Raw genomic sequence first — 115,343 nt, forward strand, 5'->3', positions numbered from 1 at the left:
GAGCACGAGGAGCGCCTGGTCGCGAGCGGACAGCTTGCGCCAGGTCCGCTGCCGTGCGCGGTCGTCGGCCAGCAACGTGGCCAGGAACTCCAGGGCCGTCTCGGACACGGTGATGACGCCAGGGTAGGTTAGCAACGGAAGTCCTCGGTCAAGGCCACATGATTAGACACCCTGTGATCTACCGAGGACTTCTCTATTTCTCCCGCCTGGACGGACAGTAGTCGGACAACTTCCACTCTCCGGCTGGTTCGCCGGACTTTCTCTTAAACGCGCGCGACGGAACATTCCCGCAATTCACGTAAAATAACATTGAAAATGCTCAATACTTGACGTCGTTTCAGCCGGAGGAGAACCTTTACGGAGCAGCCGATTGACGGAGTGCCAATTCACTGCCCAACACTGCGAGCAGTTGCGACGCCACCTCAATGGAGGCAGGTATGGGAAGAGTAAAATTCAGACGGTCACAGCCGTCAACAATTCGCAAAGCAACAGTTCTCGTCGCCTCAGCCACAATCTAACTATCCTTCACCGTAACCGCTTCTATCGCGAACGCGGCCGGGCCACAGATCTCGACATCCATTGAGGCCCCGGCCGCAGCGGAATCTGTTCAGACGTCGACGGCCTCGCCACCCCAGACCTCAGCTGCGGGCGTTCAACCAGCCGCCCCGTCAGCGTCGGCCGCCACACAGGAAGCCTTGACGACAGGCACGTCTGGCAGTGTCGATGGAACCGTCCTGGAAGTGTCACCTGGCCAGCCGGGCGACAGTCCGAAGAAGAGCGGCGGGCCCTACCCGCCCGTCACCAGTTCGTCCGCCAGGGGGACCGCTACCACCGGTAGCCGGGCCGGCGCCGCCGCGGGGCCGATTGTTTGCCTTCTCGGTCCGGACTGGTACAACGAGGGCGACGTTATCACGGATGCCGATGGAATCCTGTGGCAGTGCCAGAAAAATGCTGCGGGGACCGCCGGGACCTGGGTGCAGATCTCAACTGACATCGACAACCAGATGCGCCAGCTCAGAAGCCAGACACCTGGACTGTGCATCGGCGTGGCCGGCGGTTCAAAGGCTGCTGGCGCGAGCGTCGTACAGGGTGGTTGCGTTAACGGCGACCACAGCCAGGCCTGGGCCCAGATTGCCATCTGGCCTTACGGTGACTATGGTTTTTTGATAAACTGGCACTCTGGACGCTGCATAGACGTCAATGGCAGCGGACTTCTTGTCCAGTCGACATGTACTACCTTCAACACGAACCAACTTTGGCGGAAATACACCTCGGGTAGCTACTGGAAGTTTCAGAACTATGTCTCGGGTAAAATCATCACGGTTCCTGGAGGGTACAACACCGGCGGCCTACAGCTCGACGTCTACGCGGATGTGAACGCAGCCAACCAGAAGTGGTCGATCTTGCCCTTGGTATGAGATTGCCCACCAGAGTAAGCTGGCACACTCCGGGCTCAGGTTCTCCTGCGCGCACCTCGGTACTGCTATAATTATTTTGACCTCCTTGCATTCAGGCCAAGCGCAAAGGACATTTCCGATGAGCGAAGGCGAAACCGCAGGCCAGGAAACACCTACGCACATTGTGAGCTTGCGTCAGGATGTAATTCATGCGATCAGCAAGCTCCGCGAGCACGGCTCCGTGATCGTCGACTTTCGCACGGCGGATCCCGATGCGCAGACCAGCATCGCGGATGTTCTCGATGGGGCAGCACTGGCAAGCGGAAATTCACCCTTCGTCCTGGCCAGCAACGTGTACTTCGTGACAGCCGGAAAGATGCCCAGCAGGGCCGACATCGAAAGATATCGCGACCTCGCATAGTGGAGATCAGTTCATTCGGAGTCCCGGCCTCCTACGACCGCGCCGAGCCGGGACTCCAGCGTGAAACTCGAGTCCACGATCCGGCGGGTCCTCGCCCTGCTCCATGCGGACGCAAAGGCCCTAGATCTGTCTTCCGCACGTGCGTGCGGTGAGCCAGTTGCTTGATCTCTTGTTCGGTTCACGTCAGGTTGATCGCGGTCCATAGTGGCGGGTCTGGGACTGTTCGCGGCTGTGTCGGTCGGCACCTGACGCAACGTCCACCTATGATGCCCACCCTGGCGAAGCGGCGCAGTCAGGTCAGCGGGACCACGTTGCGCAGGGGGCGACCGGTCAGGAAGCGGTGCAGGTTGTCCCGGAAGAGGTCCAGGACGCGGTCGGTGTAGCCGTCCTGGCTGGTCGCGGAATGCGGCGACAGCCGAAGGCCCGGGGTGGTCCACAGCGGGCTGTCGGCGGGAACGGGCTCGACCCGGGTGACGCCGATCGCGGCGGCGGCGAGATGGCCGCCTTCGAGCGCGGAGACCAACGCCTCGTCCGCGACCAGACGGCCCCGGGATACATTGACGAAGAATGACCCTGTGGGCATCGCGGCGAACGCCTTCTGATCGAAGAGATTCTCATTGTCCGCGGTATCCGTCGCACACAGGACGACGGCGTCGGCCTCGGCGAGAGCAGCGTGCATCTCAGCGGCCGAGAACACCTCGTCGAGGCCGTCGATCCCGTCCATCCCGCCGGCTGGCACGGTCCGCGCCACCCCCACGACGCGCATCCGCAGCGCCGCGCATACCTGGGCGACGGCACGGCCGATCGCGCCCATTCCTACGATGACCACCGTCCTGCCGGCGGCACTGCGCCCGAAGGTGAAGCCCCAGTCCCGGCGCCGCTGGCGATCGGCGATCTCGGGTAGCCGCTTCCAGTGTTCCAGCAGCCTGGCCAGCACGAACTCGGCGATCCCCGGTGCGCCCAGGCCGGCGGCGTTGGTCAGCACGATGCCGGCCTCGGCCAGCCCCGCCGACCGGTAACGGCCATAGCCGGAGCCGACGTTCTGCACCCAGCGCAGGCGAGGAGCGACCGCACCGAGACCCATCGGTACGTCCAGGGAAAGCAGGACGTCGGCCTGCGCGAAGGCGACCGACTGTTCCTCCGTCAGAGCCGGTAACAGGTCCTGGGCATCCGGCGAGAAGGGCCTTTCGTCGCGTCGCGTCCGGAGCTCGTGTGCGTTCTCATACGGGCAGTAAAGGGCACGGACAGCAGGCGACACGGACTCGAGGAAAGGAATCGCCGTCACGGGGTCCACATCGGCATAGGCGAGCAGCACGGTCGTCGTCTCCGTCACGTCGGCAGGATAGCCTGCGAGGGCGCCAGTTCACCGGGAGACTCCCGGTGATGATCGCGAACGTCTCGCGGGCGTTTCGGGTGTGACCCTCCTCACGGCCGCCGTTGGTCGTGATCGCGGAACACGGTCGACCGCCCCAATCTTGAACACCATCGTGACTGTGTCTTCGAGCCCAGCCGTGCCCGCACCCGCCACCGCGCCTGTCCCCGCCCCTGTGCCGGACAGCACGAGCCTGTTGGACGGTGTCGACGCCGCGCCGCTTTTCAGCCCGTTCGTGCTGGGCGACGTGAAGCTGGCGAACCGTTTCGTGATGGCGCCGATGACCCGGCAGTTCTCCCCGGGTGGCATCCCCGGTGAGGATGTGGCGGCCTACTACGCCCGCCGCGCCGAACACGTCGGCCTGGTCGTCACCGAAGGTACCTACGTTGATCATCCGTCCGCCGGCTCCAGCGACCGGGTGCCCCGCTTCTACGGCGACGACGCCCTGGCCGGCTGGCGTCAGGTCGTCGAGGCCGTGCACGCCGTCGGCGGACGGATCGTGCCCCAACTGTGGCACCTCGGGGCTACCCGTGAGGCCGGGACGCCACCGCATCCGCAGGCGCCGGTGTTCAGTCCGTCGGGGCTGCGGGCGGACGGTTCGACGGTAGGCGAACCGGCGACGACCGCGGAGATCGACGCTGTGGTCGCCGCCTTCGCCACCGCCGCCGCGGACGCCCGTCGAGCCGGCTTCGACGGCGTCGAGCTGCACGGCGCGCACGGCTACCTGCTGGACCAGTTCTTCTGGCAGAACACCAACCGCCGCACCGACAGCTACGGCGGCGATCTCGCGGCCCGGGCCCGTCTCGGCGCGGAGGTCGTCGCCGCCGTCCGCGGCGAGGTCGGGCCGGACTACCCGGTGATCTACCGCTACTCCCAGTGGAAGGGCAGCCACTTCGACGCCCGCGTCGCCGACACCCCCGACGAGCTCGAGACGCTGCTCGCCCCGCTCGTCGACGCCGGGGTCAGCGCGCTGCACGTGTCGACCCGCCGCTACTGGCTGCCGGCGTTCGACGGCTCGCCGCGCACCCTGGCCGGCTGGACGAAGCGGGTCACCGGCCTGCCCGTCATCGCCATTGGTTCGATCGGGCTGACGACGGCCTTCCGCGGTGACCACGAGGGCTCGACGGCGACGCTGAGCCTCGCACCCCTGCTGGACCTTTTCGCCGGCGGCGAGCTCGACCTTGTCGCCCTCGGCCGCGTCCTGCTCTCCGACCCGGCCTGGACCACGAAGCTGCGCGAACACCGCCTCGCCGACATCCTCCCCTACGACGCCGCGGACACCACCCGCCTCACCTGACGAACAGCCGGGACCGCCGAATCCCACCCGGACGGCCGCGGAGATCACAATTCCACACGACCTGAGACGGTTCGTCAGGGCACGCTGAGCCCACGAGCGATCCGTCGCTGTTCACCCTCGTAGGCCACGGCCATCCGGTCGTTCTGGCCTTTCGGAATACCGAGATCGGCTGCGGCCTGCCGCCAGCCCGCGGTGGCGGTCTCCACCTCCCTGACCAGATCGTGAGCCCTCGGCAGTGACAGGCGGAAATAGGCGGCGACCGACAGCGCGATGTCGATGCTCGCGTCGGTGCTGTCGAGGTCGATGGCCGTGCTCAGTCGGGTCGGATTGTCCGGATTGGGGTTGAGGTCGTAGGCAGGAGAGAGCGCCCAGCCGTCCCGCTCGCGCAGGAACGCGTGATTGCGCAGGTGATCGTCGGTGTTCGCGGTCAGGATCGAGAACAGGATCCGCCGGTAGAGCTCGCACAGGTCGGCGTCAGCGCTCGGGGAGTAGCGTTCGATCACCTCGGCGATCTCGAGGTAGCTGCGGCGATCCCCGTCGGAGGCCTCGAGCATGGTCAGGGCGCTCGCGAACCCCAGCCGCCGCGCGCCGATGCGGTCGAAACGGCTCAGAAGTAGTACATGCCGGCCGGCGACGGTCAGCAACTCCGACTCCGCCACGGTAAGCCCCGCCCGCCGCGCGAGCCTCAGCTGTACCTCCTCCCAACCAGCCACGTCCCATTCGTCACTACCCGAACGCGGAAACTTGGCGATCGAGAGGCGCCCGGACACGTCCCGCGCCGCGACCTTGGGCCGCGCGCCACCCAGGGAACTACCCGCGTCGACGAGATCCGCAAGATCTCGGTCGAAGTCGCCCTCCGCGCGCACCCGGTCGACTGCCCGCATGAGCCGGGCCAGGTCGATCAGCCGTGGGACCGCGTGCCGGTGCGTCGAGAAGTACGTGGCGGTTCCCGGTGGGCGGAACCGGACATTTCCCTGGCGGGTGTCGTCTCGGACGCCGAGAAGGAAGTCGGACGGACGAAGAGTGCGGGGTGTGGTCGCGGCAGCGCGGGCACGCTCGCGCTCCTCACGCCGCATGAGGTTCTCACCCCATCGGTCAGGAGAGCTGTCCGCGAACGCGTTGAAGATGGCTGACCCAGGCGGCGTGTGGAAGACGCCGGCGGCCCTGGTCAGCGCCGGATCAAGATCATATCCAGTCGGGTTGGTCAGGTATGCGTCGGAATAGCGGAACGTGGCGCTCTGTCCACCTCGGTCGTGCAGCCACAACGTGCCAGCGGCGATCTGCCGCCCTTCGATCTCGACGGTGACCTCGACGGGATCCCGTCCGGCCATCAGCGCCGCACTCGCTTGGGGAGGATCTCATCCATGCGCAGCCGGCCGACGTCGGTCTCGTACGGGTCGGCGGCCTTGACCACGGCATCCATGATCCCGACGGTCCGCAGCACCCTGAGCAGGTTCTCCATGCTCGCGGTGCCCCTGCCCTGCTCGATGGCCCGCAGCGTGTCCCGCGAGATCCCGGCTCGCTCGGCGACCTGGGCCGCCGTCAGCCGATTCAGCTTCCGCCAGGTCGACACATGCTCGCCGAGCAGGCGTAGCGACCGCGCTACCGACAACGGCGTCACGTGCGCGCCCCTGTTACCGACCATAGCCGGCATCATACCGCTCTACGACGATTATCATCGTCGTTAGGCGTTGATCAGCCTCGGCCTCGCCGTCGGGATGGGGTGCGGTGGTCGGACCTCTTCGGACGCGACGGCGCCGGCTCAGGCGGTCGGGCTCCAGCGGGCGATGACGTCGAGGGTGGGCGCGGTCGCGGTACCGCGTGGCTCGGCGACGAGGCCAGCGGACTCGGCCACCTCGGCCACGTCGTCGATGCTCTTGACCAGGCGACCGGCGACCTGGGCGAGCAGGAGGGCGCGGGTCAGCAGACCCTTCGTCTGCTTCGCCTGGAAGCTGAGCGGACGGCGGGCCCAGCGCCCGTCGACGCGTTTCTCGGTCAGGGCACGCACCGGCAGAGCGCAGGCACGCAGCGGCCCGGAAAGGGATGGCACGGTCGCGTAGTCCGAGGAGCGCAGGTCCACGACGAGGTGCTCGCCGACGACATCCGGGATGCCGGCAAGCAGGTCGGGCAGCACGGGCGCGAGCCGGGCGCGCCAGTAGGCCGCGAGCACCGTCGGTGCGGTACGGCCACCGATACCTGGCACCGCCGCCGTCATACCGACCCGATGGTCCGGCACCGGCTCGGCCGCGCCGAGGAAACCGAAGGCCCCGTTGGAGACGAACAGGGTGTGGTCGGCCGCGGCTCGCGCGGCGGGTGGCAGCTCCGCCGGGGCCAGCGCCTGGTAGAGCACGCCCACGAAGCGGTCGAGCGCGGGCCTCGTCGGTGCGTCCAGAAGCGCGATGTTGGCGGCCAGGTCGGCCCGTGCGCGCGAGGCCGGCAGCCGCAGGGCGACGGACGCCGCGTTCGGATCGGCCTGGCAGAACGCCGCGACTGCCCGGGCCACGTCAGCGCGGGCCTCCGCGAGCGGGCCGTCACCGAACCCGGACGCCCGCAACGACGGCCCGTCGCCACCCTCGGCCTTCGCCTCGCTCGGCGGCAGCAGGATCCGCACCCGTCCAACCTCCACTCACGATCCCGACATCCGCGTTCAGCGCTGCCAGGCTAACGACGCCTGCGCCCAGGGCGCCCCGCCATCATCGAGGTGCCCGGGCGTGCTATGTTCACTGGGTTGGTAGGGATTGCTGTGCCTGCCAGTGGTCAGCGCGGCGAGCACGTGCCGCTCGCTGCGATCGGAGTCAGCCGGGCCGGCGAAGCTCCGCACCCTCGAGCTCACACGCTCGAGGACGTCCGCGAAGGAGGTCTCGTGTCGACCGCGACGCACCACTTCGACGGGCTCCGTCTCGCCTCCCGCCGGCACGTCGACCTCGGTCGTGTCGTCAGCGCCGCCTGTTGCTTCTGACCGCTCCGCTCTCCCCCTCCTCCATCTGGCCATCAGGCCGATGGGCCACCAGAGGTCCACAGCGGCTGCGCCTGGCGTTCTGACGCGCCTCCCGCCTCCCGCCTACCGCGCCTCACACTTCGACCATTTCCGCGCCCAGGTCGGGTTTCGGCACGTGCACCCCGAACGTCAGCCGTCTCCTGCCCGCGCGGCGACGCGATCTTCTGATCATTTCAATGACGAGATGAGGTATCAGCTCTCATGTCCCGACGCCTTTTCACCTCGGAGTCCGTCACCGAGGGACATCCGGACAAGCTCGCCGACCAGATCAGCGACGCGCTGCTCGACGCCTACCTGGCCGCCGACCCGCGCTCCCGGGTCGCGGTCGAGACGCTGCTGACGACCGGCCACGTGCACGTGGCCGGGGAGGTCACGTCGTCGGCGCTGGTGGATGTCACCGCGGTCGTCCGGCGCACGCTGCTGGACATCGGTTACGACGCGTCCACCGGCTTCGACGGCGCCACCGTCGGTGTGCTGGTCTCGATCGGCGCGCAGTCCCCCGACATCGCGCAGGGCGTCGACAGCGCCTACGAGGCCCGGGTGGAGGGCGGGCAGGACGACCTGGATCGGCAGGGCGCCGGCGACCAGGGGTTGATGTTCGGGTACGCCACCGACGAGACCCCGGACCTGCTGCCGCTGCCGATCACCCTCGCGCACCGCCTCGCCGGCCGACTCGCCCAGGTCCGCCACGACGGCACGCTCCCCTACCTGCGCCCGGACGGGAAGACCCAGGTCACCATCGAGTACGACGGGGACCGGCCGGTCCGCCTCGACACCGTCGTCGTCTCCTCCCACCACGCGGCGGGCATCGACCTGGACGCCCAGCTCGCCCCCGACATCCGCGCGTCGGTGATCGAACCCGAGCTCAAGCGGCTGGCCGAGGAGAACCTCGGCCTCGAGGTCGACGGCTTCCGACTCCTGGTCAACCCGACCGGCCGGTTCGAGATCGGCGGCCCCCAGGGCGACGCCGGCCTGACCGGACGTAAGATCATCATCGACACCTACGGTGGCTACGCCCGCCATGGCGGCGGCGCGTTCTCCGGCAAGGACCCGTCCAAGGTCGACCGGTCGGCCGCCTACGCCCTGCGCTGGGTCGCCAAGAACGTCGTCGCCGCGGGCCTCGCCCGCCGGGTGGAACTCCAGGTCGCCTACGCGATTGGCAAGGCCGAGCCGGTCGGCCTGTTCGTCGAGACCTTCGGCACCGAGCAGGTCGCGACCACCGAGATCGAGCGCGCCGTGCGCGAGGTCTTCGACCTGCGCCCCGCCGCGATCATCCGCGACCTCGACCTCCTGCGCCCCATCTACGCGCAGACCGCCGCGTACGGCCACTTCGGCCGCGCCCTCCCCGACTTCACCTGGGAGCGCACCGACCGCGCCGACGCCCTGCGCGCCGCCATCCGCTGACCCCGGCTGACCGGATCGGGCCCGCGTCGATGATCTGGCCGACGCGGGCCGAAGGGTCCGCACCCGCGGCGTCGGCCGCGGTCCGCCGGTAGTAATGCCGCCGGCGCCGAGGGCTGGTTCCACGACGGGTCCGCGAAAGGCCCGCACCCGGTCGGGATTGGAAGAACCTGGCCCGGCTGTTCGACCGGGCCGAGCACAAGGACTGGATTCTCTTCTTCGACGAGGCCGACGCGCTCTTCGGGAAGCGCTCGCCCGGGGCACGCACGCTGTGGACCGCGCCTTCCTGAGGCAGCTGTCATGCGCGAACTGATCAAGGAAGGCAAGCCGGTGTGAGCGAGCCCGCCGCGGCTTTCGGCGCTACTCGCCCCAGGCTTCGGACGCCCGCTCCGCGGAACCTCAAATCCCGATCGCACGGAGTCACGCTCCGTAGACCACTCCCCGGACGTCACCGTTTCATTGCGCTGCGCCCCGACCCTCCGCTATAGTCCCACCGTGGCGTTGAAGAGGGCGTTCTTTGCCCGGAGGTATCTCGACCTCCGTCGCGTCGCAAGCTCGCTGTGTAGCCATTGACCCGAAGAACGAGCCGTACATGCCCGGCGCGGATGCGTCGGTAAACTTTTCTCGGGTATTTCTGTCAGATTTCAGCAACCTTTCCATCGGCTGATTTCCAGGGTCGGGTGCCGGATTCGATCGCGCGGCGCTCGCCCTCCTCGCCCATCCGCAAAGGATCTCTACCTGTGCCGCTATTCCCGACCCTGCCGATCGACATTACCGGGAATCGGATGCCCTCCGCCGCCGAGCACCCCGTGCGGACTCTGCTCAGCCGCCGAGGCCTGCTGGCCGGTGCCGGCGCGGGCGGCGTCGCCGCCCTTCTCGCGGCCTGCGGCAGTTCCGGACCCGGCGCGCACCCTGGCTCGGCCGGCGCGGCGGGTGCCACCGGAGGCAGGCGAGGCGGGCTGATCACTCTTGGGGCTCCCACGCCGCCCACCGCCCTGGACCCGGTGACCATGTACGACGGGACCGCGATCGCACTGGTCCAGCTCGTCGCCGAGTACCTGATCTGGCTCGACCAGGACTTCCAGCTTCACCCCGCGCTCGCGACCGGGTGGACCTCGTCGGAGGGGGGACGGACCTGGTCGTTCACCTTGCGCAAGGGCGTGGTCTTCTCCGACGGCACACCGCTGGACGCGCCGACGGTGAAGGCGTCGTTCGACCGGCTGCTCGATCCGGCGAACAAGTCCGCCGCCCTGTCCGCCTTCGCGTCGGTCCTGGCGGCCGGCGGCGTGGCGGTGTCGGGTGCGGACACGGTGGTCTTCCACCTTCAGCGGCCGTTCTCCGACTTCCCCTACCTGGTATCCGCGGGTAACTACAACGCGCTTGTACTCAAGGCCGACTACAAGCTCGGCACGTTCGCCCAGCGGCCGATCGGCACCGGGCCCTTCCTGCTCGACTCCTATGACGTCGGCAAGGGAGCGTCGTTCAGCCGAAACCCGAAGTACCGGGACACCCGCACGCCCTACCTCGACGGCGTCAAAGTGGTCTTTCACAAGGACGCCCAGGCCGACCTGCTGGCGTTGCAGAGCGGTGCCATCGACGCTCAGATCCTCTCCCAGGCCGACCTCGTCGTGCCGATCGCCGGAAGCGGCTCGATCGCCGTCGACAAGGTCAGCGGTACCGGCCTGTCCGCGTTCACCCTGCGGGTCGACAGGCCGCCGTTCACGAAGAAGGAGGTCCGGCAGGCCATCGCCTACGCGCTGGACCGGCCGGGTGTCCTCACCTCCGTTTACAACGGGGTCGGCGTCGCCGGCAACGACCACCTCTTCGCGCCCGCGTTCGCCGCCGCGCCGAAGGACCTGCCGCAACGTGCGAAGGACGCGGCGAAGGTCAGGTCGCTGCTGTCCGCCGCGGGGGTCGGCAACCTGCGGTTCACCCTCAGCTTCGACCCGCCGAGCAAGGCATACGCCCTGGTCATCCAGGACCAGCTCAAGCGGGTGGGAATCACCGTCGATCTCGACCAGCAGACCTCGGAGGCGTTCTACGGCGGCAACCAGGAGACCGACACCCCCTGGTTGTTCACCGACGCGAACCTCGTCGGCTGGGCGGGCCGCCCGACACCAGGTCAGTTCATCATCCCGATGGTGAAGAGCCACGGCGCCTGGAACGGCTCGAAGTACGCCAACCCCGTCCTGGACGCCGCGGCCGACGCCTACGACGCCGCGACCGACCCCGCCGAGCGTCGGAAGCAGGCCGCGATCATCGCACGGGCCCTCCACGAGGACGTGCCGGTCATCATCACGGCGTGGTCCGGCGCCGTCCGGGCCTACCGGTCCGATCGGGTCAGGGGGTTGCGCGCCCATCCGTCGGCCTTCCTCGACCTGACGACCGTGAGCCGGGTGTGATCCCACGTGCTGCGCTTCCTGACCCGGCGGCTGGTGACGATTCTCGTCACCATGCTGGCGGTCAGCTTGCTGGTGTTCATCGCCACCGAACTGATCCCCGGCGACGTGGCACGCGTCGTGCTGGGCCGGGAGGCCAGCCAGGCGTCGGTGGACGCGCTGCGCCACCAGCTACGCCTCGATGAGCCGCTGGTGCCCCGGTACCTGCACTGGCTCGGCGGGTTCGTCACCGGCGACTGGGGACGATCCTACACACTGGGGGTCGACGTCCGCCCACTGGTGGTCGAGCGCCTGCTCAACAGCGCGACGCTCGCCCTGCTCTCCTTCGTCCTCCTGGTCCCCGTCGCCCTGACGCTCGGCCTCGCCGCGGGGCTGCGGGAGGGACGGCTCACCGACCGGATCCTCAGTGTCACGGGTCTGAGCCTCGCTGCCGTTCCGGAGTTCGTCACCGGCGTCGTGCTGCTGGTGATCTTCAGCGTCCGGCTGCACTGGCTGCCCTCGTCGGCGCAGGCCCCGCCGGGAGCTGGTCCGCTGACCCGGATCCAGCATCTGCTGCTGCCCGCGCTCTGCCTGGTCCTGCTGTGCACCGGCTACGTCGCCCGGCACGTGCGGGCGAGCACGGTCGCGGTCCTGGCCAGCCCGTTCATCCGGGCGATGCGGGTGCGTGGCCTGTCCGAGACGCGGCTCGTGCGCGGACATGTGCTGCGCAACTCGCTGGTGCCGGCGACGGGCGCGCTCGCCGTGCAGCTGCAGTTCCTGCTCGCGGGGCTGGTGACCGTCGAGCTGCTGTTCGGCTACCAGGGCATCGGGGACCTGCTGCTGTCGTCGGCGACCAGCAAGGACGTGCCCGCCCTGCAGGCCAGCGCGATCGTGCTGGGCGCGGTGGGGATGGGCATCTACGTCATCGCCGACCTGGTGTATGCGCTGCTCGATCCGCGCGTACGGGTGGGGAGGGCACGGGCGTGACAAGCGCGGAGGTCGACAGCGCGGCGACGCGCCCCCCGCGCGAGGAGGCCGCGGCCAGCGGTGCGCCTCACCGTGCGCGGGACCAGGCGCGTGCGCGGGACGGATCACTCGCCCCCCGCGGGCTCGTCCGCCGTCCCTCGTTCGTGGTCGGCGTGTGCCTGCTGGTCGGCTGGGTCGTCGTCGCCGTGTTCTGGCCGTGGTTGGCGCCGGCGGATCCGATGGCCCAGAATCCGTCCCTGCGGCTGCTGGGCCCGAGTGGCGGCCACCTGTTCGGCACCGACCAGTTCGGCCGGGACGTGTTGTCGCGGGTGATGGCGGGGGCCCGTCCGGTGCTGGAGGTCGCCCCACTGGCGACCGCGCTCGCGGTCGCGGCCGGAAGCCTGCTCGGGCTCGTGTGCGGGATGCGGCGCGGCCTGGTCGACGAGATCGTGATGCGGGTCGTCGACATGTTCGCGGTCTTCCCGAGCCTCGTCGCGGCCGTGGTGGTGGTGGCACTCGCGGGCCGGTCGACGACGACCCTCGTCCTTGTCATCGCCACGTTCTCCACCCCGATGGTGACGCGCAGCGTCCGGGCGGCCGCGCTGGTCGAGCGGGAAAAGCCCTACGTCGAGGCAGCCCGGCTGCGCGGCGAGCCGTTCTGGTCGCTGCTGTGGCGGGAGGTGCTGCCCAATGTCAGCGGGACCGTGCTGGTCGAGGCGACGTCGGGGCTGGGTAACGCGATCTTCGCCGCGTCGACCCTGTCCTTCCTCGGGCTCGGCCAGGCACCGGGATCCCCGGAGTGGGGCGCCTCCGTGGCCGACAACCGGGTCTTTCTCCAGCAGTGCTGGTGGACGGTGCTGTTCCCGGCGCTCGCCGTCGGCAGTCTCGTCGTCGGTATCGCGCTGATCGCCGACAACCTGCGTGAACAGGCCACGCGGCGATGAGCGGGCCACGGGAGCGCGAGCCGGCGGGGAGCAACCGGGCGGCAGGTGATCCGGCGGTGGATGGCACCGCGGGCGCCGCAGGCACCGGCGGAACCGCAGGCACCGGGGGGCTCGTCGTCGAGGGGCTGACGGTGAGCTACCCGTCGTCCGCCGGACCGGCCGTCGCTCTTCACGGTGTCAGCCTGCGGATCCGACCCGGCGAGACCTACGGCCTGGTAGGTGAGTCGGGGTGCGGCAAGAGCACACTGGCCGCGGCGCTCGCGGGCGTGCTGCCCGGTGGCGGCGGCATCGACGCCGGCCGCATCGCACTCGACGGGGTCGATGTGCGGGCCCTGTCCGCCCGGGAGCATCGGCGGTGGCGGGCCAGCGCCTTCGCCATGGTTCATCAGGGCACGAGCAGCAGCCTGGACCCCACCATCCGGGTCGGCGCGCAGGTGGCCGAGGTCTGCCGGCTGGCGGGTCTGTCTCGGGCGCAGGCCCGGTCCCGGGCCGTCGAGCTGCTCGGCGCGGTGCGGCTGCCCGAGCCCGCGACGCTCGCGCGACGATGGCCGCACGAACTCTCCGGCGGCCAGCAGCAACGGGTCGGTATCGCCGCGGCCCTCGCCGGCAGCCCCCGCCTGCTGGTGCTCGACGAGCCGACCACCGGCCTCGACCCCGCCGTCGAGCGGGAGATCCTCGACCTGATCCAGGCGCTGCGGCGGCAGATCGACGCCGCTGTCCTGCTCATCAGCCACGACCTCGCCCTGGTCGCGCGCACCTGCGAGCGGGTGGGCGTGCTGTACGCGGGACGCCTGGTCGAGCAGGGCGCGGCGGCCGATCTGCTCACCTCGCCCCGCCACCCCTACACCGCCGCCCTCGTCGCCGCGGTCCCCCGAGTGGGGGTGAGCAGGCGAGAGCGCAGGATGCCAGCGCTGCCCGGGCAGCCGCCGGCACCCACCGACCGGCCGGCGGGCTGCGCCTTCGCCGACCGGTGCGCGCTCGCCGACGAGGTGTGCCGCACGTCGGAGCCACCACTCGCGCCCACCGGCCCCACCGGCCCCACCGGCTCCTCAGCAGGATCGGCCGACCTTCCTGAGGGAGTCGCCGACCTCTCGGACGGGCACACGGTGCGCTGCCATCACAGCATCCGCGTGGACCTGCCGCGCTTCCAGGAGCAGGTCATCGAGGTGGCCGCCGAGCCGGCCCGGCCGGGTCTGCTGACCGTGCGTGGACTGTCCCGCAGCTATGGCCGGACGCCCGTGCTCACCGGCATCGATCTCGACATCGCTCACGGTGAGGTGCTCGGTCTGGTCGGTGAGTCCGGCAGCGGGAAGACGACCCTTGCCCGGGCCGTGGTCGGCCTGGGCCCGCACGGCCCCGGCGAGATCCGGCTCGACGGCCGGCCGCTGCCGGTGGCGCTGTCCCGCCGCCGCGCCGACGACCGCCGACGCGTGCAGATGGTCTTCCAGGACCCCGACACCACTCTCAATCCCCGGCACACCGTCGGCATGGTGCTGCGCCGGGCGCTGGCGACCCTGCGCGGCGAGGGCACGGTCGCCGACCTCGCCGGGCGCGTCCAGCTCGGGCCCCGCCTGCTGCCGATGAGGACGCCGAGCCTGTCAGGCGGTCAGAAGCAGCGCGTCGCGATCGGCCGGGCCTTCGCCGGCGATCCGCGGCTGGTCGTCTGCGATGAGCCGGTATCCGCGCTGGACGTCAGCGTCCAGGCCGCGGTGCTCGAACTGCTCGCCACCGCCCGCGATGCGCACGGCGTGTCCTACCTGTTCGTCTCGCACGATCTGGCCGTCGTCGGCTACCTCGCCGACCGGGTCGCCGTCCTGTACCGGGGCCGGATCGTGGAGGTCGGCCCGGCCACCGCCGTGCTGCTCGGACCGCACCATCCCTACACCCACGCGCTGACCACACCGGTGGACCCGGTTCCACCCGGGCGAGCCGGGCAGCCAGGGCGGCCCGGGCAGGTACGGCGCGGTTCCACGGCGGCCACGGGCTGCGGCTACGCGGAGAGCTGCCCCCGCAGGATCGACGGTCTCTGCGACTTCGTCGACCCTCCCCTCCTGCCGCTCGGCGGGGGCGTCACGACGGCAGTCCACTCCGTGCGCTGCCACCTCGACGCGGCCGATCTGCCCGTGTTCCCGCCACCGGCGGGGCCGGCCGTCGCAGCGGCGGCGGAGGACGAGAAGCCCGAAAAGGAGAATGTCTGATGTCGGAGAAACGCGCCGCGGTCGCGCTCGACCGGCTCGACGACGGGGCGCTACCCCATGAGTTCGCGCTGCTGGCAGACGTGGCCGCGGATGCCGGGCTCGACGGGAACGATCCACCTCCGGTTCAGCGCCGCTGGTTCAACCCGACGACCGGCGGACACGTGAGCGCCGTGGCGTGGGGATCAGGACGGCCCGAGCTGGTCTTTCTCCATGACGCCGGTCGCGGGGCGCGCCAGTGGGACGCCGTGATCCTGGCCCTCGGGCGCCCGGCCGTCGCGTTGGACCTGCCCGGACACGGCCGTTCGGACCGACGGCGCGACGGCCGGTACGAGCTGGCCCGTCTCGCCGCCGTCACCGCCGAGGCGATCGCCTCGTTCGCTCCGCGGGCCCGGTTGGTGGTGGGCAGCGGCCTGGGCGGGCTCACCGCCCTGGCGCTGGCCGTCCGGCGGCCCGAGCTCGTCCGTCGGCTCGTCCTGCTCGACACCCTGCCCGGGGCCGGACGTGCCGTGCGCCCGGCGGCCAGCGCTGCCCCGGCCTCCCGCGCGGACGCGGTCCGCCTGCTCGCCGACACGATTCCCCGGACCGACCTCCCCCGGACCGACCTCCCCTGGACCGCCGGGTCCGCCGCCGAGATCGGCTCTACCGGCGGCGTGGACTCCGGCGGTGGCGTGCGGTCCGCGGGCGGCGTCGACCTCGTCGGGAGGGCGCTGCGCCGCGAGGTGCTCTACGGCACGGTTCATGAGCCCGACGGTGGCTGGACCTGGCGCCATGATCCGGCGCTGGCCGCGGTCGACCACGATCCGGAACGGTCGTGGGGCGACCTGGCCACCGCCACCGCGGGTGGCGCGGGCGGCGCCCCGGCGGTCGCCGTCTCCGTCATCCGCGCGGCATCGTCGCCCTGCGCCGACGACCTCGAGGAGGCGGTCCGGCGGGCAGGGGTCCAGGTACTGACCGTCGACGGCGTCGACACCGACGTGGAGATCGAACGGCCGGCGGCGCTGGCCGGCGTGCTGGAGGGACTCCTGCTCGATTCGGTGCCGGACGCCACCCGCCAGGCCGCCGCCGGAGCCCCGCAGGAGACCCCGGGCAGCAACCACGAGGAGAACCGGCCTTGACCAGCGCGACGTCATCCAGCATCCCGACCGGAAAGGACACCTCCACCATGTCCGACGAGATCCCCGTCATTGATCTGGAAGCGGCGCTGGCCGCGGACGCGCCCACGGACCTGCTGACACGCGTGCGCACGGCGGCCGAGCGGATCGGCCTGATCCAGGTGGTCAACCACGGTGTGCCAGCGGAGCTGATCGGGGACTTCGAGCGCCGGGTCGAACGGATCCTGCGCCTGCCCAGGCCGGAGAAGGCGAAGCTGGCGAGCCCCAGCGGGCACCCCTTCCGGGGCTGGCGGCAGTGGCCCGACGACTTCGGCCGTCTCGAGATCGAACGGTACTCCGTCGGACAGTTCGACAACCCGGCCGACGCCGCCGCCGCCGGTGTGTCCGAGCAGTGGCTCGGTCTCTACGAACACGGCAACGTCTGGCCGCCGCAGGACCCCGACCTGCGCGGGGTCGCCTTCGCGTACGCCGAGGCGACCGCGGCCCTGGCCCGGCGGGTGCTCGGTCTGTACGAGCGGGTCCTGGGCCTGCCGGCCGGCAGCTTCCCGCACGGCGAGCCGTCCCACCTCAACCTGGTCGTCAACGACTACCCGACCTGGACCTACCCGGAAGCGGCGTCCGACGAGGAGAAGCTCCTCCTGCTGGAACACGCGGACGGTTCCGCGGTGACGATCCTGCACCAGCGCGGCGACTACTCCGGGCTGCAGGCGCAACGGCCGGACGGCAGCTGGATCCCGGTGCCCGTCGTCCCCGGAGCGTTGCAGGTGTTCTCCGGAACGATCCTCACCCGCTGGACCAACGGCTTGTTCCGGCCCGTCCGCCACCGGGTGGTAGCCGGCGGTGCCGCGACCCGACAGTCCACCGGGATCTTCTTTCACCCGAGTCTGGACACCGTGCTGGAGCCGCTGCCGGCCTTCGTCGGGGAGGACGGCACGGATTTCGAACCCGTCGTGCTGGGCGAGATCGACGAGACCAACGTCGAGAACTACCTGCAGGTCTTCGGCCGACCGGAGCAGGTGGCCGCGTGGCGGGAGGGCCGGCCGTACGTCTCGGAGCTCGCCGAGACCTCCGCCGGCCGCTGACCGGCCGGGACGCAGCGTCGCCAAGGGCACCACCGCGGACCGGGCCGAACCGGTCGTGGGGGAAGGCGGGGATCCGCGGTGGTGCCCGGCCACGCCGTCCGGCGTGGCGCGGAGCCTTGACCCGGGCGTTCCCCGGCTGATCCCGAACGCCAGGCTCGACGGCTCTCCGTTCCGCTCAGCAGATCCTGGTGGACGGCTGCTCGCCCGGGTCCGGCCGGTCGCCCCGCCATTTCGCCAGCTCGATCGTCACCTGGCGGCCGGGCCCGGTGGAGCTGGAGACCTCGCTCGCAAGCGCGCTCAGGACGGTCCACGAGAAGGTGTCCTTCGACGGCGGCTCACCGTCGATGCTCATCACCGACACGGCGACCCGCATGGCGCCGGGCAACAACGTGAACGCACACTCCAGCGCGGAGTCGGGAACGGCGGCGACGAGCAGCAGCGCGGACGCCTCGTCCACGGCGATCCGCAGGTCCTCGATGTCGTCGAGGGTGAAGTCCAGCCGGGCGGCGAGCGACGCCGTCGCGGTGCGCAGCACGGTGAGGTAGGCGCTGTCGGCCGGAAGGGCGAGCTGCACAACGTCGCGCGGATCCACGTTTCTACCTCCAGCGCTGCGTGTCCCGGCGGCGAGGCCTCGCCGCACGGCCATGCACTCCGGGCTGTCGTCCCCCGGACGCGCACTCCCAAGGTCTACATCATCATGCCCCGCGGCCCTCGCCCGGCCATGGTCACGGCCGCCGATCACGCCCGCCCGTGCACCCCAAGCCGTATGCCCGTGTGAGGCACGTCATCGGCCGCATGAGGCCAACCCCCTAAACGGACTACCAGAGTCCATCTAACATGTGGACTCAGTTGGTCCGTTTCCTGTCGGACCAGGGTTCCCCTCCCGTCCCGTCGACGGCGTCCGGCACCGGAGGCCGCCGAGTCACCCCACGGAGTGTCATGAGCACTGCCCCTCCGCGCCCGAATCCTGGCCGCACCCTGGCCGTCCTTCTCCTCGCGAGCATGGCGTTCGCGCTCGCGCAGACGACGGTCGTGCCGGCGATCCCCGTGCTGGCCCGCGAGCTGCGTGCCTCCGTCGGCGACGTCACCTGGACGATGAGCGGCTACCTGGTTGCCGCGGCCATCCTGACGCCGATCATCGGCCGGCTCGGCGACATGGTCGGCAAACGTCGCATGCTCGTCGTGTCCCTGGCCGTGTTCGCGCTCGGTGGGGTGGTCGCGGCGCTGGCCGGACAGCTCTGGGTCGTGATCGCCGGCCGGATCCTGCAGGGCGCGGGTGGCGGCGTGATCCCGCTGTGCTTCGGCATCATCCGCGACGAGTTCCCGCCGCATCGGCGACCGGCCTCCATCGGGCTGATCTCGGCGATGCTCGGGATCGGCGGCGGCCTCGGACTCGTCCTCGGTGGACTGCTCGTGGACCACGCGACCTATCACTGGATCTTCTGGTCCGGCGCGGCGATGGCCGCGCTCGCCGCCCTCAGCGCCCAGCTGCTGGTTCCCGAGTCGCCGAACCGGGTGCCCGGCCGCATCGACCTCGTCGGCACCCTGCTGCTGGGCGTCGGCGTCGCCCTGCCGCTGGTCGGCATCAGCCAGGCGAAGACGTGGGGATGGACGAGCGCCACGACCCTGGGCCTGATCGTCGCCGGCGTCGCCGTGCTCGGCGCGCTCGTCGCCTTCGAACGGCGTCAGGCCGAGCCGCTCATCAACATGACCATGCTCGCGCAGCGCCCGGTACTGATCACCAACATCTCCACGGTCCTCGTCGGGTTCGGCATGTTCGGCGCCTTCCTGCTCATCCCGCAACTAGCCCAGACCCCGAAGACGACGGGTTACGGGTTCGGCACCGACGCGACGACCGCCGGCCTGCTGATGGTGCCCGGCTCCCTCGCGATGCTGGTGACCGCACCGCTGGCCGGCGTCATCGCCGGACGGTGGGGCGGACGCATCGCGGTACTCACCGGCAGCCTGGTCACGGCGGCCGGCCTCGCCCTGCTGGCCACGGTGCCCGACTCGCGGCTCGCCCTGGTCCTGATGGGCGTGGTCGCGTTCGCCGGGATCGGCCTGGTGTTCGCGGCGATTCCCAACCTCGTCATCGACGCGGTGGCGGCCGACCGGACCGGCGAGGCCACCGGTGTGAACACGCTGCTGCGTTCGATCGGCTCGTCGCTGGGATCGCAGATCTGCGCGAGCATCCTCGTCTCCCAGGTGGATCCCGTCACCGGCATCCCGACGGCCGACGCCTACCAGATCGCCTTCCTCTTCTGCGCCGTCATCGCGGTGGTCGCCGGCCTCAGCGCACTGGGCCTGCCCCGCTCCCGGACCGGCGCTGGCGCCCCGGCCGCCTCGGCCGATTCCCGACCGGCAGCGCGGGACAGCGACGAGGTGGGCGCGGCACGATCGGCGACCACGCGGGTCGCAAGCGCCACCAGGTAACACGAGACACCCGTACACGAGTACGCACGAGGAACCCGCGTCCGTGCCCGCCGCGAGGCGAGCGCGGGCGCGGGTCATGCGGCGACCCGCCGTCCGCCGATGTGCTGCAATGGGCGGATGACGACCTCGGAGACCCGCAGGTCGGACGCACGGCGTAACCACGAGCGCGTCGTGCGGGCCGCCGTCGAGGTGTTCGCCGAGCTCGGCCTGGCCACGACGGTGCCCGACGTCGCCGACCGCGCCGGTGTCGGCAAGGCCACCGTCTACCGCAACTTCCCCAGCCGAGACGACCTGGTGGCCGCGGTCATCACCCACCAGCTGCGGTGGTTCGTCAACATGACGCGCTCGGCGTTGGACAATCCCGACGCCGCGGCGGCGTTCCGTGAGCTCATCGCCGCCTGGTTCGACCAGATCGTGCTGAACAGACTGGCCCACGACATGCTGCGAACCAGAAGCGTGACCAGCGCGGACCCGCAGATCGCCGACCTCATCACCGCCTTCGAGCAGATCGTGACCCGAGCCCAGGCGGCGAACGCGCTGCGCAGCGACGTCAACACCGAGGACCTGCGGACACTGATCACCGGCTGCGCCCAGCGCCTGGCCGAGACGGGACGGCAGGACGAGGACAGCCGCCTGCTCTTCCGGCGCCTCATCCTCGACGCCCTGCGCCCCCAACACGACCACGCCCCCTGACCCGCGGGCGGCGCGGAGGAGGGCCCACCTCGGGCTACCCGTCCGCCAGGCCGACCGCGTCAGCGGCGCACCCCGACGCCGCGGCCGGCACGAGCCACACCCGTCTGATGCACCACGGCGCCGGACCGATGTACCACCACGCCACCGGCCGCGTACCCGCTCGTGCCGGACTCGCTCGTCCCGGAGGCCGGCGGCGTGGGACTCGATGTCGACCCGTCCGACGAGGTGGTCCCCTGCGACGAGCCATACACCACCGTGCCGGACCGGTAGACGCCACGAGTGCCGTAGGCGACGCCGGCATGCCCGACACCGGCATGCACGCCCGCCGCGCGTGTCAGCCCGCGAGCCTGGGCCGCGGGCGCGAGAACGAGCGCCGCGCTGCCGAACACGGCGAGGAGCAGGGCGAGTACCGGCACCACAGTCCGTCTGACCATCATGTGCACCTCCAGGCGTCGATCTTCGACGCTTCGGCTGTCGACTCCTGATCTCCCGGCTCCAGGCCCTCGTGTCACCGGTTGCCATGACCCGCCGGCGCCGGCGGAACTGGATGATCACCGCCATCGGGGTGACTACCCATAGAACTCATACGATCTCCATGAGTGACATGATGGGCGATGCGCGTCGAGACCGCCACCGCGGATCCCGCTCGCATCGTGCCGGGCCCATCCCGGGCACCGGAGTCGAGCACGACCATGGGGGCGCCGACCAGCGTTTCAGCCGGATCGGGCGGTGCTGTCCGACCGGAGCGTGAAGGTGTCCGACTGGCGGAGGCGCCGCAGCCGGGTCCGGTTGGAGCATCGAGGCAGCCGCCGGCAGCCGCCGGCTCCCTCCTGGAGGCATCGATGTTCATCGCCGTCCTTGACGTCAGCACCACCGCGGCCGATCGCCCGGCCGCCCTCGCCACGCTGGACGGGGAGCGCGACGAGGTGCTCGCCATGCCGGGCAACGTCGCCTTCCGCGTGTACGCGGCCCGCGAGAACGACACCCGGATCACGGTTGTCCACGAGTGGGAGGACCAGGTGTCCTTCGAGGGGTACCTCGCGTCGGCGGTTTTCGAGCGCTCCGGGAAGGCGCTGCGGCCGCTCATGACCGACGCCCCGGTCAGCCGCCGCTTTCACGCCGACCTGCTGGAGACGGTCGGCTGAGAGATCCGGTTGCCGGTTCCTACAATCGGCCGGTGCGAGCCTGCCGATGACGCGTAGGGCCTGCCGATGACGCGTAGGGCGTTCAGCTTCGTCCGGAGCTTCCCGCCGGAACCGGCCCGCGAGCTCTGCGTCGACCGTCACTACCTGCTCTGCGCCTCCGCGGGCGTCCTCCGGCTGGAGGCGCAGGGGCAGGTGTGGCTGCTTCCACCGGCGCGCGCGGCGCTGATCGAGGCCCATCGGCCGATTCGGGTGAGCATCCCGCGTCCCGTCACGACCGCCTCCGTCCTGTTCGACCCGGACTTCGCCCCGCGGCCGCCGGCGCCGCTGACGGTGTTCGACCTCAGTCCGCTCGCTCGTGCGCTGGTGGCCGAGTGCCGCGCCTGGGATGAGGACGGCGAAGCACTGCCGACCTACGCCGCAACGCTGTTCGCCGCGCTCGCCGCGGTCTGCTGGCGACTCGCCGAGCGGCCGAGCCCGTGCGTCGTTCCCGCGGGACGCTCACCCGAGCTTCGGCGGGCACTGCACATCACCGAGCAGCGCCTCGCCACCGATATCCGCTTCGAGGACGTGGCACGCGAGGTGGGTCTCGTACCGCGCTCGCTGGCGCGACGTTTCGAGGCGGAGACCGGCCTGACCTGGCGAGCGGTCCTGCGCCGCCTGCGGGTGCTGCACGCGATCGAGGAGCTCACCGACAGCGAGCTATCAGTCACGAACATCGCCTTCGCTTCGGGGTACACCTCGCTGTCGGCGTTCAACACCGCGTTCCGCGACCTGACCGGCCGGACCCCCACCGAGTTCCGCGCGAGTTTCTGCCCCTGATCGCGGAGCTGGCGACGTGCCGTTTCCGCCCGGCGCCCAGGTCTTCCGACACTGCGTGCCGACAGCTTCGTTTCCGGCAGGGCACATGACCAGGCAGTCGTCTTCGCCTACCGCACCGGCCTCGCTGGCAGGGCGAGTACGACCAGGGCCGCCGGCGCCCGGTCGGGGACGGGATGTGAAGCGGCCGCAGCTCGCTGCCTCACGCGATCCTGTGCACGTGGTGCGTTCAGGTCGTCGCCACACGGTCAATCGCCGACTGCCTTATGTACTGGAATCAGTACAGTTGGCGGGCAGCACATGGTCACGGCAAGCGCGAGTGCCGGCGTGCGGGTGGGGGGGTGGCGACGACGGAGACGGATCCGGCGGCGATCCTGCGGTTCTGGACGTCCGTGGAAATGTTCAGTCCGCCGCCGGTACAGGCCGTCGACCGGCGGCGGCGGGTCTACCGACCTGCGCCCGATCAGCTGCTGCCGTGGGACCCACGCCACGAGCTGGCGCGGGTGCGCAGGCCTCCTGACCAGGTGTGGCGACATGTCGTGTACCTCGGCGTCTTCGCTCTCGAGGCCGTGCACGACCGCCTCGCCGAGGTCTACGGGGCAGAGGATGATTCCTACGATGCCCGACCGGCCGGGGAGAGTGCGCTTGCCGCGTTCATCGTCTCCGGCATCGGACGGCCGCAGCCGGACACTCTGACGCTGTCCTGCTGCGCCTGGTCGACCGCGCAGGCGGTCACGCGACGCTCCGCCTCACCGGACTGGGCGGCGGACTTCGACGCCGCAACGGCGGGATTCTCCGACGAGTTCCTCCGGGTGCTGCTGCCGTTCCTGGAACACGAACAGACCTGTGCCGCCTGCCGCCGCGGCGACGTCACCGCCTGCGTCGAGGATGGCATCGCGGGTGATCGCCTTCCTCCGCCGATCACGCTGGACGGCCTGCGGAACTGCCGCGACGCCGTCGCCGCGGCAACCGGCGCCGGCGATCTGTTCCCCTGCACCGAGATCCGGGTGGCGAGCACCCTGGTCTCCACCCGCACCGCGGAGTCGGCCAGCGCGGCGGACACCCACGACTTCCTGAACAGCTTCGTCCTGGCGGATCTGCGCCGGGTCGCGCGCGCCGCGGGCGCTACCCGACCCACGGGGGCGCTCGGGTCGTATCTGCGGCCGAACGCGGCGCTCGACATCGGTCGGCGCCTCGACGTCCGGGAACGGCTCGATGTCGTCCTCGACGCCACCCGCCCGGCCCGGGTACCGGCAGGGCGGTGGCCGAGTCCTCCGGAGCATCCGCTGGCGCTGAGCCAGCAGCTCGCCGTCAACAGCATTCTGGACATGGTGGACGGCGATGGCGGCATCTTCGCCGTGAACGGACCGCCGGGAACGGGCAAGACCACCATGCTCCGCGACATCGTGGCTGCCCTCGTCGTCGAACGTGCACACCGCCTCGCCGCGCTGACAGCCCCGGCCGACGCGTTCAGCGGTGAGAAGCGTCGGTGGAAGACCGGCGAGTACACCCGCGTCGCGCACGTCTGGGCGCCGTCGCTGACCGGCTTCGAAATCGTGGTCGCGTCGGCGAACAACGGCGCGGTGGAGAACATCACGAACGAGATTCCCGCCCGTGACGCGATCGGCGACGGATGGAGCGCCGAGGCCACCGCACTCGACTACTTTCCCGCTGTTGCCGCGAGGCTCCTCGGCGCCCGCCCGCAGACCCGCACGCCCACACCCACGCCCATGCCGGTGCCGGTGCCAGGCGGCGCCGCCCGCGCCGGCGGCGAGACCGAGACCGACACGGACGTCGACGCGGACCCCGAGGTCGCCGCGGGCGAGACCGAGGCCGCCTGGGGCCTGGTCGCCGCCCGACTGGGCAACAAGCGCAACCGCACGCGTTTCGTCAGCGACTGCTGGTACGGCACCCAGGGCGCCTCCGCCGACAGCGACGGGGCAGGACTGCTGGCGACGCTCAAAAGCTACGAAAAGGGGTCGCCGCCCACCAGCTGGCAGGCCGAGACCGCCCGGTTCCGGCAGGCGTACGAGGCGGTCACCTCCCTCGGCGCGGACAGGGAGCAGGCATTCGTCCTGCTCGGCCGGCGCGACCAGGCCGAGCAGGAGCTGCCTGCCGCCACGGCCGCCGCGCACGACGCCCGCGCCGCGGGCGCACGGGCACGGGCCGACGCAGACCAGGCCGCGTCGCTGCTGGACCAGTGGCAGCAGGAACGGGCCCGGCTGGTGGCGGTCCGCGTCGAGCACCGGCAGTTCCGCCCGGGCCTGCTGGACCGGTTGTTCTCCCGCGCGACGGTACGGCAGTGGCGGGACCGCGACGCGGAGCTCGCTGATCAGGTGGCCGCCGCCGAGCGGGCCGTCGACGCGGCGCGGCGATCGTCCCGTCACCTGACCGACGCCGCCGCCGACGCCGCCGACATCTCGGCCCGGGCCGACGAGCACGCCCGCCGCCGCGCGATGCTGCTCACGGAACTGACCGGCGAGGTCGACCGGGTCCGTGCCCAGCTCGGCGACGTCGTCCCGGACGCGCAGTGGTGGACGGCGCGCACCCGCCGGGAACGGGCCGCGCCGTGGACCGATCCGCGGTGGAACCAGGCCCGCAGCGAGCTGCTGTTCGCCGCGCTGCGCCTGCACAAGCAGTTCCTGCGCCACGTGCCCACCCAGATGCGCCAGAACCTGCAGGCCGCGATGGACGTCGTCGGTGGCACCGCGCCGGGCGAGCTACGGTCCGAGGACGCCATCGAGGCCTGGCGCAGCCTGTTCTTCGTCGTGCCGGTCGTGTCAACGACCTTCGCCTCCGTCGGCCGCGTCTTTCCCCAGCTCGGGCCGCAGACCCTTGGCTGGCTTCTCATCGACGAGGCCGGGCAGGCAACCCCGCAGATCGCGGCGGGCGCGCTGTGGCGTGCGCGCAACGTGATAGCCGTGGGTGATCCGCTGCAGCTGGAGCCGGTGTCATCCCTGCCGTTGCGCATCCAGCAGATGCTGCGGCAGGCACACGGCGTCGACGAGGAATGGGTGCCCGCCCGCACCTCCGTGCAACGCCTGGCGGACCGGCTCAACCCACTCGGCACATGGCTGCCGGACGAGGAGGGACCGGTCTGGGTCGGATCGCCGCTGGTTGTGCATCGTCGATGCGACCAGCCGATGTTCGACCTGGTCAACGAGCTCGTCTACGACGGACTCATGATCGATGCGACGGGGTCGGACGCCGCCGATCGCTTCACGCGGCGCTATCCTCACCTGCCCGCGTCGAAGTGGATCGATGTGCGCGCCACCGAGGCTCACGGCCACTGGGTTCCGGAGGAGGGACGGCGGCTGGAACAGATCCTGGGCGCGCTCGCCCGGCTCAACGTTCCGTTCTCCGAGGTGATGGTGATCGCGCCGTTCCGGGACATCGCCCTCGCCCTACGCCCGTACGCGGAGCGCTATCCCGGCCTGGTCGCCGGAACCGTGCACACCGCCCAGGGAAAGCAGGCGGACATCGTCATCATGGTGCTGGGCGGGGCGCCGGACCGTCCCGGCGCGAAGCGCTGGGCCGCCAGCCGGCCGAACCTGTTCAATGTGGCGCTCAGCCGCGCGAAACGGCGGGTCTACGTCGTAGGCGACCGTCAGGCGTGGGCCCAACAGCGCTACTTCGCCCAGCTCGCGGACAGCCTCCCCTACGACGAACCCCGATAGCCTTCGCCTTCGCCGGCGAACGGCGGCTGCGCCGCTGGCACGGTCAGCGCCGTGAGGCCGCCCCGCGCGTCTGTTGCCGAACGGCCGTGCGTGGGACATGCCAACCATGATCTTCACCCGAAGCGGGGAAGTCCACCAGGGAGACCACGGACAGGACGTGGGGTTCCGGCGAGGGGACGTCCCCGACCTGGTATCCAGGCCGGGGCGCTCGGGGTCTCCGGCGGGTCAGCCGGCCGTCGGCACCGGCACGGTCTCCTCGACCACGGCGTACAGGCCCTGACCGACAGGGCTCCAGTCGCTGACGTGGCGGACTTCGAGGGTCGAGAGCAGCTTGTCGGCGGCCTCGCCGAGAGCGGCGAAACCGGCCGCCTCATCGGCGGCGAAGCTGTCCGGAGTGGGGTAGATCGGGTCGAGGCGGCCGACGATGGCGCCCACCTTGTCGGCCTCACCACGGACGATGCGGACCTCGCGGGTGTCAGCGTCGACGTACACGTAGGTGTTCGTGTCGGTCAAGGGTGCGCTCCTTGGGGGTCACAGAGATCGGTTCGGTTCGTGCCGGGGCCAGCCTTCCGCAGCGACGTGGACCCCTGCCACGCACCCCCTTAGGTGTTAGGACTCAGGGGCATATGGCGTCTCGCGGTCGTGCCACGAGGCCAACTCCGAACCGATGGTGGCCAAATCTGGTCTCGCCGCAGTCGCGGACGCGCTCAGCGGTAGATGTCATTGGTGCCGATCCGCAGCCAGATGATGCGCGGGTCACCGCGGTTTGGGACTCCCGTGCGCAGGTGCTCGACAACCCCGCCGGTCCGGCTCCTGGCGGGGCGACGACGCATGGGCCGCCGCCGCCGTGGTGCGTGCGGTCTGGGCGGGGCTCCAGCGTCACGTTCCTTGAGGTAGAGGGCATACGCGATCGCCCTGTCGTACCAGGTTGACCACTGGCCGGCCCTGTCTCCGGCGGCGAGCGGGACCCCGCGCGGCACTCGGAATCGACGGAGCTGATTCACCAGCAGATCATCTGTATATACTGACCGTATGGGTATCGACGAGATGCGTGAGCCCACCTTCCTGGTGCTGGCCGCGCTCGCCGACGGAGCCAAACACGGGTACGCGCTGATCCACGACATCGCCGCGATCTCCGAGGGCCGGGTGACGCTACGAGCAGGGACGCTGTATGCCGCGCTCGACCGACTGACCGGGGAGGGCCTGGTGCGCCCGAGCGGCGAGGAGGTGGTCGACGGCCGGCTCCGCCGGTACTACGACCTCACCGATACGGGTGCCGACGTCCTCGCAGCTCAGGTTGACCGGCTTCGGTCGAACGCCGCCGCGGCCGAGCGCCGGCTCCGTTCCCGCCGGGGCCTGGGGGCGGCGCCGGCATGACGCCGTCCCGGCTCGAAGTCGCCTACCGCCGACTGCTGCGGTGCTATCCGCCTCGCTGGCGGCGGGATCACGGCGACGAGGTCGTCGCCACCTTGCTGGACCTGGCCGACGCGGCCGGCCGGACCAGGCCGAGCCCAGCGGACATCGCCGACCTGGTCGCCCATGGCCTGGCTGCTCGGCTCGGCTCGGCGCGTCGCTGGGCCTGGTGCCCGTGGTGGTGCGACAACGGATCGCGATTCTGGCGTTGGCGTCCCTGGCCGCGCTGTCGTCTGACCTGTTCGTCGTCGCGGAGGTGCTGCCGGATCCGTGGCCGGCCTATGCGGGAGATCTGGCTGGGGGCGGTCTGGCCTTCGGCCCGTTCCTCACCGTCGGCGCCGCGATCTACCCGCTGCCGGTGGCCGCCTTCGTCGCCGCGTTGCTCGGCGCGCGGCGCGCCGCTCGCTCGCTGCTGGGGCTCACATGCCTCGCGGTCTGCGCTGCTGTGCTAGTGGCCGCGCTCACCGATATCGAGCGGCCACCGCTCTATCTGCTCCTCGTGCTGTTCCTGCTGGCGGGGATGGCGTTGGCGGGGACACCGACGAAGCTCCACCGCCGCGGCCTGCTCACCGCCGCGGCGCTGTTCGTCCTGTTCCTTGCAGTAGCCGAGGGCTACAGCTGCCTCCTTGTCCGCCCTGACGGCTACGCGTATTACGCCAATCCGTCCACCGCCTACCGCGGACCGGAGGGGCCGGTCGACACCATTCAGGCGATCCTGCCGGCCACGGTCATTCTCGGCATCACAGTCGCGACTGTGATCAGCGTGCGGCGACCCGGCTGGACCGTCGCGGCCTTCGTCGTCGGCACAGCCTGGTCGCTGATGCCCATCATCAAGGCGACGCGGTATTACACGTGGGGATGGGAGGCCGACTACGCCGGCGGCGGATTCCTCCTCATACTCGGCCCCACCGCACTGGCAGCCGTACTCGATCTGTCCCGCGCCGCCAGCCCGCACACCCTGAAAACTCCACACCAGCCAGCCGAGGATCAGGACACCGCAACAACGAAGTGACGGCGAAACCAGCCAGCTCCAGTCGGCCGAGCTGACGCAGAACGCGAAACCGCCTGAGCGTCAGCTCCGGCGTCGAAGCCGTCAGATGCTTCGCCGGTACTGCCCACCGACCTCGAAGAACGCCGTACTGATCTGACCGAGCGAGCACACGCGCACAGCGTCCATCAACGCCGCGAACGTGTTGCCGCCCGACGCTGCGGCCTTGCGCAGCCTGTCGAGTGCCGCCGGCGCCGCGTCCGCGTTGCGTGCGCCGAACTCGGCGAGCCGGCGCAGCTGTGACTGTTTCTCCTCCTCGGTGGCCCGGGCGAGCTCGAGCGCGGATGAGTCCTTCTCGTCGGCATCCGGCCCGAGGAAGGTGTTGACGCCGATGATCGGTAGCGACCCGTCGTGCTTGCGCCGTTCGTAGAGCATCGACTCGTCCTGGATCCGCCCGCGCTGGTATCCGGTCTCCATCGCGCCGAGAACACCGCCGCGTTCCGAGATCCGCTCGAATTCGATGAGAACGGCCTCCTCCACCAGGTCGGTGAGCTCGTCGATCACATAGGAGCCCTGCAACGGGTTCTCGTTGCCGGCGAGGCCCCACTCCTGATCTATGATCATCTGAATCGCCAGCGCGCGGCGGACCGACTGCTCGGTGGGCGTGGTCACGGCCTCGTCATAGGCATTGGTGTGCAGACTGTTGCAGTTGTCGTAGATCGCGCACAGTGCCTGCAGGGTCGTCCGAATATCGTTGAAGTTCATCTCCCGCGCGTGCAGGGAGCGGCCCGAGGTCTGCACGTGGTACTTGAGTTTCTGGGAACGTTCCGACGCCCCGTAGCGCTCGCGCATCGTCACCGCCCAGATCCGCCGCGCGACCCGGCCGATCACGCTGTACTCGGCATCCATGCCGTTCGAGAAGAAGAACGACAGGTTCGGGGCGAAGTCGTCGATGTTCATGCCGCGGGCGAGGTATGCCTCGACGTAGGTGAAGCCGTTGGCGAGCGTGAACGCGAGCTGGCTGATCGGGTTCGCCCCGGCCTCGGCGATGTGGTAGCCGGAGATCGACACCGAGTAGAAGTTGCGCACCCGGTTGTCGATGAACCATTCCTGCATGTCCGCCATGCAGCGCAGCGCGAACTCGGTCGAGAAGATACAGGTGTTCTGTCCCTGGTCCTCCTTGAGGATGTCCGCCTGCACGGTGCCCCGCACGTTCGCCAGCGCCCACGCGGCGATCTCGGCCGCTTCGGCCGCGACCGGCTCCCGCCCGTGTTCCGCGCGGAAGACCTCGAGCCGCTGGTCGACAGCCGTGTTGAGGAACATCGCCAGGATTGTCGGCGCCGGGCCGTTGATGGTCATCGAGACACTCGTCGTCGGCGCGCAGAGATCGAATCCGGCGAAAAGCGCCTTCATGTCATCCAGGGTCGCGACCGACACACCCGAAGTGCCGATCTTGCCGTACACGTCGGGACGGGGACCCGGGTCCCGCCCGTACAGCGTCACGGAATCGAACGCCGTGCTGAGCCGGGTAGCCGTCGACTCGGCGGAAAGCAGATGGAACCGCCGGTTCGTACGGAACGGATCACCCTCGCCGGCGAACATCCGGGCAGGGGCCTCACCGACCCGCTTGAAGGGGAAGACACCCGCGGTGAACGGGAACAGGCCCGGCAGGTTCTCCCGTCGGCGGAACCGCACGAGTCGCGCGTGATCATCGATGTCCGGAAGCGCCACCCGGGGCACCGACGTGCCCGAGAGCGTGGTGCGCACCAGCGGCGTGCGGATCTCCCTGCCCCGAACCGAGTACACCATCTCCTCGCCGGTCCGCTCGGCCCGCAGCGCCGGCCAGGACTCGATCAGCTCACGCGTCTCGGCGTCCAGCGCGGCGTCAGCGGCGCGCCAGATGTCCCGCAGCCCGCCGGCGGCCCCATCCGCGGTCGCGGCCCCACCCCCGGTCGCGGCCCCATCCGAGGTTCCACCGGCAGACCCGGCGGGGGTGCGGGGGGTGGCTGCGGTGGAGGGCGAGCTGACGGTCGACGCCTCGAGCTCGGCGATGGCGGTCGCCAGATGTTGGCGGCGCCGCGCGATCCGGGCCTGGTCCTCGGTGTGCGCGTGGTAGCCGCGCACAGCCTCGGTGATCTCCGCCAGGTACCGCGCTCGGGCCGGTGGCACGACCGTCGTCAGACCGGTGGACGCACGGACGTCCACCTGCGCCAGGCGACCGGGCTCGAGCCGCAGCCCACGGTCCTGGAGCAGGCCGCGCAGGAACAGATAGAGAGCCGTCACCCCGTCGTCGTTGAACCTTGCCGCGGACGTGCCGAACACCGGCAGGTCCTCCCAGCTGGCGCTGAAGTCCTCCCGGTTGCGCAGCAACTGGCGAGCGACGTCCCGGCGCGCGTCCTCAGCGCCCCGGCGCTCGAACTTGTTGACCGCCACGACATCGGCGAAATCCAGCATGTCGATCTTCTCGAGCTGGGAAGCGGCGCCGTATTCCGGCGTCATGACATACATCGAGACGTCGCAGAACGGCACGATGCCGGCGTCACCCTGACCGATACCCGGCGTCTCGACGATCACCAGGTCGTAACCCGCCACCTTGCACGCCGCGATGATGTCCGCAAGCCGCTCCGGCAGCTCCCCTCCCGCCTTGCGGGTCGCGAGCGAGCGAAAGAAGGTCTGTGGACGGATCTCCCACGCGCCGGCGTCAGGATCAGCTTCCTGGCCCACGATCGTTTCGTCAGGCGTCGTCGCGAGCGCGTTCATCCTGATGCGGTCGCCGAGCAGCGCCCCGCCGCCACGCCGTCGGGTGGGATCGATCGCGAGCACCGCGATGCGCGGCGCATCACCCTGGTCCAGGCGAAACCGCCGCAGCACCTCGTCAGTGAGCGACGACTTTCCCGACCCGCCGGTGCCCGTGATGCCCAGGACGGGAACATGGCGATCACGTTCGGCCGCCGACCGCACAGCCGCGGCGAAGTCGTCGTCCCGTGCGGCTTCCAGGACCGTGATCGCTCTGGCCAGCGTCGCCTCGTCCCCGGCGCTCAGCGCCGCCACCGTCGGCGTGGCCGCCGTGAGATCGACGTCGTTCTCCCGGAGGATGGTGTTGACCATGAGACCGAGCCCGAGCTGTCGACCGTCCTCCGGGGAGAAGATCCGCGCGACCCCACGGGAGTGGAGAAGTTCGATCTCCTCCGGCACGATGACGCCGCCGCCACCGCCGTAGACCCGGATGTGCCCGGCGCCGCGGGCACGCAGCCGCTCCACCAGGTACGTGAAGTACTCGACGTGCCCACCCTGATAAGAGGACAGCGCCACCGCCTGCGCGTCCTCCTGGATAGCCGCGCTCACGATCTCGTCGACTCGACGGTCGTGGCCCAGGTGGATCACCTCGGCCCCCTGAGCCTGAAGGATCCGCCGCATGATGTTGATCGCCGCATCGTGGCCGTCGAACAGCGCGGCCGCGGTCACGACACGAACTGGACAGACGGGTGCGTGTAGAGCAGGCCGCTCCTCGCTCGCCACGGTGACTGCGGACATGCGGCACGCTCCCAGAACGACGACGAGACAGCCAGGGGATTTCGTTGGTAGCCAGATAGTAGGGCGTCCTAGAGACTGAAGCCAGCGAAGTCGGGCGGCCGCGGGAGCAGGCGCCACCGCCGCGCCGCATCGAATCGAACCGCGGCCGATCAGACCAGCGGGTTCACCCGGATGGTGATGCCGGCCGCGCGGACAGGGACAGGCCAGGACTCAGGGCACCTGGACCACCAGGGCAGCCAGACTCAGGCCGGCACCGAACCCGATCAGAAGCGCGTGATCGCCAGACCCGACAGCCCCCCGCCGCCGCAGGGAGTGCAGGGCCAATGGGATCGACGCGGCGGACGTGTTCCCACTCGTGACCCCTTCGCGCGCGACCACAGCTCGCCCGGCCCCGATCTTTGCCGCGATCTGGTCGACAATCCGAAGGTTGGCCTGATGCGGGATCACCGCCGCCAGATCATCCAGCGCGATACCCGCGCGCTCACAGGCCGAGCGAGCGACAGGATGCACGGCGCTGGTGGCCCAACGGAAGACCGCCTGCCCATTCATCCGCAGGAATTTTGAAGTTTCGTCAATTTTGATGAAGGATGCTTTTTCGCCGTCATGCCCCCAGGCGACCGGCCCGATCGCGGACGAGTCACCAGGTCCGACAACCACCGCGCCGGCACCGTCTCCGAAGATTATCGACGTACCGAGATCGTCTGGATCAACAAGGTCAGTCATCCTCTCCGATGCGACTACCAGGACATGGCGCGCGGACCCCGCACGGACAGCGTCGGCGGCGACGGCAGTCGCATAGCAGAAGCCGGCGCAGGCGGCGTTGAGATCCATGGCTCCAGCTCGGGAGGCCCCGAGCGATTGCGCCACCTGAGCCGCAACCCCGCCCGCCCGCGGGTCGTTACTGCAACTGGCGACTATGACAAGGTCAACGTCCTGTGCCTGGAGCTGGCTGTCCAGCAGCGCCTCGCCCGCAGCGGCGGTGGCCATGACAGCGACCGTCTCATGCTTCTCCGCCGTCCACCGCGAAACGAAGCCGGTGCGGATCTCGATCCACTCGGCCGACCGGCCGAAGCGACGGCCGAGCTCCTCACTCGTGAGGCTACGAGACGGCCGATACGCGCCAAGCCCACTGAGCCGCGCCCCCTTGCGACCCGCAGGCACCACACCACTCCCCACCATCACTTTCCTTCCGTTGCGTACTCATCACAACGCGGACAGCGATGGTCGCGGCGCTTGCCGTCGACCGCCAGACCACGACGATGCCCGCGTCACGACGATGCCCGCGTCACACGGACGGCCCCCATGGCCTATGGCGAACCGAGTCCCCACGCTACCATCACTTCTGCCTTCCTATTATCGGACATCATAGTAACCAGGCCTGGATCGGTCTCCGGACCTGGCCGTCGAGCCGCCGCCGGAACGCTGCGCGACCCCGATCGGCGGCGGCCGACGCCTCGGTGCGCGGCCGGCCCACCGGAGGCCGCCAGGTCGGTTCGTGATCGTCGAGTTCCCGTCCGCGCGTCGGCTCCCGTGGCCCCCGGCAACGGGAGCCGACGCGCGGACGGGTGCTACCCCACGAGATGGAATCCGATGATCAGTGCCCAGACCGCGACGATCCAGCCGTGGAACAACAGGACCAGGGGCCGCGGCGCGTCTCTGAGTTCCATGAAGAAAAGCCCGACCATGCTCAGCTTGACGGCGACGATCGTCATGATGAGCGTCGTCCGGCCCGCGCCGTCGCCGGCCAGGTCCTCGGCCAGCCACGTGGACAGGCCGGTCACGAGGATGAGAGCGACCACCACGAGCGAGACCACCCGATCGCCCGCACGGGCGGCGGAGGCCGGCGCTCGCCCCGGCGTCACACCAGATAAAGGAGCGGGAAGAGAACTATCCACAGGACGTCCACCAGATGCCAGTAGGAGGCGCACCCCTCGACGACGGCGGTCTTCGGTTTGCGCGCCGGATTCCAGGTGTAGCGGACGAGGACCACAAGAACGCACATCCCGAGGGTGAGGTGCAGCGCGTGGATCCCGGTGAGGACGTAGTAGTACAGGTAGAAGTCGTTGGTGGCGGGCGTGATTCCGTGGGCGAGCTTGTCGCCGTATTCCAGGCCCTTGTTCACGGCGAATCCCAGGCCGCAGACCAGAGCGGCCAGGAAGAAAAGCGCCGGCCGGCGTCCGCCGCCGCCGTCCCCACCCAGGTCGCGGTCCCGCAGCGCACGCACGGCCCGGGCGACGAAGTACGAGCTCCCCAGCAGCAGCACAGTGTTCAGCAGGCCGAACGGGAGGCTCAATGTCTCCCGTGACGCGCCGAAGACGTCCGGGTCCGCGGCACGCGCCTGGCTGAAGAGCACGAACAGCACGCCGAAGACCATCATGTCGCCGAGGACGAGGACCCAGACGCCCGCCTCCCCCGGGATGTGGCCGCTACGGCGGCCGCGGCCGGCGCCGGCAGTGGTCGCCGCCCGCCCGCGCCCGTCGAGCGTCGTGCCCTCAGCCCGCATGTGCCGCCTCGCGGGCGTCGGCCTCTGCGGCGTCGTTCATGACCGAGCGGTGGCAGACATACGTCATGATCAGAATCCAGCCGAAGTAGACGAGTATTGGAACCCAGAAGACCATCACGCCGTGGTAGGCGAACGGGCCGGTCTTGAAGAACGTGAGCAGCCCGACCGGAAGGAAGGAAATTGCCTCCATGATGTTGACGTAGGCCACCCAGCGGGGGAAGAGGGGCTTCTTCGGATCGTCCAGCAGGGTCGCCACGGCGATCGCCACGCTCTGCACGACGAACGGCGTCAGCGGCATGAAGAGCGTGATCCATCCCAGGTCGTGCAGCGCCTGGGTGATCTCCGGATTGCGCTCGGGGCGGAAGGCCGCCGCGCTCAGCATGAGGAACGGCAACAGGAGGAAGATCCAGGTTGTCGCGCCGGCGCCGAGCTGGATGTAGGCCAGGACAGGGTGGGAGCGGCGGGCCCGCAGCATCTGGCGGGTGATGACGCCGAACAGCGGCGCCCACACCGCGAAGCCGATCAGCATGAGCAGCAGGCCCAGCCGGATGATCGTGGTGTTGTCCCGGTAGTAGGCGGCGATTTCCGCCGGGGTGTCGTGCGCCGGTGGCGGCGGCATCAGGCCGGCCATCACCCACCCGGCAATGATGATCACGAGGCCGGGTGGAATGCACCACAGGCAGGCGAGCAGGACGCGTAAGCCGACGGTGCGCTGCCCAGGCGGGGACGGCGGGATCGCGACCTCGGGTAATCTTTCCGTGGTGGTCATGACGTCCTCATGAAGGTCGTGGAAGCCAGCCGTGCCGCTCGCTCCCGGTCGGTGGCCGCCGACGGGCTCGTCCTGCCCGCGCGGGGAGCCCTCAGGCGGGGTCGTTGGCCTCGTCGAGGTAGATCGACTTGAGCGCCTGGAACGGCGCCAGCCCCTCCGGCCCCAGCTCGCGTCCCAGGCCGCTCGCCTTGATACCGCCGAATGGCACGAACGGGTCGTTGACGTAGCCGTTGACGCCGACCGTGCCGGAGCGGACCCGTCCGGCGAACGCGGCGCCGCGCGCGGGGTCACTGGTCCAGACCGAGCCGCCGAGTCCGAAGTCGGAGTCGTTCGCGATGGCGACGGCCTCGTCCTCGTCGGTGTACGGGATCACCGCGAGCACTGGCCCGAAGATCTCCTCCTGGGCGATCGTCGCTTTCGGGTCGACGTCCGCGAAGATCGTCGGCTCGAGGAACCAGCCGCGGTCGAGACCCGCCGGGCGCCCGCCGCCGGTCGTGACCCGGCCGCCCTCGGCCCGGCCCTTGGCGATGTAGGACTCCACCCGCTCCCGCTGCCGCTGCGACACCAGCGGGCCGACCTTCGTCTCCGGGTCGAGCGGGTTGCCGATCGTCAGGGAGGAGGCGAGCGCCGTGACGGTCTCGACGATCTCGCCGTAGCGCGCCCGCGGCGCCAGCACCCGGGTGCCGAGCCAGCAGATCTGGCCGTTGTTGAGCAGAGTGGCGGCGAAGAACGACTCCAGCGAGGAGCCCAGGTCGGCGTCGTCGAGCACCACCGCGGCCGACTTCCCGCCCAGTTCCAGCGTCACCGGACGCAGCAGCCGGCCACAGGTCTCGGCGATGGCTCGGCCGGCGGCGGTGGAGCCGGTGAACGACACCTTGTCGACACCGGGATGCGCGACGAGGTACGCGCCCGCCTCGCGCCCGGCCGGGACGACGTTCAGCACACCCGGGGGCAGCCCGGCCTCGATCGCCGCCTCGGCCATGAGGAAGGCGTCCAGCACCGTCTCAGGAGCTGGCTTGAGGACCACGGTGTTGCCGGCGGCGAGCGCCGGGGCGAGCTTGAGGAAGGTGATGGCCTGCGGCACGTTCCACGGCACGATCGCGGCGACGACCCCGATCGGCTCCCGCAGGACCAGCGCCTTCTTGCCCAGCATGCCGGCGCGGACCTCCCGCTGGCCGTCCGCCACCAGGCCGGTGTAGTACCGGAGCAGGAGGGCGGGGAAACCGGCCTCGAAGTTCTGCGCCAGCCACAGCGGCATGCCGTTCTGCACCGAAACCCGCCTGGCCGTCTCACCGCCCCGCGACTCCAGCGCCGCGGCGAAGCGCTCCAGGACCTCACCGCGCCGAGCCGGCTCCCAGGTGCTCCATCCGCCGGGCTCGTCGAACGCGCGGCGGGCCGCGTCGACGGCTGCGTCGATGTCGCGCTCGCCCGCCTCGGGCACGCTGCCGGCGGGCCGCTCGGTCGCCGCCTCCGTGACCTGGATGCGGTCTGTCGACGCCGGGTTCGCCCACTGCCCACCGATGTAGAGGCTGTCGTACTCGATCGTGGTCATGTCCATTCCTTTGCTCGATGAGGTCACCGGATCCTCGCGGCGCCGCGATCAGGTCGCCGCCGGCCCCGTCCCGTCGTCGCCGCCGTCGCCGCGCAGGCGACTACCCGTGAGTGAGAACGATCTTCACGGCGTCGCCGCGGGCCTGGGCCGCGATGGCCTCGTTGATCCGGGAGAACGGCATCGTGGTGATCAGGCGGTCGAGCGGGAACTCGCCGCTCCTGAACAACTCGACAAGCTGCGGGATGAACACATCCGGATTGCTGTCGCCCTCGACGATGCCGCGGAACCGCAGGCCGCGGGCCTGCATCTCGAGGAGCCCGACGGTCAGCGCCGCGGTGGGATCGGCCGGCACGCCCACCATGCCGAACTCGCCCTGCTGGGCGAGTGAGGCGAGCACGGCGGCCAGCACCGGGGCCGCCGCGGTCGTGTCGACGGCGAACTTGACCCCTCCGGGGATGATCGCGCGGACCTGGCCGGCGATGTCGCCCTCGGCCGGGTCGATCACGTGCGTCGCGCCCAGCAGGAGGGCGAGGTCCCGGCGGGCGGCGACGGGCTCGACGACGATGATCGTCGACAGCTCGCGGACCCGGGCCGCCATGACCGCGGACAGCCCGACCGAGCCGCCGCCGGTGACCAGGAGTGACGAACCGGCGGGGCAGTTCAGGGAGTTCAGCACCGCGCCCGCACCGGTCTGCACGCCGCAGCCCAGCGGCCCGACGAGTTCCAGCGGGACACCGTCAGGGACCTTCACCACGTTGGCCTCATGGGCCAGGGCGTAGGTGGCGAACGACGACTGGCCGAAAAAGTTGCTGCCCACGCTGGTCGCACCGTCGTACAGCCGGGTCGCGCCGTCGGCACCCACGCCGCCGAAGTTCACCTCCATGAAGCGCGCGCAGTACGCCGGCGTACCGGCCAGGCACTCCGGGCAGGCGCCACAGCTGTTGAAGGTGAGCGCGACCGGATCACCGAGCACCACCTTGGTCACGCCCGCGCCGACCGCGCGCACGACGCCGCTGCCCTCGTGACCGACGACCGCCGGGAACGGGAATGGCAGGTGGCCGTGCTGGACAGCGAGGTCGGTGTGACACAGCCCGACGCCCACGATCTCCACGAGGACCTCCCCGGGCGCGGGATCGGCCAGCTCCAGGGGCCGCAGGCTGAAATCCGCGCCCAGCTCGTCGAGAACAGCGGCGGTTATCTTCATCGGTTGTCGTCTCCCTTTGTCTTCTCTTCTTTTCCTCGGCTCCGCCGCGTCGCCGCGGGCCCGGTTCAGGCGCTGGAGTCGACGACGTTGATGCGAATTCCCTCGCACTCGCCGGTGACAATGAGCTGGCACGAAAGGCGCGAGTCCCCGTCGGCACCGTCGAGGAACTCGAGGAGATCGGTCTCCTCCCCGGCGGGCTCGTCGAACAACGCGCGGGTCTGCGCGTCGACGTGCACGTGGCAGGTCGCGCAGGAACATCCGCCTCCGCATTCGGCGACGATGCCGGGCAGGTTGTTGCGAACCGAGCCATCCATGATCGACATACCGATCGGGACGTCGATGGTCTTCTCGGTGCCGTCCGGCAGGACGTAGGTGATCGCCGGCACGTTGGTTACTCCTCAGGCGGTGGTCTTGGTCGTTCGAGGTCGCGGGGGCGCGAGGTTGCGGGGGCGCGCAGGCGCGAGGTCAGGGGGGCGCGGAGGCAGTGGTCAGACGGGTCAGACGGGTCAGACGGGTCAGACGGGTCAGACGGGTCAGACGGGTCAGACGGGTCAGACGGTCACGAGATCACGCAGGCCGATCCGTTGGTCCGCGAGCCGGCCGGGGTCGACGGGCCGGCCGGCGGTGAGCAGGCGACGGCCGGCCATGAAGTCGGCGGGCGCGTTCGCGGTCTCCACAGCCACCAGCACGCCCTCGCGGTGGTGGAACAGCGCGAACCGCCCCGCGCCGGGATCGCCGCGCACCACGGTCGCGAACGTCCCGCGCAGCACGCCGGCGATCTTGAGTTTGAGATCGAACTGATCGGACCAGAACCAGGGGACCTCCGGCTCGACCGCCGGCCCGCCGAGCACCGTCGCGACGGCCTGCCTGGCCTGCTCGACCGCGCTGGGAATGCTCTCCAGGCGCATGCGGCCGGTGACGCCGCGGACCGGCCGGCTGGTGACATCCCCGATCGCGAGGATCCTCGGGTCGTCCGTGCGGGCCCCGTCGTCGACGACGATGCCGTTGTCGCACGTCAGCCTGGCGGACCGGGCGAGCTTGTCGCGCGGCACCGCGCCGACACCGACGACCGCGACGTCGCAGGGCACGTGCCGCTCGTCCCCGTCGGGCCCGGTGACGACGACGGCACGCAGCCGGCCGGCCTCCCCGTCGAACCGTCGCACCACACTGTCGGTCATCACGGCTGTGCCGCGCTCGGAGTGGAAGCGCGCGAGGATCGCGGACAGCTCGGCGCTGGCGACGCGCGCCAGGATCCGGTCCTCCCGCTCGATGACGGTGGCGGGGGTGCCGTTCCCCCGCACCGCGGCCGCGACCTCCAGCCCTATGTAGCCGCCACCGACCACCGCGACCGATCCCGCTGCGCGGACCCGGTCGCGCAGTACCCGCGCGTCGACGAGCGAGCGCAGCATCCCGACGCCGTCGAGGTCCGCGCCGGGCACGTCGAGCCAGCGGGAGGCCGCGCCGGTGGCCAGCACCAGATGGTCGTAGGACCAGGTCCGTCCGTTCTCCGAGGTGACCGTCGCGGCCGCGCGATCGATCTGCACGACCCGCTCACCCAGCCTCAGCGCGACGCCCTGCTCCGCGTAGAAGGCCGGCTCGCGCAGCCATTTCTCCAACGGCCCGCTCAGGAACTCCTTGGAGAGAGGCGGGCGGTGGTAGGGCGGGTCCAGTTCGTCGCCGAAGACCACCACCTCGCCGGAGAATCCCGCCTGGCAGAGCAGAGCCGCGAACGTGCCCCCCGCGTGACCGGCGCCGACCACGACGACCCGGCCGGCCGTACCAGCCCGATCGGTCACGCCAGTTCCAGACTCACCGGAAGCCGGCGAAGCCCACCGACGAAGTTCGTCTGGACGACCTTGCGCGGGCCGGTGACCTCGATCGACACGAGCCGGGGCAGCAGCTCCTCCAGCATCACCCGCAGCTCCAGCTTGGCCAGGTGCTGACCGATGCACATGTGGGGGCCGTAGCCGAAGGCGATGTGGCGGTTGGGCCGGCGGTCGAAGCGGAACTCGTCCGGAGCGTCGAACACGTCGGTGTCACGGTTGGCCGACTGGTAGAGGAGCATGAAACGGTCACCCGCGGTGATCTGCTGGCCCCGCAGCACGTAGTCCTGGCTGGCCTGCCGGACGAAGTGCTTCACCGGCGACACCCAGCGCAGGCCCTCGTTCACCAGGTCGGGGATGAGCGAGAGGTCCGCCTTCACCGCGGCCAGCTGCTCGGGGTGCTGCGCGAGCGCCTCGAGGATGCCGGACAGGGTGCTCGACGTCGTGTCGTGACCGGCTGTCGAGATCGCGATGAACCAGCCGTACGCGACCTCCCTCGGGAACAGCTCGCCGTCGGGCGTACGGGCGTTCGCGATGATCGAGGCGAGGTCGTCCCTGGGTTCGGCGCGCCGGGCGTCGACGAAGGTGTCGAAGTAGGCATAGAAGTCGCGGATGGCGGCCGACCACTGCTGGGCCGCGGCCTCGGGCGTGAGCGGCTCGGTGTCGGCGCGCTGGGCCTCGGGGTCGGCGGTGCCGAAGAACTCCTGGGTGAGCGCCATCATGCGCGGCTCGTCCTCGGCCGGCACGCCGAAGAGCGTCATGATGACGTGCAGCGGGTAGCCGAGGGTGAAGCCGGCCACCAGATCCAGGTCGTTCGAGCCGGGCCGCAGGTGCTTGGCGATCGCCTGCCGGGCCAGCTCCCGGATGCGGTCCTCCCACTTCTTCAGCGACACCGGCCGGAACCATTCGTTGGCGATGTCCTTGACCATCGTGTGCTCGGGCGGGTCGAGGTAGGTGAGGGTCTCGAGGATCCGCAGGCTGCCACCGGTCAACGATTTCGTGAACTCGTCACCAGCCTGGTTCTGCAGGATCGGGTTGTGCGAGCCCGGAGCCTCGCCGCCGCCACTGGTGAAGATCGCCGGCTGCCGCTCGATCTCCATGATGTCCGCGTGCTTGGTGACGAGCCAGATCGGCTCGTAACCCTCGACGGACACCTTCGCCAGCGGGGCGTTCTCACGCAGCCACCGGTACGCCTCGAACAGCGGCGCGTCCTCCCGGTGGCCCTCGGGGAGGGCGACCAGCCTGGCGATCTCCTCCGGGACGTCGACGATCAGCGTGCTGTCCGCGATGGTCATGAGGCGCTCCCTGCGTCAGGGGCGGTCGCCGTCTGATCGCGGCGGCCCGGCTCGAAGTGGATTGCGTCCATCATGTGAGTGGACTCACACCGAACCCATCACCCGGAAGAGGGGCTTTTCTACCCCTTGCGCGGCGACCGCCCCTGTCCGTCCGCGAGCGAGCCACCGCCCTCAGCGATCCGACCCGCGGCGCCGCGGCGCCGTCCCGCGCGGCGGGCCTACCCGCCCATCCACCAGGTCAGGCCGGGCGACAGGCCGGCACCGGGCTCGCGACACCCGGCGGATTCGACACAGCCCGACCGCGCTCAAACTATACTGAACGTCAATGGTATGACCGATACAGAGCAGGGCCAGGAAGCCACCTCATCGACAAGGAGCAGCGGTGCGCGCGGTCGTCATGACGTCCTATGGCTCGCCGCCGGTACTACAGCCCGCGGACGTGCCCTCGCCACCAGAGCGCGCCGGCTGGGTCACCGTGCGACTGGCGGCGAGCGCCCTCAACTGGCATGACGTCCTGGTGCGCCAGGGCCGCTACCGGTCGCCGCTCCCCCACGTTCCCGGTGCGGACGGGGCGGGGGTGCGCGTGGACACCAACGAGGCGGTCGTCGTGCTGCCCTCGCTGTTCTGGGGCGGCGGCGACGCCGCACCAGGTACGGGCTGGGAGATCCTGGGCGACCATCATCCCGGCACCTACGCCGAACTGGTGAGCGTGCCCGCCGAGTGCGCCGTCCCCCGGCCGCGTGGCCTGAGCCTGGCCGAGGCCGCCGCCCTGCCCCTGGTCGGGGTGACGACGTTCCGGGCGCTGTTCAGCCGGGGCCGCCTCCGCTCCGGGGAGTCACTGCTCGTGCTCGGGGCCAGTGGGGGGGTCGCGACGACGGCCGTCTCACTGGCCACTGCCACCGGCGCACGCGTGATCGTCACCTCGGGGGCCAGGCACAAGATCGACGCCGCGCGGGACCTGGGCGCGACCGACGGTGTGGACCACAGCGCGGCCGACTGGGTCGAGGCGGCACGCGCGTTGACCCCCGGCGGCGCGGGCTTCGACCTCGTGCTCGACAGCGTCGGGCGGTGGGAGGAGTCGGTGCGCTGCCTTGCGCCCGGGGGGCGGTGCGTGGTGCTCGGCGCCAACGCCGCACAGCGGGCGAGCCTGCCGATCCGCCCCTTCTACTTCGGGCAGTACGAACTCATCGGCACGACGATGGGCAGCCTGCGCGACATGGCCGGGCTCCTGCGTTTTCTCGACGACCACAAGGTCGCGCCGCCGGTCATCGACCGCACGTTCCCGCTGGCGGAGGCGGCGCTCGCGCACGAGCGCCTTGAGGCCGGCGCCGCCTTCGGAAAGATCGTTCTGACTCACGACTGATCACCCGGTCCCGCCGCGCGGACCGTGGTGCGGCATTCGCATCCAGCCCGGCACGCGTTCCCGCTACCGCGATGCGTCTGCGCGCCGCGCGCCGCGGGCCGCGCGCGCCCCGAGCCCAGAGGAAGACCATGCCCTCCTCCGTCGTCCGCTACGACCTCGACCCCCGAGGCGTCGCCACCATCACCCTCGACGATCCCGCGACCCGCAACGCCCTCAGCGACCGGTTGCTCGATGAGCTGATCGAGCACCTCGAGCGGGTTCGGGCGGACGACTCGGTGCGGGTGGTGGTCCTGGCGTCCAGCGACGGCCGGGTCTTCTCCAGCGGTGGCGACCTCAAGGCGTTCGCCAGCGACACGCCGACGATCGAGAAGTACTCCGGCCTGGACCGGTTCCCGCGGGTCTACCGGCTACTCGGGGGGCTGGGCAAGCCAAGCATCTGCGCGGCCGGTGGCGACGTCCTCGCGGGTGCCTTCGGTCTCGCCCTGGCATGCGACCTGATCATCGCCCGTGACGGCGTGAGATTCGGCTGCCCCGAGATCAATGTCGGCGTCTTCCCCTTCATGATCTCGGCGCTCATCTACCGGAGCGTGCCGCGGGCGAAGGCGAACGAGCTCATGATGACAGGCAGGCTGATCTCCGCCGACGAGGCCGCCCAGCTCCAGGTGGTCAACGTGGTGGTGCCCGGCGAACGGTTCGATGCCGAGGTCGACCGCTGGGCGGGGCTGGTCGCCTCCCGTTCGCCGCTGCTCATGCGGATGGGCAAGGACGCCATCGACGCGACCCGGGACCAGCCGCTCGACGCCGCGCTGGCTCACCTCCAGGGCCAGCTCGCGCTCGCCTTCACCACCCAGGACATCAAGGAGGGTGTGGCCGCGTTCCGGGAGAAGCGAGAACCACGCTGGTCGGGGCGCTAGCCACTGGATCGTGCGGGGCGGGGCCGGTCCCGCCCCGGTTGCGCGAGACCCAGACCCCTCGTTCGCCACTGCGGGTCACCCCTCTGCTCCAGGAGCGGGATACCAGGCGATCCGAGCACGGCGTGGTCGACCGGAGCGTCACGTGGCGGTCCCGACAACCTGCCTATTTGGCCTGACCTATAGTACCGTTTCGGCGAAACGAAGCACCCTTGGAGGTGGTGTCCATGGATCTCGCCGACGCACCGGACGAGGCCCGCTTCCGCGCCGAAGTGAGCGCGTGGCTCGAGCGGGAACTACCGAAACTGCCCTGGCCCGAACCGGCGGACCTGGTGGACAAGGCGCCCTTCTGGCGTCAGTGGCAGGCCGCGGTGTCCGCCGCGGGCTACGCCGGGATCACCTGGCCGGTCGAGTTCGGCGGCCGAGGGCTGGACGAGCGGACGCAGGCGATCTTCACAGCGGAATGCGACAGGGCGGGAGCCCCCGAGCGGCTGAACATCATCGGAGAGGACTTCGCCGGGCCGACCATCGCCCACTTCGGCACCGCCAACCAGAAGCGGCGCCTGCTCCGGCCGATCCTGACCGGCGAGCACATCTGGTGTCAGCTCTTCTCCGAGCCCGAGGCCGGCTCCGATCTGGCCTCGTTACGCACCCGCGCGACCAAGGTCGACGGAGGCTGGCGCATCAGCGGCCAGAAGATCTGGACCAGTCGAGCACAGCTCGCCGCGCATGCCATCCTGCTCGCCCGCACCGGAGGCGGCGAGCGCCACCGCGGCATCACCTACTTCCTCCTGCCGATGGACTCCCCCGGCATCACCGTGCGTCCACTGGCGCACATGCTGGGCGAGGCCGAGTTCAACGAGGTCTTCCTCGACGAGGTCTTCGTGCCCGACGACGCGGTGGTCGGCGAGGTCGACGGAGGTTGGAAGGTCGCGATGGGAACGCTGGCCTTCGAGCGGGTGGCGATCGCGACCGGCCGGGTGAACACCACCAGGGCGGTCGAGGAGATCATCGCCGTCGTCCGCGCGCGTGCCACGGCCCACGGGACCCCGCTCGCCACCGACCCCCTGATCCGCCAGCGGGTCGCGGACCTCTGGGGCCGAGCGCTCGTACACCGTGCCATCGGTCAGCGGGTCATCTCCGCCGCCGCCGCCGGTGAGCCGCCGGGCCCGGTCACCTCGATCGGCAAGCTGTACTTCTGCCCGCTGGTCGAGGACCTCGCCGACTTCCGGCTCTCGCTCGAGCCTCTCGGCGACCAGTTCGGGCCGGCGGACGGCGGCGCTGCCGCCGACCGCTGGTTGCGTCTGGCGTACCAGGCTCGCGGCACCGCTATCGCCGGGGGTTCCACCTTCATCCAGCGCAACATCGTCGCCGAGCGCATGCTCGGACTGCCTCGGAGCTGACGTGACCTATATCTGGCACCCGAACCAGGAGTACCGGGAGAACGCGAACGTGGCCCGGCTGATGCGCCGTTTCGGGGTGGCCGACGCCGACGCCCTGCGAGCCGTGTCGGTCGCCGACGTCGGTGCCTTCTGGGACGCGGTCGTGGCCGACCTGGCTATCCGGTTCCGCCGCCCTTATCACACGGTGCTGGACGCGAGCGGTGGACCGCAGTTTCCCAGGTGGTTCGCGGGTGGGGAACTGAACGTGGTGGACACGTGCCTGGTCCGCTGGGCCGAACAGAGTCCCGACGCGCCGGCGGTCGTCCACGAGACCGAGGCCGGCACGGTGCGGGAGCTGTCGTACGCCGAGCTCTCGGAACAGGTCGCCCGGATACGCGGCGGGCTGCGCCGGCACCGGATCGGCCCCGGTGACACCGTTGCTCTCTACCTGCCGATGATCCCCGAGGCGGTCGTGGCGCTCTACGCGGTGGCGAGCATTGGAGCCATCGCGGTGCCGCTGTTCTCCGGCTTCGCTCCCGGAGCCATCGCGGCCCGGCTTCGCGACGCGGACGTGAAGGCGGTCATCACCGCGGACGGCACCGTGCGCCGTGGTCGAACGGTCCCGATGCGCCCGCGGCTCGACGAGGCGATCGCGCAATGCCCGACCGTGCAACTGGTCGTTGTCGTGGCGAACCTTGGCGAGACCACCGTCGATACGAGCCTCGGACGTTCGGCCGAGGAGGGCGGCGATCCGCAGACCGTGTCCTGGGGAAGCCTGCTGGAGGAGCCACCCAACCCGGTGACAGCGCCCACGTCGGCCTCGGATGTGCTGCTTCTGGGCTACACATCCGGGACGACCGGGCGGCCGAAGGGCGCCGTGCACACCCATGCCGGCTTCCTGACGAAGGTCGCCAGCGAGCTCGCCTACGGCTTCGAGATCGGCCCCGGGCGCTCGCTGTGCTGGATTACCGACATGGGCTGGATCATGGGGCCGCTGACCGTTCTGGGCACCCATGCCTGCGGAGGAAGCCTTGTCCTCTACGAGGGCTCCCCGGACATGCCGGACAGCACCCGGTTGTGGCGGCTGGTGGAACGCCACGCAGTGACGACCCTGGGGGTGTCCCCGACCCTGGTCCGCACGTTGCGGACGGCCGCGGAGGGCCTGCCGACGCAGGATCTCTCGTCAGTCCGAGTCCTGGGATCGACGGGGGAACCATGGGACCCGGAGTCCTACGAGTGGCTGGCCCGCGACGTGTTCACCGAGCGGGTGCCGGTCGTGAACTTCTCCGGCGGCACCGAGGTCGGCGGATCGTTCCTGTCCCCTTACCCCGTCGAGGACATCGCCAGCTGCTCGCTTGGCGGGCCGGCACTCGGGATGGATGTCGACGTTGTCGACGACAACGGGCATCCGCTGCGGGGAGCCATCGGTGAACTGGTGTGCCGCCAACCCTGGCCCGCCATGACCCAGGGAGTATGGCGGGACGACCGACGCTATCTGGAGACGTACTGGTCGACCTTCCCGGATATGTGGCGACAGGGCGATTTCGCCCTGGTGGACGAACACGGAGACTGGTATCTCCTCGGCCGCTCCGACGACGTCATGAACGTCGCTGGCAAACGTGTCGCGCCAGCGGAGATCGAGGCGGTGCTCGCAGCGGACCCGGCGGTGGCCGAAAGCGCGGTCGTCGGCATCCCCGACCCGACGAAGAACGAGGCCGTCTGGGCATTCTGGGTCGCTCACCCCAACTACAGCGAAGGCAGCTGCCCTACTGGCGAGCGAGTCGCCCGCCGGCTGCGTGAGCGGGTCGCTTCCCAGGTCGGCAAGCCCTTCGCCCCTTCCCAGGTCGTGCGGGTGGAGGCTCTGCCCAAGACCCGGTCGGCCAAGATCCTGCGCCGGGCGGTGCGTGCCGCCGTGCTGGGCACCGACGCCGGTGACCTGTCAGGTGCCGAGAACCCGGAGGCCGTCGAGGCCATCCGGGCCCAGGTCAGGGATCTTCGGTGAGCCGGGCCCCCGGGAGCGGTGGGCCCGGCGGATCAGCCCTCGGGTACCTCGATGGCGGTACGCTCGTCGATCTTGAGAACCGCCTCGGCGTAGGCGTGCACGTGCCGGCTCATGCGGCGCACGGCTCCGTCAGCGTCACGCGCCCGGATGGCCTCGGTGATCCTCTGGTGCGCCCGGAGCGTCAGGCTTCGGACCTCGGCGTCGATGAAACCCTGGTTGTCGGTACTCGCGTAGATGGCCCGCGAGAGCGCGGACATGAACCCGGTGAGCAACTCGTTGTGGCTGGCGGTCGCGACCGCAACATGCCAGTCGACGTTCGCCTGCAGGAAATCGGCAAGCGAACCACTTTCCACGGAGATCGCGACGTTTGCCGTCTCGAGCGCGACGAGATCGCTGTCCGTGCGGTATTTGGCCGCCAGGCGAGCGCAGGCGGGCTCAATCGCCTCCCGCGTCTCGAGAAGCGCCGCCAGGCGGATCCGACGACCACGGATCATCAGGTTGACGGAACTGGCCACCGACTCCTCGCCCGGCACCTGGACGTAGGCACCACCCGAGCGGCCGGTCTTGATCCTGATCAGCCCCTGCACCTCAAGAATGCGAAGTGCCTCGCGAACAGTGGTCCGGCTCATCTGGGTCTGCACGACGAGTTCACGCTCCGGCGGCAACACGGTGCCCTCGCGGAACTCGCCCCGCAGGATCCGCTCCCGCAGCTCCTCGGCGAGGACATCGGAGGCCTTGGGGACCTGCATAGGCCCCAGGCGAACCGCGTGACGATCCCGCGGACTCGGTCGGCCCGCAGCAGCCATCACGCCCCCAAGCTCCAGGTTTTTGGTCGTACCTAATTTAGCAGCCGTTCCACCGGCGGCCCGACCGCCGTCGAGCACATCGAGTCGAGACACAACGAGAGGTTGTCCATGCAGTGGAGCTTGTCGGAGGAGCAGACCGCGTATCGGAAGGCGCTGCGCGACTGGCTCGGCGACGTCGCGCCACCCGACGTCGCCCGCTCCTGGCTGGATGCCGGCGATCCAGCGACGTTCACCACGCGGTTGCGCGCGGACGGCTGGTCGGGCGTGGGTGTCCCGGAGGATGTGGGTGGCCAGGGCGGCGGAATGGTGGAACTCGCGCTGACCGCCGAGGAGCTGGCACGCCACGCGGTCCCTTCGGCGGCGTGGCTCGCCACCATGGTCATCCTCCCGGTGCTCGCAGCGCGGCCTGAGGTCCTCGAAGGCGCGGTCCACGGCACCGGCGCGACACTCGCGGTCAACGCCGAGTCGATCGTCTCCGAAGCCCCGGCCCTGACCGCTGACGCGCAGGGTCGCGTCAGCGGCGCTGTTCCTCGGGTGCTCGCCGCCGGCGAGGTCGGCGCCCTGGTGGTCCCTGTGGCCGCCGACGAGGGCCTGGCCCTGTTCCTGGTGGACCCAGCCGGGCCGGGGGTCCGGATCACACCGCGCAGCCTGCTGGACCGCTCCCGGTCTGTGGCCGACGTGGCCTTCGACTGCGCGCCCTGCACACCGCTGGCCGATCCCGCCGACGTGCGCGACCAGGGGGGCACCAGACCTGAGGAACTGCTCGCGGACGCCGCCGCGCGAGCCGCGGTACTGGTCGCGGCCGATTCGCTCGGTACCAGCGAACGGATGCTCGACATGGCGGTCGAGTACAGCCTGCAGCGCCACCAGTTCGGCGTCCCGATCGGATCCTTCCAGGCCGTCAAGCACGCCGCCGCGACGATCCTGGTGGGCAGCGAGGCGGCCCGCTCCGTGGTCTACTTCGCCGCCGCGTCCGTCCAGGGCGGCGACCCGTGGGCACTCGCCCACGCGGCGGCGGCCAAGGCGCAGGTCACAGCGGAGGGGGCCCGCGCGGCGGACTCGGCTCTCACGATGCACGGCGCGATCGGCTACACGTGGGAACACGACCTGCATCTGTTCTACAAGCGGGCGAAGCTCGACGAGTTCCTGTACGGCAGCCCGACGGCCTGGAACGAGGTCCTCGCGACGTACCTGCTCCCCGATCGGTAGCACTTTTGGTCAGTCCATAGATATGGTTATGCCAAATAGTGAAGGGAGGCCGGCATGGACTTCGATCTCACCGACGAGCAGGCGACGATCCGCAGGGCGGTGGCCGAGCTCGCGGCGAAGTTCGACGACGAGTACTGGATGAAGCGGGACGAAGAGCACGACTTCCCGACCGACTTCTACCGGGCGTTCGCCGACGGCGGCTGGCTCGGGATCACGATCCCGGAGGAACACGGCGGGCACGGCTTCGGCATCACGGAGGCGTCGCTGCTGCTGGAGGAGGTCTCCGCTTCCGGCGGCGGTATGAACGCGGCGAGCTCGATGCATCTGTCGATCTTCGGCATGCACCCGGTCGTCGTGCATGGCTCCGAGGAGCTCAAGCAGGAGACCCTTCCCCGCATCGTCAACGGCGACCTGCATGTCTGCTTCGGCGTCACCGAACCGGGCGCGGGCCTCGACACCACCCGGATCACGACCTTCGCCCGGCGCGACGGCTCCGACTACGTCATCAACGGCCGCAAGGTCTGGATCTCGAAGGCACTTGAGTCCGAGAAGGTCCTGCTGCTCACCCGCACCACCCGGTTCGAGGACTCGGCCCGCAAGACCGACGGCATGACCCTGTTCCTCACCGATCTCGACCGGGATCACGTCGACATCCGCCCCATCAGGAAGATGGGCCGCAACGCGGTCAGCTCGAACGAGCTGTTCATCGACGATCTGCGAGTGCCGGCAGAGCATCGCGTCGGTGAGGAGGGCAAGGGCTTCACCTACCTGCTCGACGGACTCAATCCCGAACGGATGCTGATCGCCGCGGAGGCTCTCGGCCTCGGCCGCGCCGCGCTTCGACGCGCGGTGCGCTACGCCAACGAGCGTGAGGTCTTCGGCCGGCCCATCGGGATGAACCAGGGTCTGCAGTTCCCCCTGGCGGACTCCCTGGCCCAACTGGACGCCGCCGAGCTGGTCCTGCGCAAGGCGACCTGGCTCTACGACAACGGCAAGCCGTGCGGCCGCGAGGCGAACACGGCCAAGTACCTGTGCGCCGATGCCGGCTTCCACGCCGCCGACCGCGCGTTGCAGACACACGGAGGCATGGGCTACGCCGAGGAGTACCACGTCTCCCGGTACTTCCGCGAGGCCCGGCTGCTGCGCATCGCACCGCTCAGCCAGGAGATGGTCCTCAACTTCCTGGGCTCCCACGTCCTCGGACTGCCGAGGAGCTACTGATGCCGGCCGCCAGCCCCACACCGACACCGGGGCCATCGACGTCATCGTTCTCCCTGGCGGGCCGGTCAGCCCTCGTCACCGGCGCGGGCAACGGCATCGGTGCCGCCGTCGCCCACGCGTTCGCGCGGGCCGGCTCGGCGGTACTGGTAACCGATGTCGACAAGGACGCCGCGGCGGCCGTCGCGGCCGGCATCGTCACCGCTGGCGGCCGTGCCGGGTCGGCCGTGCTCGACGTCCGTGACGCCGACGCGGCCCGGGCCGCGGCCGAACAGGCCGCCGACCTCGGCGGCGGCACCCTCAACATCGTCGTGAACAACGCGGGCGCCATCGCGCCGGCGATGTTCGACAAGATGGAGCCCGGCCAGTTCGAGCGGGTGGTCGCCATCCACCTGGGCGGGACCTTCACGGTCAGCCAGGCCGCGCTGCCGTTCCTGCCCGATGACGGGACCGGGCGGATCATCAACGTCACCTCCGCCGCCGGCCTGGTCGGCACGATCGGACAGGTCAACTACAGTGCCGCCAAGGCCGGTGTCCTGGGAGTCACCAAGTCACTCGCCCGTGAGCTCGCCCGGCGGCGTATCACCGTGAACGCGCTCGCGCCGCTCGCGGCGACCTCGATGACAGCGAACATCCGGGGCAACGAGAAGCTCGCCGCGCTCACGCTGGCCCGGGTGCCCCTCGGACGCTGGGCCGAGCCCGCGGAAATCGCCGCCAGCTTCGTGTTCTTCGCCTCCGACGCGGCCTCCTACATCACCGGTCAGGTGCTCGCCGTCGACGGCGGGACGGTGATGTGAGATGCCGACCTCTCGCGCGCACGGCGACTCCCCCTTCGCCTCGACCGGGCGGGACGCGCTGATCGTCGAGGCACTGCGTACACCGATCGGCCGCTCCCACCCCAAGCGCGGCTGGTACCGCGACGTCCACCCGAACGAGATGCTCGGCACGGTCTACTCGTCCCTGCTCACCGCCGCCGGGCTCGCCCCGGACGTGGTCGAGGACCTCGTGGTCGGCTGCACGGCCCCCTTCGGGGAACAGTCACGCAACATCGCCCGCAACGCCTGGCTGCAGGCCGGCTACCCGCCGCGGGTGCCCGCCACCGTGCTCGACCGGCGCTGCGGCAGCGCGCAGACCGCGGTGGAGATGGCCGCCGCCCTCGTCTCGTCCGGCACGCACGACATCGTCCTCGCCGGCGGGGTCGAGCACATGCACCACGTTCCGATGGACTCGCCCGCCCGGATCTCCGAGCTCTACGGCGACCCGTGGCCGCCCGCGCTGCGCGACCGCTACGACTTCGTGCCGCAGGGTGAGAGCGCCGAGCTGATCGCCGACCGCTGGAGCATCTCGCGGGCCGAGATGGACGAGTTCGCGGCACGCTCGCACGCGCTGGCGGCCACCGCGGTCGAGGCCGGGCACTTCGAGCGAGAGATGATTCCGCTCGACCTGGACGGCACCCGCCGGGCGAGCGACCAGACGATCCGGCCCGGCACGACGACCGAGATCCTGGCCGGCCTGAAGCCGGTCTTCCGGCCCCCGGCGCAGGGCCGGGTGACCGCCGGGTCATCGTCACCGATCTGCGACGGGGCTGCCGGCGTGCTGCTGGCGTCGCCCCGCGCGGCCACCGAGCACGGTCTGGCCCCTCGCGCCCGCGTCCTTGATCAGACGACCGTCGGCGTCGACCCGGTCATCATGCTCACCGGGCCGATCCCCGCCACCCGCAAACTGCTCGAACGCAACGGCCTGACCATCGACGACATCGACCTGATCGAGATCAACGAGGCTTTCAGCTCTGTGGTGCTGGCCTGGGAAGCCGAGCTGCGGCCGGACATGGACCGGGTCAACGTCAATGGCGGGGCGATCGCGCTCGGCCATCCGGTCGGCGCGACCGGAGCGCGCCTGTTCGCCACGCTGCTCGCCGAGATGGAGCGGCGCGACGTCGAGCTGGGGCTGGTCACGATGTGCTGCGGCGGCGGCCTGGGCACCGCGACGCTGATCCAGCGGGTCGCGGGATGATCGACTTCACGTCATACCTGCGGCCTGACGACGGCGTCTGGTGGGGACAGGCGGGCGCGGAGCCATCGGTGCTGGTCGACGCGCTGCTCGACCAGATCGCCTCGATCGGTCCCGTGCGGGCCTTCTGCGGCCTGACCTGGAACGGGCGGTTGACCCGGGAGCTGCCAGACGAGCTGACAGTCCTGTCCTACGGCGGGCTCGGTGAGCTTCGGTCCCTGAGCCGCCACGGTCGCCTCGATGTCGTGCCGTGCCACTACTCCTCGCTCCCGCGGATGTTCGCCACCCGCATGCTGCCCTGCGACGTCGGCCTGCTGCAGGTCTCGGCACCGGATGCCGACGGGATGGTGTCACTGGGGATCGGTGTCGAGTACATCGCCGACGCGCTGCCGCACGCCCGGCTCCTGCTGGCCGAGATCAATCACCGGATGCCCGCGACCCGAGGCGCGCCCAGACTCGCGCTCGACGCGTTCGCGGCGACAGTCGAGACGGATCGCCCGCTGCTCGAGGCGGTCCCCCGGGAACCGGACACCGTCGACAGGGCCATCGCCGAACATGTCGCCGGTCTCATCCGCGACGCAGACACGGTGCAGATCGGCGTCGGAACGCTTCCCGCGGCGGTGCTCGAAGCCCTCGCCACCCACACCGACCTGGGCATCCACAGCGGCATGATCACGGACGGCGTGCTCGACCTGGTCGAGAAGGGCGTGGTGACCGGCGCCCGCAAGGAGATCGACCGAGGTCTGGTCGTCACCGGAGCGGCGCTCGGGTCGACGTCCCTCTACGACCGGCTCGCCGACTTCCCGGTCGAGTTCCGGGCGGCCAGCTACACCCACGCCCCGGAGGTGCTCTCCCGTCTGCAGTCGCTGGTCTCGGTCAACTCCGCCATCGAGGTTGACCTGCTCGGCCAGGTCGGCGCGGAGATCCGCCGCGGCGTCCACATCGGAGCGGTCGGGGGCCAGGTCGACTTCAGCCGGGCGGCGTCGCTGACCGGGGCACGCTCGGTGATCGCGCTGCGCTCGGAGTCGGGCGGCGAGTCGACGATCACGCCCGTGCTGCACGGGCGGGTGGTCACGACCGCCCGCGTCGACGTGGACGCGGTCGTCACCGAACACGGGGTCGCCCTCCTGACCGGGCAGACGGTGACCGAACGCGCTCGGCGCCTGATCCGGATCGCCGCGCCCCAGCATCAGGAGTCGCTACACAGAAGCCTCACGGAGCAGGAGGATCTCCGATGACCGTCTACCCGAACGCCACCCCGGGCGAGCAGCGCCGGGTACACATCCGCGAGGTCGGCCCGCGCGACGGTTTCCAGAACGAGCCGGAGACCGTCCCCACCGCCGACAAGATCAGACTGATCAACGCTCTGGGCCGCGCCGGGCTGGCCCGGATCGAGATCGCCAGCTTCGTGCGACCGGACGTCATCCCACAGCTCGCCGACGGGGTCGAGGTGCTGCGCGGAGTCGATCTGCCCGCGGGTGTGGAGCGCATGGTGCTGATCCCGAACAGCCGCGGGCTCGACAACGCTCTGCGCCACCGTGGGCTGTTCGAGTCCGTCGCGCTGTTCGTCAGTGCCTCCCAGACCCACAACCAGCGCAACATCAACCGGACCGTCGAGCAGACGATGGCGGACGTGGCTGTGATGGCCGCCCGGATCCGCACCGAGGGCCTGCGGCTGTGCGCCGTCATCGCCACCGCCTTCGGCTGCCCCTACGAGGGGCCGGTCCCGATGGAGCGGGTGCTGGACCTCGCCGAGCAGTTCGCGCAGGCCGGCGCGGTCGAGGTGGGGTTCGGCGACACGACCGGGATGGCGAACCCAGCCTACGCCGGGCGGTTCTTCGCCGCGGCGCTCGACCGGCTACCCGGTGTCGAGGTCACCGCGCACTTCCACAACACCCGCGGCCAGGGCCTGGCCAACGCCTACGCCGCGCTGGAAGCAGGCTGCGGCAGCTTCGAGTCCAGCTTCGGCGAGCTCGGCGGCTGCCCGGTCCCGGCCGGTTCCACCGGCAACATCGCCACCGAGGATCTGGTCAGCATGTTCCACGAGATGGGCGTGGAGACCGGCGTCGACCTGCCCGCGCTGGTCGACGCGGCGCGGGACGCCCAGGCCACCCTGGGCCGCCGGCTCACCAGTCACTCGATCGTCGCCGGCCCGATCCCGTGGCACGCGCTGCCCGCCGACCACCGCGTCGTCTGCTGAGCGTCACCCCTGCTCCCGACGGCCCACCGACCACACCACTCCCCAGGACTCACAGGAGTTGTTCATGACCAACCGTGTTGCCCTCGTCACCGGTGCAGCGCAGGGAATCGGCCGGGGCATCGCGGCCTCGCTGGTCGAGGCCGGGTTCCAGGTCGCTGTCGCCGACCTGAACGCCGACGTCGCGGCCCGCACCGCGAAGGAGATCACCGCGGTGAGTGGAACCGCGATCCCCGTCGAGATCAACGTCACCGACACAGGTTCCGTGCACGCGGCGGTCGAGACGGTCGAGGCCGGTCTCGGGCCCGTCGAGGTTGTCGTCAACAACGCCGGGTGGGACGACTTCATGCCGTTCGTGGCGACCACCGAGGAGTTCTGGGACAAGATCCTCGACATCAACTTCAAGGGTGCGCTGCGGGTCATCCAGGCCGTCCTGCCGGGGATGATCGAGCGCCGTTTCGGCCGGGTCATCAACATCGGCTCTGACGCCGGCCGGGTGGGTTCCTCCCTGGAGGCCGTCTACTCCGGCGCCAAGGGCGGGATCATCGCGTTCACCAAGACGCTGGCCCGCGAGGTCGCGACCAAGGGCGTCACGGTCAACACCGTCTGCCCCGGTCCGACCGACACACCGGCGCTGCGTGCCTTCGCGCAGCGGGGCCAGGGAGGTGCCGACGCCGAGAAGGTGATCGCCGGCATGACGCGCGCGGTGCCGATGCGGCGACTGGGCACCCCCGAGGATGTCGGACCCGCCGTGGCGTTCCTCGCCTCCGACGGCGCCGGCTTCGTCACCGGGCAGACGCTGTCGGTCTCCGGCGGCCTGACGATGGCTTGATGACAATGCCCACCACACCAGCCGTACCCACCTCACCAGCGGCGACGGCGTCCGCCCAGCCAGCCGGGATGAACGACGCGGCGGACCAGGTCGTGACGTGGCGGACGCACGCGCCGGGCATCCAGGTCGTCACGATGGCCCGCCCACCCGCCAACGCTCTGGGCGTGCCGCTGCTCGAGGGTCTGCACCGCGCCATCGACCACGCCGAAGCGGCGGGCGACATCAAGGTCGTGGTCGTCACCTCCGCCCTGCGCGGCTTCTTCGCCGCGGGCGCCGACATCAAGCACCTCGCCACGATCGACGCCGCGTCGTTCACCGCCTACGGCGACCTGATGCGCGCCGTCAACGACCGGTTCGCGGCGGCTCCGTTCCTGTCGATCGCCGCGATCGACGGACTGGCGCTGGGCGGCGGGCTCGAACTCGCGATGGCCTGCACGCTGCGGGTCGCCGGCCCCCGGGCCGCGCTCGGCCTGCCCGAGGTGAAGATCGGACTGATCCCCGGAGCCGGCGGCACCCAACGGCTGACCCGCCTCGTCGGACGTTCGCACGCGCTCGACATCATGCTGACCGCTCGCCGGGTGCCGGCCAGCGAGGCCCAGGCGATCGGGCTTGTCGACCGGTTCGTCGACGAGGACGGCGGCGGCGAGCGCGGCGCGCTGGCCCTGGCGGCGGAGCTGATCGGCCCGTCGCTGCCCGCACAGCTCGCGGTCGTGCGCACCGTGGACGCCGCCGGCGACCTCCCCCTCGCCGAGGGGTTCCGCTACGAGGTCGAACAGGAGCAGGAACTGTTCGAGACCGGCGAGGCGGCCGAGGGCATCCGGGCGTTCGTCGACAAGCGGCGGCCCCGCTTCGCCTGAGCGGATCCGCCAGATGTCCCGCCCCGGCCGCGCTCCCGGGGCCACTAGGCCACTGGGCCACTCACCTTCGACGAACCGCTCGTCACCGATGACAGGAGGCGGACAGATGACGACGCCGACCTACGAGACCTTCCTGACCGACGAACCGCGGCCGGGCGTCGTGCTGCTCACGCTGAACCGGCCGGACCGCTACAACGCCATGACCGACACGATGTTCGTCGAGCTGGAGGCGTTCGCCCGGCGGCTCGACGCGGACAGCCGCGCGCGGGTCCTGGTCATCACCGGTGCCGGCCGTGCCTTCTGCGCGGGCTTCGACCTGGCCGCCGCCGACGGACTACCCGGTCTGGGCGCGTTGGGCATGCTCGACCAGCAGGAGCGCGCGGCGCGGGCGCTGCTGGCGATCCGATCACTGAAGGTGCCGGTCGTCGCGGCCGTCAACGGTCCGGCCGCCGGCGGCGGGCTCTCGCTCGCGCTCGCGGCGGACATCCGGCTGGCGTCGCCGGAGGCGAAGTTCAACGCGGCGTTCGTGCGCATCGGGCTGTCGGCCGGGGACCTGGGGGTTTCCTGGCTGCTCACCCGGCTGGTCGGGCCGGCTGTCGCCAGCGAGATCTGCTTCACGGGCCGCCTGGTCGACGCGCGCGAAGCCGAGCACATCGGGCTCGTCAACCAGGTGAGCGAGTCCGGCGGCCTGCTGGACGACGTCTTCCGCCTCACCGAGCAGATCGTCGCGAACTCGCCCGGCGGCGTGCAGTTGTCCAAGCGGGCGTTGCAGGCCAACCTCGAGGTCGGTTCCTACGCGGCCGCGCTCGAGCTCGAGAACCGTGGTCAGGCGCTGCTGACCCGCAGCCAGGACATGCCCGAGGCACTGGCCGCCTTCCGTGAAAAGCGCACGCCTGTCTTCAGAGGAGATTGACACCGTGGCCAGCACAGTGAACGGGACAGCTTTACCGGGGGAGGCGGCGCCGAGGGAGGCGGCGCCGAGCGTCGCCGCCCTGGCGCTGCCCGAGTTCGAGACACTCGCCATCGAGGTGCTCGACGGCGCCATCGCGGTCCTGCGCGTCAACCGCCCGGAGCGGATGAACTCCCAGACCGTCACGATGTTCCACGAGTTCGGTGCGGCCGCTCTGGCGCTGCGGGACAGCGGTCTGCGGGCCCTCGTCCTCACCGGCGCGGGAACCCGGGCCTTCTGCGCCGGCTTCGACCTCGACGAGATCGACGTCATCACCAGGATGGGCGTGCGCGAGTTCCTCGCGTTCCAGGAGACCGCCACCGGGGGCATCCAGGCCATCCGGCATCTGCCCTTCCCCGTCCTCGCCGCGGTCCACGGCCCCGCCACCGGTGGTGGCCTCGCCCTGGCGCTGGCCGCCGACATCCGCTACGCGGCGCCCACCGCGAAGTTCAGCGCCGCGTTCGTGCGGGTCGGCCTGTCCATCGGCGAGCTCGGCACCTCCTTCAATCTTGTGCGGCTGATCGGGCCGGGCCGGGCGGCCGAGATCGGGTACACGGGTCGACTGGTCGGGGCCGAGGAGGCCGCGCGCATCGGGCTGGCGAACCGGGTCGTGCCCAGCGAGTCACTGCTCGCGGAGACCCTGGCGACAGCCCGGCTGATCGCCGCGAACTCACCGGGCGGAGTCCGACTGTCCAAGCGGGCCATCCAGCGCAACCTGGAGATCACCTCCTATGCCGCAGCTCTGGAGCTGGAGAACCGCGGCCAGGCGCTGCTGACCCGCACCGAGGACATGCCCGAAGCGCTCGCGGCGTTCAAGGAGAAGCGCCCGGCCGTCTTCACCGGCCGATGAGCGAGCTCGCGGCGGCGACGAGCCCGCCACGAGACCTGCACCCGGGCGCCGCCGCGGCGGGTGACGTCACCGCACCGGAATGGGACTGGGACGCGGCCACCCGCTCGCGGCTCGAGCGTTTCCTCGCTGAGCGTGGCCTCTGCGACGGGCCGGTGAGCACCCGGCGCATCGGCGACGGCCACTCCAACCTCACCTACCTGGTCTCCCACGGCGCCCGCCAGCTCGTCATCCGCCGCCCGCCGCCGCCCCCGGTGCCGCCCGGCGGACACGATGTCCTGCGCGAGGCCCGGCTGGTGGCCGCGTTGCGCGACTCGCCGGTCCCGGTGCCCGCGGTCCTCGCGACCGCGCGGGCGGGCGAGGTGCTCGACGTGCCCTTCTACGCCATGAGCTTCACCGGCGGGCCGGTCGTCACCACGTCGACCCCCACCCCGCTGGACACCCCCGCCACCCGCCGGGAGATAGGCGAAGCACTCATCGACACTCTGGCCGAACTCCACGCGGTCGACTGGCGTGCCAGGCACCTGGACGATCTCGGCCGGCCCGAGGGGTTCAACGCGCGCCATGTCCGGCGGCTCGGCCGGCTGGTCGCGGACGCGCACGGCGCGCTGCCGCCGGAGTTCACCGTGGCCGAGGCGTGGCTTCGCGACCACGCGCCGGCCGAGTCAGGCGCCTCGATCGTGCACAACGACTACCGCATCGGCAATGTGATCATCGAGCCGGGCCCGCCGGGCCGGGTCGCGGCCGTGCTCGACTGGGAACTCGCGACCATCGGCGACCCTCTGTTCGACGTCGGCTATTTCCTCGCGTCCGTGCCGGAGCCGGGCGAGCCGCTCACCCCCACCCAGCTGCTCGGGACGGCGCAGCTCGAGGGCGGATACCCCAGCCGCGCCGAACTCGGCGCCCGCTACGCCGAACGCACCGGCCGCGACCTCGGCGGGCCCAGCCTGTCGAGGCTGACCTGGTACACCACGCTCGCGCTGTGGAAGCTGGCCGCGCTGTACGAGTACAGCCGCCGGCGGGCCGGGACGGGCTCCGGCGACCCCTACTACACCGACCCCGCGCTGGTCCGCTCCTTCCTCGACGCGGCGCACCGCACCGCCGGGCTGCCTCCTCTCCAGCAGGCCCGTCCCGGATCGAAGGAGGCACAGTGAGCGACACCGAGTTCCACGACGATCTCGTCACGCCGCGGACAGCCGCGGCGAACGACCTGCCCGACCGGTTCTTCGACCGTTTCATGTTCAACGCCCACCCGGTGGACCGCACCGGCCCGTCGATCGTGCTCGGCTGCGGGCTCTACCCCACCCGCAACGTGATCGACGGTTTCACGGTCGTCGTGGCCGGAGCCGAGCAGCACAACCTGCGCTGGTCGACCGAGCTGGACGCGACGGACTGGCGCGGCGGCGGGCCGTTTCGTTTCGAGATGCTCGAGGCGAACCGCGCCTGGCGGCTCGTTCTCGACGACAACCCGAGCGGGCTGGCGTTCGACCTCACCTGGCGGGCACGTACGCCGGCCTGGGTCGGTGACGTCGAGGTGCACAACAGCGACGACTCCACGCCGACCAGGTTCGAGCACCTCGTCCAGTCCGGTCTGCACCACGGCTGGCTGACCGTCGGCGGCGTGAGGACCCAGGTCGACGGCTGGTACGGCCAGCGTGACCGGTCCCGTGGCGTACGCACCATGTCGGGGGGGCAGGGTCTGCACCTCTGGTTCCAGGCCCAGTTCCCCGACCGCTCCGTCGGTTTCCTGCTGGTCGAGGACCGTCGTGGCGGGCGCATCCTGCTCGAGGGCTCGGTGATGCACGCCGGCGGGACCGGCGCGGGCGGCGGTGCCGGCGGCCTCGACCCGATCGTGGACGTACGTCACGACCTGCGGTTCAACGGCGAGCTCGACCTGCGTTCGGGCACCGTCGAGGTGACGACGGCTTCCGGGCGGACCTGTCTCATCGACTGCGACGCGTCGGCCGGCGGCGGCTTCCTGGCCGGTGGCGGCTACGGCGGCCAGCACGGCCGACCACGCGGGCGGGACCATGTCGAGCACGACGTCTATCCGCTCGACGGGACCGTCTCCCCCCGCTCTCTGGACACGGCGCTGACCGACCGGCTGACCGCCTTCAGCTGGGACGGCACAGCGGGCACGGGGATCTTCGAGTTCGCCCACAGCCGCAGCCCGTCGTACGTCTACCAGGCAACGCTTCGAGGCCAGTGCGACCAGTTGATTGGGCCTCACCCTCCTGCGTAAAGTCTGCCAATGGTCAGTCCTAAAAGTTGACCTTAACGATCATCTGCCGATGCCACCGGCCCACCCTCATCCCCGCGCCGCGCGCGAGGGTCCGGGCCGCGGCCAGCGCGGCAACCGCGAGAGAGGACCCATGGTCGATGGACGACTTCACTGACGTCACGTACGAGGTCGAGAACGGCCTCGCCTGGATCACGATCAACCGGCCGGATCGCTACAACTCCTTTCGGGCCCGCACGGTCGACGAACTGGTTCTCGGTTTCAAGCGGGCCTGGGGCAGCGACGACGTGGGCGTGATCGCTCTCACCGGCGCCGGGGAGAAGGCGTTCTGCACCGGCGGCGACCAGAAGCAGCGCATGGAGACCGGCGACTACGGCCCGTCGGCCAGCGGGCTGTTCGAGGTCGACTCCCTGCACCGGGTCATCCGCGACGTGCCCAAGCCGGTGATCGCGGCCGTCAATGGCTTCGCCATCGGCGGTGGCCACGTGCTGCACCTGCTCTGCGATCTGACTCTCGCCGCGGAGACCGCCAAGTTCGGCCAGAACGGCCCGCGTGTCGGCTCCTTCGACGCCGGCTTCGGCACCGGCCTGATGGCCCGGGCGATCGGGGAGAAGCGCGCGCGAGAGATCTGGTTCCTCTGCCGGCAGTACTCGGCACAGCAGGCGTACGAGTGGGGTCTGGTCAACAAGGTCGTCCCGGCCGACCAGCTCCGCAAGGAAGTCCGGTCGTGGGCGGACGAGATCCTGCGCCTCTCCCCCACCGCCCTGAAGGTCCTCAAGCAGTCCTTCAACACCGACACCGAGCACTTCGCCGGCATCGGCCAGATGGCCTACTCCAGCCTGCGGATGTTCGGCGAGACCGCGGAGGCCAAGGAGGGCATCACCGCCTTCAACGAGAAGCGCGCTCCCGACTTCTCCACCTACCGCGGCAACTGAGGGAAGCGGGATGACAGGTCAGTCGGCACCGCCGTCGCCGTCACCGTTCGCCAGCGACGCGCTGGCCGGCAAGCGCGTCCTCATCACCGGCGGCGGTACCGGACTCGGCCGGGGCCTCGCCGGTCATCTCGTCGCGCACGGCGCGGACGTCCACCTGTGGGGACGGCGCGAAAGCGTGTTGCGGGAGGCCGCCGAGGAGGCGTCCGCCGGGAAGCCCGACAGGGTGCACGTGGACGTCGTCGACATCCGCCGCTTCGACCGGGTGGACGAGGCGATGGGGGCCCTCTGGGCCGAGCACGGGCCTCTCACCAGCGTCCTCAACAACGCGGGGGCGAACTTCATCGCCCGCACCGAAGATCTCAGCCCGCGCGCCTTCGAGGCCGTGACCAGCACGATCATGGACGGGTCGTACTTCACCACCACGGCCGCGGCCCGGCGCTGGATCGCGGGCGGCCTGCCCGGCAGCGTCCTGTCCAACCTGACGACCTGGGTCTGGTCGGGTTCGGCGTTCGTCGTGCCGGCCGCGATGGCCAAGGCCGCCGTCCACGCGATGACGATGTCGCTGGCGGCGGAGTGGGCCCGGCACCGCATCCGGGTGAACGCCATCGCGCCCGGGCCGATCCCGACCGACTACGCCTGGGCGATGCTCAATCCCACGGACAGGAGCTCGGGCGGGGCGACCCAGACCGACCGGATCCCGGCGGGACGCCCCGGCACCGTCGCGGAACTGGCCCACCTTGTCATCTTCCTGCTGTCGGATGCCTGCGACTACCTGACCGGCCAGACGATCGCGATGGACGGCGGCCAGATGCTCGCCGGCCCGGGCACTTTCGCGGAACTCGCGACACTGACCGACGCGGACTGGACAGAGATCCGCGCGCAGAGCACGGCCGCCTCCGCCACGAGCGCGGCACAGCGCACAACGCAGCGGAACAGCGGCTGACATGCCCGAGCCGTCGCCCACAGAGCCGTCGCTCACAGAGCCGTCCACCACGGAGCCGCCGCCCACCGATCCGCCCTCGCGGGTCACTGTGGCGCCATCCGCGAGATGCGAGCGGGATCGGCCATGGATCATCCGGACCTACGCGGGACATTCCAGCCCGGCCGAGAGCAACGCTCTGTACCGCCGCAACCTGGCCAAGGGACAGACGGGTCTGTCTGTGGCCTTCGACCTGCCGACGCAGACCGGGTACGACCCCGACGACGTCCTCGCGCGCGGCGAGGTCGGCAAGGTCGGCGTGCCCGTCGCACATCTGGGTGACATGCGGGCGCTGTTCGACCAGATTCCGCTGGGTCGGATGAACACGTCCATGACGATCAACGCCACCGCGATGTGGCTGCTCGCGCTCTACCAGGTGGTGGCCGAGGAGCAGGGCGCGCAGCCCGCGGAGCTGACCGGCACGACGCAGAACGACATCATCAAGGAGTACCTGTCGCGCGGGACGTACGTCTTCCCGCCCGGCCCGTCGCTGCGGCTGATCACGGACGTCGTGGCCTACACGGTGACCGAGGTCCCGCGCTGGAATCCGATCAACATCTGCAGCTACCACCTGCAGGAGGCCGGCGCGACGCCGGTGCAGGAGCTGGCGTACTCGCTGTGCACCGTGATCGCGGTGCTGGACGCGGTCGTCGCCTCCGGCCAGGTGCCGCCGGAGCGGATGGGCGAGGTGTGCGCCCGGATGTCGTTCTTCGTGAACGCGGGTGTCCGCTTCGTCGAGGAGCTGTGCAAGATGCGCGCGTTCGTCGCGCTGTGGGACGACCTGCTGCGCACCCGCTACGGCGTGACGGACCCGAAGCACCGGCGGTTCCGCTACGGCGTGCAGGTCAACTCCCTCGGGCTGACGGAGGCGCAGCCGGAGAACAACGTGATCCGGATCGTGCTGGAGGCGCTCGGCGTCACCCTGTCGAAGGACGCCCGCTGCCGGGCCCTGCAGCTGCCGGCGTGGAACGAGGCGCTGGGCCTGCCGCGCCCCTGGGACCAGCAGTGGTCGCTGCGCATCCAGCAGATCCTCGCCCACGAGACGGACCTGCTGGAGTACCCGGACCTGTTCGAGGGCTCGGTGGTCGTCAGGGCACGGGTGGACGAGCTCGTCGCCGCGGCGACGGAGGAGATCGACCGGGTGCAGGCGATGGGCGGGGCCATCGCGGCGGTCGAGAGCGGCTACATGAAGTCGCGGCTGGTGGCCTCGCAGGCGACCCGGCGGGCCCGGATCGAGTCCGGCGAGGACGTCGTGGTCGGGGTGAACCGCTTCACCGAGACCGAGCCGAACCCGCTGCTCGCCGACATGGACGCGGCGGTCCAGACGGTCGACCCGGCGGGGGAGCAGGCGGCCCGGGAGCAGGTCGCGGCCTGGCGCGCGGGCCGGGACGCGGTGCGGGTCGACGAGGCGCTGCTGGGCCTGCGGGAGGCCGCGAAGTCCGACGTCAACCTGATGCCGGCGACGCTGACCTGCGCCCGCGCCGGGGTGACGACCGGGGAGTGGGCCGGCGTCCTGCGGGAGGTGTTCGGCGAGTACCGCGCCCCCACCGGTGTCTCCGGGGTGTCCACCGCCTCGGGCGGTGACGACCTGGCCGAGGTGCGCGGCCTGGTCAGCCGCACCGGCGAGAGGCTTGGACGTCGCCTGCGGCTGCTGGTCGGCAAGCCCGGCCTGGACGGACATTCGAACGGCGCCGAGCAGATCGCGGTGCGGGCGCGCGACGTGGGCTTCGAGGTGGTCTACCAGGGCATCCGTCTCACGCCGGCGCAGATCGTCACCGCGGCGGTCGAGGAGGACGTCCACGTGGTCGGGCTGTCGGTGCTGTCCGGGTCGCACATGAACCTGGTCCCCGAGGTGCTCGACGGGCTGCGGGACGCCGGGCTCGCCGACGTGCCGGTGGTGGTCGGCGGCATCATTCCGCCCGCCGACGCGCAGGCGCTGACGGCGCTGGGCGTCGCCGCGGTCTTCACTCCGAAGGACTACGGCCTCACCGAGATCATGCGCGGCATCGTGAACATCGTGCGGACGGCGAACGGGCTCGCCGGTGCCTGACCGCCGGTCGGTGGACCAGGCCCGCGGCCCGTCACCGGCGGGCACGGCACCTGGTCCCGCCACGGCGGACGGGCCGCCTGGTCCCTCGCCCGCGGACGCGGTCGCGCTCGCGACCCGGGCGGGCGACACCTCAGTCCCGATCCGCCTCGGCGCGCACGCTTTCCTTCACCGCGGGCGCCGTGGGCCGGTCGGACGCGGCGCCCGCGGCCGACGGGTTCGCGGCGGTCCTGGTGCGGCGGATGACAGCCACGATGATGAGCAGGAGCCCGACAGCCGCGAGGGCGAGAGGCGCGACGACACCGATGAGGATCAGAAGTCTCCCGCCCGAGGCCGCCTTGTCCGCGAGCTCCGTGACCGAGGCGGACGTCAGCTTCACCTTCACCGACATCACCGGCAGCAACTGGATGGCCCTGCCGGCGTCGGCGACGCTGGCGATGATCCGCTGATCCTGGGTGGTGTCCACGACCAGCCCGGTCTGCTGGTCGACCACCGCCACCACTGTCGTCCGCGCGGTGTAGCTGATCGGTACGTTCGCGGGCAGTGACGGCAGCGCGGCGGTGAGCCTGCCGGCGGTCTCCGTGGCCAGCAGCGGCGAGAGCGAGGACAACAGACCCTTGGGCAGCGCCGCGGGCAGCGACTTCACCACCGTGGGATCCTTCAACGCGGCATCGGCGACATAGGTGAAACGGTAGGTGGAACGGCCGTCTGTGGAGCCTGCGCCAAGGTATTTCCCGGGCCAGCCCCGCTGCGTGGCGGTGTCGTACAACTGGTACTGCGCTGAGGGGCTCGGCCCGATCGGCCAGGCGACCGGGAGCGAACCGCTCGTCGGCTCGACGACGGTCCCGTCCGGGGACGCGACGCCGGCCAGGCTCGTGCGGTCCAGCGCATAGGTGTGCCGATTCGTCTGCGGGGGGCCACCCGCCCGAACCGTGACATCGTCGCCGACAATCGCATGGTCCCCGTGTACCGATTTCACGTAGGTACGCCGATCGATACTGACGGGGACGTCCTTCGCGAGCGCGTGCTCCATGTCCCCGGCCGCGAGCGCGTTCGCGTCGAGGAACGTTCCGGTTCCGGTGTACTGGACAGACACATCGGTGCTCTTCGGTAACTTCTGCCCGGCGGGTAACACCACGAATCTGGTGAGCACGGCGACCACCAGGAGGACAAGGCCGACCAGACCGACCACGATCGAAGAACGGCGGACACGCAAGAGGACTCCCTCAGTTCGTGATTGTGGGAACGACTGGGTGACATGCACGCGGAATGAGATCGAGCGCGCCCCCTCCACCCCAGGAAGGCAGCGAAGCCGTCATCTTCGAAAGCTGGACGGGGAGGAAACCCCAGAGCCAGCGCCACCCATGATGACCCTGTGGAACGTGGTCCACATCACCCGAAGGGGTGGGATTTCTGCCCCGCTAGGTGGCCGGTCACCGCGAGCTCGAGAGACCGGCCCCGACCGCGATGGTAGGTGGCCCCGGCCTCGGAGCGGGTTGCCACACCGAGCTTGCGCAGAACGCTCTTGACATGCGTTTTGACGGTGGCCTCGGTGACGAAAAGCCGCTCGCCGATCTGGGCGTTGGTCAATCCTTCCGCGACCAGGCGCAGGACCTGCTCCTCCCTGCGGGTCAACTCGGCGCGCCAGGCATCGGCGTCCGGCGGCTCCGACAGACACGGATACGGGCGCGAGACGCTCACGGCCTCACGCCCGTCCTGGTCGTGCGGCGACCTGGAGTATCCGTCCGCCAGCGATGCGGGACGCGTCGCCCCACAGGGGTCACTCACAAAGTGGTCCTGCTCGCGGCCGAGTCGCCCCATCAGATCATGCAGCATCGCGGTGTGGCCTTCTACAGTCTCGCGGACGGTTTCCAGATCCCGCAGCGTCCGGACCCGCTCCAAAGCGAGTCCGAGTCCTGAGGACAGCAGAGCGAGCAGGTCGCGATCGAACCCGTCCATCGCGCCCGTCTCGGTGTTGCGGTCCACATGCAGCAATCCCACGACCTGTTCGTGGAAAACCAGCGGCGCGGCGACGTAGGACCGCGAGTGCGTGACCGCGAGCAACTGAGCGTGCACACGCGGGTTGCCCTGGACATCGTGGACCAGAATTGTCGAACAAGTCCGCACGACTTCTTCCTCAAGCAGGCCGTGAACACGCCGGAAGGCCGGGCTGCCACCGGCGGTGACAATGGCGGCCGCCTCACCCGGGTCCGTGCGGGTGAAGGCGGCGCAGGGAACCCACCGGCCATCCCGGATCCAGGAGAACAGGACTCGGTCGTAGCCAAGCTCGGCGGTGAGGTTCGGAATGAGGTCGGTGAGCTCGGCGACCGTCGTCGCCGTACGGAGCCGATGCAGCGACCGAGCGAGAAGAGCATGGATCGCGCGGCCGCGAAGGGCCATCCAGCTGATGAGCTCCAGCCGCGCCGAGGCGAGCTCGTTCTCGGCGATCTCGGCCGCCTCGGTCAGTCCCGGCCGCGAGCCGGTGGAGGCCCGCACCGCGGCGGACGCCTCGGTCAGCGCCTGCAGGACCTGCTCGGGGTCAGACACGCCAAAGCGAGGTAAAGGGACATTAATGCGAAAAACGGACGTCGCTGAGCGGAGTGCGCTCTCCGCGGCGACAAATGTCTGTTCGTACCCGATGCGCCGCACTTTGACATCCCTCCGATCATGCCCCCACCTGGAGTTTCGGAACGATAAAATGGTATGACCTTAACGTCAAGGTGGCGACGGGCGGCCAGGGCGGCAGCTTCTGCTCGCGACATCCGACACCTCACCGTCACCGGCGAACCCTCACCCGCCGGCGGTCACTTCTGGCAACGGCGGCAACGCGGAGCGTGCTCCTTCCCGCCAGCCACGCCACCCGACCCCTTCCCTGGCCGTCGCGGGCACCCCTCGCGCCAGACGGGACAGGCTGGCGCACCCCGCCGGAGGAAGACGATTGCACATTTGGCCAGACCATTATAACTTGCGACCACACGGCCCGGCCAGCACCAATCCGTCCTCCGGCGCCAGCGCCAGTACCCCATCCACCGCGCCCGATCGCGACCTTCCAGGATGACTCGATGACTCCCATGGGCATTCCCACCGTCAGCGACCGCTATGATCAACTTGAGGTAGAACGCTTCTACGCCTCGGGCTACTGGGGAAAGGAGACCTTAGGGGACGTGCTCGCTCGGCAGGCGGGCGCATTAGGGGGCAAGACCTTCATCACCGACGGCAAGGTCTCGATGACCTACCGCGAAGCCCACGAGATCTCGCTTCGCCTCGCTGTCGGTCTGCGGGCACGCGGGGTGCGGGCCGGCGACCGGGTGGCGGTTCAGATGCCCAGCTGGGCCGAATTCGCCGTCATCGTCGCGGCGATCGCCCGACTGGGCGCCGTAGCGGTGCCCATCATGCCGATCTACCGCCGCGACGAGGTCGGTCATGTACTCGATGACGCGGACGTGAAGGTGGTGTTCACAGCCTCCACCTTCAAGGGATTCGACCATCTGGGAATGTTCCGGAATCTCGCGGCCGAGCGACCCGCGCTGCATTCGATCGTGGTGCTTCGCGACGACACCGCCGCACTCGCGTCGGAAGATCACCGCCCAGGTTCAGGTGCCGACGTGCTTCCGCTGAGCGCGGTCAGCGCCGACATCGAGCCGTCGCTCGCGGAGGCCCGGCTGGGCTCACCGGTGGGCCCGGACGACCCGTTCGTCATCGTCTACACATCCGGAACCACCGCCCGCCCCAAGGGCTGCCTGCACACGTTCAACACCTATGCGTCGGGTGCCCGCGCGCTCGGCGAGGCGTTCGGCTACACCGAGCGGGACGTACAGTTCGGCCCGTCGCCGATCACCCACACGACCGGCCTCGTCACCAGTGTGCTGCTCCCCCTCCTGCACGGCGGAGCCACACACGTCATGCCCGAATGGGAACCGGTACGGGGCCTGGCCGAGATCGCCAGGTACCGGTGCTCGGTGACGGTCGCCGCCACGACCTTCCTCCAGATGGCGCTTGACGCCTACGATCCGGACCGCCACGACGCCTCGTGCCTGCGCGTCTGGGTGTCCGCGGGCGCCCCGATCCCCCGCTCGATCGTCGAGCGCGCCCGGACGCTGTTCCCGGACACACGAGTCCTGAGCCTGTACGGACGCAGCGAGAACCTCACGACCACCACCTGCACGGTGGACGACGACCCGGAGCGGGCACTGACCTCCGACGGGTCGGCACTGCCGTTCAGTGAGGTCAGGATCGTCGACCTGGTTGGCGAACCAGTCCCGGCGGGTACCGAGGGCGACATCGCCTACAAGGGCCCGTCACACATGCTCGGCTACCTCGGCCGACCCGATGACACCGCCGCGCTGTTCACTCCCGACGGGTTCTCCCGCTCGGGCGACCTCGGAGTCATGGACGCCGACGGGTTCGTGCGCGTCACCGGCCGGACCAAGGACATCGTCATCCGCGGTGGGATGAACATCAGCGTCCGGGAGATCGAGGATCTCCTCGCCGCGCACCCGGCAATCCACTCCGTCGCGGTGGTCGCGATGCCCGACGAACGACTCGGTGAGCGCGCGTGCTGCTACATCGTCCCCGCTGACCCCGGGAGCCCGCCCACCCTGGCATCGCTGAAGGAGTACCTCCAGGAGCGGGGAATCGCGCTCCAGAAGACACCGGAGCATCTGGAGATACTCGAAGCGATGCCGATGACGGCGACCGGGAAGATCCAGAAGCATGTGCTCCGGAAGGACATCGCCGAGAAGGCAGGCCGCCTGGCCGGCGTTCCAGCCGGACGCTGACGGCCGTTCTCCCGTCAGGCCTGACCCCGGACGGACCGTGACGGGCCCGATTTCCGGCGTTCTTCGTTCCCAGCGAGCCGGGGCGAAGCGACCGATGTCGCGCGGTTTCGGTCGCGGCCTTGCCGGTTGGTCACGGGGCTTCGACCGCCTGGCCGCGGAGCAGATCCCGGACTTCGGCGGCCTGCTCGATCGCCGCGTGCACCGTGTCGGCGACGGGTATCAGGGTCAGCGTCCGCGCACCCGCCTGAACGTAGGGAGTGAGGAACCCGGCGACGTCCCGCGGCGTGCCGGCCGCGCTGATGTGCGCGAACTTCTCGGCGGGCAGGTTGTAGAGGTGTGACATCCGCTCCCCCAGCGCCGCCCTCGCGGTCGCGGCGTCACGGCCGAAACCGACCCAGACGTTGAGCCCCGCGAAGGTGGGCGCGGGCCGGCCGGCCGCGGAACACGCAGCCAGGATTTGCTGGTGGGTGGCGGCATATCTGCGGGCCGAGCACCACATCCCGAGCCAGCCGTCGCCGTCCGCGGCCGTCCGCCGCACCGCCACCTCCCCCGCGCCTCCGATGAGGATCGGAACCCTGGGCTCAAGGGCAGGAAGGATCCGCGCGTTCTCAAGCTGGAAGAACCGCCCCCGATGGTCGACAGCCTCACCTGTCGCCAGCCGGCGCAGCAGCCCGAGGGTCTCGTCCATGCGGCGACCGCGGGTCGCCGGGTCGACGCCCATGTTGCTGACCTCGGCGCGGTCCTCCCCGGCGACTCCGACTCCCAGGATCAGCCGGCCGGGCGCGACCTGGGTCAGCGTCGCGAGCGAGCGGGCGGTGGCCATCGGATGGCGCAGGCCCGCCAGGTAGACGCCGATCAGCACCTTGAGGGTGTCATGCGACGCGAGCGCGGTCGTCGCGGCGACGATCCCGTCGAAGCCCGTGCCGCCATGGAAACTGATGTGGTCACCGACTGTGAGATGGTCGAGGCCGGCGTCGGCCAGGTGGTCGAGGATGGCCCGGCGCGCCGCCGGAGCGGCCGCGAGGAGCTCGTCGTTGACGGCGACGCCAAGAGTGAGGTCGGAGTTCACCGCCGCATCGTCTCGCAGACCGGGCACACTTTCGACCAATGGAATGACCAAATACTGGTGGTTGATCCAGCGGGGACGCCCGGACGCGACCCACGCGCTGTGGAAACCGACAGTCGCCGCGATCCGCCCCGGTGCCGGCCGACCATAGAGTCGGACCATGATGTCTCCGACGACGCAGGCACCCACCTGGGATCAGGTCACGCAGCTCCCGGCGCTGGTCGAGGCGAAGGTCGAGCCGGAGTTCATCGACTTCAACGGGCACATGAACATCCGCCACTACCTTGACGCCGGCGCCCAGAGCGCCGATCGGCTCTGCCATGCCGTCGGGATCGACCAGGCCTACCGGCTCGACCGGAGAATGACCCTGTTCACCGCTGAGCACCACCTGCGTTACCTGTCGGAGCTGCAGACCGGCGACGCCTTCTCCGGGCACACGCGGGTGCTGGATCTCTCGGACAAGGTGGTCCACCTCATGTCGTTTCTGGTCGATCAGTCCCGCGAGCGACTGGCCTGCACGGTGGAGATCGTGCTCGTGCACGTGGGCCTGGAGGAGCGGAGGCCTCGGCCCTTCCCCGCGAACGTCAGCGCCGGCTGGGACCGGCTGCTCAGTGAGTCCAGGGCACTGCGCTGGACGGCGCCGGTGTGCGGGTCGATGGGCGTGCGGCGCTGAGCATCAGGCGGTGTCCTTCTTCACCCGGACCGGCTGCTCCGGGTCGGCGTCCGCCTGGCACTCGACGAACGGCGGGAGCGCCGGACAGCCTTCCAGCCGCAGCACCAGCAACGCGGTCTGGGCGCTGAGCTGATCGTTCGCGTTCGCGGCCACGTCGAGCCCGGTGAGGTCGTGCACCTTCGCCATCCGCAGTCGGACGGTGTTCTCGTGGATCCCCAGGCGGGCGGCGGACTCACGCACCGATCGGCCGGTGGCGAAGAAGCACTGAAGAGTCCGCAGCAGGTCGGCCAGGCCAGGGGCGTCGCCCAGCAGCGCGCCCAGCACGTCGTGCACATACCGTCGCACGGACCCGATGTCACTGTTCGCGACGAACAGGCGCGCGGGGCCGAGGTCATCGACGGCGATCACCGTGTTGGGTGGACGCCCGAAGCGGTCAATACACAGCACGACCTCACGGGTCTCGCGGTACGCCCGCTGGAGGCCGTCGGGCCTGGACACGGCGGACACTCCGACAATGGCCTCTGGCTCGCCCAACCGGGCCATGGCGTGCCACATCACGCGCTTCACCTGGTGCACGAACGCGACGCTCGCGGCGCCTTCGGGAACCTCGACGAGCAGGATGGTGCCCTCACGGCCCCGGGCCGCCAGTATCTCCACGCCGAGCTCCCGGGCGACCAGATCGGAGAGGACCTCGTCGTCACGGAGCTCGTCCGAAGGATGGTCGCCGATGTAGACGAGCACGCGGCCGGCGTCGGCGCGTACTCCGAGATAGTCCGCTGAGGCGAGCAGGTCGGCGTCGGTCTGGGACCCGCGCACCAGTTGGCGGGCGAACGCGGCGCGCGCGTTCCAGGACGCGCGCGCCACCCGGCGCTGCACCGCGTACTCCGTCGCGAGATGGAACGCGGTCCGCTGGGTCAGGTTCGCTTCGTCGGCACCGAGTCGTGCCGCCACCTCCGCCATGACCAGCCAGGCGAACAGTCGCCGGTCGCGGGCGACCGGGACCAGAAGGTGCCGCCGGGCGAGGCCGCGGGCGGGCTGGGCGGGGATCAGTACCGGCTTCGCCGAGGCGACGTCGACCGGTCCGCACGGTCCGAGGAGCAGGTCCAGGTCAGGCGGCCGCAAGTCGGAGCCGCGCGCGACGACGGACCTGGACACCAGTCGACGTCTCGGGTCGATCAGCCAGAGCGGATTCGCGGTGAGTTCCGCGGCGGAGCCGATCAGGCCCGAGATTCCGCCTCCCCTGGCGACCACGGCGGACAGCCGCAGTTCGACCGAGTGCCGACGGGCGAGTTCCTCGTAGCGACGCCGTAGCTCGTCGGCAGGCACGGGCGCCGACGTCCCGTCCAGGGCGCTCACAGCCGCCGCTCGCACGCAGCAGCGAACGCATGTGCGTCCCGTGGTGACGGACGCGCTCACGCCACAAGCCTTCGCCTGATCTCGGCGCGCAGGACGTGCTTCCGCACCTTGCCCGTGGCGGTCATCGGCAACGCCGAAACGATCTCGAGCCGCTCGGGCACCTTCTGGACGGCCACGCGCTGTGCGCGCAGGTAGTCGGTGACGTCGTCGAGAGCGAGCGAGTCGGCACCCGGGGCCAGCACGACGAACGCGCAGGCCTTCTCCCCGAGCCGCTCGTCGGGCATGCCGACGACGGCCACGCTCGCGATGGCCGGGTGGGTAAGCAGGTGATCCTCGATCTCCCGGGCGCTGATGTTCATCCCGCCACGGATGATGATGTCCTTGATTCTGCCGGTGACCCGGACGAAGCCGTCGGCGTCCATACGCCCCAGGTCTCCGCTGCGGGAGAAGCCGTCAGGTGTGAACAGGGCGGCCGTCTGCTCCTCGTCACGGAAATACTCGATCATGTGACTGGGGCCCCTGTAGGCGAGGTCACCCTCCTCGCCGCGAGGAAGCTCCAGACCGTCGGGCCCCACGACCCTGACCCGGGCCCCGGCAAGCGCGGAGCCATCCGAGAGGACGGCACGCTCCGGCGGGTCCTCGATCGTGCACATCGTCGTGAGGAAGTTCTCGGAGCGTCCGTAGAGGCTCAGCGTGCGGCAGCACGGCAGCACCTGTCTGGCCTGTTCCACGACGGCCCCCGGTATCGGTGACCCGGCACAGACCCAGGCGCGCATGCTGGCGGGGTCGTGCTTGGCGGGGTCGTAGGCCGCCATCAGCATCTGCAGGAACGGCGTGGCCGTGACGGCCACAGTGCAGCCGTGGCGTTCGATCCGCGCCAGCCCCTCCTGCGGGTCCCACGCCTCCATGAGGTGCGAGCTCGCTCCGGCCAGCAGGGGGAGCACCACACTGGTGACCAGCCCGGTGCTATGTGTGATGGGCGATGGGCCGAACTGGACGTCCTCGGCGGTGTAGCGCAGGCTCGCACCGATCGCCGCCGCACTGGCCCGCAGGGTGTTGAAGGTGTGGAAGCAGCCCTTCGGGCGCGCGGTGGTACCCGAGGTGTAGACGATCAGGAACCCGTCATCCGGTGAGCTGTCCGGGCCGAGCGCCTCATCGAGATCGGACGGGTCACCCTCGGCGAAGAGGGACTCCAGCGCTGTCGCCCCGGCGAGGTCACCACCCTCCCCGCGGGCGACTATGATCCGCTTGAGGTGGTCCCGTCCGGCTTGCAGGGACTGGAACATCGCCCGGTGGTCGAAGCCCCGGAAGGTGTCGGCGGTGACCGCGGCGACCGCACCGCTGTGGTCGAGGACATAGCCGACCTCGTCGTCGCGGTAGATCGGCATGATCGGCACGGTGATCGCGCCGATCCGGGACAGCGCCGCGGCCACCAGCGGGAACTCCGTCCAGTTGGGTAACTGGACGGCCACCCGGTCACCTCGTCCGATGCCGATGGCGGCAAGCCCCGCGGCCAGCCGCACAGTCCGCTCGTGGAACTCGCCGTAGGTGAGGCTGGTTGTCCCGTCAAAGACGAAGGTGCGGCTGTGACCGGAGCGGGCCTTGTCCGTGGCCACGCTGAAGAAGCTCGATGCCTGCCAGTGCCCGGACGCGTAGAAGGCGGCTATCTGCTCGTCGGTATAGCGGCTGTGGACGGTCGGGAGAGTATCGGACACTGAGACCTCCTCGTGGCACGGATCACAGCCGAAAATAGAATGGTTAGACCATTTTCGCAAGACGCACTCTCCACACAACGTCCGCCATGTTCGTCGCCATCGCTGGTCAGAGGGGCTGGAGGCCAGGAGCTACAGACAGCATCGCTGCGACCACAGGTCCCACCCGGGCATCGACCGTCAGCCGTCAGCCGTCAGCCGTGTCACCAGACGATGGCGCCGCGCCGGTAGGCCTCCCTGGCGATGATCTTCTTCTGGATCTCGGCGGTGCCGTCGGCGATCAGGTAGGCGAACACGTCCCGATAGCGCTGCTGCAGCGGGAACTCGACGGCGTACCCGAGGTTGCCGTGCACCCGGATGGCCGCCTCGATGGCGTTCTTCGCCACCACCGGTGGCCACCACTTGCTCATCGAGGCCTGCGCCGTGTGCGGCTGCCCACTCGCGCGCAGCCACAGCGCCCGGTAGCACATCCATCGGGCCGCCTCGACGTAGGTGGCCTGCTCGGCAAGCAGGAACGAGATGCCCTGGAAGTCGGCGATCGGCCGGCCGAAGGCGCGGCGCTGCTGCGAGTGGGCGAGCGCCTCGTCGAGACTGGCTCTGGCGGCACCGAGGCAGAGCAGGCCGAGCGCCGCACGGCTGAAGTCGAAATGGCTCATCACGGCGCGGAAACCCGCGCCATGCTCGCCGATACGGTACGTCGACGGGACGAAGACGTCGTCGAAGTGCAGCGTGCCCCACCCGAGCGGAAGGCAGCCCATGCCAGCGAGGTGATGGCGTGTAAGACCCTCGGCGTCCATCGGCACCAGGTAGGCGCTCACCCCGCGCGCACCGGTCGTACCGGGCTCGCGCGCGTACACCACAACACTGCTGGCGTTCATCGCCCAGGTGATGGCGGTCTTCTCCCCGCTCAGCCGCCAGCCATCCCCCACCGGGTTCGCCACCGTGCGCATCGCGGAGGCGTCGGAGCCGGAGCCCGGCTCGGTCAGCGCGATCGCCACGGTCTCCCGCCCCTCGATCAGCGGCGGCAGGTATCGCTCCCTGACCTCCTCCCCCGCGAGGGCGAGCTGCGATCCGGTCAGACCCACCTGGACAGGCGCCGCGGCGACGTTCACGTCCCCGTACGCAAGGGTCTCGGCGGCGAGGCCGAGCATGATCGGATCCTCCTCCTCGGTACCGCCGTACTCCTTGGGCAGACCGATACCCAGTAGCCCGAGCTCGCCGAGCTGACCGAGGGCCTCGAACGGGAACTCGGCGGACGCGGCGCGTTCGCGGTAGGCCGGCGCGAGAGCGGAGCGCGCGTAGTCCTCAAGAGTCGCCCGAAAGGCTTCCTGCTCTTCACTGAACGCGAACGACAGCATAGGCATAACGATCGTCCGAACACGCCCATTCTGTCAATGGACAGACCAAAAAAACGAACATATCGCACCAACGGAACCTCGGAGTGGCGGAGACCAACTTCTCCGGGCCGCTGCTGGTCACCCGGGCCTTCGCGTCGATCACCCAGCCCAACGGCGGAGGTCACATCCTCAACGCCCGCTCCGCCCTGTCCTGGCCGGCCGACCGCACGCCCTACAGCGCCTCCAAGCCGACATGAGACTCTCACACGATGTTGTCGGGGGGGCACGCACCGTCTCCCCGCGCCTGTCCACGACGACGTCCTCGCTGTCTCGTTGACGGGGCCCGGGCAGCGCGCAGATGGCGTGAGGCGGGACAGAGACCACGTGGCGAGCATCACCTACCAGAAGTGGCCGGCGGAGCTCGCCGGGTGGGCCGATCAGAGAATATGCGGGTCGTATCCGTTCCCATGCACACCGGAGCAGGAGGCCGCGGAGTGTCCACCGTCGAGGAGCGCGTAAAAGGCGTCGTCGTGGAGCAGCTGAAAGTCACGCCGGAGAAGGTGACGAGCAACGCGTCGTTCGTCGACGACCTGGGAGCGGACTCCCTGGACCTTGTCGAGCTGGGCATGGCCCTGGAAGAGGAGTTCGCCATCGGCATCTCCGACGAGGACGCCGAGGAGATCAACACCGTGCAGGATGCCATCGACTGGATCAACGCACGCCGGCCGTATTAGACACGCTGTCGGCCTGTCGACGCGCTCCGCGTGCCGTGGGGCGACGGCTACTCGGTCCTGCAGGCGGAGATCCTGCTGCCGCCCGCGGACCGCGAGGGAGACTGTGCCGGCGCCGGCACACGGTCTGACCGCGGCTTGCGGCCCGAATCCGCGAGAGGCGACGCGGCCAGGCCACAGACATCGGGGCCCCGCTCGTGTGGACGATGCGGGGCCCCGACCTGCCTCAACCAGGCGTGCACCGCGGGAGAATCGAACTCCCGCACCTCCCCCAGGCGTCGTCCCGGGGAGGTGGACCACGACGTCTTCGCCTACGGTCTCCTCGACCAGACGGGCCACCGGGCGGGCGTCGTCCACCGCGTACTACCTCCTTTGCCGCAGCCGGCGGGCACCATCTCGGTGGCGGCGCCTTTCGGTGGGTTCTCGGTCCGGCTTTCCGCTCTGGTGGTAGCCAGGTACGCGGCGAGCGCGACGAGCATGATCAGCGCGCAGACCGCGCTGATCGCGCGGAGCTCCACATGGACCGATGTCCTGGAACCCTCCACCATGGTCCCCAGGACAGCGACCCCGAGGGCGATAGCGAAGTTGCGCGTGGAGTTGAGCATGCCACCGGCCACACCGGATATCTTCACGTCCACCGACCCGAGCAGGCGGGCGCCCAGCGGAGGAATCGCGAGGCCGACTCCGAATCCCAGGAACGCGGCGTTCGCGACGACCCAACCGACGTTGTCGGGCCGAACGCAGATGAACATCGAGCCCACGAGATTCGACGCGATTCCGGCGGCGATCGTCACGCGGGTACCGATCGCGCGCCGGATCCGCTCCACGAGGGTGGTCGACACGGCGCAGGCAAGCATCATCGGCAGGAACATGACACCCACCTCGAGCGGCGTGAATCCGTGATCGGCCCCGTAGTACAGGCCGAGGCAGTAGACCAGTCCGAAGTTGACAAAGACGATGAAGCCTCCGATGATCACGGCTGCCTGGAATTCCTTGTTCTTGAGCAAGGAGGCCGGGAGCACCGGGTCGACGAACCGCCGCTCGTGCCGGAAGAACGCGTACAGGCCAGCTCCGGACACCGCCAGGAGGACGGCGAGAAGTGACCATTCGAAGGTGCCGGACGGGTGCCGCAGAAAGATGAAGCTGCCGACGAACAAGCCCGACGACACCGCGTAGAGAGCCTGCCCGTAGGCGTCCCACTTCCGTTGCTTCGCTGGAGCTTCGCTCGCTTTGTCTCGCACGTCCGGCAGCATCAACCACGTGATCAGCGCAACGACCACGACGTTGATCACGAACACGCTGCGCCAGGTCAGGAACTGGACGAGGGCACCGCTCAGGATCGGCCCGGCGGACACGGCCACCGACTGGGAGAAGGTCCACAGCGCGATAGCGCGCCCCAGTTGCTGCGGCGGAACGCTGGAACGCAGCACCGCGAGGCCCGCCGGTGCGCACATCGCGGCTCCGACGCCCTGCACCGCGCGGCCGAGCACCAGCAGCCAGAAGTTCGGCGCGACCGCGTCGATCAGCGAGCCGGCGCCGAAGACGAGGATGCCGTACCTGAATACCCGCGCGTGACCGAACCTGTCCGACCAGGCACCGCCGGACAACATCAACGTCGCGAAGGTCAGCGAATACGTGACGACGACCCAGCCGAGTGACCCGGTCGACACGGCGAAGGCGTCCTGAATCCGGGGCAGGGCGACGTTGACGATGGTGACATCGAGCGCGAGCACGAAGCTCAAGATGCAGATCGACGCGAGCGTTCTGTACCCGGACACGTTCATCCAGCCTCCTTTCGGTTTCACATGTTGACCCTTCAGCGTGGTGTGCCCCTCAGGGCGGGTGACCGGGGCGCAGGGTGGCATCGGCTAAGGCCCCGCGAGTTCGGCGAATCCGGCCTCGATGGCGTCGAGCGCGGCGCGCACGTGGCCAACCGCCAGCGGGTCCGGGGCGTCCAGGGCGGCCTGCTGCTCGGCCCGCGTCGCGCCGTAGAGAATGCTGGTCGCCGTGCGGAATCGCAGCGCGCGGGCGGCGTCGCCGAAATGGACACCGGCCAGCACCGCGATCCCGCAGTTGTCCAGCAGGTGCCGCTGCAGCGACTCCCCGCCGACGACGGACTTGCCGGCCAGCGTCTCGCGCAGCGGCTCGAAGTCCGGGTAGACGTAGAAGCCGCCGGTGGGCGGCCGGCACTCGGCGCCGCCGCGGATCACGACATCGTACACCGCCCGCGCCACATGGATCGTGAGCAGCGAGGCGCCGCTGGTTACGCGGATTCGAGCGCGTCCGCGGCGGCGAGACGCCCGCAACGTTGTTTCCCCCACTCACCCAGCGGGCGGAGGGCCTCGTTGAGTGATGTGCCGTGCTCGGTGAGGGAGTACTCGACCCGGGGTGGGACCTCCCGATACACCTCACGGTGGACCAGGCCGTCCTCCTCCATCTCGCGCAGGTGCTGGATGAGCATCTTCTCGCTGACACCGGGAAGGCCGCGCCGCAGCTCTCCGAACCGCCGGGTGCCGTGGTTGTTCAGCTCCCAAAGGATCAGCGACTTCCACTTGCCTGACACCACGTCCATACCGGCGTCTATGCCGCAGACGTAGGGACCTCGCCTCACGCTCGTCGCCATCAGACCCTCCACCTCGCCCCAGCTGGGCACTTACTTCCTGGTGAGTATTGAACAAAATAGTAGGTACTTGCCGGAGAGGAAGGTTCGGACGGAGTGTCCTGACGGCACGCCAGCCAGACCACCGAGCGAGAGCAAGGGACAATTCATGACGAGCCGTACCACCTTCCTGGGCTTGGGCGCGATGGGCAGCGCGCTCGCCGCCGCGACTCTCGACGCCGGCCGACCATCCATGGTGTGGAACCGCACTCCGAGCAGAGCACGGACTCTCGGCGAGCGTGGCGCCACCGTTGCCGAGACCGTCGAGGAGGCGATCAGCGGGGACGGAGTGATCGTCGTGTGCCTGTTCGACCATCAGTCGGTGCGCGCTGTGGTCGATCCGGTCGCCGCCAACCTGGCCGGACGCACCATGATCAATCTGACGACGACGACACCGAACCAGGCTCGCGGGCTCGCGACCTGGGCGGCGAAGCACGGCGTCACCTACCTTGACGGCGCGATCATGGCCGTCCCCGCGACGATCGGCCGCCCGGGTACGGCGATCTTCTACAGCGGCCCCGAGGCCGCCTTCGACAAGAACCGGGAACTGCTCGATCTGTGGGGGCAGAGCGACTACCTCGGGATCGACCCCGGTATCGCCTCGCTCTGCGACATGGCGATGCTCGTCGGGATGTACACGATGTTCACCGGCTTCCTCCACGGCGCGGCGATGGTCGGTGCCGAAGGCGTGTCGGCAGTCGAGTTCGCTCGACGGCAGGCGCCTTTCCTCGCTGCCATGACCGGCCAGCTGGTCGGGCTCGCCGCCACCGTAGACGCCAAGGACTACGCCGGGGTGGGTCAGCAGAGCCTTGAGTTCACTGAGGTCGCGCTGGACTCGCTGGTGACGGCCAGCCTCGACCAGGGCGTCAGTGTCGAGGTGCTGCGGCCCGTACTTGACATCGTGCGCCGGCAGATCGCCGCCGGGTACGGCAGGCAGGGCACCGCCCGCATCGTCGAAGAGCTCAGGAAGTCCCGATGAGCGGCGAGGGCGGTGAGGCTCCCGTGACGGTCATCGGCCTTGGCCCGATGGGTCGAGCGATGGCCGCGTCCCTGCTGCGGTCCGGCCATCCAGTGAGGGGCGCGCCGACGACCTCATCGCCAGGGGCGCCACGCTGGCGCCCACACCGACAGCCGCGGTTGCCGCCAGCGAGCTGACCATCCTCAGCCTCACCGACTACCAGGCGATGTACGACATCCTCGGCCCGGTAGCCGAGAGTTCGCGACCCTCCGGTGTTCTTGCCGGCAAGGTCCTGGTCAATCTCAGTTCGGATACGCCCGACGTCTCCCGGGATGCGACGGAGTGGGCGGCCAGACACGGAGCGAGCTTCGTGACAGGAGGCGTGATGGTGCCCGCTCCCGCCGTGGGAGGGCCAGGGGCATATGTGTTCTACAGCGGACCCCGCACGGTGTTCGACGTCCACGAACCGATGCTCAGACTGATCGGCGAGCCCAGGTACCTCGGGGAGGACCCAGGCTTGGCCCAACTCTTCTACCAGGCCCACCTCGACGTCTTCCTCACCGCCCTGTCAGGTCTGCTCCACGCCACCGCGCTCGTCACCGCCGCGGGTATCCCGGCCGCCGACTTCCTACCCGGCGCGCTGAACACCCTCACCGACATCCCGACGATGATCGGAGACGGACGGGACCTGGCCAGACGTCTGGAGGCCGGCGAACACCCCGGGGCCCTCAGCACGGCGCGGATGATGGGCGCCACAGCGAACCACATCGTGTGGACGAGCGAGAAGGCCGGCATCGACACACGGCTACCCAAAGCCGTCAAGGCGCACTACGACCAGGCCGTCACCGCGGGCCGCGGCACCGAGAACTGGACCGTTCTCTACGAGATACTCAAAGGTGGCGGCTGAGAAACGATCAGAACCGCGGTCCTACCACCGAGCCACGCAAGCTGCATACCTGGCGCAGGCCTCGCGACCGCCGTGGACCAGGGTCGCCGCCGCAGCCGTCGCCGAGGCCGCCCGTGTCCCGGGCGGCCTCGGGGCCGTGCCGCTGTGCTGGTCAGGCGACCTGGTCGGCGGGGCCGGACTTGACGGCCTCGACGAGCTGGCCGAGCTGCGTTTCGCTCAGCTGGCCGCTGGAGGCCAGGTCCGCCTCGCTGATCATTCCGACGAGACGGTGGTTCTCGATCACCGGTACTCGCTTCACCCGGTGCTGGCTCATGCTGTGCAGCACCTGGTCGACGTGGGCGTCGGCGTCGACGTAGAACGGAGTGCCCTGGGCGAGCGCGCTTGCCGGGGTGGTCGCCGGGTCGCCCCCGGCGGCCAGACAGCGGATGACGATGTCGCGGTCGGTGATGATGCCCTGCAACCGGTCGTCCTCGCCGCAGATCGGCAGCGCGCCGACGCCGAGGTCCTTCATCATCCGGGCGGCGTCGAGCAGGGTTTCGCTCGATCCGATGCAGGTGGCGTCCCGGTGCATGATGTCGCGTGCGGTGGTCATGACGCTCCTCCTGTGGACGATCCAGCCGTTCGCCAGACAGCCGGGGACCGGGGCCGCGGCCGGTGGCGGCTGGTGCGGTGGTCGTCGGCGCGCGGACGGGATCGCCAGGAGGTGCCGTCCACGTACCGGCAGGCCGCCTCAGGTCGTACCCACCAATGGGCGCACAAGCCGCGCGATCTCCGCGCGGGCATCCAGCCACGGTCGCGTGTGCTGGCCGGCGGACCTGGTTGTCGGTCTGACGGGGAGGACGGCGGCATGGGCAGGGTCAGCGCAGGCCATGGGGCTGACCCCGAACACAGTGCGGTAGGAGGCGTTCTGGAGGGACGAATCGTCAGCGCACGCCCGCCGCGTCGAGCAGGATGATCACCATGGGCGCGAGGAGTCCCGTCAGTCGGTCCGCGCCGATGCCCGCGCGGGCGCTGCCACCGTCGAAGACCAGACTGAGCTGTCGGGCCAGCAGACCGGGATCGCTCGCCCCGCCCTGCTCCGCCTCGGCACGGAAGAAGGCGGTCAGGTTCTCCTTGGCCCCATGGGCGACCCGGCTCGCGGGGTGGCTCTGGTCCTTGAGCTCGATCTGCGCGGCCAGGAAGGGGCAGCCGTAGAACTCGGGCGCACCCGACTGCGCTTCCACCTGCTCGAAGACATGCAGAATCCGCTCCCGGGGGGAACGACCGTCGTCCGCCGCGGGCAGGAGTGCCGCCGCGTAGGCGGAGGTGCGCCGCTCCAGACTCGCCGCGAGCAGTTCGTCCTTGCTGTCGAACAGCTGGTACATGGAGCGCTTCGAGACTCTCGCCGCCTTGCACAGCGCCTCGACGCCGACGCCGACGCCGTCCCGGTAGGTGAGCGTGGCCGCCGCCTCCAGCAGCCGCTCCCTGGGGCTTGGTTTCGCCCTGGTGGTCATACCGCGAGGCTAACCGAACGGGGAGTGGATGAAAACCGACCGGTTTCCGGGTGGCGTCCGCGCGGAGGACCCGAGCGCGACAGGGGCGCTGGGCTTCCGAGCGCGCGCCGAGGACGTGCTCCGCCGGAAGCCTCGAACCCACATGATCGCTATGGGTCTCGAGGAAGGTCTCAACCGACTTGCACGAGAAAACCGATCGGTTTACGGTGGCGGAAACCTATCGGTTTCCCGCTTCCTGGAGGTAGTCATGACAGCGATCAAGGGCGCCAGCGTCTTCGTCACCGGAGGCAGCCGGGGTATCGGCAAGGCGCTGGTCGAGGAGCTCTACGCGCGCGGTGCCGGCACGGTCTACGCCACGGCCCGTGACCCGCGCTCGGTGACGCACCCCGAGGCCGTTGCGCTGGAGCTCGAGGTCACCGACCCGGCATCCGTGGCAGCCGCCGCCGCGCAGGCCCAGGACGTCACCATCCTGATCAACAACGCCGGCGCCTCCGTCGGCGCTTCGTACCTCAACTCCCCGATGGAGGACGTGCGCCGGGACCTGGAGACCAACTTCTACGGGCCGCTGCTGATCACCCGGGTCTTCGCGCCGATCATCGAGCGCAACGGCGGAGGTCACATCCTCAACGTCCACTCCGTCCTGTCCTGGCTGGCCAACGGCACGCCCTACAGCGCCTCCAAGGCCGCGCTGTGGTCGCAGACCAACTCTCTGCGCCTGGAGCTGCGGCCGCGCGGCATCGCGGTGACCGGGCTTCACGTGGCCTACGTTGACACCGACATGACGTCGAGTATCGACGCGCCCAAGTCCGACCCCCGCGACGTCGCCGTGGCCGCGCTCGACGGCATCGAGGCGGGGGCGCACGAGGTGCTGGCCGACGACACCACCCGATGGGTCAAGTCGCAGCTGTCCGCCGACCTGGAAGCCATGTACGCCCAGCTGAGGAATTAGCACGCACTCACATGTTTCCGGCGGCCGTGGACCAGCGGATCGCGGGATGACGAGTGCGCTGTCACCGCCCCGTCCAGCGAGGTTCCCGTTTGTCCCGGAACGCGGAGACTCCCTCGCGGAGGTCCTCGGTACCGAACGCCAGGGCCAGCTGTGCCCGCAGATAGTCCAGGGCGGCGTCGAGCGGAAGGTCGCGGGTGGCGTCCAGGGCCTGCTTTCCCATCCGCATCAGCAGCGGCGAACGGGATGCGACGAGGCCGGCCCATCGGCCGACCTCCTCGTCGAAGTCGGCGGCGGGCACCACCGCGTTCACGATGTGCAGCTCGGCGGCCTGCACCGCGGAGATCATCCGGCCGGTCATCATCAGTTCGTTCGCCACCGCCCGCGGTACGCTGCGGTAGAGGAGGGCCGAGATCATGAAGGGAAACACGCCCACCTTGATCTCCGGGCAGCCGAACCGTGTGTCCTCGCGAGCGACCACCAGATCACAGGCAAGCGCCAGTCCGAACGCGCCCGCGAGCACATCGCCGCTCGCCGCGCAGATGGTCGGCTTGCCCAGCCCGCCGAGCAGCCGGAACAGCCGGGGGAAGCGGTCGATGCCCGCGTACTTCTCGATCAGGGGCGTGTCGCTCGCGAACGACTTCAGGTCGCCGCCGCTGGAGAAGACCCGATCATCCGCCGACGCGAGCACGACGACCCGGACGGCGGGGTCGGCCCGGGCGTGCTCCAGGCGGGCCAGCAGGTCGTCGAGTAGCGGGTCGCGCAGCGCGTTGCGGGTCGCCGGGTCGTCGAGAGTCACCGTCGCGACGCCACTCGGGCTCACCTCGTAGCGCACCAGCGCGCCCTCTCGAGCGGTGGTCACCGGGTCGCCGCTCACCGGGTCACCCCGGGCGTCGATGCCGGGGCGCGTTGCGTCGGTTCCGGGTCGGGTTCGAGGACGGCGAGCACCCGGCCGCCGTCCACGACGCTCCCGACAGTCGCCGCCAGTTCCCGCACGACCCCCGGGCCGGGGGCGGTCACGGTGTGCTCCATCTTCATCGCCTCCAGGACGAGCACGGCATCGCCGGCCGACACGCGCTCGCCGACCTCGACCGCTACCCGCACGACGGTGCCCGGCATCGGCGCCACCAACGAGCCGGGCTCGACGACCGCGCCGGGCTCGACGAACCGAGGCAGGATCCGCGCGACCGTCGTGCCGCCGCGGCCATGGACGTGGGCGACCGGGCCGTCCCGGGCCACCAGCAGCACACAACGGACACCGGCTACCGTGAGGTCGACGGTCGTGGACCCATCCGCCCTCGCCGCCACCCGATGCAGCGCGACCCGGGCCCGCCGGCCGTCCACCCACACGTCGAAGCCGTCGGCCGCCCTGTGCGCGGCGCTGTCGGCCTCTGGGGGTCGGTGGTGGACGTGGCGATAGCCGATCTCGAGCGTCGTGCCGGCCACCTCGACCGTGACCAGTTGTGGGCTGCTCCCGACGTTGCGCCAGCCGGAGGGAAGCGTCGGCAGCAGCGCGCGGCGGGCACGCCTCGTCTCGGCCTCGGCCAGGACCACCGCCGCCAGGTGCGCCACCGTGCGGTCCTCGTCCGCGGGCGGCGCGCCGAGCTTGGCCGGGTCATGCCGGTCCAGGTAGCCGGTGTCGATCTCGCCGGCCAGGAACTGCTCCTCGCGCAGAATCGCGACCAGCAGGTCCCGGTTGGTCGCCAGGCCGTCGACGTGGCTGCGGGCCAGGGCGGCGGCGAGGCGGCGCACGGCGAGCTCGCGGGTGGGGCCATGGGCGATCACCTTCGCGAGCATCGGATCGTAATACACCTGGACGGGCGTCCCGGCCCGCACGCCGGTGTCGACCCGGACCCCCGGCAGATCAGGCACGTCGAATCGGACGAGCGTGCCGGCCGACGGCAGGAAGCCGGCAGCTGGATCCTCGGCGTAGAGCCGGGCCTCGACGGCGTGCCCGCCGATGTGCGCGGCGCGTAGCTCCGCCGGCAGCGGCGCCCCCTCAGCGACCTGGATCTGGGCGCGGACCAGGTCCAACCCCGTGATCATCTCCGTGACCGGATGCTCGACCTGCAGGCGCGTGTTCATCTCCAGGAAGTAGAAGTCGCCGGCCTGGTCCAGGACGAACTCGACGGTTCCGGCGCCGACGTAGTCGACGGCCCGTGCCGCCGTCACGGCCGCGGCACCCAGCCTCGCCCGCAGGCCGTCGTCGACCGCCGGGGACGGCGCCTCCTCGATGATCTTCTGGTAGCGCCGCTGAACCGAGCACTCCCGCTCGAACAGGTGCACCACCTCGCCCTGAGTGTCGGCGAAGATCTGGACCTCGACGTGGCGGGGCCGTTCGACGTAGCGCTCCAGGAACACGGCACCGTCACCGAAGGCGGACTCGGCCTCCCGGCAGGCGCTGGCGACCGTGCCGGCCAGCTCGTCCGGGCCGGTGACGATGCGCATCCCCCGGCCGCCGCCGCCATAGACGGCCTTCACCAGTACGGGGAAGCCCAGCGCTGTGGCCGCGGCGCTCAGCCGGGCGTCGTCGGCGCGCAGCTCGGCGTCCACCAGCAGGCCGGGAAGCACCGGCACCCCGGCCTCGGCCATGATCTTCTTCGCGGTGGTCTTGGATCCCATCGCCTCGACCGCTTCGGGCGGCGGTCCGACAAAGACGATCCCGGCCTGGCGGCACTGCCGGGCGAAGGCGGCGTTCTCGGACAGGAAGCCGTAGCCGGGATGCACGGCGTCGGCGCCGGTCCGTCGCGCGGCGTCGATCACCAGGTCGGCCCGCAGGTAGGTCTCGGCCGGCGTCGCTCCGGGCAGGCGCACCGCCTCGTCGGCCTCGGCCACGAAGGGCGCCTCGGCGTCCGGGTCGGAGTACACCGCGACCGTCGCGACATCCAGCTCACGGGCGGTGCGAAAGACCCGGGAGACGATCTCCCCGCGGTTCGCCACCAGCAGTTTCCTGATCGTGGTCATAGGTCGGCTCACATCCGGAAGACGCCGTAGCCACGGCGTCCCTCGACAGGTGCGCAGTGCGCGGCGGACAGCGCGATCGCGAGCACCGTGCGGGTGTCCCGGGGGTCGAGGACGCCGTCGTCGTAGACGCGGCCGCTCATCGCGAACGCGTGTGACTCCGCGTCGATCTGGCGCTCGATCGCCTCCCGGCGGGCGGCGTCGGCGGCCTCGTCGAACGGGCGGCCGGCGGCCTCGGCCCCGGCCCGCCCGACGATCGACAGCACGCCGGCGAGCTGGGCGGCGCCCATGACCGCGCAGCGCGCGCCGACCCAGGAGAACATGAAGCGCGGGTCGTAGGCGCGGCCGGACATCCCGTAGTTGCCGGCACCGAACGAGGCCGCCATGTTGATCGTCACATGCGGCACCGTGCTGTTCGTGACAGCATTGATCATCTTTGCGCCGTCCTTGATGATGCCGCCCTGCTCGAACGCGGTGCCGACCATGTAGCCGGTGGTGTTCTGCAGGAACAGCAGCGGGGTGTCCACCTGGTTCGCCAGCTGGATGAACTCGGCGGCCTTGCGGGCCTCCTCGCTGAACAGCACGCCGTTGACATTGGCCAGCACGCCTACCGGGAAGCCGTGCACGGCCGCCCAACCGGTCAGCAGGCTGGTTCCGTAGTCGGGCTTGTACTCCCCGAACCGGGATCCGTCGACGACGCGGGCCAGCACCTCGCGGGGATCGAACGGGACCCGGAAGTCCGCCGGAGCGATGCCGAGCAGCTCGTCCGGGTCGTAGCGGGGCGGCTCGACCGGCAGGCTCGGCCCGGGTCCCGCCTTGCGCCAGTTCAGCTCGGAGACGATGCGACGGCCGATGCGCAGCGCGTCACGCTCGTCGCGGGCGAAGTGATCGGCCAGGCCCGAGACCCGCGCGTGCATGGCGGCGCCTCCGAGCCGCTCCGCGTCGGCGTCCTCTCCGGTCGCCATCCGCACCAGCGGCGGCCCGCCGAGGAACACCTTGGCCTGGCCGTCCACCAGCACCGCGTAGTCGCACATGCCCGGGACGTAGGCGCCGCCGGCGGTGGCGTTGCCGAACACCAGCGCGATCGTCGGCACGCCCTGGGCGGACAGCTCGGAGAGGTCATGGAAGATCCTGCCGGCCTGCACGAAGAGATCCGCCTGGCTGGGGAGGTCCGCGCCGCCCGACTCGACCAGGTTGATGACCGGCAGCCGGTTGCGCCGGGCGATCTCCAGGGCCCGCAGGGTCTTGCGCAGCGAGAAGGGGTTCATCGTGCCGCCGCGCACCGTCGGGTCATGGGCAATGATCACCACCTCGACGCCAGCCACCTGACCGACGCCGGTGACCACACTGCCACCCACGGTGAACTCGCTGCCCCACGCGGCCAGCGAGGACAGTTCGAGAAAGGGCGCGTCCTGGTCGACCAGCAGCTCGATGCGTTCCCGCACCAGCAGCCGGCCGCGAGCATGGTGGCGCTCCCGGTAGCGCGCGCCGCCGCCGCCGAGCGCGATCGCGAGCTGGGCGTCGAGCTGGGCCAGGTTCGCCGTCTGGGCACGACGGTTCGCGCGGTACTGCTCCGCGCGGGTGTCCAGGCGCGAGGTCAGCACCGAGGCCTCCGCTACGCGCGCGTGCCAGAGATGCTGGTCGGTCGGCCCGGCGGCGCCGATGCGCGCCGGGTGCGGGCCGGTCGTCGGGTGGTCCATGTCCGCCGTCCTCATCAGTACGACCGGGGAAGTCCGAGGCTGTGCTGGGCGACGTAGTTGAGGATCATCTCCCGGCTGACCGGCGCGATGCGCAGCAGCCGGGCCAGCCCCCACAGCGGCACCAGGCCGAACTCGGTGGCCATGCCGTTGCCACCGTGGGTCTGGATGGCCTGGTTGACGGCGCCCACCGCCGCCTCGGCGGCGGCGTATTTGGCCATGTTGGACGCCTCGGCGGCCGCGACACCGTGGTCGTGCTGCCAGGCGGCCTTCTGGGTCATCAGCCCGGCGAGCGCGACCTCGATCCGCGCGGCGGCGAGCGGATGCGACACGCCCTGGTGCGCGCCGATGGGCGTGTCCCAGACCCGCCGCGACGAGGCGTACTCCGCCGCCCGCCGCAGCGCGTTGCGACCGATGCCCACGCACAGCGCCGCGCCGGTGATGCGCTCCGGATTGAGCCCGTGGAAGACCTGCCGGAAACCATCGCCCTCCTCGCCGATCAGGGCGTCGGCCGGCACCCGCACACCGTCGAAGAACAGGGTGAACTGTTTCTCCGGCAGCCCGGCCGACACCGGCAGCGGATGCGCGACGAGTCCGCGCGCGTCTGTGGGCACCAGGAACAGCGACAGCCGGGGCCGGTCGGCGGCCGCCCCCGCCGGCCCGCCGGCGCCGCCGGGAGGGCTGCCACCGCCGGGAGGACTGCCGCCGTGACGGCTGCCCCCACCGTGGCCGGTGCGGGCCACGACGAGGACCGCCGCGGCCTCGTCGAAACCGGAGATGTAGTACTTCTGTCCATCGACGATCCAGTCGGACCCGTCACGCACCGCGCGGGTCGCGAGCCGGTGGGTGTTCGAACCGGCGTCCGGTTCCGTGATCGCGAAGGCGATCTTGTGGCTGCCGTCGGCGAGCCCGGGCAGCCACCGGCGCCGCTGGTCGTCATCACCGAACCGGGAGATCACCTCGCCCGAGATCGCGGCCGACACAAGCAGCAACAACAGCGGGCATCCGGCTGCCGCCGCCTCCTCACACACCGCCGCGAGCTCGACGATCCCCCCGCCGCCGCCGCCGTGTTCCTCGGGCAGGTTGACGCCGAGGAACCCAGCCGCGGCGAGGGCGCCCCACGCCTCGTCCGTGGGCTGACCAGCCGACGCCCGCCGCGTGTAGTACGTGCCGCCGTAGGGCTTCATGATGGCCGCGACCGCCTCGCGCAGCGCGGCGAGCTCCGTGCTCTCGCCGAAATCCATGTCGTCTCCCGTCACCCGATGCTGGGACGCTCGTCCGCAGGTGCACTCAGGCCCCACCGGTCGGTGGAGTGCCGAGCACGAGCGCGAACGCGGCGCGGTTCTCCAGTCCGCCGGACCGGTCGAGGGAGATGAACTTGGCCTCGGTGTACTCGTCGAGTGCGTCCGGGCCGCCCTCACGACCGAGCCCGCTCTGTTTGAAGCCGCCGAACGGGTACGCCGGGGGGATCACGTGCCAGTCGTTGACGTAGACCATCCCGGCCTCGAGCTGACGGGCGATGTCGAGGGCGCGTTCCTCGTCGCGGCTCCAGACCCCGGCGGACAGCCCGTAGTCGCTGTCGTTCGCGATCGCCACGGCCTGCTCCGTCGACTCGTAGGGCAGCACGGTCAGCACGGGACCGAAAACCTCCTCCCGCGCGATCGCGGACTGGTGGGACACGCCGGTGACCACCGTCGGCTCGACCCAGTGACCGCTGCGGAAGGGCGGGCCGCTCGGTACGCCTCCGCCGCACGCGATCGTCGCCCCGTCCGCACGTGCCGATTCCAGATAGCCCACGATGCGGTCACGCTGACGCTCGCTGATGACGGGGCCGACGTCGGTGGCCGGATCAAGCGGGTCACCGAGGCGCAGCGTGGCGGCGCGCGCGACGAGGCGCCGCACGATCTCGTCCTGCAACGCGCTCGGCACCAGTAGCCGAGTCCCCGCCTCGCAGGCCTGGCCGTTGTTGGCGAGCGCCGCGAACAGCGCGCCGTCGACCGCGAGGTCGAGGTCGGCGTCCGCCAGGATGATGTTGGGTCCCTTGCCGCCGAGTTCGAGTGTCACCCGCTTCACCGTGTCGGCGGACGCGGCGAGAATGGACCTGCCGACCTCGGTCGAGCCGGTGAACGCCACCTTGCGGACGTCGGGGTGGCAGCACAGATGCGCACCGACCGGGTCGCCGTCGCCGGTCACCACGTTGAGCACCCCCGGCGGCAGCCCGGCCGCCTCGAACTCCCGCGCCAGCTCGAGGGCGATCAGAGGGGCCTGCTCGTCCGGCTTGAGTACCACCGTGTTGCCCGCGGCGAGCGCCGGGGCGACCTTCCACACCGTCACCAGCAGCGGGATGTTCCACGGCACGATCGCGGCGACCACGCCCAGCGGCTCACGCCGCAGCACGCCCTCGGCCGGGATCGGGCCGATCGCGGGCCCAGGCCGTTCGAACCGGTAGGTCCGCGCCAGATCGGCGAGGTAGCGCAGGTGGCCGAGCGACAGGCCGAGGTGCAATGCCGAGGTGACGCGGATGGTCGCGCCGTTCTCCCGGGTCTGCAGGATCGCCAGTTCCTGCGCTCGCCCCTCAACACGGTCCGCGACGGCGTGCAGTAAGGCCGCTCTCTTCTCCGGTGGGGTGCGCCGCCACTCGCCGGCCTCGTGCGCGGCCTTCGCGGCGGCCACGGCCTGGTCGACGTTCTCGGTGGTTCCCATGGCCACGGTGGCGACCAGCTCACCGGTGGCGGGGTTGCGGATCTCGCGTCGCCGCGACGAGTCGACCCATTCCCCGGCGATATGGAAACGGTAGTGCGGAACGGACATGATGTCCCCTTCGTCGACGCCGGTCCTGATCGGTAATGGCTTTCCCGTCGCTTTCGGTCGGCCTACTCGGCCGCATGCAGACGCCGGTAACGGCTGCGGTAGTACAGCAGCGGATCCCGCTCGTCCCGAGCCCGCAGGAACTCCACGTGGCAGGTGACGATATGGTGGTCGCCGCCGTCATAGGTCTCGGCGACCCGGGCGCCCAGGTGTGCGGCGGCCTCGTGCAGCGCAGGGGCTCCGTTGGCGAGCAGGGACCAGTCGACACCGGCGAACTTGTTGGCGCCGCTGCGAGCGAAACCGTTGCTGACCTGGTCCTGTCCCTCACTCAGGATGTTGATGCAGATCGCCTCGGCCGCCGCCACCATCGGCCACGACGTGGAGGTCTTCGACGGGCAGAACAGCACCATCGGCGGAACGAGGGACAGCGACGTGAACGACTGGCAGGTCAGACCCACCGGCCGACCGTCGACCTGGGCCGTGACGACGACGATTCCACTCGCGAAACGCGACACGACGTCACGGAAGCAGGCCTCGTCCACGTACGGGCGCGAATCTGTCGTCATTCTTCTCTTCCGCCTCTGCTCTTTTCTTTCCGGGTTCTTCCGTGTGGGCCGCGGCTCCGACCGCGGCGGCGACCGCGGGATCGTCAGCTGATCCGCCGGGCGCGGCCCACCCAGAACGGCGACCGCAGCGACTTCTTGTCGACCTTGCCCGCCGGGTTCACCGGCAGCGCGTCGACCAGCTCGACAGTCTTCGGCGCGGGCACACCGCCGAGCTGACGCCGGACGTGGTCGATCAGCTCGGCCGTCTCGGCCTGCCGGCCGCCACGAAGCACGACCACGGCGTGCACCGCCTCGCCCCACTTCGGGTGGGGTACTCCGATGACCGCCGCCTGGGCCACCGCCGGATGGGTCGCCAGCACGTCCTCCACCTGTCGGGGGAAGACGTTGAACCCGCCACTGACGATCAGGTCCTTCTTGCGGTCGACCAGGTGCAGGAACCCGTCCGCATCCAGAAAGCCGACGTCGCCGGTGTGCACCCAGCCGTCGCGCAGCGTCTCGGCGTCTCGGGAGGAGTCCAGATAGCCGATCATCTGACCGAGCTGGCGGGAGCAGATCTCCCCGACCTCGCCGGTCGGGAGCTGCTTGTCCGTGTCGTCCTGGATGCTTACCCGAACGAAGGGCAGCGGTCGCCCAGCGGAGGCCAGCCGGGCGCCGTCCGCGCGGTCGGCCGGCACGTGCTCCTCCTTGCGCAGGCAGGAGACGTAGCCCGGCTCGGTGCCGGCGTAGGCCTGGACGAAGATCGGCCCGAACGCGTCCAGCGCCTCCCGGAGCCGCTCCGGCGAGATCGGAGCACCGGCGTAGATCATCGTCCGTAGCGACGACAGGTCGAACGCGGCCCGGCCTGGATGGTCCAGCAGCAGGTAGACGATGGTCGGAACGACCGCCGTGGCGGTGACCTTCTCGCGTTCGATGGTCGCCAGCAGCCTGTCGACATCGAGCCCGGGAAGCATCACGTTGGTCCCGCCACGCAGGAACGTCGGCATGACGAAGATCTGCGTGAAGTGGGTCAGCGGCGCGCCGTGCGCGAAGATCTCACCCGGGCGGATGTCGCCGATCTCCAGCCCCGCGGTGATGCTGTAGTGCGCCCAGGTGAAATGGGAGTTGATGACCCCCTTGGGCTCCCCGGTGCTGCCGGAGGTGAACAGAACGTAGGCCTCGTCGTGCTCGTCGAGCGGCACCTCCGGCGCGGTGTCGCCGGGCTGCGCACCGAAGAAGCACTGGTAGTCGCGACCGGCGGCGATCAGGGCACCCGCCGTGCCCGCGGCGCTGGAGGGGCCGGAAGTCGTCGCGTCCGCGCCCGGGGGCCGCAGTCGCACGAGGTGCCTGATCCCGATCGGCTCGTTGTCGAGCAGATCGGCGATGACCTGATCGAACTGGGAGTGGTAGATCAGCGTGGTCGCGGCGGCCTGGCGCAGGTTGGCGTGGTGCACCGACGCGCTGGCGCGCGCGGGCATCTGCACGAGCACCGCGCCTGCCTTCCAGATGCCATACTGCGTCGGGATGAACTCGGCGACGTTCGGCAGGAGCAGGCCGACCCGCTCCCCCTTGCCGACACCGAGCGCCACCAGGCCGTTCGCCACCTGGTTCGCCTGTTGGCGCATCTGCCGGTAGGTCAGCCGCCACTCGCCGTCGACGATCGCCGTCGAGTCGGCGTGGTGCAGGCAGGCTCGATCGAAGACTTCGGGCAGAGTGCCCCACATCCGTTCACCCTCCGTCCGGGCAGGTGGTCCGCCGGCCGCTCCGGCCAGGTCAGCCGGGTGGAGCCGGGTCAGTCGGGTCAGTCGGGTCAGCTCGCGGCGCTGGGGTCGAAGTCGGCGGCCCAGTAGTGGGGGGTGAGAACCTGCAGGTGGAGCTGCTGGAGCACCGGGACGTCATTCCAGTTGGTCAGCTCACGGTCGATGAGCCCGTCGGCGTCGAACTGGTGCCACGTCTGGCCCCGTGTACTCAGCGTCTGGCCGCCGGCCGGTACCCCCCGGAAGCTGGCGAGGCCCTCCCCCGTCCAGCGCCACAGGATCGTCACGGCGAAGGCCCCCGCGGCGCCGGTGGTCTCGATCGCGTCGAGGATGTCGAAGTGGTGAATTCCCAGGCCGTTGGTGGGGTCGGGGTTGGCGAAGATGACGAGCCGCTCGCGTAGTTCGGCGACGGTGGTCGCGGTGTCGTACACGTGGTCCTGGGCGCGCCGGTCGTCGTAGAGGACGTCTGCGGCGTACAGCGCGAGGGCCGCCTCGGTGTCGCTGGTGATTGCCCTCGTCCACCGCTCGGCGTGGTCCGTTCCTCTGCTCATCGGCGTGCTGCTCCCTGGTCGGATCTGGTCGGCGCGGGCCGCGTTCGTCCGGTGTTCCTGAGACGGTCGGCAAATGGGGACATGTTCGGGCGGATCGTGGTCGCGGGCGCCCCCGCGCGCGACGGCCGCCGTCGTGCGGGGCGGGACACCGACGCGAGGTTCAGCCACTGCTCGCGGCAGCCGCGAGGGCCGGCGGCCCGGCGACTCCGCCGTGAACGGACAGCGGCAGGCCGATCGCGGCGAGCGGGGCGACCGCGTCCCAGTAGGTTGACTCGCGCCGGATGCGCCCGTCCGGGTCGTAGACGTGAAAGGTCTGACCGGAGGTGCTGAAGGGCTTCCCGCCGGTCGGGACGCCGAGGAACGCGGCGGCTCCGTCGGGCTCCCAGGTCCACCGGATGATGCCGCTGCGGGAATCGCCGATGTACTCGTCGATACGGAAGCAGTTGATGCCGATCCCGTTGGTCCGGTCGGCGTTCGCATAGGGAGCGAAGACCCGATGCAGCTCCGCCTTGTCGGTGATGGACTGATCCAGGATCAGATCCTCGAAGAGAAAGTCGTCGGCGTAGAGAGCGCAGACCTTCTCCGCGCTCTCCCGGAAGGCCTTCAACCAGAGTACGGCGAATCGGTACGAGGACATGCAGGTTCTCCTCCCCGCTGGGCGGTGAAAGCCGCGACGGGCCGCCCGGCCTGTCCCCGAACCGTAGATCGCCGCCACCTCGGACGCGTCACCCCTCGGGGTCAAAAACACCTCCCTTTGGGGGGAAACGCGCGGACACCTGCTCAGGGAGGGGCCCAGGCCGACCGCCGTGCCGCGGGCCCACCACCGTCACCCTGTCGAAGGGCGAAACCTCTCCTGTGGGGAGATCCCGTGCGGATTCGACTCGAATACGCTTCGTTTCCGCAGCCGACGCGGACCAGACGGCGAGGAGTGATCCGGCACATGGGAAAGCACGATGTGGAGATGACCCCGGACGAGCAGGCCGAGGTGTTGAACGCCGCCAGGTCGCTGGCGAAGGAGTTCGCCGAGATCGGGCCGGCCGCCGACGCGGAGAACCGATTCCCCGTCGAACTCGTTGCCCGGTACAAGGAGAGCGGGCTGGTTCCGCTCGCCGTGCCGAAGAAGTACGGGGGTCTCGGAGCCGACATCTGGACCACCGCGCTCGTCTCCCGCGAGCTCGCGAAGGGTGACCCGGCCATCGCCCTGGCCTTCAACATGCACCAGACGATGGTGGGTATCTTCCGCGGCCTGCTTGACGAGCCGACCCGCGCACGGGTCTTTGGGCAGCTCGTCGAGGAACAAAAGATCGTCTGTGGACCGTTCAGCGAGGACCGGGCTGGTCTGTCCGGGCTCGCGGACACGATCGCGGTGCCCGATGGAAACGGTGGCTGGCATATCTCGGGCAAGAAGACGTGGGCCACACTGTGCCTGGGTGCGGACATCGTCGCCTTCAACGCGACGATCACCGAGCCCGACGGCGCGCTGCCGACCGACTTCCAGGAGCACGCCTCACGCGAGGCCGTGTTCGTCCTGCCCATGGACAGCCCGGGAATCAGCATCATCGAGACCTGGGACACGTTGGGCATGCGCGCGACGGGCACGCACACCATCGTCTTCGACAAGGTTCCCGCACCGGCCGCGTCCCACGGCGGGAACTTTCGCCAGGGACTGTTCGGCGAGTTCGAATGGGCGTCGATGAGCTTCGCGGGCGTCTACTGCGGGCTGGCCGAGAAGGCGTACCTCGAAACCAGGGAGATCCTCAAGAAGAAGACGCTCGGTGCGACGATGGAGGGTTCCGACGTCGCGCTCAAGGGCGTCGGCTACATCCAGCACGGACTCGGCCGCATGTGTCTCGAGACCGAGGCCGCCATCCGGACGCTGGAGGCGACAGCCCGCATCCTCATCGACGGACGTGATGGCCAGTGGAACCCGCTGGCGCGGACGGCGTTCCTCGACGTCGCCAAGGTCACCACGACCGAGACCGCGATCCGCGTCACCGACACGGCATTGCGTCTCGTCGGCGGCTCCTCGTTCCGCCGCGGTCACGTGCTGGAGCGCCTCTACCGAGATGCGCGCGGCGGGCCCTTCCATCCTCTGACCACCGACCAGGCATACGACCTGCTGGGCCGCAGCGAGCTGGGCCTGCTCGGCGCCCCGTAGCCAGGTGCGGGGCCTCGGTTCGGCGGGGAATGCCGGTCAGATCGACTGACGAGCATTCCACCGCCCGGACGTCCCCGGCCGGCCCTGTCCTGCGGGCGGCGACGCCGAGGCACGGGCCTGCCTGCCCGCGACGGGCGGGCGGGGAGCGCCGAAACTGGCCGCGATCGCCTGCGACCGGTTCGCGACGCCGAGCTTGCGCAGGATGTGCTTCACATGGGACTTCACCGTCTCCTCTGTGATGATCAGAGTCTCGGCGATCGCACTGTTCGTCGCGCCGGCGACCAGCAGTTCGAAGACCTCCGCCTCACGGACAGTCAGCTTTCCCACCACCCGGGACACGGGCAGGGTGATACTGCTCGGGTCGACGCGGGCTCCCTCGGCCACCGCGCCGACGGAGGCCTCGGGCAGGATGTCTATCCCCGCCTCGCAGATCTCGTCCATCGAACGCACGGTGAGCGACAGGATGCCGCGTACCAGGTCCCGGTGGGCGCGCAGACGTTCCATCAGCGCGACGCGTTCGAACACGTGACCAAATCCGGCGGCGAACGACCAGAGCACCTCCCGGTCGAAGTCGTCCACCCGCTTCGGTGAGGGGAAGTGGTCGGCGTGCAGCAGGCCGACCACCTCCATCCCGCGCATGACGGGGGCCACCACGTAGGAGGAGGATCGCCCCGACTCGATGATGATGGGCCGATGGACCGCCGCGTGCTCGGTGTCATGGACCAGGGCGGGACGATGTCCGGTGAGCAGCAGGGTCTCCGGCGCCTGGGCGTCCAGCGGAACGGGCCGGCCGATCCACCCGGCGAACCACGACTGGAACTCCTGGTCGTCGCTGAAACAGGCGGTCCAGGGCCGCCAGACGTCCTGTTCCACCCGGGAGAGCACCGCACGCCCGAATCCGCATCGGCCGACGAGCTCCTGGCACGCGTGGTCGACGAGGTCGGCCGAGCCCGACAGGTCACGCAGGCGGCGCAACCCGGTCGCACAGTCGGACAGCCGTCGGGCCCGGCGCTCCACCTCGTAGCCGCACAGCTCGACACCAAGCTCGTGGAGATCGACGACAAGCTCGCAGAGGCGCCGCGCACCGGGGGCGTCGGGGTCACCGCGGACGCGCAGGCGGTCCACACATTCCTCGGCCAGTTCCGTGACCATCAACCAGGCCGTGCTCCACATCCGCTCCCCGGACGCGGGAATGGCACGCTCTCGCGTTCCGTGGACCGGCGGTGGTTCGCCCAGTGCTTCATGAACCGCCGCGCGCACGGAATCGATTCGGGCCGCCAGGGCGACTTCCCGCTGTCGCCAGCTCCGTTGCGCGGCGGCGGCCGGGAAAACGGTGCGGGCGGTGCGCCGTCCTGGTTCCGCCGTCATAAGGACCGGGCCTGGTTGCGAAGGAGACCAAGATAGCGCACGATCGCTTCGGCTCGGTTCGCCGCGCGCAGTTTGCGCAGGATATGTTTTACGTGGGATTTCACCGTCGTCTCCGACACCGTCAGTCGATTCGCGATTTCGGCATTCGTCGCGCCTTTCGCCAGCAGCCGAAGGACATCGTGCTCGCGAGGGGTGAGACCGTCAAAGGGCCGCGGCAGCGCCGGGGGAACGTCCAGCGCGGCGATCCCGTCCAGCGCCGCGGCGCCGCCGCGCTCGGCGGGACGCGAGGGCCTGCCGGCGCCGGTAGGCGGCGCTATGGCGTCCTCCAGGCGCGGCGACGCCGCAAGCCCCGCGCCGGTGGTGTGCAGGGCCGAGAACGTCGCCGCGATCTGTTCCCGCTGGAGCGTCAGCCGCTTCAGCGCGACCGCCCGCTCGATGACGAGCCCGAGCCCGTCGGCGAAGGTCTGCACCAGTTCCCGGTCCGCCGTGGTGAGCGGCCGCCGGCTGGCGTGCCGGTCGGCGTGCAGATACCCCAGCACCGCGTCGCCGGCCTGCACGGCGGCCACCACGTACTCCCGGGTGGCGGACACCTCCATCAACGGCCGGTACAGGCGCGGTTCGGCCTGGGCATCGAGCACCAGCGCGGGCACCCGCCGGCGCAGCAGCTCAGCCTCCGGCATCGCCGAGGTCAGCGGGATCACCCGGTCGCGCAGGAACTCGCCCAGGGCGATGTTGACCGGGTCCTGCGCGCCGTGTTCGACATGCAGCGCGATGGGTAGCCAGGTCGAGCCCCGGACGGCGGAGACCAGCGCCCGATCGAAGCCCCCGGCGACGCACAGTGCACGCGGTGCCGCGGCGAGCATCTCGGACGCGCTGCCAGCGTCGCGCAGCGCCATGAGTTCGTCGCGGACGCGCGCCTGCGTCGCGGCCTGCGCGCGGAGCAGGTGGTCATGCAACTCCGCGGCCGTGGCCCCGAGGCCCGCCAGCGACTCGGGATTCGTGCGGCCCTCGCAGTCCTGAAGCGGAAGGCCGGCCTCGATGCCGGGGGCGAGGCCGGCGGCCTGGGCAGACATCCGCAACTTCGCCAACAGCCGCCGATGACGCTCGTCGATCGGCTCCTCAACCGCGGTCGGATCCGGCGCCACGCGTCCGCCCTTCTCTCGCTCCACGGGCCACCGACGGCCGCTCCCCGCCGACCGATTATGTGTAGCTCCATTTACTTGTGGGGAGCGTAGTGATCTGCGTCATGCCGGTCAAGGCATCAAGGCTGAATCGTCCAGTATGCCCATACATGCGGTGTGGACCAGGCCCACCAGGCCGGTCACCTCACGCAGCGGGGCTGTCCGGGCTACGTCATTGACCATCGTGAGCACGGCGTGCACCCGGTAGAGCGCGGTGGCCCGGTCGAGCTCGGGCCGGACCGCCCGCAGCAGGCGCAGCCATTCCCCCGCATAGGTCTGCGTGATGGTGCGGACCCGCCCACGATGATCCTCGGGAAGGCTGGGGGACTCGGTGACGAGCACGGTAACCAGATCGGGATGGGACATCACGAAATCGAGGTAGGCGCCGGCCGCGTTGGTGAGCCCGGCCTCGGGGGTGCCGGCGCGGGCCAGGGAACCCGACATCGCCAGCTGCATCGCCGTGGTCGCCCGGGTGACGATGGTGACGAGCAGGTCGGCCTTCGTGGCGAAGTGCCGGTACAGCGCGGCGCTGCTCACTCCCACGGCGGCACCGATCTCCTCGGTCGTGACGCCCTGATACCCGCGTTCGGCGAACATCCGGGCCGCCGCCACCAGCAGAGCCTCCCGGCGGTTGCCGGGCGGCAGCCCTGGTGCGCTGCCGCCGCCCGACCCTGCGTCCCGTCCGCGCTCGGTCGGTACCTGCGTGCGACAGACCGCGAGGGCCAGGCCGGTCAGCAGCGCCGCGGCCGCATCCTCGGACATGGCGACGTCGTGATAGGACGGGCTGGTCAGAACCGCCAACGTGCACCAGGCCAGCACCTCCGCGTGGCGGCGCCCCACCTCCGGCCGGTCGGCGGCGATCGCGTCGACGAGCCGGTCGAGGAAGAGGAAGAAGTGCTTCCTCATCGGCGCGCGTACCGCGCTGCTCAGATAGCGGCTCTCCCGGGTCCAGAGCACGCCCAGCTCGCGGCGCCGGGCCGAGATCGCGGCCAGGTCGCCGACCACCTGCGTGAGGTCGGCGCCGCCACGGCCGGTGACGACCGCCGCCCGGTCGAAGCTCTCCGACAGGGTCCGCGCGAGCAGTTCCTCCTTGCTGCGGAAGTGCCGGTAGAGGGCCCCGGCGGTGATCCCGACCGAGGCGGCGATCTCCTCCGTGCTCACGTTGGGATAGCCGGACCTGTAGAACAGCCCGCTCGCGGCCAGCAGGATCTGCGCCCTGCGGTCACGCGGACGAGAGGTGCGGGTGACCGCCCCACGGCCGTGGGTCGCCATCGGGGAGCTCCTCCTGCCTGCACGTGCTCCCAGCGGGTCCGGCCACGCCCCGGACTCCACTTCGATCACCCACTAGGTTACTGGTGATTTACTTCGGGCGGGAGGCGAGACGGTCGCGCAGGCGTGCCACGGCCGCGCTGGTCTCCGGGTGCCCCATCAACAGGGCCTGACCGCGGGCCTCGGTCTCCAGCGCCGACCACAGCGAGGGCGCGTCGGTGTTCGCCTGCAACGCCCGCTTGGTCAGCGCCAGCCCTGACCTGGGGTGAGCCACGATCTCACGGGCCAGGTCGAGTGTCCGCCTGAGCAGCGACTCGGCCGGCACCACGCGGTTGGCCAGTCCGATCCGCACGGCCTCGGTGGCATCCACCGCGCGGGCGGTATACAGGAGCTCGCCGGCCAGGCCGCGCCCGACGATCCTGGGAAGCAGCCAGGACGCGCCCAGGTCGGCGCCGGACATCCCGATCCTGACGAAGGCTGCCTGGAACAGCGCATCAGACGCAGCCACCCGGATGTCGGCGGCCAAGGCGAGGCTGAATCCGCCGCCGATCGCCGGACCGCGGACGGCCGCGATCATCGGCTGCGGTAGCGAGTACAGCGCGAACAGCGCCTGATTGCCCAGGTCCTGCAGCGCGAGGGCGCCGTCCGGACCGAGCTCGGCGAACTCCGCCGCACCGCCGAGGTCGTAGCCGGAGCAGAAGGCACGGCCGTCTCCGCTGAGCACCACGACACTGACCGAACTGTCCGCGCGCAGCTGCTCGGCGACCGCCCGCAGCTCGGCGAGCATTTCCCGGGTCAGCGCGTTGAGGCGGTCGGGCCGGCGGAGGACCACCACCGCCACGCCTGGTTCCGGCCACGTCACGTCCACTGTTCGCTGCGCCGTCACAGACGACTCCCTGATCCGTTCCATTCCGGCCTGTCGCGAGGGACTCTATGGCCGCTCACGGGAGAGGGGAGAGACATCTCCCTCCCCTGGGTGTGGGAGTGCCTTCCTCCGAGGGGTATGCGGGTTCGGGCGGCGTCGGCATTCTGGGACGAGCCCCACAGGAGAGGGCCACAACCGGTTCACGGACCTGCACGCTGCCTGTCGGCGACATCGCCTGGGCAGCGATTCCTCATGGAGCTGAGCCCACCATGGCCTACACCTGGCGCCCTGGCCCCGAGTACCTGGAGCACACGAACGTCGCCCGTCTCATGCGTGGGCTCGGCGCGGCCACGGCCGACGAGTTGCGGGCGATCTCGGTCGCCGACATCGACGCGTTCTGGCAGGCTGTCGTGGACGACCTGGAGATCACGTTCAGACGGTCCTACGAGCGGGTCGTCGACCTGTCCCGCGGGATCGAGTTCCCGGAGTGGTTCCCCGGCGGCGAGATCAACATTGTGGACGCCTGCCTGGGCCGGTGGGGGGCGCGGACGCCGCACGCACGAGCCGTGGTTCACGAGGACGAGAGCGGTGCGGTGCGCGAGCTCACCTTCGCCGAGTTGGCCGATCAGGTCTCCCGGCTGCGTGGAGCACTGCGGGCCCGTGGGATCGGCGCCGGCGATGCCGTGGCGCTCTACCTGCCGATGGTCCCGGAGGCGGTGGTGGCGTTCTATGCCGCGGCCGGTCTGGGGGCGATGGTCGTCCCCCTGTTCTCCGGTTTCGCGGCGACGGCGATCGCCGCCCGGCTCCAGGACGCCCACGTCAGGGCAGTCATCACCGCCGACGGCACGATCCGGCGTGGTCAGACAACCCCGATGCGTGCCCAGCTCGAGGACGCGCTGACGCGGTGCCCGAGCGTGCGTCTGATGGTTGTCGTCGACAACCTGACCAGCAGGGCCGAAGCCGCCGAAGCCGCCGAGCCCGCTGAACCCGCCGAACCGGCGGTGGGCGTCGAGGTGGTCGGGTGGGGGCGGATGCTGGCCGGCGAGCCGGACCCGGTGGTAGCGCCGACCGGCTCGTCGGACGTGCTGCTGTTGGCCTATACCTCCGGGACGACCGGCCGGCCGAAAGGCGCGGTGCACACCCACGCCGGATTCCTGGTGAAGACGGCCTGCGAGGTCGCCTACGGCTTTGATCTGGCACCGGGACGCACCTTCTGCTGGATCACCGACATGGGCTGGATCATGGGCCCGCTGTCGGTCGTCGGTACCCACGCCTGCGGCGGGACGCTGCTGCTGTACGAGGGCGCGCCGGACCGGCCGGACGCGACCCGGCTGTGGTCGATGGTGCGCCGACACCAGGTGACCACGCTCGGTGTGTCGCCGACGTTGATCCGCGCGCTGCGCGCGACCGGCCCGGACCGGCCCGCCGAGGACCTCTCGTCGGTGCGCGTCCTCGGCTCGACCGGTGAGCCGTGGGATCCGGAGTCCTACGAGTGGCTGGCCGGTGTGGTCTTCGAGGGACGGGTCCCAGTCATCAACTTCTCCGGCGGAACCGAGGTGGGCGGCTCCTTCCTGTGCCCCTATCCCGTCGAGGAGATCGCCAGTTGTTCGCTGGGCGGCCCCGCCCTCGGGATGGACGTGGACGTGGTCGATGATGCCGGGCAGCCACTGCGTGGGACGGTCGGTGAACTGGTGTGCCGCCAACCGTGGCCGTCCATGACCCGCGGGGTGTGGCGGGACGACGCCCGCTACCTGGATGGGTACTGGTCGACCTTCCCCGGGATGTGGCGCCACGGCGACTTCGCGCTCGTCGACGAGTCGGGCGCCTGGTTCGTTCTCGGACGGTCGGACGACGTCATGAACGTGGCAGGCAAGCGGGTCGCCCCCGCGGAGATCGAGTCGGTGCTGGCCGCGGACCCGGCAGTGGCGGAGTCCGCGGTGGTCGGCGTGCCGGACCCGGCCAGGGGTGAGGCCATCTGGGCGTTCTGGGTGGCCCGCCCGGGCGACGCGGCGCGAATGGGCGCCGGGTTCGAGGAGGAGGTGTCGCGACGGCTGCGTGCGCGGGTCGCCGAAGATCTCGGCAGGCCTTTCGCGCCGAGCCGCGTGGTCCGCGTCGCCGCGCTACCGAAGACGCGGTCGGCGAAGATCCTGCGCCGAGCGGTCCGCGCCGCCATCCTCGGCACCGATCCGGGAGACCTGTCGAGCGCGGAGAACCCGGATGCCGTCGAGGACATCCGCGCCCAGCTGGCGAACCCGCGATGAGCACAGCAGGGCTCGTGGCCACATCACCCGGAAGGAGCTGACATGATCCACCCCACCGCCTCCGGAGACGAGCGGCGCAGTGTCCGCATCCGCGAGGTCGGCCCCCGTGACGGGTTCCAGAACGAGGCGGAGACGGTACCCACCGCGGACAAGATCGCGCTGATCAACGCGCTGGGGCGCGCCGGGCTGACCCGCATCGAGCTGGCCAGCTTCGTGCGGCCCGACCTCATCCCGCAGCTCGCCGACGGCGTCGAGGTCCTGCGCGGCGTCGACCTGCCGGCCGGCACGGAACGCATGGTCCTGGTGCCGAACGGCCGGGGGTTGGACAACGCGCTGCGGCAGCGGGAGCTGTTCACCGGGCAGGCGCTGTTCGACGCCGTCACCCTGTTCGTCAGCGCCTCCGAGACGCACAACAAGAAGAACATCAACCGCACGATCGAGCAGACGATGGCGGAGGTCGCGGTGATGGGCGGGCGCATCGTCGCCGAGGGTCTGCGCTTCTGTGCGGTCGTGTCCACCGCCTTCGGCTGCCCGTATGAGGGTGTGGTGCCGATGGACCACGTGCTGGATCTGGCCGAGCGGTTCGTCGATGCAGGCGCGGTCGAGGTCGGTTTCGGTGACACGACGGGCATGGCCAACCCGGCCTACTCCGGACGGTTCTTCGCGGCGGCACTCGACCGACTGCCGGGCGTGGAGGTGACCGCACACTTCCACAACACCCGCGGACAGGGGCTGGCCAACGCCTACGCCGCGCTGGAGGCGGGATGCACCAGTTTCGAGTCCAGCTTCGGTGAGCTTGGCGGCTGCCCGGTGCCGGCCGGCGCCACCGGCAACATCGCCACCGAGGACCTGGTCAGCATGCTGCACGAGATGGGCGTCGAGACCGGCGTCGATCTGCCGGCGCTGATCGACGCCGCCCGCGCCGCCCAGTCCATCCTCGGCCGGCCGCTGACCAGCCACTCCATCGTCGCAGGCCCGGTGGTCTGGGCCGGCCGGTGACGACCCGCGCCGGCCGGCCTCCCGGACGATGCGCCCCCCGCGCTTCTCCCGCAACCTGAAAGCGAGCGAACACCGAGATGACCGATCCGCCCGCCGTGATCCGCTGGGATCGGGACGCTGATGGCGTCGTCCTCCTGACGATGGACGACCCGGAGCAGTCCGCCAACACCATGAACGAACGGTTCCTCGACGCACTGGACACGACGATCAACCGGCTGAGGGAAGCGGCGGACTCCATCACGGGCGTGGTGCTGGTGTCGGCGAAGAAGACGTTCCTCGCCGGTGGCGACCTGCGCGATCTGGCCGGGGTGGGACCGGAGGATCGGCCGGCCGTCATGGACCTCTCGACAAGGGTGAAACGCCAGCTTCGCCGCCTGGAGACACTCGGCCTCCCGGTCGTCGCGGCGATCAACGGGGCGGCTCTCGGGGGTGGCCTGGAACTCGCCCTCGCGGCGCACCATCGCATCGCCGTCGACGGCCCCGGCGTGCGGATCGGTCTGCCCGAGGTCACGTTCGGGCTGCTGCCCGGCGGCGGCGGCGTCGTGCGCTCCGTCTGGCTGCTCGGAATCACGGACGCCCTGTCGAACGTGCTGCTCCCGGGGCAGCGGCACGCCCCGGTGGAGGCCGCCCGCCTGGGTCTGGTGCACGAGCTGGTCGGTTCGGCCGACGAGTTGCTGCCGGCGGCGAAAGCGTGGATCAGCGCCAACCCGCATCCCCGGCAGCCCTGGGACGAGGACGGCTACTCGATTCCGGGCGGCTCTCCCGCCGACCCGGACCTCACGGCCACCGTCGCGGCGCTGCCGGCGAAGCTGCGCGGGCAGCTGCGCAACGTCAACCTTCCGGCGCCCCGGGCCATTCTCGCGGCCGCGGTCGAGGGCGCCCAGGCCGATCTCGAGACGGCCTTCGCGATCGAGTCCCGCTACTTCGCCGACCTTGTCACCGGACAGGTGTCGAAGAACCTGATCCAGGCGTTCTTCTTCGACATGCGGTACATCAGCTCCGGCGGTAGCCGACCAGCCGGCTATCCGACGTTCCGAGCGAGCAGAGCGGCCGTGCTCGGCGCCGGGATGATGGGCGCCGGAATTGCCTACTCCTGCGCGCAGGCCGGTATGGAGGTGGTACTCAAGGACGTCTCCGCGGAATCGGCCGCTCGGGGTAGGGCGTACTCCGAACGGCTCGTCGCCGCGGCGATCGGACGGGCGGCGATGACGCCCGAGGCGGGCGCGGCCCTGCTGGCCCGGGTCAACCCCACCGCGGACGTGGCCGATCTCGCCGACGCCGATCTGGTCATCGAGGCCGTGTTCGAAAGCCCGGGCCTCAAGGGCCAGGTCTTCCGCGAGGCCGAGGCCGTGGTCAGTCCGGACGCACTGCTGGCATCCAACACCTCCACCCTGCCGATCACCCAGCTCGCCCAGGCCGTGCGGCGGCCGGAGGACTTCATCGGCATGCACTTCTTCTCGCCGGTGGAGAAGATGCCGCTGGTCGAGATCGTCGTCGGGGAGAAGACCAGTGACGCGACGCTCGCCCGGGCACTCGACGTCGTCCGGCAGCTTCGCAAGACCCCGATCGTCGTCAACGACAGCCGAGGATTCTTCACCAGCCGCGTCATCATCGCGTTCCTGCAGGAAGCCGTCGCGATGGTGGGGGAAGGAGTCGACCCGGCGTCGATCGAACAGGCCGGCGTGCAGGCCGGCTATCCGGCCCCGCCGTTGCAGCTGCTGGACGAGCTCACGCTCACCCTGCCACGCCGAATCCGCGAGGAGACGAAGGCCGCGGTGCTGGCAGCCGGACGGCAGTGGCAGACGCATGGCTCGGAGGCGGTCATCGACCGCATGCTCGACCAGCACGGCCGATCCGGCCGCGCCGGCGGCGGCGGCTTCTACGAGTATGTGGACGGCCGGCGCGATCGCCTCTGGCCCGGGCTGCGCGAGCAGATCACCGTGAAGCGGACGGAGCTATCGTTGGAGGACATGAAGGAGCGCATGCTGTTCGCAGAGGCGCTGGAGGCGGTTCGCTGCCTCGACGAGGGCGTGCTTCGTTCCGTGTCCGAGGCGAACATCGGTTCACTCCTCGGAATCGGGTTCCCGACCTGGACCGGCGGTGTCATCCAGTACATCAACGGCTACGAAGGCGGCCTGCCCGGATTCGTGGTACGTGCCCGCGAACTCGCGAACCGCTACGGCGACCACTTCCAACCGCCGCACTCGCTCGTCCAGAAATCCGCAGTCGGCGACACCTACTCCTGACCCAATGCCGCTCAGCCCACGTTGACCTTTGATGTGTCGGCGTGTCGGTTCTGGGTCAGGCCGCCTCACCGATCACCAGGAGCTTCTGCAGAACGGCGCTCTGGATCAGCTCGCTCGCTGCGAAAAATCGGCGCGGCGCGGGGTCGACCGGCTCGGCCAGACCAAGCCGGTTCGTGGCGGCGGCAAGATCGCTGGCTGCGGCGCACAGCGCCGCTTCACGTTCCCGCCACTGCGCCGCACGGAGTGCGTGGCGCAGGTGCCGACCGACCTGGTCCGTGAGGGGCAACCGCGTGAACGCGGTCATCAGCCACTTGCCGTACGGGGCCCGGCGGCGTTCGAGCAGGAACCCGATCCGGACGAGGTCGCGGGTCACGCGGGCGGCGAGCATGCGCTCGACGTTCGCTCGATGTCAGGTCGACGCGCCGGACAGGACGGTTGACCTCGACCGATGTTGAGGTTCTACGGTGTGCCGGAATCATTCATTCACGCCGGGAGGGAAGTGCCGGGTGAAAGCAGTCGTCTTCGCGGAACACGGGCCACCGGACGTACTCCGCGTCGTTGAGCTCGAACGGCCGAAGGTGCGTGCGGGCAAGGTCCTCGTCCGGGTCAGGGCCGGTGGTGTACAACCCTTCGACACGAGAGTCCGCCAGGGCTGGCCGGGACTGGCACTGACACTTCCGTCGGGAATCGGGAACGAGTTCGCCGGGACGGTGCACGAAGTGGGCCCCGGGGTGGACGGCTTCACAGCCGGCGACGACGTGCTGGGCTGGACGTATCTCAACGCGCTCGCGGAGTACCTGCTCGTGGACGCCGACGCGATCGCGCCGAAGCCACCGGGCATGCCCTGGGAGGTGGCGGGCGCGCTGTCGGCCTCCGGGCAGACAGCCCACACCGCGCTGACCATCCTCGATGTCCATCCGGGCGACACCGTCCTGATCCATGCCGCGGCCGGTGGAGTGGGAACGGTGGCCGTACAGCTCGCGAAAGCCTGGGGCGCGGTGGTGATCGGAACGGCGAGCGAACCCAACCACGACTACCTCGCCGACCTGGGCGCGATTCCGGTCTCCTACGGCGAGGGCTTGGTCGAGCGCGTACGGGCGGTCGCGCCGCACGGCGTCGACGCCGTCGTCGACGGCGCCGGCGGGCAGGCGCTGCTCGACTCCGTCGGCCTGGTCCGGGCGGCCGACCGGATCGTGGCACTGGTCAACGTCGAGCTGGCCGACAAGGTCGGCGCGCGCCGTCTCCAGCCAGACCGTTCGGTGCGCCGACTCAACGAGCTGGTCGATCTCCACTCCGCCGGGCGCCTGCGCATCCACGTCCGTGGCTCGTTCGACCTGGATCAGGTGGCGCGGGCGCATCACGAGGTCGAGCACGGCCACGGCCGCGGCAAGGTCGTCGTGACGATCCCCTGAGCTGGAAACGCCCGCCTCCGACCACTCACGACGCCGCGCAGGGGCCGGTCACACCGCTGGCGTTGACATCGATCACCGTCGGGACGTGTACCACCACTGAGCGATAGTGTGCGGAGCGATAATGAGTACGGTCTTTCGTGGGCGTGCTGGGCGGAATTATGGCACCCGGCGAGCTTTCAGCGTTCCTTCTTGTGCCCAGTCTCAGGCGACCTGGGACCAGGGTCAGCAGAGCGCCCGACCGAGGCCCGCAGATCAACATCAACAATGCGGCGAGAACAGCCCACGATCAACGCATCCCACCCCGCGAAAGATTGAGGCTAGGCCGCGGCGGTTGACGACGAGTGAATTATCTGTGGACCGGTTCCTGCCGGCGCGGGGCGGAGTTCAGTGATCGTCAAGTACGCGACACCAGGCTGGATCCTGGTTACGGCCAAGGGAAACCGACACCGACCAGTCCCTCTGGAAGGACTCACATCGGATGACGACAACCCCTCAGACGCCGCTCGCCGGATCGCCGGCGGTAGCGGCCGGCTCCGTGCTGGCGGTACCGGCCGACAGGCGCACACCCCGGGCGACCGCGGGAAGAGGCTCGCCCTGGCACTCGTCCACGGGGTGTTCGCCGGTGCCTCCGACCGGAACGAGGCCGCCGCCCGGCTCACCCGGCGCGGCGGCGGGCCGCGGACGCGCCGACCCCAGCGTGATCCGGGCACGGCAGATCTGAGGAGTATGCCGTGGATTTCACATTGGTCCTGGCCAGCCTGCCTTTGGCCCTCGGCGTCGTCATGCTCGGCCTGGGCCTCGGCCTGACCCTGGACGACTTCCGGCGGGTGAGCCGGCATCCGAAGACGGTCGTCGTCGCGCTTGTCTGCCAGATCGTGCTGCTGCCGGCGATCTGCTTCGGCCTGGTGCTCGCCTTTCAGCTCCCAGCGGAGCTGGCGGTCGGATTAATGCTGGTCGCGGCGTCGCCCGGCGGCCCGACAGCCAACCTGTACAGCCACCTGTTCGGCGGAAACGTCGCGCTCAACATCACGCTCACCGCGGCCAGCTCGATGCTGGTGGTGATCACCCTGCCGGTCGTGGTGAACCTCGCGGCCGGATACTTCCTGACCGACGCGGCCGCGGTCGGGCTGCGGCCCGACAAGGTGCTGCAGGTCTTCACGATCGTGCTCGTGCCGGTCGCCATCGGGATGCTCCTGCGCGCGCGGGCGCCGAAGGTGGCGCAGCGGCTCAACCGACCCGTCCAGGTGCTCTCGGTCGTGGTCCTCCTCAGCGTCATCTCCGCCGTGCTGTACGGGCAGCGGGGAAACCTCGTCGACAACTTCCTTTCGGTCGGGCTGGCCGCGCTGGTCTTCAACATCGTGAGCCTGCTGGTCGGCTACGGTGTACCGCGCCTGGCCGACGTCGACCACCGAACGGCCGTCGCGGCCGGGTTCGAGATCGGCATCCACAACACCGCGCTCGCCATCACGGTCGCGCTGAGCCCGGCGCTGTTGAACAGCGCCGAGATGGCCATCCCCGGCGTGGTGTACGGCATCGTCATGTTCTTCACGGCCGCAGGGTTCGGCTGGTTCACCACCCGCCGAGCCCAGCTGACCCCCTCCCCTGTGACGGTCGGTGGCAGCGCCGCGGGCCAGCAGCCGAACGTGCTTCGCCTGGGCGCGCACCCGGCGTTTCCCGGCGCCGAACAGCACGATCAAAGCTCCGCGAGGAAGCTCTCGGCGCGGCGGGCGAAGAGGTAGGACTCGCGTTGGACGGACCGCTCGCGGGCCTTTTCGGCGGCGGCGCGTACGACGCCCACGGGTTCGCCCCGGGCGTGGAGCAGGCGCGCCCGCAGCAGCAGGACGAGTCCTTCGGCGTAGCGTTGGCCGTGGGTGTCGAGGGCCTGGCCCGCTCGGTCGAGTGCGGCGCCCGCGTCGTCTGGCCTGCCGGCGGCCAGCCACATGTCGGCGATCAGCGCGTGGTGGTAAGCGACGCCCCACCGCGGCGGATCGACCAGGGTCCCGGCCAGGAGCTGCGCGGCCTCCGCCGCCGTGCCGGCCGGGTCGTCGCCGGTGAGGGCCCGGGCCCAGTACCAGTTCAGCCGGATGTAGTGCTCCTGCTGGATGGCGGCATGACCGGTACCCACGGCCATCCACCGGTCGATCGTACGCATCACCCAGCCGGCGTCACCGACCATCGACGCGACGATGGTGATGTAGTAGGCCCAGGTCGCGACCGCGTACGGGTCCTCAGGGCCGTTCCACTTGTCGATCATGGAGCCCGCGGTCGCGACGTCACCGTGGAGCGCGGTCACGACGGCCAGCCAGCCGGGCCACTCACCTGAGACGTCCCGTCGGATCGGGGTCTCGCTGTACGACGAGACATCCCCTTCGAGAAGGGCGGGGTCGTTCGCGCTGAGGCATCGGTATGCCTCGCCGATGTTGCCACAGTCCCACTGATGCAGGCCCCAGGCCTGCCGGCCGTACACCCGGACGACCGGGTCGCGGGACGCCTCCCCCTGGTCGAACAGCCGGCGGACCAGGCGTTCGCGGTCCCACTCCAGGAAGGTGAACGCCCCGAACAGCCGGGCGAAGAGGAGGCCGGCGGCCTCGACCTCCCGGCCTAGCTGGCGCGCCAAGTGCTCCGCGCGTTCCAGCAGGTCGAACGTTGTGCCGCCGAACCCGGCCTGCCTGCGCGGGGCGATCGCGAGCAGCGAGAGGGCGGAGAGCTCGAGCTCCGGGAGCCCCGCGGTCCGCGCGATCTGGGCGGCCAGTTCGAGATGCCGATCGGCCGCCGCGAACGCGAGCTTGGTCGCGGCGCGGCGGCCGGCGCGCTTGAGCGCCTCGACGGTGCGAACCGGGTCGGCGAGGGGACCCGCGGCCATCAGGTGGTAGGCGAGGCGTTCAGTGATCGACTCGTCGTCGGCCCGGCTTTCCTCGAGTGCGTCCGCGACGCGCAGATGCAGCCGGACGGCCTGCTGATACGCCGTCGTCTCGGTGACCGACTCGCGCACTATGTCGTGCGCGAAGCGCCAGGAGAACGGGGCGTTCGGCCCCGATTCGAGCAGGCCGAGCGCGCGCGGCGGTTCGAGGCGTTCGAGGCAGTCCCCGATGTCGACGCCGGCGGCACGGGCGAGCAGTCCGAGGTCGACGTCACGGCCGATGAGCGCGGCGATCCTCAGCAGGTCGCGCCCTTCGTCGTCGAGACCCGCCATCCGCTCGCGGACGACGTCGCGCACCGTGGACGGGACCCCGGCGCGGGCCGACGCGTCGCCGTCGCCGAGCGCGTCGTGGTCGAGGAGGAGCCGCGACAGCTCACGGACGAAGAAAGGATTGCCAGCGGTGCGCACGTGAATGTTGCGGGCGACGTCCGCGCCGGGTTCGTGCCCGGTCTCGCGACGGATGAGTTCGGCCACGTCGGCCCGGCTGAGCGGGCCTAGTCGGATACGGCGGTGGCTGGGCAGCCGGCTGGCGGCGGCCAGCACCCGCGAAAGGTCGGAGCCCGGTGTGGGTGCGCGGTCTCGCAGCGCCCCGATGACGGCGGTGCGGGCGGGCAGCCGGCCCACCAGGTGGCCGAACAGCTGCAGCGACGCGGCATCAGCCCATTGAAGATCGTCCATGACGAGCAGCAGCGGCCGCTCCGCCGAGGCCTGGCCGATGACGGTGACGACCTGCTCGAACAGCCGGAACTGGGCACGGCCGCCGGAAACCGGCGGCGAGGCGACCTCGTAACGAGACGCGAGAAGACCACCGAGCTCGCTGGCCAGCCACTTCTCGCGCGCCGACACGGGCAGGCTGTCGAGAACGACGGCGAGCGCCTGCTCCCACGGCCACATCGAGGGTGTTCCGGCGCCTTCCAGGCAGGAAGCCCAGACGACGAGCGCGCCACGCTGGTCCGCGGCGGCGGCGGCCTGCTCCAGCAGGCGCGTCTTGCCCACCCCCGGCTCGCCCTCGACGAGGCCGAGCCCGCCGCCGCCGCCCAGCGCATCCTCGACGGCCTGCCGCAGCACGTTGAGTTCCTCGCCCCGGCCGACGAGGCCGCCCGCCTGTTGCGCCGGTACGCGCTCGCCCGCGCTTTCCTTGCTCGCCCCCACCGTCGACGGCGGGTTCTGCGTCAGGACCCGCAGGTGCGCGGCTTGCAGCGCCGGGCCGGGGTCGATGCCGAGCTCGTCGGCGAGACGGCCGCGGACCGCGTGAAACACCGACAGCGCCTCCGCCTGCCGTCCTGCGGCGCCGAGGGCGGTGATGAGGCTGGCCTGTACGGGTTCGTGGAAAGGTGCCATCGACGCGGCCAGCTGCAAGGGCGGGATCACCCGTGCCGGCTGGACCAACGCCACGGCCAGCTCGGCCGCTGTCGCGCAGGCGGTATGGAACTCGTTGTCGAGGGCGGCCAGGACCGGAGGGGAGGTCGTTGCCTGGAAGACCCCGTCGCCGGCGGGGCCCTGCCAGAGGCCGAGCGCCTCGACGTAGTAGTCGAGCGCCATCTCGCGGGCTTGCTCGGCGCCGGCGGCCCGCGCCGCGCTGACGAGCTCCCGGAACGTGACGAGGTCCAGCGTGCCGGGGTCGGCGGTGAACACATAGCCGTTGCCGCGGCGGTGTAGGTACGCACCAGATTCCCGGACGGGGAGCGCCGGTTCGAGCACCCGGCGCAATCCCCCGACGTACTTGTGGATGACGTTGAGCGCGCTGACAGGGACATCCTCGGCCCAGATCAGGTCGATCAGTTCACTCGTGCTCACCGGGCGGCCCACGCGCGCCAGGAGCAGGGCCAACAGCTGCGCCTGCTGACGGGGGCCGATGTCCAGCTCCGCGCCGCCCCGCCAAAGCCGCAACGGGCCGAGAATCTGCAGGTGCAACGAACCGACACCGGTCGCTGGATCTCCGTTGTCGGGCCGAACGGGATTGGCTCGCCCAGCCACGTCCTGTTGACTCCCGGATGATCTGACAGCTCAGTCAGCTGGCGATGTTGCCTGCTCGCGACGTAGTCCGCTCGCGGTCTCCGTCGGGCCGCAGCACATCGACTCTATCCAAGCTGGGGCGGGCCCGTCACGCGACGACGGGAGCACATGGCGCTTCCCCGTTCTTGTGGTGTTCCCGCCACCGGGCAGCGAGCCGAGCGTCACCGGGTCACCCGGTCACCGACCTGACGACCGTCCTGATCAGATCGGTCACCATCGCCGGCTGGGAGAACATCACCAGGTGTGACGAGTCCACCTCGACGGTCTCGATCCCCGCGCGCCCATAGGCGAAACGCTGGACGTCCGGATTGATGGTGTGGTCCGCGGCGGCGACGACGCCCCACGCCGGCCTGCCGTGCCAGGCGGCGGCGGGCGCCTTCTCGCCGAACGCCACCGCGGACAACGGCCGCTGCGACACGGCGAGCACCACGGCCACGGCCGGGTCGACGTCGTGGGCGAAGACCGTCGGGAACTTCTCGACGTCAACCGACAGCTCGACGCCGCCCTGGAAGGGGATGGCTTCCAGCGCCTGGCCGAGGTCGGAGTCGGGAAAGCGGCCCTGCAGCTCGCCGAGGGACTCGCCCTCCTCCGGCACGAAGCCGGCGAGATAGATCAGGGCCACGACGTTCTCGGCGACACCGGCCACGGTGGCCACCGCGCAGCCGTACGAATGGCCCACGAGAACGACCGGGCCGTCGATGGCCGCGAGAACGGCTCCGAGGTATTCGGCGTCTCCTACGAGGGAGCGGTTCGGTACCGCCGGCGCCACGACCCGCAGGCCATCGGCGAGCAGGCCGGGAATCACCATGGCGAAGCTGGAAGCGTCGGCGAAGGCGCCATGTACGAGGACAACAGTGGGCTGCGACATGTGTATCGGTCTCCCCTGGTCGATTTTTGGTCGAAGTTCTGAGCCCGAGTACAACAGCCGGCGGTTGACGATTTGTGCAGCGCCATTGGGACGCGGCAAACCGAATGCCCGCCCGGAGTCGCGCGCCGGCCGCGTACGGCGACGAATCCACTGGATGTCCACTTCCCGTCAAGAGCGCCGCTCTACGGTGACCGAAAGCAGGCGGACGCGGCCGGTCCTGGATCGCCGCCGTTGATTCGTCCCGCCATGGACTCGTCCCACCATGGACTCGTCCCACCATGGACTCGTCCCACCATGGACTCGTCCCACCATGGGCTCGTCCCGCCATGGCAGCGCGGAGGCGGCGCGGAGAAACGACATCCAGTAATGCGGCGCCCGCAGGTCCGCCCGCCCTTCAGGTCCTGGTTTCCACAGCGCGGCCGGGTCGCGCGGCATTCCCGAGGGGGCAGCGATGTTCGAACGATTCGGACGGGCCATTTTCCGTCGGCGATGGTGGGTGCTGGGCCTGGCCGGGGCCTTCCTGACCTTCGGCGGCCTCTGGGGTACCCAGATATTCGGCCTGGTCGGCGCGGGAGGGTTCGACGATCCGGCCAGCGAGAGCTCCCGCGCCCTCGACCGGGCCGAGACGACGCTCGGCCGGACCGGCAACGACCTCGTCGTGCTCTACCGCAGCCCGGGCCGGACGGTCGACGACCCGGTGTACCGGCAGGCCGTCACCAACGCGCTGGACGCGCTCCCGCGCGACGTGGTGACCAGGACGATCACCTACTGGGCTACGAACAGCCCTGCCCTGGTCAGCCATGACCGGCGCTCCACCTACGCGGTGCTGACCCTGGCCGGGGACGAGCAGCAGCGCATCGAAGGACTGGAGGACATCGAGGGCATGCTCGCCGCCCCGGGCCTGCGGACCCAGGTCGGCGGGATCACGGCGGTCAGCCGCGACATCCGGGAGCGGGTGGGATCGGACATCGCCCGGGCCGAGATCATCTCCACGCCGGTACTCCTGGTACTGCTGGTGATCGTCTTCGGTGGCGTGGCCGCGGCGAGCCTGCCGCTCGCGATCGGCGGCCTGGCCATCCTCGGGGCGTTCACCGCGCTGCGCGGGTTGAGCTACGCGATGGACGTCTCGGTCTTCTCCGTCAACCTGGTCACGATCCTCGGGCTCGGCCTGGCGATCGACTACGGCCTGTTCATGGTCGGACGATTCCGGGAGGAGATCGCGCGCGGTCTGGACGTCGAGGACGCGGTCGCGCGCACCATGGCCACCGCGGGCCATACCGTCGCGGTCTCCGGCGTGACCGTAGCGGTGTCGCTGGCCGCGCTGTTGATTTTCCCGATGGGCTTCCTGCGTTCGATGGGCTTTGGCGGCCTGTCCGCCGTCGTGGTCGCGATGCTGGCGGCGCTGACCGTGCTGCCCGCGCTGCTCGGTGTCCTCGGCCCGCGGGTGAACGCGCTCTCCGTGCCAGGGCTCCGCCGCGCGTCGCGGCCGGCTTCCTCGACGGGCGGAGAGGAGCACGGATTCTGGTACCGCCTGGCGCACAGCATCATGCGCCGCCCGGTTCGGTACGCGCTGGGTGTGCTCGCGGTGCTGCTGCTCGCCGGCGCGCCGTTCCTGCGCGTCGAGTTCGGCGGCATCGACCCGCGGGCGCTGCCGGCGGGCACCGAGAGCCGCGTGGTCTCCGAGATCTCCGACCGGGAGTTCGTCCAGAACAGCCAGCTGCCGATCGAGGCGATCGTGACTGCCCCCGACCCGGCGGGCCTGGAGCGGTACGTCGCCGCCGTCCAGGGCATCGACGGGGTGAGCACGGCGGCGGTCACCGCACGGTCCGGCGACGTCTCCCGGGTCACCGTCAACTACGAGGGCGACCCGATCTCGGCGCAGGCGCGGGACCTGGTGAGCCGGATCCGGGACATACCGGCGCCGCCCGGCGGCCAGGTGCTCGTCGGCGGCTTCACCGCGGAGCTGGCCGACCAGCTTCACTCGACCGCGCGGTTGCTGCCGTGGATGGCACTGATCATTGTCGGCGCGACGTTCATCCTGCTGTTCCTCGCCTTCGGGTCGGTCGTGCTGCCGATCAAGGCGATCGTGATGAACGTGCTGTCGCTCGGCGCGTCGTTCGGCGCGCTGGTCCTGATCTTCCAGGACGGCCACCTGTCCGGCCTGCTGGACTTCACCTCGACCGGGACGCTGGAGGCCACCCAGCCGATCCTCGTCCTCGCGATCGTGTTCGGGCTGTCGACGGACTACGAGGTCTTCCTGATGTCCCGGATCCGCGAGGCGTACGACCGGACCGGCGACAACACCACCGCCGTCGCGGTCGGCCTGCAGCGCAGCGGCAGGATCATCACCAGCGCCGCGATCCTCATCCTGGTCGTGATCGGGCTGTTCTCGACCTCCGGCATCACGTTCATCAAGCTGATCGGCGTAGCGATGATCATCGCGATCCTCGTCGACGCGACCGTAGTCCGGGCACTGCTCGTCCCGGCCACGATGCGGCTGCTCGGGAACCTGAACTGGTGGGCACCGACGCCTCTGCGGCGCTTCTACGTCCGCCATGGCCTTCACGAGGCGCAGGACCCGTCCCCGCCGGCACTTCCGCCGCCTCCCGCGCCCGCACGTGCGCGATCCAACTGACGATCGCCGGCCAGGCCCA

At 70.3% G+C, this 115,343-nt stretch carries 94 protein-coding genes and 1 pseudogene; 50 read left to right on the forward strand and 45 right to left on the reverse strand.

The window, feature by feature from the left end:
• Positions 1-695 precede the first annotated feature (695 nt).
• Both AC6EXY_RS03590 and AC6EXY_RS03595 read left to right on the forward strand, forming a co-directional pair.
• A complete protein-coding gene (locus AC6EXY_RS03590; protein WP_499816645.1) occupies positions 696-1,418 on the forward strand; it encodes an RICIN domain-containing protein in 723 nt (240 codons plus the stop codon).
• A gap of 118 nt (positions 1,419-1,536) precedes the next feature.
• Positions 1,537-1,818, forward strand: a complete 282-nt coding sequence (locus AC6EXY_RS03595) for a hypothetical protein (RefSeq protein WP_101831537.1) — start codon at positions 1,537-1,539, stop codon at positions 1,816-1,818.
• Positions 1,819-2,110: 292 nt separating this feature from the next.
• Here the strand turns inward: AC6EXY_RS03595 and AC6EXY_RS03600 are convergent, their stop codons facing one another.
• Positions 2,111-3,151, reverse strand: coding sequence for a D-2-hydroxyacid dehydrogenase (locus AC6EXY_RS03600; protein WP_499816644.1), 1,041 nt, complete (start codon positions 3,149-3,151; stop codon positions 2,111-2,113).
• 154 nt (positions 3,152-3,305) lie between these two features.
• Here AC6EXY_RS03600 and AC6EXY_RS03605 point away from each other — a divergent pair, with 154 nt between their 5' ends.
• The gene (locus AC6EXY_RS03605) at positions 3,306-4,487 is read left to right on the forward strand and encodes an NADH:flavin oxidoreductase (protein WP_101831554.1); all 1,182 of its coding nucleotides are present in this window, start codon (positions 3,306-3,308) and stop codon (positions 4,485-4,487) included.
• 74 nt (positions 4,488-4,561) lie between these two features.
• Here the strand turns inward: AC6EXY_RS03605 and AC6EXY_RS03610 are convergent, their stop codons facing one another.
• From AC6EXY_RS03610 to yaaA, 3 genes are all read right to left on the reverse strand, one after another.
• Positions 4,562-5,818, reverse strand: a complete 1,257-nt coding sequence (locus AC6EXY_RS03610) for a type II toxin-antitoxin system HipA family toxin (protein WP_499816642.1) — start codon at positions 5,816-5,818, stop codon at positions 4,562-4,564.
• A complete protein-coding gene (locus AC6EXY_RS03615) occupies positions 5,818-6,132 on the reverse strand; it encodes a helix-turn-helix domain-containing protein (RefSeq protein WP_499816641.1) in 315 nt (104 codons plus the stop codon). Before AC6EXY_RS03615 ends, AC6EXY_RS03610 begins: the two co-directional genes overlap by 1 nt.
• Before the next feature lie 117 nt (positions 6,133-6,249).
• Positions 6,250-7,098, reverse strand: a complete 849-nt coding sequence (yaaA, locus tag AC6EXY_RS03620) for a peroxide stress protein YaaA (RefSeq protein WP_101831533.1) — start codon at positions 7,096-7,098, stop codon at positions 6,250-6,252.
• Positions 7,099-7,686: 588 nt separating this feature from the next.
• Between yaaA and metK the strand changes: the two genes are divergently transcribed.
• From metK to AC6EXY_RS03655, 7 genes are all read left to right on the forward strand, one after another.
• Positions 7,687-8,889 (forward strand): methionine adenosyltransferase, encoded by a 1,203-nt coding sequence (gene metK / locus AC6EXY_RS03625; RefSeq protein WP_499816640.1) that lies wholly within the window; start codon positions 7,687-7,689, stop codon positions 8,887-8,889.
• A 737-nt stretch (positions 8,890-9,626) separates the two neighbouring features.
• Positions 9,627-11,288, forward strand: coding sequence for an ABC transporter substrate-binding protein (locus AC6EXY_RS03630; RefSeq protein ID WP_499816639.1), 1,662 nt, complete (start codon positions 9,627-9,629; stop codon positions 11,286-11,288).
• A 6-nt stretch (positions 11,289-11,294) separates the two neighbouring features.
• Positions 11,295-12,251 (forward strand): ABC transporter permease, encoded by a 957-nt coding sequence (locus AC6EXY_RS03635; protein WP_499816638.1) that lies wholly within the window; start codon positions 11,295-11,297, stop codon positions 12,249-12,251.
• On the forward strand, positions 12,248-13,174 hold the full coding sequence (locus tag AC6EXY_RS03640) for an ABC transporter permease (protein ID WP_101831528.1): 927 nt from the start codon (positions 12,248-12,250) through the stop codon (positions 13,172-13,174). Before AC6EXY_RS03635 ends, AC6EXY_RS03640 begins: the two co-directional genes overlap by 4 nt.
• Positions 13,171-15,372 (forward strand): dipeptide ABC transporter ATP-binding protein, encoded by a 2,202-nt coding sequence (locus tag AC6EXY_RS03645; protein ID WP_499842290.1) that lies wholly within the window; start codon positions 13,171-13,173, stop codon positions 15,370-15,372. Before AC6EXY_RS03640 ends, AC6EXY_RS03645 begins: the two co-directional genes overlap by 4 nt.
• Complete coding sequence (locus AC6EXY_RS03650; RefSeq protein WP_101831526.1) at positions 15,372-16,487, forward strand: alpha/beta fold hydrolase; 1,116 nt, start codon at positions 15,372-15,374, stop codon at positions 16,485-16,487. The genes AC6EXY_RS03645 and AC6EXY_RS03650 overlap by 1 nt, the downstream gene beginning before the upstream one ends.
• On the forward strand, positions 16,484-17,566 hold the full coding sequence (locus AC6EXY_RS03655; RefSeq protein ID WP_243407446.1) for a 2OG-Fe(II) oxygenase family protein: 1,083 nt from the start codon (positions 16,484-16,486) through the stop codon (positions 17,564-17,566). Before AC6EXY_RS03650 ends, AC6EXY_RS03655 begins: the two co-directional genes overlap by 4 nt.
• Positions 17,567-17,741: 175 nt before the next feature.
• On the opposite strand, the gene AC6EXY_RS03660 is transcribed toward AC6EXY_RS03655, so the two are convergent.
• Positions 17,742-18,158, reverse strand: coding sequence for an anti-sigma factor (locus AC6EXY_RS03660; protein WP_243407445.1), 417 nt, complete (start codon positions 18,156-18,158; stop codon positions 17,742-17,744).
• Positions 18,159-18,505: 347 nt separating this feature from the next.
• Between AC6EXY_RS03660 and AC6EXY_RS03665 the strand changes: the two genes are divergently transcribed.
• Positions 18,506-19,999 carry an MFS transporter gene (locus AC6EXY_RS03665; RefSeq protein WP_499816635.1) on the forward strand — a complete coding sequence of 498 codons (1,494 nt, stop codon included), beginning with the start codon at positions 18,506-18,508 and terminating at the stop codon, positions 19,997-19,999.
• Between the two features lie 117 nt (positions 20,000-20,116).
• The gene (locus tag AC6EXY_RS03670) at positions 20,117-20,692 is read left to right on the forward strand and encodes a TetR/AcrR family transcriptional regulator (RefSeq protein WP_243407444.1); all 576 of its coding nucleotides are present in this window, start codon (positions 20,117-20,119) and stop codon (positions 20,690-20,692) included.
• A gap of 59 nt (positions 20,693-20,751) precedes the next feature.
• On the opposite strand, the gene AC6EXY_RS03675 is transcribed toward AC6EXY_RS03670, so the two are convergent.
• Positions 20,752-21,126 carry a hypothetical protein gene (locus AC6EXY_RS03675; protein ID WP_499816634.1) on the reverse strand — a complete coding sequence of 125 codons (375 nt, stop codon included), beginning with the start codon at positions 21,124-21,126 and terminating at the stop codon, positions 20,752-20,754.
• 408 nt (positions 21,127-21,534) lie between these two features.
• Between AC6EXY_RS03675 and AC6EXY_RS03680 the strand changes: the two genes are divergently transcribed.
• The 3 genes from AC6EXY_RS03680 (at position 21,535) to AC6EXY_RS03690 (ending at position 26,330) form a co-directional block, all read left to right on the forward strand.
• The gene (locus tag AC6EXY_RS03680; RefSeq protein WP_101831521.1) at positions 21,535-21,837 is read left to right on the forward strand and encodes a putative quinol monooxygenase; all 303 of its coding nucleotides are present in this window, start codon (positions 21,535-21,537) and stop codon (positions 21,835-21,837) included.
• Positions 21,838-21,903: 66 nt separating this feature from the next.
• Positions 21,904-22,656 (forward strand): AraC family transcriptional regulator, encoded by a 753-nt coding sequence (locus AC6EXY_RS03685; RefSeq protein ID WP_101831520.1) that lies wholly within the window; start codon positions 21,904-21,906, stop codon positions 22,654-22,656.
• 338 nt (positions 22,657-22,994) lie between these two features.
• The gene (locus AC6EXY_RS03690) at positions 22,995-26,330 is read left to right on the forward strand and encodes a DEAD/DEAH box helicase (protein WP_101831519.1); all 3,336 of its coding nucleotides are present in this window, start codon (positions 22,995-22,997) and stop codon (positions 26,328-26,330) included.
• A 225-nt stretch (positions 26,331-26,555) separates the two neighbouring features.
• Here AC6EXY_RS03690 and AC6EXY_RS03695 read toward each other — a convergent pair whose 3' ends face one another.
• Entirely contained in the window at positions 26,556-26,843 is a 288-nt protein-coding gene (locus AC6EXY_RS03695; protein ID WP_101831518.1) for a hypothetical protein, read from the reverse strand.
• Positions 26,844-27,362: 519 nt separating this feature from the next.
• Here AC6EXY_RS03695 and AC6EXY_RS03700 point away from each other — a divergent pair.
• Both AC6EXY_RS03700 and AC6EXY_RS03705 read left to right on the forward strand, forming a co-directional pair.
• Positions 27,363-27,707: a PadR family transcriptional regulator gene (locus AC6EXY_RS03700; protein WP_499816632.1), complete on the forward strand. Its 345-nt coding sequence runs from the start codon at positions 27,363-27,365 to the stop codon at positions 27,705-27,707.
• A 205-nt stretch (positions 27,708-27,912) separates the two neighbouring features.
• Positions 27,913-28,755: a hypothetical protein gene (locus tag AC6EXY_RS03705; protein WP_499816631.1), complete on the forward strand. Its 843-nt coding sequence runs from the start codon at positions 27,913-27,915 to the stop codon at positions 28,753-28,755.
• A gap of 81 nt (positions 28,756-28,836) precedes the next feature.
• Here AC6EXY_RS03705 and AC6EXY_RS03710 read toward each other — a convergent pair whose 3' ends face one another.
• The 10 genes from AC6EXY_RS03710 to AC6EXY_RS03755 all read right to left on the reverse strand — a co-directional run bounded on the left by AC6EXY_RS03710 (position 28,837) and on the right by AC6EXY_RS03755 (position 41,411).
• The gene (locus tag AC6EXY_RS03710) at positions 28,837-32,265 is read right to left on the reverse strand and encodes a methylmalonyl-CoA mutase family protein (RefSeq protein WP_499816650.1); all 3,429 of its coding nucleotides are present in this window, start codon (positions 32,263-32,265) and stop codon (positions 28,837-28,839) included.
• A 210-nt stretch (positions 32,266-32,475) separates the two neighbouring features.
• Positions 32,476-33,444 carry a beta-ketoacyl-ACP synthase 3 gene (locus AC6EXY_RS03715; RefSeq protein WP_101831514.1) on the reverse strand — a complete coding sequence of 323 codons (969 nt, stop codon included), beginning with the start codon at positions 33,442-33,444 and terminating at the stop codon, positions 32,476-32,478.
• Between the two features lie 389 nt (positions 33,445-33,833).
• The gene (locus AC6EXY_RS03720; RefSeq protein WP_499816629.1) at positions 33,834-34,067 is read right to left on the reverse strand and encodes a cytochrome C oxidase subunit IV family protein; all 234 of its coding nucleotides are present in this window, start codon (positions 34,065-34,067) and stop codon (positions 33,834-33,836) included.
• Positions 34,068-34,123: 56 nt separating this feature from the next.
• Positions 34,124-34,768 carry a cytochrome c oxidase subunit 3 gene (locus AC6EXY_RS03725; protein ID WP_101831512.1) on the reverse strand — a complete coding sequence of 215 codons (645 nt, stop codon included), beginning with the start codon at positions 34,766-34,768 and terminating at the stop codon, positions 34,124-34,126.
• The gene (locus tag AC6EXY_RS03730; protein WP_499816628.1) at positions 34,758-35,537 is read right to left on the reverse strand and encodes a hypothetical protein; all 780 of its coding nucleotides are present in this window, start codon (positions 35,535-35,537) and stop codon (positions 34,758-34,760) included. Before AC6EXY_RS03730 ends, AC6EXY_RS03725 begins: the two co-directional genes overlap by 11 nt.
• Positions 35,538-35,628: 91 nt before the next feature.
• A complete protein-coding gene (locus tag AC6EXY_RS03735; RefSeq protein ID WP_101831552.1) occupies positions 35,629-37,089 on the reverse strand; it encodes an aldehyde dehydrogenase in 1,461 nt (486 codons plus the stop codon).
• A gap of 100 nt (positions 37,090-37,189) precedes the next feature.
• Positions 37,190-38,293: an NAD(P)-dependent alcohol dehydrogenase gene (locus AC6EXY_RS03740; RefSeq protein WP_101831510.1), complete on the reverse strand. Its 1,104-nt coding sequence runs from the start codon at positions 38,291-38,293 to the stop codon at positions 37,190-37,192.
• Positions 38,294-38,358: 65 nt separating this feature from the next.
• The gene (locus AC6EXY_RS03745) at positions 38,359-38,679 is read right to left on the reverse strand and encodes a 2Fe-2S iron-sulfur cluster-binding protein (RefSeq protein ID WP_101831509.1); all 321 of its coding nucleotides are present in this window, start codon (positions 38,677-38,679) and stop codon (positions 38,359-38,361) included.
• Between the two features lie 165 nt (positions 38,680-38,844).
• Positions 38,845-40,089 (reverse strand): NAD(P)/FAD-dependent oxidoreductase, encoded by a 1,245-nt coding sequence (locus AC6EXY_RS03750; protein WP_101831508.1) that lies wholly within the window; start codon positions 40,087-40,089, stop codon positions 38,845-38,847.
• Positions 40,086-41,411, reverse strand: a complete 1,326-nt coding sequence (locus AC6EXY_RS03755) for a cytochrome P450 (protein ID WP_101831507.1) — start codon at positions 41,409-41,411, stop codon at positions 40,086-40,088. The genes AC6EXY_RS03750 and AC6EXY_RS03755 overlap by 4 nt, the downstream gene beginning before the upstream one ends.
• Positions 41,412-41,793: 382 nt before the next feature.
• Between AC6EXY_RS03755 and AC6EXY_RS03760 the strand changes: the two genes are divergently transcribed.
• From AC6EXY_RS03760 to AC6EXY_RS03775, 4 genes are all read left to right on the forward strand, one after another.
• Positions 41,794-42,774 (forward strand): quinone oxidoreductase family protein, encoded by a 981-nt coding sequence (locus AC6EXY_RS03760; RefSeq protein WP_101831506.1) that lies wholly within the window; start codon positions 41,794-41,796, stop codon positions 42,772-42,774.
• Between the two features lie 128 nt (positions 42,775-42,902).
• The gene (locus AC6EXY_RS03765; protein ID WP_101831505.1) at positions 42,903-43,688 is read left to right on the forward strand and encodes an enoyl-CoA hydratase/isomerase family protein; all 786 of its coding nucleotides are present in this window, start codon (positions 42,903-42,905) and stop codon (positions 43,686-43,688) included.
• A 224-nt stretch (positions 43,689-43,912) separates the two neighbouring features.
• The gene (locus AC6EXY_RS03770) at positions 43,913-45,088 is read left to right on the forward strand and encodes an acyl-CoA dehydrogenase family protein (RefSeq protein ID WP_101831504.1); all 1,176 of its coding nucleotides are present in this window, start codon (positions 43,913-43,915) and stop codon (positions 45,086-45,088) included.
• A 1-nt stretch (position 45,089) separates the two neighbouring features.
• The gene (locus tag AC6EXY_RS03775; RefSeq protein ID WP_243407442.1) at positions 45,090-47,069 is read left to right on the forward strand and encodes an AMP-binding protein; all 1,980 of its coding nucleotides are present in this window, start codon (positions 45,090-45,092) and stop codon (positions 47,067-47,069) included.
• A gap of 32 nt (positions 47,070-47,101) precedes the next feature.
• On the opposite strand, the gene AC6EXY_RS03780 is transcribed toward AC6EXY_RS03775, so the two are convergent.
• Positions 47,102-47,818: a FadR/GntR family transcriptional regulator gene (locus tag AC6EXY_RS03780; protein WP_101831503.1), complete on the reverse strand. Its 717-nt coding sequence runs from the start codon at positions 47,816-47,818 to the stop codon at positions 47,102-47,104.
• 165 nt (positions 47,819-47,983) lie between these two features.
• On the opposite strand from AC6EXY_RS03780, the gene AC6EXY_RS03785 reads away from it, so the two are divergent.
• The 15 genes from AC6EXY_RS03785 (at position 47,984) to AC6EXY_RS03855 (ending at position 64,197) form a co-directional block, all read left to right on the forward strand.
• Positions 47,984-49,084, forward strand: coding sequence for an acyl-CoA dehydrogenase family protein (locus tag AC6EXY_RS03785; protein ID WP_101831502.1), 1,101 nt, complete (start codon positions 47,984-47,986; stop codon positions 49,082-49,084).
• Between the two features lie 54 nt (positions 49,085-49,138).
• Positions 49,139-50,305, forward strand: a complete 1,167-nt coding sequence (locus AC6EXY_RS03790; RefSeq protein WP_101831501.1) for an acyl-CoA dehydrogenase family protein — start codon at positions 49,139-49,141, stop codon at positions 50,303-50,305.
• On the forward strand, positions 50,305-51,099 hold the full coding sequence (locus AC6EXY_RS03795; RefSeq protein WP_101831500.1) for an SDR family oxidoreductase: 795 nt from the start codon (positions 50,305-50,307) through the stop codon (positions 51,097-51,099). Before AC6EXY_RS03790 ends, AC6EXY_RS03795 begins: the two co-directional genes overlap by 1 nt.
• A gap of 1 nt (position 51,100) precedes the next feature.
• The gene (locus tag AC6EXY_RS03800) at positions 51,101-52,315 is read left to right on the forward strand and encodes a thiolase family protein (RefSeq protein WP_101831499.1); all 1,215 of its coding nucleotides are present in this window, start codon (positions 51,101-51,103) and stop codon (positions 52,313-52,315) included.
• Positions 52,312-53,550 carry an acetyl-CoA hydrolase/transferase family protein gene (locus AC6EXY_RS03805; RefSeq protein ID WP_499816626.1) on the forward strand — a complete coding sequence of 413 codons (1,239 nt, stop codon included), beginning with the start codon at positions 52,312-52,314 and terminating at the stop codon, positions 53,548-53,550. Before AC6EXY_RS03800 ends, AC6EXY_RS03805 begins: the two co-directional genes overlap by 4 nt.
• Positions 53,547-54,512 (forward strand): hydroxymethylglutaryl-CoA lyase, encoded by a 966-nt coding sequence (locus AC6EXY_RS03810; RefSeq protein ID WP_499816624.1) that lies wholly within the window; start codon positions 53,547-53,549, stop codon positions 54,510-54,512. Before AC6EXY_RS03805 ends, AC6EXY_RS03810 begins: the two co-directional genes overlap by 4 nt.
• A 64-nt stretch (positions 54,513-54,576) precedes the next feature.
• A complete protein-coding gene (locus AC6EXY_RS03815; protein WP_101831497.1) occupies positions 54,577-55,341 on the forward strand; it encodes an SDR family NAD(P)-dependent oxidoreductase in 765 nt (254 codons plus the stop codon).
• Positions 55,341-56,198 (forward strand): enoyl-CoA hydratase-related protein, encoded by an 858-nt coding sequence (locus AC6EXY_RS03820; protein ID WP_243407441.1) that lies wholly within the window; start codon positions 55,341-55,343, stop codon positions 56,196-56,198. Before AC6EXY_RS03815 ends, AC6EXY_RS03820 begins: the two co-directional genes overlap by 1 nt.
• Before the next feature lie 106 nt (positions 56,199-56,304).
• Positions 56,305-57,111, forward strand: a complete 807-nt coding sequence (locus AC6EXY_RS03825) for an enoyl-CoA hydratase/isomerase family protein (RefSeq protein WP_101831495.1) — start codon at positions 56,305-56,307, stop codon at positions 57,109-57,111.
• A 4-nt stretch (positions 57,112-57,115) separates the two neighbouring features.
• Positions 57,116-57,997 (forward strand): enoyl-CoA hydratase/isomerase family protein, encoded by an 882-nt coding sequence (locus AC6EXY_RS03830; RefSeq protein ID WP_207770266.1) that lies wholly within the window; start codon positions 57,116-57,118, stop codon positions 57,995-57,997.
• Positions 57,994-59,148 (forward strand): phosphotransferase family protein, encoded by a 1,155-nt coding sequence (locus AC6EXY_RS03835; protein WP_101831494.1) that lies wholly within the window; start codon positions 57,994-57,996, stop codon positions 59,146-59,148. The genes AC6EXY_RS03830 and AC6EXY_RS03835 overlap by 4 nt, the downstream gene beginning before the upstream one ends.
• Positions 59,145-60,236: an Rv3169 family protein gene (locus AC6EXY_RS03840; RefSeq protein ID WP_499816622.1), complete on the forward strand. Its 1,092-nt coding sequence runs from the start codon at positions 59,145-59,147 to the stop codon at positions 60,234-60,236. The genes AC6EXY_RS03835 and AC6EXY_RS03840 overlap by 4 nt, the downstream gene beginning before the upstream one ends.
• A 137-nt stretch (positions 60,237-60,373) precedes the next feature.
• Entirely contained in the window at positions 60,374-61,168 is a 795-nt protein-coding gene (locus AC6EXY_RS03845; protein ID WP_101831493.1) for an enoyl-CoA hydratase-related protein, read from the forward strand.
• Between the two features lie 10 nt (positions 61,169-61,178).
• Positions 61,179-62,111, forward strand: a complete 933-nt coding sequence (locus tag AC6EXY_RS03850) for an SDR family oxidoreductase (protein WP_101831492.1) — start codon at positions 61,179-61,181, stop codon at positions 62,109-62,111.
• Position 62,112: 1 nt separating this feature from the next.
• Entirely contained in the window at positions 62,113-64,197 is a 2,085-nt protein-coding gene (locus AC6EXY_RS03855) for a protein meaA (protein WP_499816621.1), read from the forward strand.
• A 130-nt stretch (positions 64,198-64,327) separates the two neighbouring features.
• Here AC6EXY_RS03855 and AC6EXY_RS03860 read toward each other — a convergent pair whose 3' ends face one another.
• Together AC6EXY_RS03860 and AC6EXY_RS03865 are read right to left on the reverse strand one after the other, a co-directional pair.
• Positions 64,328-65,410: a porin PorA family protein gene (locus AC6EXY_RS03860; RefSeq protein ID WP_165818337.1), complete on the reverse strand. Its 1,083-nt coding sequence runs from the start codon at positions 65,408-65,410 to the stop codon at positions 64,328-64,330.
• A 176-nt stretch (positions 65,411-65,586) separates the two neighbouring features.
• Positions 65,587-66,843 carry a LuxR C-terminal-related transcriptional regulator gene (locus tag AC6EXY_RS03865; RefSeq protein ID WP_133150644.1) on the reverse strand — a complete coding sequence of 419 codons (1,257 nt, stop codon included), beginning with the start codon at positions 66,841-66,843 and terminating at the stop codon, positions 65,587-65,589.
• A 413-nt stretch (positions 66,844-67,256) separates the two neighbouring features.
• Here AC6EXY_RS03865 and AC6EXY_RS03870 point away from each other — a divergent pair, with 413 nt between their 5' ends.
• A complete protein-coding gene (locus tag AC6EXY_RS03870) occupies positions 67,257-68,972 on the forward strand; it encodes an AMP-binding protein (protein WP_243407440.1) in 1,716 nt (571 codons plus the stop codon).
• Positions 68,973-69,102: 130 nt separating this feature from the next.
• Here the strand turns inward: AC6EXY_RS03870 and AC6EXY_RS03875 are convergent, their stop codons facing one another.
• A complete protein-coding gene (locus tag AC6EXY_RS03875; protein WP_243407439.1) occupies positions 69,103-70,041 on the reverse strand; it encodes an LLM class flavin-dependent oxidoreductase in 939 nt (312 codons plus the stop codon).
• Positions 70,042-70,198: 157 nt separating this feature from the next.
• Here AC6EXY_RS03875 and AC6EXY_RS03880 point away from each other — a divergent pair, with 157 nt between their 5' ends.
• On the forward strand, positions 70,199-70,711 hold the full coding sequence (locus AC6EXY_RS03880; protein WP_207770263.1) for a thioesterase family protein: 513 nt from the start codon (positions 70,199-70,201) through the stop codon (positions 70,709-70,711).
• A gap of 3 nt (positions 70,712-70,714) precedes the next feature.
• On the opposite strand, the gene AC6EXY_RS03885 is transcribed toward AC6EXY_RS03880, so the two are convergent.
• The 3 genes from AC6EXY_RS03885 to AC6EXY_RS03895 all read right to left on the reverse strand — a co-directional run bounded on the left by AC6EXY_RS03885 (position 70,715) and on the right by AC6EXY_RS03895 (position 75,143).
• The gene (locus AC6EXY_RS03885; RefSeq protein WP_133150643.1) at positions 70,715-72,067 is read right to left on the reverse strand and encodes a PucR family transcriptional regulator; all 1,353 of its coding nucleotides are present in this window, start codon (positions 72,065-72,067) and stop codon (positions 70,715-70,717) included.
• A gap of 56 nt (positions 72,068-72,123) precedes the next feature.
• Positions 72,124-73,782, reverse strand: coding sequence for an AMP-binding protein (locus tag AC6EXY_RS03890; RefSeq protein ID WP_101831485.1), 1,659 nt, complete (start codon positions 73,780-73,782; stop codon positions 72,124-72,126).
• Positions 73,783-73,982: 200 nt separating this feature from the next.
• Positions 73,983-75,143 (reverse strand): acyl-CoA dehydrogenase family protein, encoded by a 1,161-nt coding sequence (locus tag AC6EXY_RS03895; RefSeq protein WP_243407438.1) that lies wholly within the window; start codon positions 75,141-75,143, stop codon positions 73,983-73,985.
• A gap of 77 nt (positions 75,144-75,220) precedes the next feature.
• Between AC6EXY_RS03895 and AC6EXY_RS03900 the strand changes: the two genes are divergently transcribed.
• Both AC6EXY_RS03900 and acpP read left to right on the forward strand, forming a co-directional pair.
• On the forward strand, positions 75,221-75,373 hold the full coding sequence (locus tag AC6EXY_RS03900; protein ID WP_207770262.1) for a hypothetical protein: 153 nt from the start codon (positions 75,221-75,223) through the stop codon (positions 75,371-75,373).
• 237 nt (positions 75,374-75,610) lie between these two features.
• Entirely contained in the window at positions 75,611-75,850 is a 240-nt protein-coding gene (gene acpP, locus AC6EXY_RS03905; protein ID WP_101831483.1) for an acyl carrier protein, read from the forward strand.
• A 308-nt stretch (positions 75,851-76,158) separates the two neighbouring features.
• On the opposite strand, the gene AC6EXY_RS03910 is transcribed toward acpP, so the two are convergent.
• The 3 genes from AC6EXY_RS03910 to AC6EXY_RS03920 form a co-directional block, all read right to left on the reverse strand.
• Positions 76,159-77,631, reverse strand: coding sequence for an MFS transporter (locus AC6EXY_RS03910; protein WP_499816620.1), 1,473 nt, complete (start codon positions 77,629-77,631; stop codon positions 76,159-76,161).
• A gap of 84 nt (positions 77,632-77,715) precedes the next feature.
• A complete protein-coding gene (locus AC6EXY_RS03915) occupies positions 77,716-78,069 on the reverse strand; it encodes a hypothetical protein (RefSeq protein WP_133150642.1) in 354 nt (117 codons plus the stop codon).
• Between the two features lie 41 nt (positions 78,070-78,110).
• Positions 78,111-78,470 carry a winged helix-turn-helix transcriptional regulator gene (locus AC6EXY_RS03920; RefSeq protein ID WP_101831547.1) on the reverse strand — a complete coding sequence of 120 codons (360 nt, stop codon included), beginning with the start codon at positions 78,468-78,470 and terminating at the stop codon, positions 78,111-78,113.
• A gap of 145 nt (positions 78,471-78,615) precedes the next feature.
• Between AC6EXY_RS03920 and AC6EXY_RS03925 the strand changes: the two genes are divergently transcribed.
• Both AC6EXY_RS03925 and AC6EXY_RS03930 read left to right on the forward strand, forming a co-directional pair.
• A complete protein-coding gene (locus AC6EXY_RS03925) occupies positions 78,616-79,485 on the forward strand; it encodes an NAD(P)-dependent oxidoreductase (protein ID WP_499816619.1) in 870 nt (289 codons plus the stop codon).
• Positions 79,482-80,371: pseudogene (locus tag AC6EXY_RS03930) on the forward strand (NAD(P)-dependent oxidoreductase). The gene AC6EXY_RS03925 and the pseudogene AC6EXY_RS03930 overlap by 4 nt, the downstream one beginning before the upstream one ends.
• 151 nt (positions 80,372-80,522) lie before the next feature.
• Here AC6EXY_RS03930 and AC6EXY_RS03935 read toward each other — a convergent pair.
• Both AC6EXY_RS03935 and AC6EXY_RS03940 read right to left on the reverse strand, forming a co-directional pair.
• Positions 80,523-80,963, reverse strand: a complete 441-nt coding sequence (locus AC6EXY_RS03935) for a CBS domain-containing protein (protein WP_101831478.1) — start codon at positions 80,961-80,963, stop codon at positions 80,523-80,525.
• Between the two features lie 331 nt (positions 80,964-81,294).
• Positions 81,295-81,864 (reverse strand): TetR/AcrR family transcriptional regulator, encoded by a 570-nt coding sequence (locus AC6EXY_RS03940; protein ID WP_101831477.1) that lies wholly within the window; start codon positions 81,862-81,864, stop codon positions 81,295-81,297.
• Positions 81,865-82,111: 247 nt separating this feature from the next.
• Here AC6EXY_RS03940 and AC6EXY_RS03945 point away from each other — a divergent pair, with 247 nt between their 5' ends.
• Positions 82,112-82,813, forward strand: a complete 702-nt coding sequence (locus AC6EXY_RS03945) for an SDR family oxidoreductase (protein WP_101831476.1) — start codon at positions 82,112-82,114, stop codon at positions 82,811-82,813.
• A 61-nt stretch (positions 82,814-82,874) separates the two neighbouring features.
• On the opposite strand, the gene AC6EXY_RS03950 is transcribed toward AC6EXY_RS03945, so the two are convergent.
• From AC6EXY_RS03950 to AC6EXY_RS03990, 9 genes are all read right to left on the reverse strand, one after another.
• Positions 82,875-83,687: an enoyl-CoA hydratase/isomerase family protein gene (locus AC6EXY_RS03950; protein ID WP_499816618.1), complete on the reverse strand. Its 813-nt coding sequence runs from the start codon at positions 83,685-83,687 to the stop codon at positions 82,875-82,877.
• A complete protein-coding gene (locus tag AC6EXY_RS03955) occupies positions 83,684-85,774 on the reverse strand; it encodes an ATP-binding protein (protein ID WP_101831475.1) in 2,091 nt (696 codons plus the stop codon). Before AC6EXY_RS03955 ends, AC6EXY_RS03950 begins: the two co-directional genes overlap by 4 nt.
• An 8-nt stretch (positions 85,775-85,782) precedes the next feature.
• Positions 85,783-87,471, reverse strand: coding sequence for an acyl-CoA carboxylase subunit beta (locus tag AC6EXY_RS03960; RefSeq protein WP_499816617.1), 1,689 nt, complete (start codon positions 87,469-87,471; stop codon positions 85,783-85,785).
• Positions 87,472-87,485: 14 nt separating this feature from the next.
• Positions 87,486-88,712: an acyl-CoA dehydrogenase family protein gene (locus AC6EXY_RS03965; RefSeq protein ID WP_499842291.1), complete on the reverse strand. Its 1,227-nt coding sequence runs from the start codon at positions 88,710-88,712 to the stop codon at positions 87,486-87,488.
• 46 nt (positions 88,713-88,758) lie between these two features.
• Positions 88,759-90,279: an aldehyde dehydrogenase family protein gene (locus AC6EXY_RS03970; RefSeq protein WP_101831472.1), complete on the reverse strand. Its 1,521-nt coding sequence runs from the start codon at positions 90,277-90,279 to the stop codon at positions 88,759-88,761.
• A 62-nt stretch (positions 90,280-90,341) separates the two neighbouring features.
• Positions 90,342-90,842 carry a flavin reductase family protein gene (locus AC6EXY_RS03975; protein WP_101831471.1) on the reverse strand — a complete coding sequence of 167 codons (501 nt, stop codon included), beginning with the start codon at positions 90,840-90,842 and terminating at the stop codon, positions 90,342-90,344.
• 83 nt (positions 90,843-90,925) lie between these two features.
• Positions 90,926-92,542: an AMP-binding protein gene (locus AC6EXY_RS03980; protein ID WP_101831470.1), complete on the reverse strand. Its 1,617-nt coding sequence runs from the start codon at positions 92,540-92,542 to the stop codon at positions 90,926-90,928.
• An 86-nt stretch (positions 92,543-92,628) separates the two neighbouring features.
• On the reverse strand, positions 92,629-93,126 hold the full coding sequence (locus AC6EXY_RS03985; protein WP_101831469.1) for a ketosteroid isomerase-related protein: 498 nt from the start codon (positions 93,124-93,126) through the stop codon (positions 92,629-92,631).
• 160 nt (positions 93,127-93,286) lie between these two features.
• The gene (locus tag AC6EXY_RS03990; RefSeq protein ID WP_101831468.1) at positions 93,287-93,763 is read right to left on the reverse strand and encodes a ketosteroid isomerase-related protein; all 477 of its coding nucleotides are present in this window, start codon (positions 93,761-93,763) and stop codon (positions 93,287-93,289) included.
• 303 nt (positions 93,764-94,066) lie between these two features.
• On the opposite strand from AC6EXY_RS03990, the gene AC6EXY_RS03995 reads away from it, so the two are divergent.
• Positions 94,067-95,284, forward strand: a complete 1,218-nt coding sequence (locus AC6EXY_RS03995; RefSeq protein ID WP_101831545.1) for an acyl-CoA dehydrogenase family protein — start codon at positions 94,067-94,069, stop codon at positions 95,282-95,284.
• A 36-nt stretch (positions 95,285-95,320) separates the two neighbouring features.
• Here AC6EXY_RS03995 and AC6EXY_RS04000 read toward each other — a convergent pair whose 3' ends face one another.
• The 4 genes from AC6EXY_RS04000 to AC6EXY_RS04015 all read right to left on the reverse strand — a co-directional run bounded on the left by AC6EXY_RS04000 (position 95,321) and on the right by AC6EXY_RS04015 (position 99,988).
• A complete protein-coding gene (locus AC6EXY_RS04000) occupies positions 95,321-96,436 on the reverse strand; it encodes a helix-turn-helix transcriptional regulator (protein ID WP_279354614.1) in 1,116 nt (371 codons plus the stop codon).
• Between the two features lie 212 nt (positions 96,437-96,648).
• Entirely contained in the window at positions 96,649-97,797 is a 1,149-nt protein-coding gene (locus tag AC6EXY_RS04005) for a helix-turn-helix transcriptional regulator (RefSeq protein WP_499816615.1), read from the reverse strand.
• Positions 97,798-97,905: 108 nt separating this feature from the next.
• Positions 97,906-99,105: a TetR/AcrR family transcriptional regulator gene (locus AC6EXY_RS04010; protein ID WP_101831466.1), complete on the reverse strand. Its 1,200-nt coding sequence runs from the start codon at positions 99,103-99,105 to the stop codon at positions 97,906-97,908.
• An 88-nt stretch (positions 99,106-99,193) separates the two neighbouring features.
• Positions 99,194-99,988: an enoyl-CoA hydratase/isomerase family protein gene (locus AC6EXY_RS04015; RefSeq protein WP_243407435.1), complete on the reverse strand. Its 795-nt coding sequence runs from the start codon at positions 99,986-99,988 to the stop codon at positions 99,194-99,196.
• A 248-nt stretch (positions 99,989-100,236) separates the two neighbouring features.
• Between AC6EXY_RS04015 and AC6EXY_RS04020 the strand changes: the two genes are divergently transcribed.
• The 3 genes from AC6EXY_RS04020 (at position 100,237) to AC6EXY_RS04030 (ending at position 105,473) form a co-directional block, all read left to right on the forward strand.
• Positions 100,237-102,228, forward strand: a complete 1,992-nt coding sequence (locus AC6EXY_RS04020; RefSeq protein WP_499816614.1) for an AMP-binding protein — start codon at positions 100,237-100,239, stop codon at positions 102,226-102,228.
• A 42-nt stretch (positions 102,229-102,270) separates the two neighbouring features.
• Positions 102,271-103,227 carry a hydroxymethylglutaryl-CoA lyase gene (locus tag AC6EXY_RS04025; protein ID WP_499816613.1) on the forward strand — a complete coding sequence of 319 codons (957 nt, stop codon included), beginning with the start codon at positions 102,271-102,273 and terminating at the stop codon, positions 103,225-103,227.
• 77 nt (positions 103,228-103,304) lie between these two features.
• The gene (locus tag AC6EXY_RS04030) at positions 103,305-105,473 is read left to right on the forward strand and encodes a 3-hydroxyacyl-CoA dehydrogenase NAD-binding domain-containing protein (RefSeq protein ID WP_499816612.1); all 2,169 of its coding nucleotides are present in this window, start codon (positions 103,305-103,307) and stop codon (positions 105,471-105,473) included.
• Between the two features lie 55 nt (positions 105,474-105,528).
• On the opposite strand, the gene AC6EXY_RS04035 is transcribed toward AC6EXY_RS04030, so the two are convergent.
• On the reverse strand, positions 105,529-105,861 hold the full coding sequence (locus AC6EXY_RS04035; protein WP_499816611.1) for a hypothetical protein: 333 nt from the start codon (positions 105,859-105,861) through the stop codon (positions 105,529-105,531).
• Positions 105,862-105,979: 118 nt separating this feature from the next.
• Here AC6EXY_RS04035 and AC6EXY_RS04040 point away from each other — a divergent pair, with 118 nt between their 5' ends.
• On the forward strand, positions 105,980-106,885 hold the full coding sequence (locus AC6EXY_RS04040; RefSeq protein ID WP_101831461.1) for an NADP-dependent oxidoreductase: 906 nt from the start codon (positions 105,980-105,982) through the stop codon (positions 106,883-106,885).
• A gap of 731 nt (positions 106,886-107,616) precedes the next feature.
• Positions 107,617-108,624: a bile acid:sodium symporter family protein gene (locus AC6EXY_RS04045; RefSeq protein ID WP_499816610.1), complete on the forward strand. Its 1,008-nt coding sequence runs from the start codon at positions 107,617-107,619 to the stop codon at positions 108,622-108,624.
• On the opposite strand, the gene AC6EXY_RS04050 is transcribed toward AC6EXY_RS04045, so the two are convergent.
• Entirely contained in the window at positions 108,579-111,782 is a 3,204-nt protein-coding gene (locus AC6EXY_RS04050; RefSeq protein ID WP_101831459.1) for a BTAD domain-containing putative transcriptional regulator, read from the reverse strand. The two genes, AC6EXY_RS04045 and AC6EXY_RS04050, sit on opposite strands and share 46 nt — an antisense overlap.
• A 208-nt stretch (positions 111,783-111,990) precedes the next feature.
• Positions 111,991-112,689 (reverse strand): alpha/beta fold hydrolase, encoded by a 699-nt coding sequence (locus AC6EXY_RS04055; protein ID WP_101831458.1) that lies wholly within the window; start codon positions 112,687-112,689, stop codon positions 111,991-111,993.
• Positions 112,690-113,185: 496 nt separating this feature from the next.
• On the opposite strand from AC6EXY_RS04055, the gene AC6EXY_RS04060 reads away from it, so the two are divergent.
• A complete protein-coding gene (locus AC6EXY_RS04060; RefSeq protein ID WP_499816609.1) occupies positions 113,186-115,324 on the forward strand; it encodes an MMPL family transporter in 2,139 nt (712 codons plus the stop codon).
• The last annotated feature ends 19 nt before the right edge of the window (positions 115,325-115,343 follow it).

The sequence above is a fragment of the Frankia sp. RB5 genome (assembly GCF_059816245.1).

What these genes read in the sequence shown, in the direction of transcription:
- AC6EXY_RS03595 (WP_101831537.1), top strand. Translation starts at nt 1,537, where the DNA reads ATGAGCGAAGGCGAAACCGCAGGCCAGGAAACACCTACGCACATTGTG.
- AC6EXY_RS03610 (WP_499816642.1), bottom strand. Translation starts at nt 5,818, where the DNA reads ATGGCCGGACGGGATCCCGTCGAGGTCACCGTCGAGATCGAAGGGCGG.
- AC6EXY_RS03615 (WP_499816641.1), bottom strand. Translation starts at nt 6,132, where the DNA reads ATGGTCGGTAACAGGGGCGCGCACGTGACGCCGTTGTCGGTAGCGCGG.
- metK (WP_499816640.1), top strand. Translation starts at nt 7,687, where the DNA reads ATGTCCCGACGCCTTTTCACCTCGGAGTCCGTCACCGAGGGACATCCG.
- AC6EXY_RS03645 (WP_499842290.1), top strand. Translation starts at nt 13,171, where the DNA reads ATGAGCGGGCCACGGGAGCGCGAGCCGGCGGGGAGCAACCGGGCGGCA.
- AC6EXY_RS03650 (WP_101831526.1), top strand. Translation starts at nt 15,372, where the DNA reads ATGTCGGAGAAACGCGCCGCGGTCGCGCTCGACCGGCTCGACGACGGG.
- AC6EXY_RS03665 (WP_499816635.1), top strand. Translation starts at nt 18,506, where the DNA reads ATGAGCACTGCCCCTCCGCGCCCGAATCCTGGCCGCACCCTGGCCGTC.
- AC6EXY_RS03670 (WP_243407444.1), top strand. Translation starts at nt 20,117, where the DNA reads ATGACGACCTCGGAGACCCGCAGGTCGGACGCACGGCGTAACCACGAG.
- AC6EXY_RS03675 (WP_499816634.1), bottom strand. Translation starts at nt 21,126, where the DNA reads ATGGTCAGACGGACTGTGGTGCCGGTACTCGCCCTGCTCCTCGCCGTG.
- AC6EXY_RS03680 (WP_101831521.1), top strand. Translation starts at nt 21,535, where the DNA reads ATGTTCATCGCCGTCCTTGACGTCAGCACCACCGCGGCCGATCGCCCG.
- AC6EXY_RS03685 (WP_101831520.1), top strand. Translation starts at nt 21,904, where the DNA reads ATGACGCGTAGGGCGTTCAGCTTCGTCCGGAGCTTCCCGCCGGAACCG.
- AC6EXY_RS03700 (WP_499816632.1), top strand. Translation starts at nt 27,363, where the DNA reads ATGGGTATCGACGAGATGCGTGAGCCCACCTTCCTGGTGCTGGCCGCG.
- AC6EXY_RS03710 (WP_499816650.1), bottom strand. Translation starts at nt 32,265, where the DNA reads ATGTCCGCAGTCACCGTGGCGAGCGAGGAGCGGCCTGCTCTACACGCA.
- AC6EXY_RS03715 (WP_101831514.1), bottom strand. Translation starts at nt 33,444, where the DNA reads ATGGTGGGGAGTGGTGTGGTGCCTGCGGGTCGCAAGGGGGCGCGGCTC.
- AC6EXY_RS03725 (WP_101831512.1), bottom strand. Translation starts at nt 34,768, where the DNA reads ATGCGGGCTGAGGGCACGACGCTCGACGGGCGCGGGCGGGCGGCGACC.
- AC6EXY_RS03730 (WP_499816628.1), bottom strand. Translation starts at nt 35,537, where the DNA reads ATGACCACCACGGAAAGATTACCCGAGGTCGCGATCCCGCCGTCCCCG.
- AC6EXY_RS03735 (WP_101831552.1), bottom strand. Translation starts at nt 37,089, where the DNA reads ATGACCACGATCGAGTACGACAGCCTCTACATCGGTGGGCAGTGGGCG.
- AC6EXY_RS03740 (WP_101831510.1), bottom strand. Translation starts at nt 38,293, where the DNA reads ATGAAGATAACCGCCGCTGTTCTCGACGAGCTGGGCGCGGATTTCAGC.
- AC6EXY_RS03755 (WP_101831507.1), bottom strand. Translation starts at nt 41,411, where the DNA reads ATGACCATCGCGGACAGCACGCTGATCGTCGACGTCCCGGAGGAGATC.
- AC6EXY_RS03765 (WP_101831505.1), top strand. Translation starts at nt 42,903, where the DNA reads ATGCCCTCCTCCGTCGTCCGCTACGACCTCGACCCCCGAGGCGTCGCC.
- AC6EXY_RS03770 (WP_101831504.1), top strand. Translation starts at nt 43,913, where the DNA reads ATGGATCTCGCCGACGCACCGGACGAGGCCCGCTTCCGCGCCGAAGTG.
- AC6EXY_RS03780 (WP_101831503.1), bottom strand. Translation starts at nt 47,818, where the DNA reads ATGCAGGTCCCCAAGGCCTCCGATGTCCTCGCCGAGGAGCTGCGGGAG.
- AC6EXY_RS03785 (WP_101831502.1), top strand. Translation starts at nt 47,984, where the DNA reads ATGCAGTGGAGCTTGTCGGAGGAGCAGACCGCGTATCGGAAGGCGCTG.
- AC6EXY_RS03790 (WP_101831501.1), top strand. Translation starts at nt 49,139, where the DNA reads ATGGACTTCGATCTCACCGACGAGCAGGCGACGATCCGCAGGGCGGTG.
- AC6EXY_RS03795 (WP_101831500.1), top strand. Translation starts at nt 50,305, where the DNA reads ATGCCGGCCGCCAGCCCCACACCGACACCGGGGCCATCGACGTCATCG.
- AC6EXY_RS03800 (WP_101831499.1), top strand. Translation starts at nt 51,101, where the DNA reads ATGCCGACCTCTCGCGCGCACGGCGACTCCCCCTTCGCCTCGACCGGG.
- AC6EXY_RS03805 (WP_499816626.1), top strand. Translation starts at nt 52,312, where the DNA reads ATGATCGACTTCACGTCATACCTGCGGCCTGACGACGGCGTCTGGTGG.
- AC6EXY_RS03810 (WP_499816624.1), top strand. Translation starts at nt 53,547, where the DNA reads ATGACCGTCTACCCGAACGCCACCCCGGGCGAGCAGCGCCGGGTACAC.
- AC6EXY_RS03815 (WP_101831497.1), top strand. Translation starts at nt 54,577, where the DNA reads ATGACCAACCGTGTTGCCCTCGTCACCGGTGCAGCGCAGGGAATCGGC.
- AC6EXY_RS03820 (WP_243407441.1), top strand. Translation starts at nt 55,341, where the DNA reads ATGACAATGCCCACCACACCAGCCGTACCCACCTCACCAGCGGCGACG.
- AC6EXY_RS03825 (WP_101831495.1), top strand. Translation starts at nt 56,305, where the DNA reads ATGACGACGCCGACCTACGAGACCTTCCTGACCGACGAACCGCGGCCG.
- AC6EXY_RS03835 (WP_101831494.1), top strand. Translation starts at nt 57,994, where the DNA reads ATGAGCGAGCTCGCGGCGGCGACGAGCCCGCCACGAGACCTGCACCCG.
- AC6EXY_RS03845 (WP_101831493.1), top strand. Translation starts at nt 60,374, where the DNA reads ATGGACGACTTCACTGACGTCACGTACGAGGTCGAGAACGGCCTCGCC.
- AC6EXY_RS03850 (WP_101831492.1), top strand. Translation starts at nt 61,179, where the DNA reads ATGACAGGTCAGTCGGCACCGCCGTCGCCGTCACCGTTCGCCAGCGAC.
- AC6EXY_RS03855 (WP_499816621.1), top strand. Translation starts at nt 62,113, where the DNA reads ATGCCCGAGCCGTCGCCCACAGAGCCGTCGCTCACAGAGCCGTCCACC.
- AC6EXY_RS03870 (WP_243407440.1), top strand. Translation starts at nt 67,257, where the DNA reads ATGACTCCCATGGGCATTCCCACCGTCAGCGACCGCTATGATCAACTT.
- AC6EXY_RS03880 (WP_207770263.1), top strand. Translation starts at nt 70,199, where the DNA reads ATGATGTCTCCGACGACGCAGGCACCCACCTGGGATCAGGTCACGCAG.
- AC6EXY_RS03895 (WP_243407438.1), bottom strand. Translation starts at nt 75,143, where the DNA reads ATGCCTATGCTGTCGTTCGCGTTCAGTGAAGAGCAGGAAGCCTTTCGG.
- AC6EXY_RS03910 (WP_499816620.1), bottom strand. Translation starts at nt 77,631, where the DNA reads ATGAACGTGTCCGGGTACAGAACGCTCGCGTCGATCTGCATCTTGAGC.
- AC6EXY_RS03920 (WP_101831547.1), bottom strand. Translation starts at nt 78,470, where the DNA reads ATGGCGACGAGCGTGAGGCGAGGTCCCTACGTCTGCGGCATAGACGCC.
- AC6EXY_RS03925 (WP_499816619.1), top strand. Translation starts at nt 78,616, where the DNA reads ATGACGAGCCGTACCACCTTCCTGGGCTTGGGCGCGATGGGCAGCGCG.
- AC6EXY_RS03935 (WP_101831478.1), bottom strand. Translation starts at nt 80,963, where the DNA reads ATGACCACCGCACGCGACATCATGCACCGGGACGCCACCTGCATCGGA.
- AC6EXY_RS03940 (WP_101831477.1), bottom strand. Translation starts at nt 81,864, where the DNA reads ATGACCACCAGGGCGAAACCAAGCCCCAGGGAGCGGCTGCTGGAGGCG.
- AC6EXY_RS03945 (WP_101831476.1), top strand. Translation starts at nt 82,112, where the DNA reads ATGACAGCGATCAAGGGCGCCAGCGTCTTCGTCACCGGAGGCAGCCGG.
- AC6EXY_RS03955 (WP_101831475.1), bottom strand. Translation starts at nt 85,774, where the DNA reads ATGACCACGATCAGGAAACTGCTGGTGGCGAACCGCGGGGAGATCGTC.
- AC6EXY_RS03960 (WP_499816617.1), bottom strand. Translation starts at nt 87,471, where the DNA reads ATGGACCACCCGACGACCGGCCCGCACCCGGCGCGCATCGGCGCCGCC.
- AC6EXY_RS03965 (WP_499842291.1), bottom strand. Translation starts at nt 88,712, where the DNA reads ATGGATTTCGGCGAGAGCACGGAGCTCGCCGCGCTGCGCGAGGCGGTC.
- AC6EXY_RS03970 (WP_101831472.1), bottom strand. Translation starts at nt 90,279, where the DNA reads ATGTCCGTTCCGCACTACCGTTTCCATATCGCCGGGGAATGGGTCGAC.
- AC6EXY_RS03975 (WP_101831471.1), bottom strand. Translation starts at nt 90,842, where the DNA reads ATGACGACAGATTCGCGCCCGTACGTGGACGAGGCCTGCTTCCGTGAC.
- AC6EXY_RS03980 (WP_101831470.1), bottom strand. Translation starts at nt 92,542, where the DNA reads ATGTGGGGCACTCTGCCCGAAGTCTTCGATCGAGCCTGCCTGCACCAC.
- AC6EXY_RS03985 (WP_101831469.1), bottom strand. Translation starts at nt 93,126, where the DNA reads ATGAGCAGAGGAACGGACCACGCCGAGCGGTGGACGAGGGCAATCACC.
- AC6EXY_RS03990 (WP_101831468.1), bottom strand. Translation starts at nt 93,763, where the DNA reads ATGTCCTCGTACCGATTCGCCGTACTCTGGTTGAAGGCCTTCCGGGAG.
- AC6EXY_RS03995 (WP_101831545.1), top strand. Translation starts at nt 94,067, where the DNA reads ATGGGAAAGCACGATGTGGAGATGACCCCGGACGAGCAGGCCGAGGTG.
- AC6EXY_RS04000 (WP_279354614.1), bottom strand. Translation starts at nt 96,436, where the DNA reads ATGGTCACGGAACTGGCCGAGGAATGTGTGGACCGCCTGCGCGTCCGC.
- AC6EXY_RS04010 (WP_101831466.1), bottom strand. Translation starts at nt 99,105, where the DNA reads ATGGCGACCCACGGCCGTGGGGCGGTCACCCGCACCTCTCGTCCGCGT.
- AC6EXY_RS04020 (WP_499816614.1), top strand. Translation starts at nt 100,237, where the DNA reads ATGGCCTACACCTGGCGCCCTGGCCCCGAGTACCTGGAGCACACGAAC.
- AC6EXY_RS04025 (WP_499816613.1), top strand. Translation starts at nt 102,271, where the DNA reads ATGATCCACCCCACCGCCTCCGGAGACGAGCGGCGCAGTGTCCGCATC.
- AC6EXY_RS04030 (WP_499816612.1), top strand. Translation starts at nt 103,305, where the DNA reads ATGACCGATCCGCCCGCCGTGATCCGCTGGGATCGGGACGCTGATGGC.
- AC6EXY_RS04035 (WP_499816611.1), bottom strand. Translation starts at nt 105,861, where the DNA reads ATGCTCGCCGCCCGCGTGACCCGCGACCTCGTCCGGATCGGGTTCCTG.
- AC6EXY_RS04055 (WP_101831458.1), bottom strand. Translation starts at nt 112,689, where the DNA reads ATGTCGCAGCCCACTGTTGTCCTCGTACATGGCGCCTTCGCCGACGCT.